The organism is Fictibacillus macauensis ZFHKF-1, assembly GCF_000269865.1.
Lineage (GTDB): Bacteria > Bacillota > Bacilli > Bacillales > Fictibacillaceae > Fictibacillus_C > Fictibacillus_C macauensis.
Genome location: NZ_AKKV01000036.1, coordinates 57,672 through 158,775, shown reverse-complemented (window position 1 = coordinate 158,775; position 101,104 = coordinate 57,672). Strand labels below are relative to the sequence as shown.

Annotated in this window: 106 protein-coding genes, 1 pseudogene and 1 other annotated feature (1 of these 108 running past the window's edge); of the genes and pseudogenes, 32 read left to right on the top strand and 75 right to left on the bottom strand. The window is 42.0% G+C overall.

Translation table 11 applies throughout. The annotated features are described in order from the left end of the window. A partial coding sequence (locus A374_RS20855) for a hypothetical protein (RefSeq protein ID WP_007203362.1) occupies positions 1-432 on the top strand: 432 nt, incomplete at its 5' end. A gap of 174 nt (positions 433-606) precedes the next feature. On the opposite strand, the gene A374_RS16415 is transcribed toward A374_RS20855, so the two are convergent. From A374_RS16415 to A374_RS16395, 6 genes are all read right to left on the bottom strand, one after another. Then, positions 607-1,347, bottom strand: a complete 741-nt coding sequence (locus tag A374_RS16415; RefSeq protein WP_007203361.1) for a hypothetical protein — start codon at positions 1,345-1,347, stop codon at positions 607-609. 184 nt (positions 1,348-1,531) lie between these two features. Further along, on the bottom strand, positions 1,532-2,053 hold the full coding sequence (locus A374_RS16410; protein WP_007203360.1) for a GNAT family N-acetyltransferase: 522 nt from the start codon (positions 2,051-2,053) through the stop codon (positions 1,532-1,534). A gap of 300 nt (positions 2,054-2,353) precedes the next feature. Then, entirely contained in the window at positions 2,354-2,485 is a 132-nt protein-coding gene (locus A374_RS21325) for a hypothetical protein (RefSeq protein WP_274517061.1), read from the bottom strand. 4 nt (positions 2,486-2,489) lie between these two features. Beyond that, complete coding sequence (locus tag A374_RS16405) at positions 2,490-3,731, bottom strand: FtsW/RodA/SpoVE family cell cycle protein (RefSeq protein WP_007203359.1); 1,242 nt, start codon at positions 3,729-3,731, stop codon at positions 2,490-2,492. Positions 3,732-3,739: 8 nt separating this feature from the next. Beyond that, the gene (locus tag A374_RS16400; RefSeq protein WP_007203358.1) at positions 3,740-4,135 is read right to left on the bottom strand and encodes a PadR family transcriptional regulator; all 396 of its coding nucleotides are present in this window, start codon (positions 4,133-4,135) and stop codon (positions 3,740-3,742) included. A gap of 3 nt (positions 4,136-4,138) precedes the next feature. Next, positions 4,139-4,666, bottom strand: coding sequence for a sigma-70 family RNA polymerase sigma factor (locus A374_RS16395; protein WP_007203357.1), 528 nt, complete (start codon positions 4,664-4,666; stop codon positions 4,139-4,141). A gap of 130 nt (positions 4,667-4,796) precedes the next feature. Here A374_RS16395 and A374_RS16390 point away from each other — a divergent pair, with 130 nt between their 5' ends. Both A374_RS16390 and A374_RS16385 read left to right on the top strand, forming a co-directional pair. Continuing rightward, positions 4,797-5,906, top strand: a complete 1,110-nt coding sequence (locus tag A374_RS16390) for a threonine aldolase family protein (protein WP_007203356.1) — start codon at positions 4,797-4,799, stop codon at positions 5,904-5,906. Then, positions 5,884-6,717, top strand: coding sequence for a DUF2785 domain-containing protein (locus A374_RS16385; RefSeq protein ID WP_007203355.1), 834 nt, complete (start codon positions 5,884-5,886; stop codon positions 6,715-6,717). The genes A374_RS16390 and A374_RS16385 overlap by 23 nt, the downstream gene beginning before the upstream one ends. Positions 6,718-6,763: 46 nt before the next feature. Here the strand turns inward: A374_RS16385 and A374_RS19655 are convergent, their stop codons facing one another. After that, entirely contained in the window at positions 6,764-7,540 is a 777-nt protein-coding gene (locus A374_RS19655) for a hypothetical protein (protein ID WP_007203354.1), read from the bottom strand. 706 nt (positions 7,541-8,246) lie between these two features. Here A374_RS19655 and A374_RS16370 point away from each other — a divergent pair. Further along, a complete protein-coding gene (locus A374_RS16370; protein WP_007203352.1) occupies positions 8,247-8,891 on the top strand; it encodes a transposase in 645 nt (214 codons plus the stop codon). 38 nt (positions 8,892-8,929) lie between these two features. Here A374_RS16370 and A374_RS16365 read toward each other — a convergent pair whose 3' ends face one another. The 3 genes from A374_RS16365 to A374_RS16355 all read right to left on the bottom strand — a co-directional run bounded on the left by A374_RS16365 (position 8,930) and on the right by A374_RS16355 (position 11,242). Next, entirely contained in the window at positions 8,930-9,196 is a 267-nt protein-coding gene (locus A374_RS16365; protein WP_007203351.1) for a hypothetical protein, read from the bottom strand. Further along, entirely contained in the window at positions 9,193-10,185 is a 993-nt protein-coding gene (locus tag A374_RS16360) for a hypothetical protein (RefSeq protein WP_238535184.1), read from the bottom strand. Before A374_RS16360 ends, A374_RS16365 begins: the two co-directional genes overlap by 4 nt. 340 nt (positions 10,186-10,525) lie before the next feature. Continuing rightward, on the bottom strand, positions 10,526-11,242 hold the full coding sequence (locus A374_RS16355; RefSeq protein WP_007203349.1) for an ATP-binding cassette domain-containing protein: 717 nt from the start codon (positions 11,240-11,242) through the stop codon (positions 10,526-10,528). Between the two features lie 778 nt (positions 11,243-12,020). On the opposite strand from A374_RS16355, the gene A374_RS16350 reads away from it, so the two are divergent. Next, positions 12,021-13,220, top strand: coding sequence for a hypothetical protein (locus A374_RS16350; protein WP_007203348.1), 1,200 nt, complete (start codon positions 12,021-12,023; stop codon positions 13,218-13,220). A gap of 64 nt (positions 13,221-13,284) precedes the next feature. Here A374_RS16350 and abc-f read toward each other — a convergent pair whose 3' ends face one another. Continuing rightward, complete coding sequence (gene abc-f, locus A374_RS16345; RefSeq protein ID WP_007203347.1) at positions 13,285-14,898, bottom strand: ribosomal protection-like ABC-F family protein; 1,614 nt, start codon at positions 14,896-14,898, stop codon at positions 13,285-13,287. A 268-nt stretch (positions 14,899-15,166) separates the two neighbouring features. Further along, complete coding sequence (locus A374_RS16340) at positions 15,167-16,084, bottom strand: carbon-nitrogen hydrolase family protein (protein WP_007203346.1); 918 nt, start codon at positions 16,082-16,084, stop codon at positions 15,167-15,169. Between the two features lie 172 nt (positions 16,085-16,256). Here A374_RS16340 and A374_RS16335 point away from each other — a divergent pair, with 172 nt between their 5' ends. From A374_RS16335 to A374_RS16320, 4 genes are read left to right on the top strand one after another with little or no spacing between them, the layout of a single operon-like run. Then, complete coding sequence (locus tag A374_RS16335) at positions 16,257-19,403, top strand: bifunctional cytochrome P450/NADPH--P450 reductase (RefSeq protein WP_007203345.1); 3,147 nt, start codon at positions 16,257-16,259, stop codon at positions 19,401-19,403. Between the two features lie 18 nt (positions 19,404-19,421). Further along, positions 19,422-19,967: a GNAT family N-acetyltransferase gene (locus A374_RS16330; RefSeq protein WP_007203344.1), complete on the top strand. Its 546-nt coding sequence runs from the start codon at positions 19,422-19,424 to the stop codon at positions 19,965-19,967. Between the two features lie 3 nt (positions 19,968-19,970). Continuing rightward, entirely contained in the window at positions 19,971-20,600 is a 630-nt protein-coding gene (locus tag A374_RS16325) for a hypothetical protein (protein WP_007203343.1), read from the top strand. Further along, positions 20,597-21,211: a hypothetical protein gene (locus tag A374_RS16320; RefSeq protein WP_007203342.1), complete on the top strand. Its 615-nt coding sequence runs from the start codon at positions 20,597-20,599 to the stop codon at positions 21,209-21,211. The genes A374_RS16325 and A374_RS16320 overlap by 4 nt, the downstream gene beginning before the upstream one ends. Positions 21,212-21,504: 293 nt before the next feature. Here the strand turns inward: A374_RS16320 and A374_RS16315 are convergent, their stop codons facing one another. Further along, on the bottom strand, positions 21,505-21,975 hold the full coding sequence (locus tag A374_RS16315; protein ID WP_007203341.1) for a hypothetical protein: 471 nt from the start codon (positions 21,973-21,975) through the stop codon (positions 21,505-21,507). A 184-nt stretch (positions 21,976-22,159) separates the two neighbouring features. Between A374_RS16315 and hutG the strand changes: the two genes are divergently transcribed. Next, positions 22,160-23,116: a formimidoylglutamase gene (gene hutG, locus A374_RS16310; protein ID WP_007203340.1), complete on the top strand. Its 957-nt coding sequence runs from the start codon at positions 22,160-22,162 to the stop codon at positions 23,114-23,116. A gap of 502 nt (positions 23,117-23,618) precedes the next feature. On the opposite strand, the gene A374_RS16300 is transcribed toward hutG, so the two are convergent. Next, complete coding sequence (locus A374_RS16300; RefSeq protein ID WP_007203338.1) at positions 23,619-23,963, bottom strand: hypothetical protein; 345 nt, start codon at positions 23,961-23,963, stop codon at positions 23,619-23,621. Positions 23,964-23,979: 16 nt separating this feature from the next. Next, positions 23,980-24,294 carry a hypothetical protein gene (locus tag A374_RS16295; protein WP_007203337.1) on the bottom strand — a complete coding sequence of 105 codons (315 nt, stop codon included), beginning with the start codon at positions 24,292-24,294 and terminating at the stop codon, positions 23,980-23,982. Positions 24,295-24,433: 139 nt separating this feature from the next. Here A374_RS16295 and A374_RS16290 point away from each other — a divergent pair, with 139 nt between their 5' ends. Next, the gene (locus A374_RS16290; RefSeq protein ID WP_007203336.1) at positions 24,434-24,676 is read left to right on the top strand and encodes a hypothetical protein; all 243 of its coding nucleotides are present in this window, start codon (positions 24,434-24,436) and stop codon (positions 24,674-24,676) included. Between the two features lie 17 nt (positions 24,677-24,693). Here the strand turns inward: A374_RS16290 and A374_RS16285 are convergent, their stop codons facing one another. Together A374_RS16285 and A374_RS16280 are read right to left on the bottom strand one after the other, a co-directional pair. Further along, on the bottom strand, positions 24,694-25,881 hold the full coding sequence (locus A374_RS16285) for an MDR family MFS transporter (RefSeq protein WP_007203335.1): 1,188 nt from the start codon (positions 25,879-25,881) through the stop codon (positions 24,694-24,696). Between the two features lie 202 nt (positions 25,882-26,083). Next, the gene (locus tag A374_RS16280; RefSeq protein ID WP_007203334.1) at positions 26,084-27,235 is read right to left on the bottom strand and encodes an MFS transporter; all 1,152 of its coding nucleotides are present in this window, start codon (positions 27,233-27,235) and stop codon (positions 26,084-26,086) included. 167 nt (positions 27,236-27,402) lie between these two features. Between A374_RS16280 and A374_RS16275 the strand changes: the two genes are divergently transcribed. Further along, positions 27,403-28,260 (top strand): LysR family transcriptional regulator, encoded by an 858-nt coding sequence (locus tag A374_RS16275; protein ID WP_007203333.1) that lies wholly within the window; start codon positions 27,403-27,405, stop codon positions 28,258-28,260. A gap of 44 nt (positions 28,261-28,304) precedes the next feature. Here the strand turns inward: A374_RS16275 and A374_RS16270 are convergent, their stop codons facing one another. Both A374_RS16270 and A374_RS16265 read right to left on the bottom strand, forming a co-directional pair. Beyond that, the gene (locus A374_RS16270) at positions 28,305-29,186 is read right to left on the bottom strand and encodes a DMT family transporter (RefSeq protein WP_007203332.1); all 882 of its coding nucleotides are present in this window, start codon (positions 29,184-29,186) and stop codon (positions 28,305-28,307) included. Positions 29,187-29,205: 19 nt separating this feature from the next. After that, positions 29,206-29,613: a hotdog fold thioesterase gene (locus A374_RS16265; protein ID WP_007203331.1), complete on the bottom strand. Its 408-nt coding sequence runs from the start codon at positions 29,611-29,613 to the stop codon at positions 29,206-29,208. Between the two features lie 93 nt (positions 29,614-29,706). On the opposite strand from A374_RS16265, the gene A374_RS16260 reads away from it, so the two are divergent. Together A374_RS16260 and A374_RS16255 are read left to right on the top strand one after the other, a co-directional pair. After that, on the top strand, positions 29,707-30,261 hold the full coding sequence (locus A374_RS16260) for a cysteine hydrolase family protein (RefSeq protein WP_202947705.1): 555 nt from the start codon (positions 29,707-29,709) through the stop codon (positions 30,259-30,261). A 451-nt stretch (positions 30,262-30,712) separates the two neighbouring features. After that, positions 30,713-31,102 carry a hypothetical protein gene (locus tag A374_RS16255; protein ID WP_007203329.1) on the top strand — a complete coding sequence of 130 codons (390 nt, stop codon included), beginning with the start codon at positions 30,713-30,715 and terminating at the stop codon, positions 31,100-31,102. Between the two features lie 196 nt (positions 31,103-31,298). On the opposite strand, the gene A374_RS16250 is transcribed toward A374_RS16255, so the two are convergent. The 11 genes from A374_RS16250 to betB all read right to left on the bottom strand — a co-directional run bounded on the left by A374_RS16250 (position 31,299) and on the right by betB (position 46,695). Next, on the bottom strand, positions 31,299-31,874 hold the full coding sequence (locus tag A374_RS16250; protein WP_007203328.1) for a suppressor of fused domain protein: 576 nt from the start codon (positions 31,872-31,874) through the stop codon (positions 31,299-31,301). A 52-nt stretch (positions 31,875-31,926) separates the two neighbouring features. Beyond that, complete coding sequence (locus A374_RS16245) at positions 31,927-33,492, bottom strand: S8 family peptidase (RefSeq protein WP_007203327.1); 1,566 nt, start codon at positions 33,490-33,492, stop codon at positions 31,927-31,929. A gap of 203 nt (positions 33,493-33,695) precedes the next feature. Further along, positions 33,696-34,628 (bottom strand): aldose 1-epimerase, encoded by a 933-nt coding sequence (locus A374_RS16240; protein WP_007203326.1) that lies wholly within the window; start codon positions 34,626-34,628, stop codon positions 33,696-33,698. Positions 34,629-34,725: 97 nt separating this feature from the next. Then, a complete protein-coding gene (gene dsdA, locus A374_RS16235; RefSeq protein ID WP_007203325.1) occupies positions 34,726-36,033 on the bottom strand; it encodes a D-serine ammonia-lyase in 1,308 nt (435 codons plus the stop codon). Positions 36,034-36,101: 68 nt separating this feature from the next. Continuing rightward, entirely contained in the window at positions 36,102-37,694 is a 1,593-nt protein-coding gene (locus A374_RS19650) for a S8 family peptidase (protein ID WP_007203324.1), read from the bottom strand. A 220-nt stretch (positions 37,695-37,914) separates the two neighbouring features. Beyond that, on the bottom strand, positions 37,915-39,639 hold the full coding sequence (gene poxB, locus A374_RS16225) for a ubiquinone-dependent pyruvate dehydrogenase (RefSeq protein WP_007203323.1): 1,725 nt from the start codon (positions 39,637-39,639) through the stop codon (positions 37,915-37,917). A 527-nt stretch (positions 39,640-40,166) separates the two neighbouring features. Beyond that, positions 40,167-41,039: a trypsin-like serine peptidase gene (locus A374_RS16220; RefSeq protein WP_007203322.1), complete on the bottom strand. Its 873-nt coding sequence runs from the start codon at positions 41,037-41,039 to the stop codon at positions 40,167-40,169. Between the two features lie 136 nt (positions 41,040-41,175). Next, the gene (locus A374_RS16215; protein WP_007203321.1) at positions 41,176-41,979 is read right to left on the bottom strand and encodes a trypsin-like serine protease; all 804 of its coding nucleotides are present in this window, start codon (positions 41,977-41,979) and stop codon (positions 41,176-41,178) included. An 84-nt stretch (positions 41,980-42,063) separates the two neighbouring features. Beyond that, positions 42,064-43,329 carry a threonine ammonia-lyase IlvA gene (ilvA, locus tag A374_RS16210; RefSeq protein WP_007203320.1) on the bottom strand — a complete coding sequence of 422 codons (1,266 nt, stop codon included), beginning with the start codon at positions 43,327-43,329 and terminating at the stop codon, positions 42,064-42,066. Positions 43,330-43,375: 46 nt separating this feature from the next. Beyond that, positions 43,376-43,602 (bottom strand) — a binding site (T-box leader). Between the two features lie 340 nt (positions 43,603-43,942). Beyond that, a complete protein-coding gene (gbsB, locus tag A374_RS16205) occupies positions 43,943-45,151 on the bottom strand; it encodes a choline dehydrogenase (protein ID WP_007203319.1) in 1,209 nt (402 codons plus the stop codon). Positions 45,152-45,228: 77 nt separating this feature from the next. After that, positions 45,229-46,695, bottom strand: coding sequence for a betaine-aldehyde dehydrogenase (gene betB, locus A374_RS16200; protein ID WP_007203318.1), 1,467 nt, complete (start codon positions 46,693-46,695; stop codon positions 45,229-45,231). Positions 46,696-46,990: 295 nt separating this feature from the next. On the opposite strand from betB, the gene cudC reads away from it, so the two are divergent. After that, positions 46,991-47,539 carry a choline uptake/conversion transcriptional regulator CudC gene (gene cudC, locus A374_RS16195; protein WP_007203317.1) on the top strand — a complete coding sequence of 183 codons (549 nt, stop codon included), beginning with the start codon at positions 46,991-46,993 and terminating at the stop codon, positions 47,537-47,539. Between the two features lie 77 nt (positions 47,540-47,616). On the opposite strand, the gene A374_RS16190 is transcribed toward cudC, so the two are convergent. The 8 genes from A374_RS16190 to A374_RS16155 form a co-directional block, all read right to left on the bottom strand. Beyond that, on the bottom strand, positions 47,617-47,817 hold the full coding sequence (locus tag A374_RS16190) for a hypothetical protein (protein ID WP_156793252.1): 201 nt from the start codon (positions 47,815-47,817) through the stop codon (positions 47,617-47,619). A gap of 47 nt (positions 47,818-47,864) precedes the next feature. After that, positions 47,865-48,836 (bottom strand): metallophosphoesterase, encoded by a 972-nt coding sequence (locus A374_RS16185; protein WP_007203315.1) that lies wholly within the window; start codon positions 48,834-48,836, stop codon positions 47,865-47,867. A 91-nt stretch (positions 48,837-48,927) separates the two neighbouring features. Beyond that, positions 48,928-49,965 (bottom strand): hypothetical protein, encoded by a 1,038-nt coding sequence (locus A374_RS16180; protein ID WP_007203314.1) that lies wholly within the window; start codon positions 49,963-49,965, stop codon positions 48,928-48,930. A 94-nt stretch (positions 49,966-50,059) separates the two neighbouring features. Continuing rightward, on the bottom strand, positions 50,060-51,091 hold the full coding sequence (locus A374_RS16175; protein WP_007203313.1) for a hypothetical protein: 1,032 nt from the start codon (positions 51,089-51,091) through the stop codon (positions 50,060-50,062). Positions 51,092-51,117: 26 nt separating this feature from the next. Beyond that, a complete protein-coding gene (locus A374_RS16170; RefSeq protein ID WP_007203312.1) occupies positions 51,118-51,843 on the bottom strand; it encodes a hypothetical protein in 726 nt (241 codons plus the stop codon). A gap of 63 nt (positions 51,844-51,906) precedes the next feature. After that, positions 51,907-52,161 carry a hypothetical protein gene (locus A374_RS16165; RefSeq protein ID WP_007203311.1) on the bottom strand — a complete coding sequence of 85 codons (255 nt, stop codon included), beginning with the start codon at positions 52,159-52,161 and terminating at the stop codon, positions 51,907-51,909. A gap of 50 nt (positions 52,162-52,211) precedes the next feature. Then, on the bottom strand, positions 52,212-52,556 hold the full coding sequence (locus tag A374_RS16160) for a hypothetical protein (protein ID WP_007203310.1): 345 nt from the start codon (positions 52,554-52,556) through the stop codon (positions 52,212-52,214). Next, complete coding sequence (locus A374_RS16155; RefSeq protein WP_007203309.1) at positions 52,553-53,413, bottom strand: MBL fold metallo-hydrolase; 861 nt, start codon at positions 53,411-53,413, stop codon at positions 52,553-52,555. Before A374_RS16155 ends, A374_RS16160 begins: the two co-directional genes overlap by 4 nt. Before the next feature lie 354 nt (positions 53,414-53,767). On the opposite strand from A374_RS16155, the gene A374_RS16150 reads away from it, so the two are divergent. Beyond that, positions 53,768-54,214: a C40 family peptidase gene (locus A374_RS16150; RefSeq protein WP_007203308.1), complete on the top strand. Its 447-nt coding sequence runs from the start codon at positions 53,768-53,770 to the stop codon at positions 54,212-54,214. A gap of 750 nt (positions 54,215-54,964) precedes the next feature. On the opposite strand, the gene A374_RS16145 is transcribed toward A374_RS16150, so the two are convergent. The 9 genes from A374_RS16145 to hpaI are packed head-to-tail and all read right to left on the bottom strand — an operon-like array spanning position 54,965 to position 63,860. Next, a complete protein-coding gene (locus A374_RS16145; protein ID WP_007203307.1) occupies positions 54,965-55,354 on the bottom strand; it encodes a 5-carboxymethyl-2-hydroxymuconate Delta-isomerase in 390 nt (129 codons plus the stop codon). 24 nt (positions 55,355-55,378) lie between these two features. Further along, a complete protein-coding gene (locus tag A374_RS16140; RefSeq protein ID WP_007203306.1) occupies positions 55,379-56,173 on the bottom strand; it encodes a fumarylacetoacetate hydrolase family protein in 795 nt (264 codons plus the stop codon). Next, a complete protein-coding gene (locus A374_RS16135) occupies positions 56,170-56,943 on the bottom strand; it encodes a fumarylacetoacetate hydrolase family protein (protein ID WP_007203305.1) in 774 nt (257 codons plus the stop codon). The genes A374_RS16140 and A374_RS16135 overlap by 4 nt, the downstream gene beginning before the upstream one ends. Positions 56,944-56,966: 23 nt before the next feature. Continuing rightward, the gene (locus tag A374_RS16130; protein ID WP_007203304.1) at positions 56,967-58,514 is read right to left on the bottom strand and encodes a solute symporter family protein; all 1,548 of its coding nucleotides are present in this window, start codon (positions 58,512-58,514) and stop codon (positions 56,967-56,969) included. Between the two features lie 2 nt (positions 58,515-58,516). Beyond that, on the bottom strand, positions 58,517-58,849 hold the full coding sequence (locus tag A374_RS16125) for a DUF485 domain-containing protein (RefSeq protein ID WP_007203303.1): 333 nt from the start codon (positions 58,847-58,849) through the stop codon (positions 58,517-58,519). A 47-nt stretch (positions 58,850-58,896) separates the two neighbouring features. Next, positions 58,897-59,880 carry a 3,4-dihydroxyphenylacetate 2,3-dioxygenase gene (gene hpaD, locus A374_RS16120; protein ID WP_007203302.1) on the bottom strand — a complete coding sequence of 328 codons (984 nt, stop codon included), beginning with the start codon at positions 59,878-59,880 and terminating at the stop codon, positions 58,897-58,899. A gap of 23 nt (positions 59,881-59,903) precedes the next feature. Beyond that, entirely contained in the window at positions 59,904-61,376 is a 1,473-nt protein-coding gene (hpaB, locus tag A374_RS16115) for a 4-hydroxyphenylacetate 3-monooxygenase, oxygenase component (protein ID WP_007203301.1), read from the bottom strand. A gap of 15 nt (positions 61,377-61,391) precedes the next feature. Further along, complete coding sequence (gene hpaE, locus A374_RS16110) at positions 61,392-62,915, bottom strand: 5-carboxymethyl-2-hydroxymuconate semialdehyde dehydrogenase (protein ID WP_007203300.1); 1,524 nt, start codon at positions 62,913-62,915, stop codon at positions 61,392-61,394. 15 nt (positions 62,916-62,930) lie between these two features. Beyond that, positions 62,931-63,860 (bottom strand): 2,4-dihydroxyhept-2-ene-1,7-dioic acid aldolase, encoded by a 930-nt coding sequence (gene hpaI, locus A374_RS16105; protein WP_007203299.1) that lies wholly within the window; start codon positions 63,858-63,860, stop codon positions 62,931-62,933. Between the two features lie 140 nt (positions 63,861-64,000). On the opposite strand from hpaI, the gene A374_RS16100 reads away from it, so the two are divergent. Next, entirely contained in the window at positions 64,001-64,876 is an 876-nt protein-coding gene (locus A374_RS16100; protein WP_040340683.1) for a LysR substrate-binding domain-containing protein, read from the top strand. 659 nt (positions 64,877-65,535) lie between these two features. Here the strand turns inward: A374_RS16100 and A374_RS21320 are convergent. Next, positions 65,536-65,661, bottom strand: a complete 126-nt coding sequence (locus tag A374_RS21320; RefSeq protein WP_274517060.1) for a hypothetical protein — start codon at positions 65,659-65,661, stop codon at positions 65,536-65,538. A 40-nt stretch (positions 65,662-65,701) separates the two neighbouring features. Further along, the gene (locus tag A374_RS16095) at positions 65,702-66,268 is read right to left on the bottom strand and encodes a GNAT family N-acetyltransferase (RefSeq protein ID WP_007203297.1); all 567 of its coding nucleotides are present in this window, start codon (positions 66,266-66,268) and stop codon (positions 65,702-65,704) included. Between the two features lie 553 nt (positions 66,269-66,821). Here A374_RS16095 and A374_RS16090 point away from each other — a divergent pair. After that, a complete protein-coding gene (locus A374_RS16090) occupies positions 66,822-67,004 on the top strand; it encodes a hypothetical protein (RefSeq protein ID WP_040340668.1) in 183 nt (60 codons plus the stop codon). Between the two features lie 336 nt (positions 67,005-67,340). On the opposite strand, the gene A374_RS16085 is transcribed toward A374_RS16090, so the two are convergent. Next, positions 67,341-68,405 carry a nitric oxide synthase oxygenase gene (locus A374_RS16085; RefSeq protein WP_007203295.1) on the bottom strand — a complete coding sequence of 355 codons (1,065 nt, stop codon included), beginning with the start codon at positions 68,403-68,405 and terminating at the stop codon, positions 67,341-67,343. A gap of 186 nt (positions 68,406-68,591) precedes the next feature. Here A374_RS16085 and A374_RS16080 point away from each other — a divergent pair, with 186 nt between their 5' ends. Then, positions 68,592-69,143, top strand: coding sequence for a hypothetical protein (locus A374_RS16080; RefSeq protein ID WP_007203294.1), 552 nt, complete (start codon positions 68,592-68,594; stop codon positions 69,141-69,143). 45 nt (positions 69,144-69,188) lie between these two features. Here A374_RS16080 and A374_RS16075 read toward each other — a convergent pair whose 3' ends face one another. Continuing rightward, positions 69,189-69,656 carry a hypothetical protein gene (locus A374_RS16075; protein ID WP_007203293.1) on the bottom strand — a complete coding sequence of 156 codons (468 nt, stop codon included), beginning with the start codon at positions 69,654-69,656 and terminating at the stop codon, positions 69,189-69,191. A gap of 134 nt (positions 69,657-69,790) precedes the next feature. Here A374_RS16075 and A374_RS19645 point away from each other — a divergent pair, with 134 nt between their 5' ends. The 5 genes from A374_RS19645 (at position 69,791) to A374_RS16050 (ending at position 74,775) form a co-directional block, all read left to right on the top strand. Further along, positions 69,791-70,669 (top strand): ABC transporter permease subunit, encoded by an 879-nt coding sequence (locus A374_RS19645; RefSeq protein ID WP_007203292.1) that lies wholly within the window; start codon positions 69,791-69,793, stop codon positions 70,667-70,669. Continuing rightward, complete coding sequence (locus tag A374_RS16065) at positions 70,662-71,567, top strand: ABC transporter permease subunit (RefSeq protein WP_007203291.1); 906 nt, start codon at positions 70,662-70,664, stop codon at positions 71,565-71,567. Before A374_RS19645 ends, A374_RS16065 begins: the two co-directional genes overlap by 8 nt. Positions 71,568-72,058: 491 nt before the next feature. After that, positions 72,059-72,940, top strand: a complete 882-nt coding sequence (locus A374_RS16060) for an ABC transporter permease subunit (RefSeq protein WP_007203290.1) — start codon at positions 72,059-72,061, stop codon at positions 72,938-72,940. A 25-nt stretch (positions 72,941-72,965) separates the two neighbouring features. Beyond that, positions 72,966-73,862: an ABC transporter permease subunit gene (locus A374_RS16055; RefSeq protein ID WP_007203289.1), complete on the top strand. Its 897-nt coding sequence runs from the start codon at positions 72,966-72,968 to the stop codon at positions 73,860-73,862. Between the two features lie 145 nt (positions 73,863-74,007). Beyond that, positions 74,008-74,775, top strand: a complete 768-nt coding sequence (locus A374_RS16050; protein ID WP_007203288.1) for a hypothetical protein — start codon at positions 74,008-74,010, stop codon at positions 74,773-74,775. 44 nt (positions 74,776-74,819) lie between these two features. On the opposite strand, the gene A374_RS16045 is transcribed toward A374_RS16050, so the two are convergent. The 4 genes from A374_RS16045 to A374_RS16030 all read right to left on the bottom strand — a co-directional run bounded on the left by A374_RS16045 (position 74,820) and on the right by A374_RS16030 (position 77,794). After that, the gene (locus A374_RS16045; protein WP_007203287.1) at positions 74,820-75,515 is read right to left on the bottom strand and encodes a hypothetical protein; all 696 of its coding nucleotides are present in this window, start codon (positions 75,513-75,515) and stop codon (positions 74,820-74,822) included. A gap of 3 nt (positions 75,516-75,518) precedes the next feature. Continuing rightward, the gene (locus A374_RS16040; RefSeq protein ID WP_007203286.1) at positions 75,519-76,394 is read right to left on the bottom strand and encodes an ABC transporter ATP-binding protein; all 876 of its coding nucleotides are present in this window, start codon (positions 76,392-76,394) and stop codon (positions 75,519-75,521) included. A gap of 1 nt (position 76,395) precedes the next feature. Further along, positions 76,396-76,761 carry a GntR family transcriptional regulator gene (locus A374_RS16035; RefSeq protein WP_007203285.1) on the bottom strand — a complete coding sequence of 122 codons (366 nt, stop codon included), beginning with the start codon at positions 76,759-76,761 and terminating at the stop codon, positions 76,396-76,398. Between the two features lie 133 nt (positions 76,762-76,894). Then, complete coding sequence (locus A374_RS16030) at positions 76,895-77,794, bottom strand: class F sortase (protein ID WP_007203284.1); 900 nt, start codon at positions 77,792-77,794, stop codon at positions 76,895-76,897. Positions 77,795-77,962: 168 nt separating this feature from the next. Between A374_RS16030 and A374_RS16025 the strand changes: the two genes are divergently transcribed. Both A374_RS16025 and A374_RS16020 read left to right on the top strand, forming a co-directional pair. After that, the gene (locus tag A374_RS16025; RefSeq protein ID WP_007203283.1) at positions 77,963-78,523 is read left to right on the top strand and encodes an RNA polymerase sigma factor; all 561 of its coding nucleotides are present in this window, start codon (positions 77,963-77,965) and stop codon (positions 78,521-78,523) included. Beyond that, on the top strand, positions 78,513-79,241 hold the full coding sequence (locus A374_RS16020; RefSeq protein ID WP_007203282.1) for an anti-sigma factor: 729 nt from the start codon (positions 78,513-78,515) through the stop codon (positions 79,239-79,241). Before A374_RS16025 ends, A374_RS16020 begins: the two co-directional genes overlap by 11 nt. 55 nt (positions 79,242-79,296) lie before the next feature. Here A374_RS16020 and A374_RS16015 read toward each other — a convergent pair whose 3' ends face one another. Both A374_RS16015 and A374_RS16010 read right to left on the bottom strand, forming a co-directional pair. Continuing rightward, the gene (locus A374_RS16015; RefSeq protein WP_007203281.1) at positions 79,297-80,187 is read right to left on the bottom strand and encodes a multicopper oxidase family protein; all 891 of its coding nucleotides are present in this window, start codon (positions 80,185-80,187) and stop codon (positions 79,297-79,299) included. Further along, positions 80,157-81,029 carry a DMT family transporter gene (locus A374_RS16010; RefSeq protein WP_007203280.1) on the bottom strand — a complete coding sequence of 291 codons (873 nt, stop codon included), beginning with the start codon at positions 81,027-81,029 and terminating at the stop codon, positions 80,157-80,159. Before A374_RS16010 ends, A374_RS16015 begins: the two co-directional genes overlap by 31 nt. Positions 81,030-81,133: 104 nt before the next feature. On the opposite strand from A374_RS16010, the gene A374_RS16005 reads away from it, so the two are divergent. Continuing rightward, the gene (locus A374_RS16005; protein ID WP_007203279.1) at positions 81,134-82,030 is read left to right on the top strand and encodes a LysR family transcriptional regulator; all 897 of its coding nucleotides are present in this window, start codon (positions 81,134-81,136) and stop codon (positions 82,028-82,030) included. An 11-nt stretch (positions 82,031-82,041) separates the two neighbouring features. Here the strand turns inward: A374_RS16005 and A374_RS21490 are convergent. From A374_RS21490 to A374_RS15960, 9 genes and pseudogenes are all read right to left on the bottom strand, one after another. Then, a pseudogene (locus A374_RS21490) lies at positions 82,042-82,131 on the bottom strand (hypothetical protein); the annotation flags it as partial. A 708-nt stretch (positions 82,132-82,839) separates the two neighbouring features. After that, complete coding sequence (locus tag A374_RS16000; RefSeq protein ID WP_162098305.1) at positions 82,840-83,493, bottom strand: C39 family peptidase; 654 nt, start codon at positions 83,491-83,493, stop codon at positions 82,840-82,842. 688 nt (positions 83,494-84,181) lie between these two features. After that, positions 84,182-86,089 carry an asparagine synthase (glutamine-hydrolyzing) gene (gene asnB / locus A374_RS15990; protein WP_007203276.1) on the bottom strand — a complete coding sequence of 636 codons (1,908 nt, stop codon included), beginning with the start codon at positions 86,087-86,089 and terminating at the stop codon, positions 84,182-84,184. A 239-nt stretch (positions 86,090-86,328) separates the two neighbouring features. Continuing rightward, positions 86,329-87,027, bottom strand: coding sequence for a response regulator transcription factor (locus tag A374_RS15985; protein WP_007203275.1), 699 nt, complete (start codon positions 87,025-87,027; stop codon positions 86,329-86,331). Continuing rightward, complete coding sequence (locus A374_RS15980) at positions 87,024-88,400, bottom strand: HAMP domain-containing sensor histidine kinase (protein ID WP_007203274.1); 1,377 nt, start codon at positions 88,398-88,400, stop codon at positions 87,024-87,026. The genes A374_RS15985 and A374_RS15980 overlap by 4 nt, the downstream gene beginning before the upstream one ends. Beyond that, positions 88,397-88,963 (bottom strand): TVP38/TMEM64 family protein, encoded by a 567-nt coding sequence (locus tag A374_RS15975; protein ID WP_007203273.1) that lies wholly within the window; start codon positions 88,961-88,963, stop codon positions 88,397-88,399. The genes A374_RS15980 and A374_RS15975 overlap by 4 nt, the downstream gene beginning before the upstream one ends. Before the next feature lie 80 nt (positions 88,964-89,043). Continuing rightward, positions 89,044-90,471 carry a multicopper oxidase family protein gene (locus tag A374_RS15970; RefSeq protein ID WP_007203272.1) on the bottom strand — a complete coding sequence of 476 codons (1,428 nt, stop codon included), beginning with the start codon at positions 90,469-90,471 and terminating at the stop codon, positions 89,044-89,046. A gap of 95 nt (positions 90,472-90,566) precedes the next feature. Continuing rightward, positions 90,567-90,896: a hypothetical protein gene (locus A374_RS15965; protein ID WP_007203271.1), complete on the bottom strand. Its 330-nt coding sequence runs from the start codon at positions 90,894-90,896 to the stop codon at positions 90,567-90,569. Further along, complete coding sequence (locus tag A374_RS15960; RefSeq protein ID WP_007203270.1) at positions 90,881-91,297, bottom strand: MarR family winged helix-turn-helix transcriptional regulator; 417 nt, start codon at positions 91,295-91,297, stop codon at positions 90,881-90,883. The genes A374_RS15965 and A374_RS15960 overlap by 16 nt, the downstream gene beginning before the upstream one ends. Positions 91,298-91,508: 211 nt before the next feature. On the opposite strand from A374_RS15960, the gene A374_RS15955 reads away from it, so the two are divergent. Next, entirely contained in the window at positions 91,509-91,781 is a 273-nt protein-coding gene (locus A374_RS15955) for an HU family DNA-binding protein (protein ID WP_007203269.1), read from the top strand. 68 nt (positions 91,782-91,849) lie between these two features. On the opposite strand, the gene A374_RS15950 is transcribed toward A374_RS15955, so the two are convergent. The 4 genes from A374_RS15950 to A374_RS15935 all read right to left on the bottom strand — a co-directional run bounded on the left by A374_RS15950 (position 91,850) and on the right by A374_RS15935 (position 93,714). Beyond that, positions 91,850-92,182 (bottom strand): hypothetical protein, encoded by a 333-nt coding sequence (locus A374_RS15950; RefSeq protein WP_007203268.1) that lies wholly within the window; start codon positions 92,180-92,182, stop codon positions 91,850-91,852. Positions 92,183-92,305: 123 nt separating this feature from the next. Beyond that, a complete protein-coding gene (locus A374_RS15945; RefSeq protein ID WP_007203267.1) occupies positions 92,306-92,668 on the bottom strand; it encodes a DUF3574 domain-containing protein in 363 nt (120 codons plus the stop codon). 131 nt (positions 92,669-92,799) lie between these two features. Next, positions 92,800-93,174 carry a DUF3574 domain-containing protein gene (locus A374_RS15940; RefSeq protein WP_007203266.1) on the bottom strand — a complete coding sequence of 125 codons (375 nt, stop codon included), beginning with the start codon at positions 93,172-93,174 and terminating at the stop codon, positions 92,800-92,802. Between the two features lie 99 nt (positions 93,175-93,273). Beyond that, the gene (locus A374_RS15935; protein WP_007203265.1) at positions 93,274-93,714 is read right to left on the bottom strand and encodes a VanZ family protein; all 441 of its coding nucleotides are present in this window, start codon (positions 93,712-93,714) and stop codon (positions 93,274-93,276) included. A 133-nt stretch (positions 93,715-93,847) separates the two neighbouring features. Here A374_RS15935 and A374_RS15930 point away from each other — a divergent pair, with 133 nt between their 5' ends. The 4 genes from A374_RS15930 to A374_RS15915 are packed head-to-tail and all read left to right on the top strand — an operon-like array spanning position 93,848 to position 98,010. After that, the gene (locus A374_RS15930; RefSeq protein ID WP_007203264.1) at positions 93,848-95,329 is read left to right on the top strand and encodes an FGGY-family carbohydrate kinase; all 1,482 of its coding nucleotides are present in this window, start codon (positions 93,848-93,850) and stop codon (positions 95,327-95,329) included. 26 nt (positions 95,330-95,355) lie between these two features. After that, positions 95,356-96,114: an SDR family NAD(P)-dependent oxidoreductase gene (locus tag A374_RS15925; protein ID WP_007203263.1), complete on the top strand. Its 759-nt coding sequence runs from the start codon at positions 95,356-95,358 to the stop codon at positions 96,112-96,114. Between the two features lie 28 nt (positions 96,115-96,142). Continuing rightward, positions 96,143-97,012 (top strand): class II fructose-bisphosphate aldolase, encoded by an 870-nt coding sequence (locus tag A374_RS15920; RefSeq protein ID WP_007203262.1) that lies wholly within the window; start codon positions 96,143-96,145, stop codon positions 97,010-97,012. Beyond that, positions 97,009-98,010, top strand: coding sequence for a 2-hydroxyacid dehydrogenase (locus tag A374_RS15915; protein WP_007203261.1), 1,002 nt, complete (start codon positions 97,009-97,011; stop codon positions 98,008-98,010). The genes A374_RS15920 and A374_RS15915 overlap by 4 nt, the downstream gene beginning before the upstream one ends. Before the next feature lie 57 nt (positions 98,011-98,067). Here the strand turns inward: A374_RS15915 and A374_RS15910 are convergent, their stop codons facing one another. The 5 genes from A374_RS15910 to A374_RS15890 all read right to left on the bottom strand — a co-directional run. Then, a complete protein-coding gene (locus A374_RS15910) occupies positions 98,068-98,451 on the bottom strand; it encodes a PH domain-containing protein (RefSeq protein ID WP_007203260.1) in 384 nt (127 codons plus the stop codon). 62 nt (positions 98,452-98,513) lie between these two features. Continuing rightward, positions 98,514-98,972: a hypothetical protein gene (locus A374_RS15905; RefSeq protein WP_007203259.1), complete on the bottom strand. Its 459-nt coding sequence runs from the start codon at positions 98,970-98,972 to the stop codon at positions 98,514-98,516. A 14-nt stretch (positions 98,973-98,986) separates the two neighbouring features. After that, the gene (locus tag A374_RS15900; protein WP_007203258.1) at positions 98,987-100,072 is read right to left on the bottom strand and encodes a HAMP domain-containing sensor histidine kinase; all 1,086 of its coding nucleotides are present in this window, start codon (positions 100,070-100,072) and stop codon (positions 98,987-98,989) included. After that, complete coding sequence (locus A374_RS15895; protein ID WP_040340676.1) at positions 100,069-100,764, bottom strand: response regulator transcription factor; 696 nt, start codon at positions 100,762-100,764, stop codon at positions 100,069-100,071. Before A374_RS15895 ends, A374_RS15900 begins: the two co-directional genes overlap by 4 nt. A 133-nt stretch (positions 100,765-100,897) precedes the next feature. After that, positions 100,898-101,104, bottom strand: partial view of a YdhK family protein gene (locus A374_RS15890; protein ID WP_007203256.1) — the 3' end only. The gene runs 387 nt beyond the window's last position; only the last 207 of its 594 coding nucleotides appear in the window; its start codon lies off the right edge, out of view — the gene reads right to left on this strand; the stop codon is at positions 100,898-100,900.

Sequence of the window (101,104 nt, the reverse complement as noted above, 5' to 3'; positions counted from 1 at the left end):
ACCTTGCTTAAAGAAATGTCAAATTCGGTAAAAAAATATAACAAAGAAATACCAGTAAATTCGTCCGATGAGGCTTCTAATGCCGGCAAACAACTCTATACTTTTATCAATCGTACGTCACACAAAAAAGAAGTGGAAATGAATGTTGATTATTTAAAAGAGGAAAAACGGCAATTACACGTCATTGAAAAGAAGTACAAAACCCTTTATCATCACTTAAACGAAAAAAAAGACTCTATGGAGTTAGTAGATCAAGTGAATGAGTACATTGAAGGAATTAAAATCGTAGAAAATTCTCTAGATGATCTGGAGAAAACAACATACAGCAGAAAAGAATTAAAGACATTATTCAATACTTATTTCACTCACTTGAATGGTCTTAGTAAAACGGCTATTCGTATTAACGAGGAAATCAATCACTTCAAAAAGTAAGTAGCACTTCAAACCTACTATTCGTATAATCTCCGAAACTAGCAAGCACAAAAAAATGTTTGCTAGTTTTTTTCATTATTAATAGGCTTTACACATCTTTCTGTATCCGGAATGTGCAAGTTCTTTGCTTTTTATCCTACTTCACTTCTCAGATGGAACAAAAAAACCGGGAAATTATCCCCGGTTAATGTCGTATGCAATGTAGCCGACTGGCTGTGCTTTTTTATCGTATAAGATGACCATTGTATGGTACGTTTTATGTCCTTTTTGCCAGCCGTCTTCTAAGTAGTTACTAGCTACTTTCTCTTTTTCAAAGTTAAGGGTGCTAGTTGCTAGTGCGCTGCCTGGTGTTAGTATATTGAAGCTTGTATGGAATGTGTAGAACGCAAAGCTCGTTTTTACTGCTTTCAAATTTAGTTCTACTGCATTCTCTTTTTTGTTGTAGGTTACGTACTTTTTGTTGGTAAGCTGTGGTAACTTTTTTGGTGCAGTTACAGCTAGTTTGTTCACGGTTACTGTTTTGTTTTGATGACCGATGATTTTGCCGCTGCTATTTACGAATAGTACCATTACGTATGCTTTTTTGCTTGTCTTTTTACCGAAGTCGTCGATGAGGCGTGTTTCTTTATCCGATGTTAAAGACGTACCACCTTCTAGATCTTCTAAATCTTCATTTGTAATCGGTTGGTCGCGAATGAGGAATTCAATGGAATCAACATCCTTACTTTTACGGTAGCCTTTTTTCATTACCATACTAATAGCATCACCATTTAAAACAACCGGCTCTGCTTTCCCGTGTGCATAAATGGTTGCCCAATCTACTTCCTTACCTGTATTTACTTTTGCTAAACTCATTGGCGCAAATAATCCAAAACAAAGCGCCAAGCCGAGTATAAAGGATACAACCTTTTTCACTCTTTACATCTCCTTTTTTCATCGTTTTCTTCATTTCATATCATTAGTCGTTCAATAGATGAAAAGAGTTACACCAAAACTAATTTTTTTTAAAAATAGCTATGTTAAAGAATATTGTTGATTTTTTAAATAAGGGAAGGGCACTCCATAGCTGTTAGAGTGCCCTTGTTCAATCGTAATTTTTTTAATTGAATAATACACCTGTCATATCGCATTCCATCAAGTTTAGTTCATTGGTAATTTCTTTAGTCTTCTTAAAACCACATTTCTTGTAGCTTTTAATTGCCCTACTATTATTTTTGTTCACCTCTAAAACAACCTTTGAGGCACCTTTACTTCTAAGATAATTTAACATCAATAGTATCATTGATGTACCGATCCCTTTGCCCCATAATTTAGTTTCTCCAATAAATTGGTCTATTCCATAGATATTTTGATTTGAAGTAAATCCGTATTTTTTCAATTCATCTTCCTGAATTTTATAATATTGTATATAGCCTAATGGTTGATTTTTATATTCTACAATACAAGGAATAACATAATGTTTCCCTTCAATCCTTGGACCGTATTTTTCCTTCACCTTATCAAAGTTTGAAGGTGGCTCCTCGTAAAATTCTAATACTCTTTGGTCATTTAGCCATTTAACCATTACATCAAAGTCATTATGGTTCATAAGTCTAATTAGCAGGTCGTCCTTCTCAATCATACTTAACTTCACCTATATTCTTTACTAATTAGGATTTAGGATTTTTCCTTTTGGAATTACTCAATGAAGTAATTTATCTCGCTTAATCATTTGGAAAATTTTGAGTTTATCATAGGTCGCATCAGTTGAGAACAGGCAACTAAACCACTTCTTAAATGGTGGCTTGTTTGCCTGCACTTGAAAAACGATACCCTTCACAAAATGGTAACCGCTGTTGTTCAAAGATCATTGTGCCATGTGTAAGAATGTCTGCACTCTGTACTTCAAGGAAAACGGTCCATAAAGGCTGATTGTGCTTTCTCACCTACTATCGGTGCAAGCCCGGCGCGCTCCCATTGAAAGTCGGTAGCGTTCCATCGTGGCAATCGTCACATCTAGTAACACTTGTTTGCGTGGCGCATTGCCACAATCAACAGCATGATGGAGAATCATGTTATCACACCTTTTCTACGAATTTTTGATGGCGATCTTTGCGTCGGTATACGCTTAACGCGATTCCGAGTAAAATGGCCGTAGTCAGCACACCATTGCCGACAAATGGCAGTTCTACGGATGCCACTGGTAGCACACCAAATGTCATGCCGAATTGTAATACAATCGGTAAGCTGTAATAGATGGCAATTCCAAGCATCAATTGCTTGCCAAAAGAATCGTGTAACACCGGTAATAAGCGCAGAAAACGGACGGCAATTGCGATGAATAAAGCGATGACAAAGAGGACACATACCCAGCCAAAATGACTGGCAATGGCCGCGAGCACAAAGTCACGATTCACAAGCTCATAGTTCTCAACCGAATCTGTTGCTTCACCGAACCACGATGTATGAGCCAGCAGTCGCTGTAATTGTAATGACTCAAAGCTCGGTGTAAACTGTACCATATCAAGTAACCGTGCTTTCAGACAGGAACTACTGATCACATAAAACATACTTCCGCCGACAATCGCACTTATGCCACTAAGGATCAGCACTTTTACCGTAGAAAACCGACTATATAACAAACTAGCAACTATCGATCCACTAAAATAGAGAAGCTCCATCACTTCATGACTTTTACCTAAAAGAAATAACGAGCCGGCAAAAAGGATCACGAGTTGCCATAATTGATAGCGTTGATCTTGAATCAAACAAACACATGCTAAAATTAAAAGCGGAACAAGCACCCTGCTATCACTTTGAAAAAATCCAAGCATAACAACAGGTTTTCCATTAACGTAATGACTTGGAAAAAAGACACTATACAGAAGCAGCGCATTCACCGCTCCATACAGTACGAGACCCCACCTTTTTAACTTTCGATAATCAAAAAGCATCATACCAACGAGAATCATTCCAGCACATGAGACAAATAGAATTTGCCGAAGGAAGGCATGACTTCCTGCTGTCATTTGCAAAAATTCATACAATACACTAAGTCCAAGCAAGGCTACAAGCAGACCCATCATGAGCCAATCGACCTTCAAGCGATGCATGCGGTTCATTTCTATTCCGAGTACTTCAGCGCTTCCCATACTTTCAACCGCTTTCGTTTCCGCTTCGGTCGCTGAATATCCTCGTTCACTCCACGCCCGTTCGCTTTGCTTTAAGTGATTCTGCAGCTCTGAGGTGACGAGCTGTTTTGCTTCTTTTGAAGTTATTTGACTTGTGACGCGTGCTATAAACGATTCTTTCGTTTTCATGTTCTTCCCTACCTTTCAATGACCACGTGAAAAATACCTTGTAACGTTGCATCATTCCGCAGCGCTTTCCGTCCTTTTTTCGCTAGCTCATAATACTTGCCGCCATCTTCTGTCCAATTCGCCACAATGCAGCCTTCGCGCTCTAGGCGGTGCAAAACAACATACAGTGCGCCTTCATTGTTTTCGTAAGTCAAAAAGCCGCGCCGGCGCATATTTTGTGCAAGTTCAAAGCCCGTTTGGCGCGTTTGCAATAGCTGCATGAGCGCTAGTAACACGTCTTCTTCACGCTCTTGCTCGTGCTTTATTTTTTCAATAATGTTTTTGCGATGTTGATTTGTAAAGGATAGCGAAGCAAACGTGGATTGATTCATTTTTTTCTGTAATTGCCGTAATCGCTCTTCCATCTGTTAACCCTCCAGTTCTGCTTTTAATAATGCTTTTGCTTTGCGAAGTCGTGTTTTGATCGTATTAATATTGTGGCCGGTGAGCGTAGAAATGTCGCGCAACGGCAAGTCTTCGTAATAATGAAGGTAGATGACCTCACGATAGCGCACATCCAGTTGCATAATCGCCGCAATAAGTTCATCATCGGTTTCATTTTTGAGCACAGCCTGTTCGACGAGCTCTTTTGCGGTACCACGCTGCTCTTCTTCAGCTGTGACCGACACATTGCGGTTGTACCAGCTTTTCAAAAAATCTTTGCAATGATTCATCGCAATTTTCCATAACCACGTTTTTAACGAAGCTGTTCCGTTATACGTTGATAACGCCTTGTAACATTTCACAAAAATATCTTGCGTTAAATCTTCCGCTATTTCTTTATTTTTCACATATGTAAACGCGAGCTGTAGCACTTGCTGACCGTATTGATTCATCAGTTCATGAATCACAACTTCTTGATCGTCTGTTGCTACGTTTTGTAGAACATTTTCCAAAGCCGTACCCTCCCTCTCTCTCTATCTATTAGACGAGCGTCAAATGCTTTTGGTTTTCACAAACCTTATTTATAAGATTTTCCCATCAAAATACTGTATCATAAAAGAAAAGAAAGAGGAGGTCATTTTTGTGTCTACTTTTAAACAAGCGTTTAAAGCTGCTCCTTATAAGGTGAATGGTCATGGTCCGCTAACCGTTGGAGCCCTTCAAACGGCGCTTGCCTCCATGGATCCCGACACACCTGCGGACCATTATGGAAGCGGTGCCATCATTGAAGAATTTCAACAACAAATGGCTGCCTTTGTTGGGAAAGAAGCTGCTGTTTTCTTTCCGAGTGGAACGATGGCACAACAAATCGTCCTGCGCATGTGGTGTGATGAGCAGCACTGTCCGACGGTTGCTTATCACCCGCTATCGCACTTAGAAATGTATGAAGAAAAAGGATTACATACGCTTCATCCTATAAACGTCCTTACGCTTGGTGATTCAGATCGCCTTTTTACATTAGAAGATGTGAAAAATTTGCATGAACGCGTAGCGTGTATCCTTGTTGAACTTCCACAGCGTGATCTTGGCGGAGAACTGCCGTCGTTAGCGGAATTACGGGCGCTATCTTCGTATTGCAAAGAACACAACATCAAGCTTCATCTTGACGGCGCTCGCTTATTTGAAGTGCTTCCGTATTATGATGTTAGCGCGCCTAAAATTTGTGAGCTGTTTGATTCGGTGTATCTTTCATTTTATAAAGGATTGGGTGGCGTTGCCGGAGCTGTGTTAGCGGGAGACGCGGAGTTTATGAAACCGGCAAAAGTATGGAAACGGCGATATGGTGGAGATTTAATTAGTTTATATCCTTACATCGTATCTGCGTCAGATTCGTTTACTCTCCGCTTGCCGCGTATGAAGCAATACTACGAACAAGCGCAACAACTCGCAAGCAATTATAATGCGTGTCCACTTCTGTCGACGCGTCCTGTCGTTCCTGTCTGCAATATGTTTCACGTACACATTGACTTGCCAAAAGAAACAGTAGAAACGATTTTAATAGCTGTTATGCAGGAAACAGGTATCGCATTAACCGGTCACGTAAATGCTGTTAGCGATACAACGAGCTTTTTTGAAGTAACGAGCGGCGACTTGTATCCTACCGTGCCACAAGACAAATTAGCACACGCTTTTGCTTCCTTAACACAACATTTACAAGGAGGTGTTTTACATGGAAACGAGTCACATCAATAGTTTAAATGAATTAGATTTAAAAGCACGGCTACAAACGATGGATTGGCAGCAGGCACCTGTCGCAGAGCTGCTTCCTTCCATGGTTGCTCATATCGGTTCACTTGATGCTGAACTGCGCGATCATTTGATTTATCAAGGCTTTGTAGAGCTTCTTGCGTATCATGACAGAATTGATCCTGATACGTGCGTCGCGTTGCTTCACCATTGCCTAGATCAATCTTTAATGCATGGCCTTGGCGATGAAAATAGCGATACCGTATTCACTCGTTCCTTTACGACACTGCTCATCGCGCTATTACTCTATCGCGACAGTCAATCAGACTATTTGAGTGACAGTCTGATTGCAAAAACAGAAAAAAAGCTTCTCTACTATTTTAATAAGGAACAAGACGTACGTGGCTATGTTGACCAAAAAGGATGGGCACATAGCATCGCCCACGGCGCAGATGCACTAGATGAACTCGTTCAAAATCCGAAATGCAATCAAGCTTCTTATAGCGCCGTGTTAAACGCCGTTTGGAACAAAGCACTCACATCCGCCACCATCTATGTTGACGATGAAGACGAACGCCTGCTCACGCCGATCTTTAGCATGCTAACAAACGGCTTACCACTACAAGAGATAAAAGACTTACTCCAAGCGACACCGCAACAGCTTCAACAACAAAAGAATAACAGTACACCGGAAGCTTATCGCAGACTCTATTGCAACAGCAAACACTTTCTCAAAAGCTTCTACGTAGCCTGCAGTAATTACCCAACTCTTAAAGTTTTGCAAAAAGACATCAAAGAGTGTTTGCAGCAATTATAGAGAAAACAAGCCGACTCCTCGTGGAATCGGCTTGTTTTCATTACGTTTAAAAGTTATGCATACCAGTTATTAAAAATCGACCATTGTATTGTAACGTAAAATCAAACTGTACATAATGCAAGTTATAATTGCCACCTTTTCTGGAAAGGAACTCATACCGAAGTACGACAAAATCTTTTCTAAACCGCGTATCTTTATGCACTTTCATTTGAGACGTTGTTACTTTTTTCAAAACACGCACTTTTTGTTTAAAGCCCTTTAAGCGATACTCACGATCTAAATTAACAGAATTTTTATAACTATATTTTGCAGTATCAGGGAAACCAACCTCATTCATATGACGATTCACATACCGATAAAATGGTTTTTTATTTCCATTAGCAAGCGCACGACCGAACATTCTCGTCAAATACGCTGCCTCTGATTGCATCTCACGAATCAACTTCTTTTTATTGAACTTTTTAGAAAAGGAGAACACACCACTTTTACGAATTACGGGTTTTGCATGCTTCTTCTTGTGGTGTTTCTTTTTGTGATGTTTCTTCTTGTGATGTTTTTTCTTGTGGTGCTTCTTAGTGTGTTGCTTCTTCTTATGATGCTTCTTTTTATGATGCTTCTTTTTATGATGTTTCTTCTTGTGATGTTTCTTCTTGTGGTGCTTCTTCTTATGATGTGCTTTTTTGTTACTTTTTGCTTTTTGCATCTGCTCGCCACTTACTTGAACGGATACGGTGTTCGGCTCTGCAGCAGTAGCGACCGATCCAAACAATAAACTACTAACAAGCATGATGACTGTAGCTATTTTTTTGTTGAAGTACTTCATTCTGTTCTTACCCCTTTTCTGTTTCTACACTACCTTAAAAATTTTACCAATGAATAAAACAAACAAAAATAGGGATCATGCCCTATTTTAACAATAAAATACCAAATTTTGTTTTTGGGAAATGATGCCAAGGGTACTTCATAATTAATTATGATAATTCTAACTGTTGTCATCCTACGATCTTTAACTCTCAGCTTTTATAAATCGTTTCATACTCAGTCAATGAGCTGTTAACAGCATTGAAAGATAAAAAGGGGTGTAAAAAATGAAAGGATCTCAAAAATTTGTAATAAGTCTTGGAACGGCTTTAGGTACTATATTTTTAGAGTTTATTTTCACGTCAATCCTTAGTTTGTTTGGAAAAATAACGATTATTGAAACGACTAGTTACACTCATACAGCCATAGAAGTATTTGTTATAACGTTCATCGTCTTATTATTTAAAAAGAATTGATTTTTTATCTGAAGGCTTTTCAAACTCAAAATCTCCACTCCAAACCATGTTAAAACACTAGAAAATCTTAAGCTTCCTAATGTTACGTTGTTTTTTACGTGTGGAACGGTTAAAGGAACCCAAGGTGTATATGGTTTCTCTAGTTCTTACCGGACGGTTTGCAACTTCATTGCGGAATGGCGGGCATCTCGTAGTGAAGAATTACCAGACAAAGGAACAGAAAGACTCTCACACCCGGAAGGAGAAGCTCAGTTGGATTTTGGGATTATGGAGGCTGTAGAAACTGGAGAGTTATGTGACATCCGATTATTAATCCTATCCTCTCCTGCCAGTAACACTGCTTTTTATGAGCCACTTCCTTCCGAAAATCAAGAGTGTCTCTTTGAGGGTATAAAAAAACCCTTTGGGAAAGCTGATGATGTGCCTCGATCCATTTGGATTGATAATATGACAACAGCCGTTAAAGCACCGAGAAGTAAAACGGAAGAAGCTACTTTGACGGATGAATTTCTTCGGTTTCAACTTCATTATGGACTCCAGACACAGGTCTGTAATGTAGCGAAGGGAAATGAAAAAGGGCATGTTGAAGGAAAAGTTAGCTATGTACGCTATAACCTGTTCAGTGTTCCCCCAGTGAGTAGCTGCCTAAAAGGCTTAACACAAACACTTGATGAATTTTCCATAGTAGACCAGGAGCGCCTGCACTATGAAAAAGAAATAGAAATTAAAACACTTTGGAAACAAGAAACTGCGACACTATTATTCCTTCCCGAAAATGAGTATATGGTGAGAAAAGAAAGGATGGTTAAACCCAATCCTTATAATGAAGTAAAAATAGACCAAGGCGAACGCCCAATGAATTGCTTCATGAATAACAACAATGCTGATAACGATTAAGACGTAATTAAAAAGAATGACAACTGTTTCAATTGTCATTAGCTTTTTTGACGCTTTTTTGAGTTAATGAGTACTGAAATTGAAACGAAAACAATCAAGAAAACGAGATACATAACCAAATCCTGCCATGTAAGTGAAAAGTTGGTGTTCAATTCCTCCTTAGTCATGACAGTTGTAATACGTAATCCTGTAAAAGTCGTGACTTCACTTGTTTCAGTGATTATAGACAGTTCATAAATGTAATCGATTAAGAACACGATTGACCAGATTACTGTTCCGATTCCGATGTACTTTGTAATTTTCATCTTGGCACCTCATATTCTTTTCTTAAGATTAAATATAGAACACATAGTAGTATAATCAGCGAAGGGTACAATGCTCCTTCAAAGCTAATGAGTGCAGATAAAATGATCATAATGACGAATGTTAAAACGGATGCGATTGTCTCATTGACGTTACTTTGCGACTTGGGAAATAGAAATCCTGCAATCGTCGCGACAAAAAAGATATTGATGCCGTACATAAAAGGGTCAAGACTTTGCTTCTCTGCGATTCCGACATATAGGGCTGGAGACATCAAAATGATGGAAACCCCAAGCAAAGAAATAAGTTCTGTCAACGGACTAATCTTGTAGATGCTGAATAACTTGCGAACGGAAATCATAGCATCTCCATAGGTAATCGCTACGATGCCAAGGATGGGTAATAAGAATAGCCACAGTTGGAGCGTACCGTCCAGTCCATTTTGAATGAATGAACCAATGGAGATGACGATTAACAATGCCCAAAAATATAGGAAATTTTTACTCCGTATAATAGCAGGCATCGTGGTGGCCAGTCCAATACTAAACGCCGGTAGCACAATTTTAAAGTAATTCAAATGTACATATATATTGTCTTTTGCGAAAAACATGGAATTTAATAGATACGCAATTGTCCCAATCATAAGACTAGCGAAGAAGACGATGCATGTCATTACAAGAATAGATTCTTTTTGCACACTGGTCCAGGCGTCTACCTTAAAGCGGGTGACTAAAAAATGAACCATAACGAGTACAACGATCAAAAAATCGAGGGCAAAAGTTAACAAAATTCTTTTCGTAAAAGTAGTATCTTTCAAGACAAGAGTATATATCAAATCAAATATAAAAAAACTAGAAATGAACAGTGTGTGAAGCGTCATGAGTACAAGACATGCAGTGAAGATGTTCATCGGTATAAGTTTAAGTGTTGGTATGACAATGATAATTAACAATTCAAAGAAGGCTAAAGCAACACTTAACTTAAAAATCATTTGGCTAACACTGACTTCCTTTTCGGAGAACGGAAGAGTTTTAGCAAAAAATAAGGAATTTTTACTCAAGCTGACGGTTGAATTAACTAATATAAACAAAAGTGCACTTAAGATTAAGATGACATTGAAATAACTACTTAGTGTCATTTTAGCTGCAAACATAAGATTCGCGCTATTTCTGCCTTGAATGATATTGCTTAAAGCGTTGAGTTCAACCATGTTCAAGTAAAAGTAACCGAGATAGAGAAGGATGAGGATTAGAATTATTCCATAGCGATTGACTTTGCTCCTAAAGAATGGTCGGTTAAACAAACCGTGGAACGTATCGTTATAAAAAAACTTAAGGATGCATAAAATGTTTTTGAATTTCAATGAGTTTGTCATGTAAGACGCTCTCCTGCTTAATAAATTTTGTTAGCTCGTCTGGAGACCCAGTAAAGGAATCCACTGTACCTTTGCGCATGAGGCGTACATCATCAGGAAAACGATCAATGGTGTTCCGTTCATGCGAAACGATGATGATTTTTTTCTTATTGCTGATCGTAGCGAAAATTTCTTGAACGAGAATCACGGTATCAAAGTCGAGTCCTCCTAAGATTTCATCTGCAATTATATAATCAGTATTTGCAGCAATCGCAACTGCAATTTGGATTTTCTTTTTCATTCCAAATGAATAGGACTCAATCGTCTTGCTTTGGCTTGGCGTCATATCTAAAATATTTAATAAATTTGGTAATTGATTATAGTTACTTGTATCATATCGACTTAAAACAAAATCGGCATATTCTTTACCAGTCATGAAACTTGGTAAATAAAAATCAGAGGGCAGATAAAAAAACTTCGATTTATATTCACGACTTCCTGGTTTTAACCCGTCCAGTAAAATCTGACCCGAATCCGGTTGAAGTAGGTTAGTAACCAAATTCAACAAAGTGGTCTTACCACTCCCGTTGATTCCGACGATGACAGTGACTCCTGTTTGAGAGAAATTTGTACTTAGATGTTCGATGATAACTTGTTTTCCATACTTTTTTGATAGGTTCTTAATTTCTAACATGCATAATCGTCTCCTAATAAAAAGGGGTTCAAGAACCGCTTCCTCTATAAGTAAAGTTAAGAGGCTTTACAGCCAATTCCCATTTTCCAAATTTTTGGCCAGTGAAGTTTAACATTAGGTTGCCTTTCACCCAATGAAAGTATGATGATCTTAGATACCTATTATTTTACGTTTTTTATTTTAAGACCCAAAATCTGTTTAACTACCAGACTAATGGTCAGAACTAATAATGAGATTTCTAAACAAATTTCTTATTCAAATCTTCACCATTTACATTAAAGAAATAAATAAGGAGCGCTATAGCCATCAATCCCATTAGAATATATACTTTATAGGCCTTAAAAAACTTGATTGTTAAACTAATTACGAGAAATACTCCTACGAATATTAATAATTGAATTCCTAATGACACCCCCCTTATCAACTAATATTAACCATTTTTCTATTTTTTCCTTCTAACAAACTTCTACCCTTTTTACGTTTTTTCTTTCAATTTCAAGAAGTTTAACATACAAAAAAATCTTATTAGTGCATTCTCCACACCAGATTGTAAGGTTAATAGATTGTTTTGTTGCGATTGCTTTTCAATAAAAAATTGTATAATATTTACATATACACATTGGAGGTGATGACCGAGGACGTCTAATTACCATTGTATGTTTAAAATTTCGTTTTACTATTTGGAATGATGTAGTGTCTATACGTACTCAAACTATACTAATCAAATCGAATAATCCAAAGCGACATCTGTATTCACTTTTAAAAAAGGAGATACACTATGGGATTAAAAACTTTGCGTCACCTGTTATGTATGACTGTTCTCTTTTTATTTGTAGTCGCTTGTTCTGATTATAATGAAGCTTCAACAATCAAAAACTCAACTGAAGGTCAATTAGACAAAAAAGCTTTAGCAGATGCAGCCTTTTTAGTTAACTATTCGAACTACGCATCTGTATATACCCCTGATAGAAGCACTAAATTTGCAGCAATCTCATCTAATGGAAAAGTATTAGATGTGACCCCTTGGTTATCTGGAAAAGGTGCGATTCGTATGGCTGAAGACCAAAATAACGGCTATATTTCCTTTAATCGTGGTACCGCTCGTTATCAAGTGAATTTAAAATCCGGAGCAATTCAAAACCTCAATCCTCCCAAATACAATCAAAGTATTTCTTTTGCAATGGACTCTTCTACCCAATCAAATTATGTCGTTTATGATTATGCTCAAAGTGAGAGCAAAAGCCAAGAAATGATTTATTTCAATAAAAAAGATCTAAAGAAAAAAGTACTTAAATTACCTAAAGGTACTGGATTCTTAAATTCTTGTTTACTAACAAGTAATCCTAAGGTAAATTATTGTGCTACTTCTCATTCAGAAATGAGAGATTATTTGCACAAAATCGATTTAAAAAATGGAAAGGTTCTTCAAACAATGAAGCTGCCTCATTTGAAACATCGATCTTTAGTTACTGGAGGCGTTGGTAACTTAAAAATTGGTGAGCTAAATGGTAAACTTTACTTCCCTTATGAACACCAATTTGATAAGCCTTATAAATCCGAACTAATTGTCGTAGATCCAAAGAAAATGAAGACAAAAAAAATAATGGAAGTACCTCAAAAGAATTTCACACCCAAATCCTTATTTACTTATAAAGGTGTTTTACATTTATGGTCTGAGTATGGTTTTTATACTGTAAACCAGGATGGTAAGTTTAATAAAATAGAAATGAAATTCTCCAAACAACATAAGAAATTCCTAAAAAAGAACGATGGTATGATTCGAGAAGTCAGATATGTAGGAGACAAAGCCTTTGTATTAATAGAATATATGGATGTATCTCATGAAACAGGAGAAATTGATGAAGTGGATTTAAAAACAGGTAAAATCATAAGAAAAACAGTTTTAGATTTTAAAGAATCTGGAGAGATGATGGGAAAACTCAGCTTCCTTATCCTCCATAAAAAAAATAAGTCTTAATCCATACAATTAACACCAAAACAAGCGCGAACAATCTTGTTTTGGTGTTTTTCATTTACAAACTTTACAACTCCCGAATCTGCTTACTTAACTCCAAAAATCGTCGATCAAGTGCCTCGTAATCTGGATGATCAGCTTGCAAAAAGCTTAATTTTCCAAGTACTTCTTGACGCTCCGTTTCGAGAACGAGACGTTTGGAAGCACGGTCCTCTTGTTGAGTAGGCTCCTTTTTTTCAAGCTGCAGCAAGCCATTATGAAGTGCAAAGTGACGATTGCTTACTTTTTCTAAAAAATAGCGATCATGTGAGACGACGAGTAAGGTGCCGGTATAATGAGCAAGCGTCTCTTCTAGCTGCTCGCGAGATGGTAAATCTAAATGATTTGTTGGCTCGTCTAGCAACAGAATTGTACGTTCTTCTAATAAATAACGAAGCAGTTTACATTTCACGCGTTCACCCATGCTTAAGTTTGCGATGGGCTCGTGCCAATGGTTAGCAGTAAAGCCAAGGGAAATCATTAACGTTTGCACACGACCACGATCCGCTTTTGTTTCTTGCGCAAAAAGGTCAGCGGGACTTTGATGCAGAGGCAAATCAAATACCTCTTGTGTTAAATAGCCGATGGTTGCTGCAGGTGACAACCATCGCTCGCCGCTTGCTTCCTCACGACCCGCTACGATATTTAAAAAGGTCGTTTTTCCGCTTCCATTGCTGCCGGTTATGGCAATTTTCTCGCCGCGCATGACGGTAAAGGACACCTCTTCAAACAACGTTTGCTTGCCAAAGGCTTTGCTTACATTGCGCCACTGAAGTAACCGCTTGCCTGTTCGTTGCTCTTTCTTTAATGAAAACTGGACGACGTGATCGGGTGTAACGTGCGTTGCTTTAGTTCGCTCTAATTCTTTTTCTAGTCGCTTTTGCTTCGATTTAACTTGAGCATCCATTTTCTTCGCTTTGACGCGAAAATATTCTTTATACCCTTCTTGCTTTGTTGATTGCGCATGGGCTTGATCTGCCCACGATTTTAAGCCTTTTATTTGTTGCTCGATGCGTTTGACCATGTGCTGTTGTTTCTCATACGCTTTTTGCTGCGCAGCCCGTCGCTCTTGGCGCACGTTCATATAATGCGTATAGTTACCACTTTGTTCGATGAGCGTGCGCTCTTCTATGCTCCAAATTTTCGTCGCCACTTCATCTAAAAAGAAGCGATCATGCGATACGAACACAATACTGCCAGGATACGCTTGAAATTGTTGGCGTAAAAAGTCAAGACTTTCTTCGTCCAAATGATTCGTTGGCTCGTCTAACAACAAAAGATCACCCTGTGCCGCAAAGCCTTTTGCAAGCCGCGCTTTGAGCTTTTCACCACCACTAAGTGACGAAAATGGCAGCGGCGGGACGTTCCATTGTTGAAGCAGCTTGCGTTCGTATGCACTCGGTTCCTGTCGTTCATACTCAGCGGCTTCTTGCTCGACCATAATCGGTGTGTGCTGTGATTCAATGACACCTGTCGTTGGTAAAAGCTTGCCGGCAAGCAACTGTAATAGCGTAGACTTGCCCGCTCCATTGCGACCAATGATGCCAATTCGCTCACCTTTTTGTACCGTTCCATTCACCTTTTCTAGTAAAATCTCTTCTTTTATTTCATACGTTAGATTGTGTAGTTGCATACGCTTCATCCTTTCTCTCATGCCGAGAGAACCAAAAAAATCCTCCCGGGTTCTAGGGGAGGATTAGCACTGCCTAATCAATAATCATAGTGAAATAAACGTAGCGTAGGCAACGTTAAGAGATGATTTTGGGCAGACTAATCCAATTTGTCACAATTTGAAATGTATTGATTTCAAATGTTAGAAATAAGATTAGTACTTCATCGGCCACCCATCATCCCTTCTGTTGTTGTTGTTTCTATAGTATACCAAAAACAATTGGCATGTTCCACCAATTTTACAGTTGTTGCCGATTGCGGCTGCGTTGATCAGTTACGAGCGTCCCGCTATAGAACATGTTTTTACCCGGCCGATCACGCCAAGCCGCCGTAGAATCATAATACGCTTGCTGAAGGTCAATCGTCGTTAGACAAAACCCTTCTTCATGCTTCGCTAACTTACCGGCAATGACACCATCCGGTTGCACGATAAAGGCTCCCCAACAGCTCGTTTTCGCTGAGCTATTGCTGCAGCTAATCCACATATAATGGTTAGCAGCATAACTTACCATCGTCGCTGGCATCGTTAGTTCGGGATACGTGCTACCTGTATTATAGGCTCGTAGGACCGGTGGCACACATTGTTCCATGTCGAATAGTCGTGCTTGTGGTATGTTGCCGGCATGATAGCTATGAAACATCACATCGACTCCTCGTTGTTTGTAGACGCGATACAGCTCTGGATAGCGATAATCATGACAAATTTGCACCCCACAAACACAGTCACCAATGGAAAACACACAAAAATAATTTCCCGATGAGTAGTGCGCTAAATCGCCGTGCGCTTCATCTTGTCCTGCACAAAACATTTTATCGTAACGATCGAGCAACGTTCCTTCATCGGTAATCACGTATACACAGTTACGGGGCTTATGCGGCGGCAAAAGTGGATGAGCCGAACCGACTAACACCCAAATGCCCAAATGACGCGCGGCGAGCATTACCTCTTCCGTACACGACTTTAACAACGCCCAATCAAGCGCTGCAAACGTTGGACAATCTACCCCCGCATAGCCTGACAGCGCCCCTTCTGGAAAATGAATTACATGTGCGCCTTGTGCTTTTGCTGCTGCCATTTGTCGCAGCACTTCCTCAGTATTGCGCAACACATCGGCTGACACCGGAAACTGACTCGTAGCAACAACGATGGATGACATGCTTCCCCTCTCCCTTCTCTTTCTTACTACGAAAAAACACGAGAAAATTCCTGCTTCCTAAAAGAATTTTCCCAACATGAAATAAATAACAATTATGCTATATTAAAGATATACCGTGCGTGTAACAGTAGATGCATGCTTGCTCTTATCTTAAAAAAAGTAGGTGATCTTGTTGGCTGAAACCATCGCTATTCCTCAACCGAAAACGTATGGACCACTTGGAAATTTACCGCTTATTGATAAAGAACATCCGACACTTTCTCTCTGGAAAATGGCTGAGGAACAGGGACCTATTTTCCGCATGAAGTCCCCCGCCTCTCAGTCGATTATCGTTTCAGGTCACGAGCTGGCGCGCGAAGTATGTGATGAAACGCGTTTTGCCAAAAGCATTGAAGGGGCGTTAGAAAAAGTGCGTGCGTTTGCAGGCGACGGCTTGTTTACGAGCTGGGGCGATGAGCCGAATTGGCAAAAAGCACATAACATTCTTATGCCCACTTTTAGTCAGCGTGCCATGAAAGGCTATCATCCCATGATGGTCGATATTGCACAGCAATTGCTGCAAAAATGGGCGCGTTTAAACCCCAATGAACACATTGACGTTCCGGAAGATATGACGCGACTGACGCTTGATACGATTGGGCTTTGCGGCTTTAATTATCGCTTTAATAGCTTTTATCGCGAACGGTCTCATCCATTCATTGAAAGCATGGGGCGCGGCTTAGATGAAGCGATGCAACAAATGCAACGCCTGCCGTTTCAAGAGCGCTTTATGTTTGCGACGCGCCGTCAATTTCAGCGTGACATCACGACGATGTTTTCTCTCGTAGACGACATTATTGCTGAACGAAAAAAACATGGAACTAGTGATGCGAAGGATTTACTTTCACTCATGTTAAATGGAAAAGATCCCGAAACGGGACAAAAGCTAGATGATGAAAACATTCGCTATCAAATCATTACGTTTTTAATCGCCGGTCATGAAACGACGAGTGGTTTGCTTGCCTTTACGCTGTACTTTTTACTACAGCATCCTGATGTCTTACAGAAAGCCCAACAAGAAGCTGATGCCATCTTAAGCGACACGCCAACATATGAAGAAGTGACACAATTAAAATACATTCGCATGATTCTTCACGAAACGTTGCGCCTATGGCCAAGTGCGCCAGCTTTTGGCTTATATGCTAAAGAAGATACAGTTGTTGGTGGTAAATACGAAATCAAAAAAGGCGAACGCGTAGTGCTTCTTTTGCCTCGCTTGCATCGTGACAAAGAGGCGTGGGGAGAAGATGCGGATCGATTTCGCCCAGAGCGATTTCTTGATTATAAAAGCATTCCCCATCACGCCTATAAGCCGTTCGGCAATGGTCAGCGCGCTTGTATTGGCATGCAATTTGCGCTTCATGAAGCAACGCTCGTCATCGGCATGCTGCTGCGCCGTTTTACGTTGGGTGATCCGACAAACTACACGCTCGATATTAAACAAACGCTAACCATCAAGCCAAATTCTTTTTTTATAACAGCAGCCCCACGTGTAGATGCACCACCATTTATGCAGCAGGAAAAGACGACTTCTTCACAAACACCACAACTCGTCGTAACTGGAAAACCAGCCTCGCTCCTTGTCCTATACGGTTCCGAAATGGGGACCGCAGAAGGGATGGCACGTGAAATAGCCGAGACTGCCAGTCAGCGTGGCATTAAAAGCACTGTCGCTCCGCTTTCAGCTGGCATCGATGCGCTGCCAACAGACGGAGCTGTATTGATTGTCACCTCTTCGTATAACGGCAAGCCGCCTAAAAACGCTGAACGCTTTCTGAACTGGCTGTCCACACTTGACGAAACGGCACTACGCGGTGTTTCTTTTAGTGTATTTGGCTGTGGTGATCACAACTGGGCAGCTACGTATCAAGCCGTGCCCCGGCAATTGGAACAGCTGTTGCTAGCGAAAGGTGCGACCGTCTTTTCCATGCGTGGTGAGGGCGATGTCGCTCATGACGTCGAACAAGCGTGGCAGCACTGGAAGCAACACATGTGGAAAGATGCGTGTGAGACGTTTGATCTAAAGGTGGAAGAAACTGACGTACCTTCTGTTGCAGCACTTGAGGTAGAATGGGTGACTCACGAGAAAACGTTACCGCTTCTTGACCATTACGGTGCTTTTAAAGCAAGTGTAATAAAAAATGATGAGCTTCAGCGCGGTCACGAACGCAGCACACGCCACCTTGAGCTTCTATTACCAGCTCACGTCTCGTATCACGCAGGCGATCATATCGGCATTTTGCCAAGCAATAGCGTAGATTTGATTCAGCGCGTTATAAAGCGCTTTGCTCTCGCGCCTTCTGCCTATGTGAAACTGCAAGCTTCTTCGTCTCTGGCCACGCATTTACCGCTCGGTGAAACCGTAGCGATTGAAGATGTATTGCGAAACTGTGTAGAGCTGCAAGACACGGCAACACCCTCACAAATCGAGCTATTGGCAGCACATACGAACTGTCCGCCACATGCGCAACAACTGCGTGCACTCGCGACAGGCGATTCGTATCAACAAGACATTGTAAAAAAACACATTTCGATGCTAGATTTACTCGACCGTTACGAGGCGTGTGAACTTCCTTTTTCACTATTTTTAGGAAGCTTAAAACCGTTGCGCCCGCGCTTTTATTCGATTTCAAGCGCACCGACTGTTTGCAAAGGACGCGTGAGTATCACGGTCGCTGTCGTTTCCGGGAAAGCTTATGGCGGTGACTACGAATACCGCGGGGTAGCAAGTAATGACTTAGCACAAAAAGCAAAAGGTGACGAAGTATATGCTTTTATGCCTTCACCGAATACCGCTTTTCACTATCCAGAGGATCCGGCCACTCCGCTCATCATGGTTGGACCTGGAACCGGCCTAGCACCTTTTCGCGGCTTTTTACAACATCGTGCCTTCCTACAGCAACAAGGCATAGCGTTAGGACCCGCGCATCTTTATTTTGGCTGTCGCAACGAAGAGGATTATTTGTATCGTGAAGAGCTCGCAGCATATAACGAACAACAGCTCGTCACCTTGCATACTGTCTTTTCACGAACCGGTAACACCGACGTAAAGTACGTCCAACATGTCATGACACAGCACGCCGAGGAATTGTTGGGCTTACTACAGCAAGGCGCAAAGCTCTGCGTATGTGGCGATGGTACCCATATGGCTCGCGACGTAGAAGCAACGCTCCTCTCACTCTATGAAACGCAGTATCAAACAAGTCATGAAGAAGCACAGCAATGGCTAACTTCACTTCAACAAGCTGAACGCTATGTAAAAGATGTATGGAGTAACTAAACGAAAGGATTTCAACCGATGCTTACGTATGAACGAAAAAATACAATCATTACAATTACCGAGGCAGTGCCAAGTAACGCACCGGCACTGTCTCACCTCCGTCATCAACTAGACGGTGAAACAGAAAACTTTGATCGCGAACAAGGCGAAGCATTTCTTGATCCTACCGCCTTTCGCGCACTCATTGAACAAGATCACCAAAGCCCACACAACCTTTGTCTCGTCGCGACGATTGATGAGCAAATCGTCGGTTACGCACGCTGCCAAGGAAGTAACCTCGCACGCTTGCAGCATCGCGTGGAATTCGGTATGGGCGTCCTAGAAGCCTATTGGGGACTCGGTATCGGCAAACAATTGCTGCTATCTTGCATTTCCTGGGCGAAGGCGCAGCGTCTTCATAAAATGACACTAACCGTCCTCGCCACCAATGAACCTGCCATCTCCCTTTATCACCATCTCGGCTTTCAACAAGAAGGCTGTCTTGTGGATGATAAATACCATCGTGACGGTCGCTACTACGATACGCTCTTGATGGGTCTATTTTTAAAAAGTGTAGGTGAATAGAGGATGAGTCGCTACCGAGCGTATGGAATGATTGGCTACTTATTTCTTTATACGAGTTTTACGTTTTATGTAGATGCTAAGAACGGGAACGGAATCAGCTCTCTCATTATGCTAGCTATAGCCGTTCTCTGCTTTTTTTTACAATATCGACTTACTGTCCCTCATCGTGCTGCACAAAACTACGCACGACAAGGAGCACTGCTGCTTCTCACCATCGTTCCGGCTCTCTGGCTTAGCGGTCATGATCCCTTTTTCGCAAAACTATTCATGGCAGTTACCACATTGACGCTCATATATTACAATAGCCAGCAAGAAGCTCTTTTCACAAAAGAAGCGATGATCCGGTCCACCGTCTGGTATGAACTGGCTCAGGCGGGTATTTTTGAAGGCACCCTTACGATTACGCCAACGTTGCTTCAAGACGCGATTGCATCCGATCCAGACTTTTTCCACTTTTGTTCAGAACAGCTAAAAGACGAACCAAACATTTCTTATGTACTAGATTCTTTTTGGTTTCATGAGCAAAAAATTCACCTGAACGTCTCCTATGATTCTATTGAGAAACAAATAATGGTCCCGCTGCTCGCCCATTTGCGGGCAATCTATGAGGAAGAGAGCAGGTATGCTTTATGAACAAACAATCCTTTATACTAATCGGTTGTAGCGGCTATCTTCTATTATTTACTGGATTGTATACGTACGTTAGTAGTCAGCAACCCTCACTACTTCTCTCTAGTAGCTATGGCGCGCTTGGCATTGCCTTGCTTGTACTTCAGCAGTACAGTTCATTTGCCGTCAAACTAACAGAGCGGTGGTTAGAACTGCTCATTCTCATAGGTGGTGTAAGTGTTGCGCTATGGTTACCGGCTACGACGTATACGATCCTGATTTTATGTACGAGTTTTGTAGGAAGCATGGTAGTAAACACTCAGCGTAAAGACCAGAAAGAGTCCGTAGAAACGACCGTTCGCGCTGCCATGTGCCAAGAACTATTTTTGCGTAACGTCAAACAAGGAAGCGTAACGATTACACCAACCCTACTAGCACAAGCAACACCTTCAGACGATGCGCTCTTCACCTACTGTGCGCAACAGCTAGCGAACGAACCTGAAATTCCCTATCTACTGAATGTTTGTTATTACGACAAGCAGTGTGTGTTTTTAGTGGCGTCCCAAGAACCGATCGAAATGCGTGTTGCACGCGCTATTGTGGCGAGCCTCCATAGGCAGATGAAGACAGAATGAAGTGGCACAAGCATGAAACTACAGGCAATCTGCCAACAGTGAGGAAAAAATAAAATAAAGTCTGTTTAGCACACAAAAGCATCCTCTCCGTGATCTTAAGCTCCTAATTATCTCTCTCGAATTTTGGGTGCATTTGATGACTGCTTCCATCTAAAATCAAATGAACGAGCAACATAAAAAAATGGCTTGATCACCGAAACGAATGATCAAGCCATTTTTTATATGCTATGGTCGTTTATATCTCAGCCTCACTTGTATTTCGGCTAACGTTCAATAAAATACTAACTAGTCAATCACGCGCTTAAATACGTTTGCAGCTGTTGTTGTAATGAGCCATTTTTCGTATTGAGCATGGCTAAATTAATGGCTAATGACCGTCCCTCTGGACGATAGATGCGAATCATATAGGTTGTCACTCGGACGAAACTATGCATATTGACCAATTGCGTTGTATACTTTTCATTTCTTGTATGTAGAACATCTTCCCACGATACAAAATGCGTCCAAAAAATAAAAGAGCGAATCGTAATGCCAGCGTCCTCCACTTTAACTATGGGACGTGGATCGACGAGCTGAATAAATAGAAGTACGCTAACTACCGTTAACATGATTAAAAGGAGATAACCAGCCGGACTCGTTTCGCCATTAATTACAAATAACTCCATACTCACGCCAAAATAAATTAATCCTAAAAGCAAGGCTAACATAATGACACACTTAACTCGGTTTGTATAATACGTACCCGTTGTTTGTATAATTTCCATCACTAACACTCCTTCCTCTTTTCACTGTAAAGTTTATCCATCAATATCATTCTCCACAATACAACGATATTACCTTTTTCCTGTTATACCCATAGGAAAAATTTCTTATTTCCGTTTGCTATTTTCCAAAAATCACCCCTCACGTTATAATTAAAGAGATTACTTCAAGAAAAGGTGAGTCTATATGTACGAACAAGGACAGCAAGATCATTGGAATGGTCGCATCGACCATCCGACGGAAAAAAGTAATTTTCGTTACCATCAAGTAGTTAAAGCCATTCACCTTGATCAGGCGGAGCCATTTCCTCACACTACGTGTGGTATTCTCGGCTTTCAATGTGAAGAAGGTGTATTTCGCAATCAGGGACGTGTCGGTGCCAAACAAGCTCCGAATGCGCTTCGCCAGCAGCTAAGCTCGTTAGCCTTTCGCCATGCCCATGCGCACCTCGTCGATGCGGGCAATGTAACGTGCGAAGGCAAGAACCTCGAACAGGCACAAGCACTTCTCGGCGAAAAAGTAACGTCACTGCTGGCAAAAAAAGCAACACCGATCATTTTAGGCGGCGGTCATGAAACACTTTACGGACATTATTTAGGAGTGCGCCAATTCATCGGCCAAGAGGCTCGCCTCGGCATCATTAATATTGATGCCCACTTCGACTTACGTTCCTACGAAGAACAGCCTTCTTCCGGAACGATGTTTAAACAAATTCTCGATTCCGACCCCAACGCTAGCTACTGCGTTCTCGGCATTCAGCGCTATGGCAATATCGAACAACTTTTTCATACAGCAGATCAATTAGGCGTCACGTATATTCACGAAGATGAAATGACAGCGCTTACGATGCCAACTATTGTCGAGCAACTGAATGACTTTGTGGCACAACACGATTTTGTCATACTTACGCTATGTATGGACGTTCTTAATGCCGCATTCGCCCCTGGCGTTAGCGCCCCATCACCATTCGGCTTACAACCTAACACCGTCCGCACCATCATTAACACCGTGCTTTCTCATCGTAACGCCCTTTCCTTTGACCTTTGCGAAGTCAATCCATCCTTAGATGGTGATCAGCGCACGCAAAAGCTCGGCGCTTATTTTATTAATGAGGCTGTGATGAGTGTGAGTAAGCGGGGGTAGTATAGCAATAAGGCTCGATTCAGTTGAAAATGAAATAAAACGTTTTATTCGTGAAGAGTATAAAATATAAACTAGACTAGTCTACACTCTCATTCAAAGAAAAAGAGGCAGTTCACATGATCACTTTACTCAAACAACATTATCGTAAAATTAGCGCATATATTTTTTTAATGGGATCGATTTTATATATTCTTCCTAAAAACACTTCTTGGCTCGGTTATCTTATAGCGAACATCGTTATTCTTCTATTAAGTTTGTTTTTATTATCTCGTCATGTAACCGAAAGTAATATTGTAAAAAGAAATTTCACTAAAATCTGTACGGTTATGATCCTCACTACATTTGTACTAAGTTTTTTTACAAAAAACACGACATGGTTTAATAATTTTTACTTTGGTTTAACTACTATACTAGCCATTTTATTTTTATTCACTCGCAATCTAACAGAGAGTGATGAATAGCTAAGCTAAACAAGAGGTGTCAGCACATACGCTGACACCTCTTACTCTACTAACTGAATATCTAATCTTTCTGTTGTTGATACGATATCAACTTTTTGCGTTCCTTTTGTATAAATCGTCGACGCACCCATGCGTTCTCCCTCGTGCCAGCCTTTCATTTTCAACACTAGCTGATAGCTCCACGGAATGCCATTTTCTTCGGATGCACTTGCCCACTCAGACTCATAACCATGAGGAAGCGTTTGGAGGACTTTAGCACTTTTCGGAATAGGAAAACTGCTTAATTGTCGCGCAGGCTCATAACGCACCAACGTTATCAGTAAAAAAAGTGCCACACCCGTTAGAAGTGTCGCTGAAAGAAGCAGTAACCGTGTTCTTTTTTTCATCAATACCTCCATGTAGTTATTGCGAGCTTTTCCCACGATCTCTAAAGCGCACATTCACATAAACAATTTGCACAATCCCAACCACAACCATTGCGCCTAACAAATAAAACACACTCGTTGTTATAAAAAAGGTTCCAAATACACAAAGCACCAAGCCAGTTAAAACAGCAAAGAAACTGTTCACATTGCCAAAAGCTTGTTTGTCCTCTTCTGCAATCGACCCTTCACTATACCCAGCGATTACATGCAGTAGTTTCTTTTTTCTTAAAAAATACGCAAAAACGAACGCACTCAACCCAAACACATTAAAGATGATCATAACAACAATCATACAGTCACCTCTCATTTTCTCATCGATTTCTATGCAACATTATTAGATGAGACTAACTACCCATTTATCCCCTTTTTATTTCCTACTATACTACGATTAACAATATATTACAATTCGTCTTTTCACAAGGTGGTGCCCTATGTTGAATCTCTTGCAAATCGCTTTTTTCGTACTCCTTCTCTTACTACTGACAGTCGCTTCACCGTACGTAAAGCGCTATAAATCCCCAGTGCTAATTAGTTTTTCTCTTCTGTTTCTCATCTTCTATTTTAACAACGTTACGTCTGAAGATTTCGGGAGTTCACAGTTTCTTCTGCAAACGTCTGCCGTATTGCTCGCTATTGGTTTATTACTTCGCCGCAACCTAAAAAAAGCAAGGTAGGGGGAACGCTGCTCTCTCTATCCTGCTTTATGATTGGGTTGTTGATCTATTTTCATTCTCTTGTCTAGCAGCTGAAAGCATAAGGCTGCTGCCACACCGATGACAAGAAAGAGAAGCCAGCTCCAGAACGTGTCGTTCACCTTATTTACCCACGCCCCTATGTAATTGCCAATCGAACCGCCAATTGCCCAGCTTGCTTGAAACAGTCCAAAAAAGAGACCAGCAGGCTTATTGTTGCTAAATTGAGCAACAGTCATTTCTGCTCCTGGCAAAGCAAGTGTTTCTCCGACCGTATAAAAAAACACGCATACTAACAACCAATAGATGGAAGGGACAAGCCCTATGAGCGCAATGGCTACGCCCATCAGTATGACGCCTGCTTTAACCATCGTTAGTGGATTCTTTGTTAAGAAAAATTTGCGTAAAAAGAACATAAGACAAAGTCCCGCGACACCATTTAACACAAAAATGGAACTAACAAGCTGCTTATTGGACGTTAAGTCGTATCCTTTGACCGGAAAAGAAATATTTAATTGCGAAAACATCATCCAAAATAACGTGAGAACCGCTAAAAATAGCAAAAAAGGCGTATTAGAAAAGGTCACTTTTAAGCTGTCGACTATTTTTCGGTCATCTTTTACAGTAGCAGGCAGTTGTTTGCTGTACAGCATGATTGCTATAGCGACGACAATCATCGTCGCCCCTGCGATCGTAAACGGATAGACTGGATCGAATGCCACGAAGACAGCACCAATCAGCGGGCCGACAATGACACCCGAATTGAGCATCTGATTAAAGTATGTAAATGTCTTTTTACGAATCGTTTCCGGTTGGGCAGAAAAAAAGGCTGACACGGATGGATCAAACAAGGCACCACCAAACCCAACGAACACCGCTGCAATCACAATGCTCCAAAATTCATGGGCGACGATCAAACCTCCAAAGCCGAGCGCTCGCACAATCACACCAGCGATCACATTAATTCTGTGACTACCACGGTCACCTAGAAAGCCAGTAAAAATCGGCACACCTCGTTGGGTAACAAGAATCGTCGTTAATACCGTTCCCACCTGCCATGACATAAAATGAAGATCGCTGCTCAAATAAATCGCCAAAAAAGGCATAATCATAAAACTCCCAGTATTCATAAACAACACCGCACCGAGCAATACCGTAATAGATTGTGGAAGTCTCTCTTTGTTCATAGTACCCTCCTAACATCGTTTGTTACCATAAAATTCCCTATTGTAGATAAGCGTAAACGAGGTAAAGGGCTTATGTACATCCATCAAATAGACGAAATGGCGTCATAGGCCTTCGCTCCTATGACGCCATGATGAAAGACTGTCCAGACACAGCCCTTTTGATATTTTTTCCCGCATTGAACACTACTCACTCTTAAGCACGTTAATATCTAGGTAGGCCTCTTACAGAAGTGTAAAATGTTACATGAACGGCTAAAGCGATAATCATTGATAGAGCCGCAAAGTAAATTAAAGGCAGTGTACCTAGCTGTAGCGAAAGTACGACTCCACCTAATGTAGCTCCAATCGAACTTCCTAAGTAATTTACCGAGCTGTTTAAAGCGACTGCAGCGCTTCCATTTTCAGGTTGATAGCGTAATAAGGCATGCTGCTGAGGTGCTATACAGGCCCATCCCATCGCTCCCCAAACAAAAAAAGGAACATATTTAAAAAACGGGAAACTCATAACGAATGGAATACACAAAATGGATATAGCGAGAAGGACTAATATGAAGGTCACCAGCTTTTTCGTATTTTTACACCGATCCACTACATGACCAATAAGCAAACTACCAATCATGCCACCAAATCCCCAAGCCCATAAAAATGTAGTAAGACTTTCTTTAGTTGAAAACTCTTTAATCAAAGGTGCAAGATACGTATATAGGCCAAGACTAGCAATACTCGCAAAAAAAGTAATCATCACCGTTATGGCTACCCGTTGATCTACCAACATTTTCAATCTCTCTTTTAAAGCAGGTGGTGGGGATGCTGGAAATTCGGGGAGCCATTTAAATATTCCTAAGGAAGCAATGACCCCGATAACAACTAATACAAACAAACAAGCTTGCCAGTTGGACACATTCGAAATATACAAACCTATAGGAACTCCGACTACAGTACCCGTACTCATTCCCCCCATAGTTAAACCTATTGCTCTACCCTTCTTGTCATTAGAAACAAGTTGTGTGGCGGCTGATACAGCTAATGGAGAAAATAATCCTGCACTGGCACCAGCAATGGCTCTGGATAGTAAGAAGGTAAAAAAAGTAGGCGAGATGATGGTCAATCCATTGGCTAATGTGAATACAACCAGCGAATATACTAAAATTTTTTTCAGTGGTTTTCCTGCAAGTAATGAAGAAAACAGTGGTGCAGATATGGCATAACACAGGGTAAATAGGCTAACTGCTAATCCTACATGAGCGACATCTGTTTGATACGTCTTACTGATAGCAGGAACTAATCCTGCTATAATGTACGCATCAAAACCTAGCGCAAACATGCTTAAAGATAATAAGAATACTTTTTTCATTCTAAATTCCCTCTCTCGTTCATCCTCATCCCTTACTGAAAATGAATAGTTAAGTAGTGGTATAATTAGGTACCCAAACTTAACGTATCAGAGTAGGCGATTTAGCGGAACATCCATTATTTTATAAGGGTTATAACGAATGATTATAAGGCATGGAGTGATACCATTTGAACTTAGATTGGATACAAAGCTTTATTCAAGTTGCGAACGCTAAAGGAATCGCTAAAGCTGCTAAAGCAACGAATATGACGCAACCAGCAGTTAGTAAACATATTAAAAATTTAGAAAACGTATTAGGTACTACGCTTCTGTACCGTAATACGAGCGGCGTTACGTTAACACCAGCAGGCGAGCATTTTTATAAGCAAATAGCGCCTATTATGGACAACTTCAGCCGTGTCTTTCAGGAGATACAGCAATTTTCCACCAAACAGCTCATCACGATTGGTAGTCTATCTAGCCTTGCTTCCTATTATTTGCCCGAGCAACTGAATGGGCTACACTTATTGAATCAGCCTTTTTCATTACATATTGAAAATACTTCTCACAATCTTTTGAAAATGTTGAAAGCAGGAAAGCTCGATGCTGTTTTTGTTGATACAACTTATAAAGGTGAGTGCTGGTCACTTGAACTCTTTCAAGAACCTTACTTTGTCGTTTTTCCACCACAGCATCGATTTCATTTAAAACGTGAAATCTCTTTACTGGATCTGCATAACGAGCCACTCATTACACATCAACCACCTTGTGATACAAGAAGTCATATCTTGAAGCAAATGAATGAAAAAAACTTAACGCCTAACATTGTAAGTGAAGTCGCCTTTAATGATTTTATTCTTGGGTGGGTTAAAGCAGGAATGGGCATTACAATCGTCCCTGAGCTCGTCGCAAAAAACATAAGCCACCACGAACTTTTCGCCTTGCCTATTGTCGACTTTGGGAGAGAACGGGTGGTTTCACTCGTTACGAAAACGACACAATTGGGTAAGCAACTGTATCCGCATTTTGCTACGACTGCTACCTAACAAAAAAAGAATCATCCACGCTCTTTGCGCAGATGATTCTTTTCTTATTCAGTCACTCTACGCGTTTGTTTGCCCCGCCACGATCCCACTGCCATGCCGCCAAATATCAACACAATGCCGACTGTTTGTAGTAGCGTTGGGATAAAGCCTGTAAAGAGCGTATCGAGTAAAATGGCAACCGCGGGATCAACGAATACGAGGATGGCGATCCACCGTGAGGATAACTGTCGTAAGCTATCAAAAAATAAATAATAGACAAAGCCTGTGTGGAGCAAGCCGGTTGCTAGCACATACAACCAATTTGTAGCTGTTAGTGGTAAAAAGGCGTGAAAATCTTGAAATGGCAACAGCAAGAAAATGCCAAGCAACGTTTGTATAAAGGTAATCGCATAGGCGCTCGTATGAACAATTCCTTTACCGAGTAACGTTGTGCCCGCATACAACAGTGCCGCACCTACGCCCCATAACATGCCTTTTGACGTGAGAGCAGCTGTAAGGTTCGTCCCTTGCAGTCCTGATACGAGAACGGTACCGACTAAGCAGGCAGCTACAGCTAATACGGCCGCCATCGTTAGGCGTTCGCGATAGAAAAAGCTGCCGAGCAGCAAAACGAGTACCGGCGCTAAATGATATACCGAAATAGCAATTGTTACGGATGTATACTGAAATGCTTTAAATAGAAACACCCAGTTAAATACGAGAAAAACACCACACGCAAGTATGCGGAGCACTTCTCGCTTCTGCCAGTGCTCGCGCTTGTATTGGCCGCTAAACAGCCAACACATACTTAAAAAAAGCGTCGCGCAAATGCAGCGTACAAATACGAGTTCAAAGGCAGGTAAGTTCGTTTGATTGGAGAAAAAGCCTACGGATCCGAAGATGGCCATTGCTAGCGCCATTTTCACCATTGCTGCAGGAGAATCCATGCGTATTTCTCCTTTCTTTTTACGGTTGTTGTTTTTTTACAATCGCCATCGTACAACGAGAAACACAAATAAGTCGGTTGTTTTCATCTGTAATTTTAATATCCCAGACCATTGACGTGCGGCCTTTATGTAGAGGAGTTGCTGTTGCGGTCACCATGCCTTCTGCTTTGCCACGCAAATGATTCGCATTGATTTCCATGCCAACAGCGTATTCTTTTTCAAGATCCAGAAAATGATACGTTCCGATGCTTGCGATACTTTCTGCTAGTGCCACTGACGCGCCGCCATGTAGCATGCCGAGGGGTTGATGTGTGGCCGCATGCACGGGCATTGTGGCGACCGCTTGCTTCTCACTCAGCTCAATAATTTCAATCCCGAGCGCACTAAGCATTGTGTTTTCCACCTTCATCATATCCTTTACATTCATCAAAAAAACCTCCCTTTCTACGATACATTCAGCATACAAGATTGTTGCAGAAAAAGGAAAGGGTTTCCTGTTATACTGTAAGAAAAAGGAGAGATGATGATGCAAGCTTCCGCCTTACTCGTTATTGATGTTCAACACGCGTTTTTAGATGCCAAATGGGGCAACCGCAATAACCCGCAAGCAGAAGAAAACATCGGCACTTTGCTTGCCCACTGGCGTCAACAGCAATGGCCCGTTGTTCACATTCAACATACGTCGGATGACGTCACGTCACTTTTTCATCCAAGCAACGACGGCTTTGCTTTTAAAGACGTTGCCACCCCTCTTGCGCATGAACCGATTTTCACGAAAAAAGTAAACAGCGCTTTTATCGGTACGAACTTAGAAGCTTATTTACGGGATCATCACCTAACGAGCGTCGTCATTTGTGGTCTTACGACGCCACATTGCGTTTCTACAACGACGCGCATGAGCGGCAATCTCGGCTTCCAGACGAAGATCGTAGCTGATGCGACAGCAGCCTTTGATTTGTTTAACCATGAAGGCAAGCTCATGACTGCAGAAGCTGTTCATCACGCAGCCTTAACCGAATTACATCATGAATTTGCGCAGATTGTAACAACAGAAGAGCTCATCAAAAAACGCTAAGCACCTAGTGTTAAGTAGTTCAGTTTTAGTGGTTAGAAGATGTAATAGAGGATAAAAACTTGGCTAAATTACAACGATTGGCTACAAAAGAAAATAGATTGTTGTTGTCCATAATCCTATTGGCGAAGAAGAATTGAATAATAGAAAGAAACAATATAAACTCCTATCGCATAACGAAGTACGCTCATTACTGACTATTTTAAGAACCTTCTATAACATTTGTGAAACCTACAAATCAGCAGATGGGAACGTTCATACTCCTGCAAAACGTTTAGGGTATTACCGACAAAGTTTTTGACCTGAAAGATATAATTTATCAAAGATAGTTTGTATATTTAAATGGTAAATTTACGTTAATATTAAAATATAGATGTTCAACCTATCAGTTTGCCAAGGACTAAAATTGGAAATTTTCATAAATGCTCGTCTAATTGCATAAAGGGGATTTACTATGAAAGCACAAAGAATGTTCTTTGTTTTAATTTCATTGGTCTTATTTATGGTTACAGGATGCTCTAATAACGGAAGTACAACCAGAGTAACAAATGATAGTATTGATGCCGAAGAAGTTTTAACATTGGACCCTGATGCTGATATTTTTCAGTTTGATGGAGTGATCTACAAGACTAATATTGATTGGGTAGAGGAACTATCTTTAACAAAAAATGTTCAAATCGGTGCTATAAAAACAAGAAATGACGCTAATACAGATTTTAATAATGAAATGTCGAACAAACTTCCTGTTGGTGCAAAGATTTTTTCAGCAAAAGAAAGAGAAGATATTTTACTTGTTGAAACAAAAGAAAAATTATCTAAATACCTTGCAATCGTTGAAGGATAACACAGTTCGTTAATAAAAATTAAACCACTATATGTTAAAAACGCTTGGAGCTATCCCAAGCGTTTTTATGTGTTGAATATATCGCTAATTATGAAACTGATTTACAATACTTTTTAAATGTGAATTCAATTGTTAATTTTTATTTTTCTCCACATTTTCCGAACTACTTACCCTAGTGTGCCTAGCGTTTTTCCTATTATACAATCGATGTTCTTCTTAAATCAGCAAGGTTTGCCCCTTTTTCTAACAGTTGCTCTAATAGCTGTTCACTGCCATGCTCTTTCGCATACGATAGTTCTGCTTCTGAAATAGGCACTGCCTGTAACCACGTAAGGCTCGTCTCTTCTAACTCAAGAGGCTGAAGCGCATCCCATTGAAATGGACTAACGACCATCACGTGATGCAACGTTCCTTCTGGGTCAATTTCAGACACTACGTCTGGAAAAACGGTGCCAGGTGCACAATGTTGATCAGACGCAGCCACGTAAAGAGCACACGTCACGATGACGTTAGCAAACCATTCAAACTCAGGCGTACACGCGCCGATTAATTCTGTGCGCAGTGGACGATCGTTTATCGTATAGCCGATGTCATGATGACATAAGCCAATGGTAGCAAAGGTTACAGCCGACATAAACGGCAAGTCTTCGATGCGAACAACATCTAATAACTTCCCTTCTTCTTCAACAAAACGAGCAATTTTCAACGCCTTTGGACTTATATCATTTAAATGATTTGCAATCATTTGCATATCATTCGAAACTTCCATCATACCGCTCCACTCCCAATCGTCTGTGTTTCTTACAGTATACCGTAAGAAAGCGTTATTTTACAGTGAGCGTATAGGATTTCGGTGACCAATGGCTGTTGCCTTCTGTGATGGTAATATAGTTCGTGCCTGCTTTTAACGATAGCCGTGCAACTTCATTGCGACCTGGACCGCGGCGATCGTAAATTTTGCCATTCACATTAATAACTGGATCCATAACAGAAGCTTGTGACACTTCAATTTTTACTTTTTGTGATGTTGGAAGTTTTAACTTATACACATCGTGATCACCCGGCAAATCATACTTGTTTCGATACGTTGTGTTCAGTTGAATTTCTTTGCTGCGTTTTTTCGAATCGCCTACGTCATTGCTTAAAGAAGCAGGCAGCTTCGCCTTGATTGCCTTTGCCACATCAATTTCTCCATAGCCGTACGTATGGGTTAAGCCGCTTTTCGTGCGATAGGCTTTCGGTATGTAGCCACCCTTTTCCATTAAATATTCCACTTCTGGTGGTGTGAGCGATGGATGTCGCGACAATAAGATTGAAGCTAATCCTGACGTTAAAGGTGCTGAGTACGATGTACCCGATGACACCGCATAACCACGATCTTTATCTGTTAAAAAGATATCTTTTCCTGGCGCCGCTAAATCAATCGCCTTGCCATGTGTTGAGCGACTCAGCTTACTACCTTTTTGCGTAGCAGCAACAGCAATGACTTCTGGATAGGCTGCTGGATATTCAACTGGACGATTTGGATGATTACCTGCTGAAGCAATTAGAATAACACCTTTGTTATACGCATAAGAGAGCGCATCTGCTTCTGTGCGGCTAAATTTCCGTTCAGCAAAGCTCATATTAATAATTTTCGCGCCGTGTTTCACAGCATAGCGGACACCGGCAGCTATCGTCGTTGATCGAAACGAGGTGGCCTGTGATGCTCGAATTGGCAGAATGCGGACGTTATTATTCATTCCGCTTAAGCCAATGCCATTATTGTACGTTGCAGCAATGACCCCGGACACGCGCGTCCCATGACCACACGTCATCTCCGTACCAATATAGTCTTTTCCTTTTAAAATCTTTCCTTTTAAATCTGGATGATTGCGAATAACGCCACAATCTAACACGGCTACTGTAATCGGCTTTGATTTCGGAACATAGCGCGATGACCAATTAATTTGCTTTAAATCATATTGGCGATAAAAGTTCGGGTCATTCACGCGTGCTGCTACGCCACCCGCTTCTTTTCGCACATAGTTAGGCTCCGCATATTCAATGGCTTTATCACGTTGCAATTCGTGCAATGTCGCTTCATAGCTTTTACTTGGAGACACTTTTACGACAGAAAGGCCAAGATCCGCTAGTTCAGGCTCCGTCTTTTTTTTCTGTACATCATACTTAGCGAGAGAAACACTGTGTTGCGCTTTCGGCTTTACGATAATTTCACGTTCATCAATTACGTTTAAATCAACGTCCTTGGATGCTTCTTCTACCATTTCATTTTTCATTGAATTGGAGTCGATTCCTTGTTTCGCATCTTCTTGTGCAAGTGAAGTCGTTGGAAGCATAACTACCGCAGATAGTGTTGTAACCATAATAGATTTTACCAATGAATTCATTTTTTACGTTCCTTTCAACTTATTAACAGATGAAAAACATTATAATATAGAAAATTTTTCTTTTGAATTTTTTTGAATCGGAGAGCCAAGAAATGAGCCGATAGAATGACGCCTTGTCCCGAGAATCTAGGCAAGGAGACGGAGAGAAGACAAGAAAAGCCGAACGACGGAATGCCTATATGGCAATCTGTGTTCGGCTTTTATTATTTAACAGTAATCTTCGTTTCATACACCTTATTGCGATGACCCGCTACTTCATCCATTCCAGTTAAAGTGGCTGGTAGCTGCGCTAAATTCGGGGCATTCGTCACCCAAGAATAGGGCTCAATGGCTAGTAATTCTTCATCACCACTCGCTGTAAAAAGCACCCATTGTGTAAAGCGTTCATTCGTACTGTACGTAATTGTCGTATCGTGTGGCGTCGTGATTACGGCTTTACGGTCTTGCGTCATGACATATACATCATCAAGTGCAACACCATCTAGCACGCGGCCTTGTTTAAATGCAGTTGCTTCTTTTACAGGCAGCAGCGTTCCTGTTGGTAAATGACGCTCATTTAATTCCCACTGCTGCTCAATATCAATTGCAAGCTTTGAACCTTTTGGAAAGTGAAAGGTCGTATGGTAACCGAGGCCACAAGGCATTGGTTCGTCGCCATGATTTTTAACAGTTAGTGTTTGAATAACATCTTGCCCTTGCAATGTAATGGTCATCTCTAATGAAAAGTCATGTGGAAATTGAGAAAGAATGGACGCATGGTCTTTTGAATGCAGCACTGTTGTTAGCGTAGTGTTCGCTGCCTGCACTTCTTGTACGTTCCATGGCAACTCTTGCACAAAGCCGTGAATATGCACATTTTCTTTCGCACGATTCATTTCTAGCGCATAGGTAACGCCTCGATATGTAAAGGTCGCATCTTCCATTCGATTGGGCGGAAACAAGACCGGTGTGCCATATACCGTTTTGCGTTGCTCGCGCTCTTCCCTTGTAGCAGGCGATCGCAGGATGTCTTGCTTCGTATAGCGATCGAAAATGCGCATAACATTACTTCCTAGGGCCGGTACAACCGTTACTTGTAGATGTTCGTTTTCAAGCACGTACGCTTGTTCTTCTAAATACGTTGTTTCTGTTATCATTTAAAAAAAACACACTCCTTCGCTTCGTTACAGTATTCCCTGCTCTGTCCAATTCATCACTATACACTACTTTTCGCTTGCAAACGTAACCAAATGATTAAAGCGCTGCGCCTCGTGCTTGGTATTGTGCCATTTCGTGCGCTGGAACCATGCTGCCCCCTGTTCCCCAGACGATGTGGGTCGCTTGCTGCATATGTGGTGATAGCTTTTGTTTCTGTACATAACGATGATCAGAGTGAAGAAGAACAGGCCCCCTCATCCCTGCTAGTGCGGACGGTTCGAGCGCGAGCTGTTCACTTTCATACAGGTGATGTAAATGTTGAAACAGTTGGTCATCACTCACGGTATAACATCCACTCAGAAGCGTCTTCATGACTCGCCCAACAAATCCAGATGGACGACCGACCGCTAAGCCATCTGCTGCGGTTAGATTATCAATGCCAAGATCTTGTACAGCAATCTCATCGTGTAATTCAGTCATCATGCCAAGTAACATGCATGGCGAATGCATGGGTTCGGCAAAAAACGGGTGAACGTGCTCTCCAAAGAGTAGCTTCAAGCCAAATGCAACACCGCCAGGACCTCCGCCAACGCCACACGGTAAATAAACGAAGAGCGGATGCTGTTCATCCACTACAATGCCTTGGGAAGTTAACTGTTGCTGCAAACGTAGGGCGGCAACAGCATAGCCTAAAAACAACGTAACGGAATTTTCATCATCTACAAAATAACAGTGGGGATCCAGCGCTGCTTGGGCGCGTCCTTGTTCCACCGCTTGACTGTAATCAGAGGGGTATTCGATGACGGTTACCCCTTTCCTGCGCAACAGCTCTTTTTTCCATGCTTTTGCCTCTTGTGACATATGAACCGTTACTCGAAAGCCAAGCTGTGCACTCATCACACCAATGCTTAAGCCGAGATTGCCCGTTGAACCTACAGCTATTTTAAACTGTGAAAAAAAGGAGCGAAAGCGCGGTTCTGCTAACTTCGCATAATTATCTTGTCGCGTTAAAAGCCCATGCGATAGGGCCAAACGCTCGGCATGCGCCAACACTTCATAAATGCCCCCGCGCGCTTTAATAGACCCTGAAATCGGCAAATGACTATCTGCTTTTAGATACAGTTCTCCAGGGATGGTCACGTTATGAAGTCGTTGGAGCGTTGCTTTCATGCGTGGAATGCGAAGAAGTGGCGATTCAATCAAGCCTTGTTGTTTTTCTGTTTCTGGAAATACAGAAGCGATGTAGGGCGCAAAACGCGCCAACCGTTCGCTTGCCTCTACCACATCAGAAAGCGTTAATGACAGCTGATCGGCTGTTAAGCCGTAATGTGGATTCAACCAGCTTGTTTCTTGTAAGGCCCTTACCTTCTCTAGCAAAGGATATTTCTCTAGTAACTCTTTCATCTTACCTCCCCCTTTTTCTAAAAAAAGCTTGTAGCGAAGACAGTGCTTCTCTACAAGCTAACTCTATGTTATGAGATTGAAAGTGTATACGGACTTTCTGACCAGTGGCTATTATTTTCATAAATCGTAATATAGTTGGTACCGCTTTTTAACGTAACGTCCACCATTTCATTGCGTCCTGGTCCACGCACATCATACTTTTTCCCATTTACTTCAATAACAGGATCGATGGCTTTTACCGCGGACACGTCGATATGCACTGCTTTCGCACCTGTCAATTGTAGTTTATACGTGTCGCGATCGGATGGCAGATCATACTTCGATGTATAAGATTGACCAACTTTTATGGCTTTCGCTTGAGCTTGTGTGTCTGACACATCATCAGCAAATGATGGTAATGTGGCACTCATCGCTGGACCGATATCAATCTCACCATAGCCGTATTCATGCGTATAATGCTCACTATTGCGATGTGCTTTCGGCGTATACGCTGACTTTTCCATTAAATACTCGACTTGTGGCGGAGTGAGCGACGGATTGCGCCCAATCAATAAAGAAGCAAGGCCAGCAATCATCGGTGACGAATAGGAGGTGCCTGAAGAGACCGCATAATCATTACCCTTGCCATGATCTGTTGTCCAAATATCAACCCCAGGGGCAGCCAGGTCGATTTCTTTTCCGCGTGTAGTAAAAGAGGCTGGCTCACTACGATTGTTTGTAGCGGATGCGGCGATGACTTCGGGATAGGCCGCCGGGTATTTCACTTCCTGTGGATATTCATTTCCTGAAGCTGCTACGACGGTTACGCCTTTACGATAGGCATACAAAATCGCATCATACTCTGTTTTTGAAACGACACGTTCTGCAAAGCTCATATTAATAATCTTCGCGCCATGATCGACCGCATAATGAATGCCAGCAGCTATCATATTGCTATCAAAGACTTCATTGTCGCCAAGGCGAACGGGCATAATGCGCACATTATCGTTGATGCCGCTAATGCCTATTTTATTATTAATCGTAGCGGCAATGACACCCGCCACGCGCGTCCCATGGACGCCGAATTTTTTTGCCTTTTTATAGTCAACTCCTTCAATGACCTTCCCTTTCATATCCGGATGATCGGCGCGCACGCCACAATCGAGAATCGCTACTGTAACAGGTGTACGTGTCGATTTCGCAAAAGATGGGGACCAATTTAATCGCTTTAGTGCATATTGTTTCGCAAATAACGCATCATTCGCGCTTGCTGTTTCTGTTTTCTTTCGTATGTAGTTCGGTTCTGCATATTGAATGGCATCATTTTTTTGCAGCGCATTCACCGTTTTTTGAAAATTCGTTTTTGCTGGTACAGAGGCAATTCGTACATTTGTCTTCGCTAATTCCTTCGGCTGACGCTTCTCCTGTAGTCCATAGGAAGAAAAGGAAAAAGAATGATGATCTTTTACACGTACAATAATCTCACGCTTTAACACTAGATTCATCGGTACCGCTTCATTCGTTTCTTTAAATACGTTCTCTGGCATAACGGCTGTATGCGAAGCGACCGCTGCTCCTCCATGATCTTTCGCATAAGCAGGACCACCTCCTGTTGCTAAGAACATCGAGGCCGCACTCGTGGTTGCCGTTAATGCCGTCACAACCTTATACAGTTTTTTCATGTCATCACTGTCCTTCCACTTTTCCAACAAAAGGCATTATAATACATTCCTACAGCTTCTTGACTATTTTACACAAAAACCCTTCCTTTGGCATAAGTTTTTGCGCAGCTCACTAGTCAAATAGTCATTCTTTTATACGGTTAGCTTTGTAAATGTTTTTTCAAAAAAAGAGAAGCACGATCCTAACAATGAAGAGTAAGAGGATCGTGCTGTATGTTTGCTATCGTAATAAGTTTGTTTTTGCTAATTTAATTAATTCATCGCCTTTTCCATTTAAGACGGATTTCATCATCCATAAACTAAAGCCATGTGCTTGGCCAAATTCAATTTTCGGAGGCATTGCTAACTCTTGACGATTAACAGCAACATCAATTAAAGCAGGGCCTTCATGGGCGAGCGCTTCTGTAAGAGTTGCTTCTAAGTCGCCAGGAGCGGTTACGGTATAGCCTTTAATCCCAATGCTTTCAGCTATGCCGGCAAAGCTCGTCTTACCAAGCTCTGTACCAGTTTCTAAAAAGCCCGCTACTTTCATTTCTAACTCAACAAAGCTTAACGCATCATTATTGTAGACTACGATTTTAACGGGCAGCTGATGTTGCTTCAGTGTTAATAAATCACCCATAAGCATCGACAGTCCGCCATCGCCCGATAAAGAAATAACTTGGCGATCGCTATGAGAAACTTGAGCGCCGATGGCCTGTGGTAGGGCACTGGCCATCGTTCCATGCGTAAAGGAACCAAGCAACCGGCGCTCTTTACTCATTTGTAAATAACGCGCCGCCCATAACGTAGGCGTCCCTACATCACATGTAAAAATTGCATCCTCACGAGCTAAGTCGCTAATCGTTTTTGTTAAATGCTGCGGATGAATGGGTCCTTTACCTTTTTTATCAACAGCTAGTTTATCAAGATCCTTGCGTACTTTTTCATAATCTTTCACATGCTTTTTGAGATGACTGCTGCTTCGCTTGGAAGACAGGAGTGGAAGCAATGCTGCAGCCGTATCCAACACCTTTCCACAAACACCAAGTGTTAGCGGAGCACGACGTCCGAGATGTTCTGGACGCACATCGATTTGCAAAATTTTCGCCTTTTCAGGGAAAAACTGTGCATAGGGAAAGTCCGTTCCTAGCATGAGTAAGACGTCACAATCCATCATCGCATGATACCCAGAAGCATAGCCGATTAATCCGGTTAAGCCAACAGAATATGGATTATCATATTCTAAGTGTTCTTTTCCACGCAGCGCAATGACCATAGGCGCTTGCAGTTCCTCGCATAGGGCCATCACTTCTGTATGCGCACCTTCGCAACCCGCTCCTGCTAAGACGGTCACTTTCTTACTATCATTTAAATACTGCGCAAGTTGTTCTAGTTCCTGCTGTGAAGGCAGAATCGCAGGTTCTGTATAATGAACGACATTTTCAGCCACTTCATGTTCTGCTTCAAGTGCGGCTACGTCACCTGGTAAAATTAAAACAGAGACGCCTTTTTTCCCGATTGCTTGCTGCATGGCCATCGTCATCATACGTGGCATTTGCTCGCTGCGCGTTACTACTTCACAATAGTGACTGCAGTCGCGAAACAACAACTCTGGACGTGTTTGTTGAAAATATTCCGCACCAATTTCATTACTTGGAATATGCGCGGCAATCGCTAAAACAGGAACACGATTGCGATGACAATCATATAAGCCATTAATTAAATGAAGATTCCCGGGACCACTACTACCTGCGCATACCGCAATACTATTCGTTAAGGCCGCTTCTGATCCTGCTGCAAAAGCAGCTACTTCTTCATGACGTACTGAAATCCACTCAATCTTTCCTGACTCACGAATGGAATCGAGCACCGCATTTAACGAGTCTCCTACAATTCCATAAATTCGTTTAATTCCTGCATTAACAAGTGCCTCTACGAGTAAATCGGCTACCGTTTTTTTCATGCTTGCCTCGTCTCCTTTTATCAATCATTCTTCCCATTATTTCTAATCCTGCGATGAGATATACCGATTGTTTGCTACCTAAAAGTTACCCGTATTAAAAGAAAGAGAAACAAAAAAAATTCGAACGCATCGTGATCTCGTTCGAATTTCTCTTTATTTCGTATTCGTAACCGCTTACACTATGAGCCCTGCTCTTCATCTAGTAGTGTACTAACTCCGCCACTGTATCATTTGCCTTTGCAATGGTTGCTGCAAAAGGACTCAAAATGAGTAAACTAGCTAAGCCAATCGCAACAACAAGAATCCACTTTTTCATCGCAATCCCCCATTTCATCCACATAAAATTTTACAAGATTAGTAAGAAAAAGACATCTTTCACATGAACTATTTTTCGATTCTTCTTTTTTAAGTGGTGGGTCATTCGTATGGCTTTTGTAGTAAGTAGTTAAGCTTCTCGTACCTCATCTAAAAAAGGCAATAAAAAAAACGATACTAACAGGCTGTTTACACCGTTAGCATCGTGCGTGTTATTTTTTCATGGCATTCTTAATGAACGAATACGCTGTCGAATTAAACTTATGAAACTTGCTATATACGTGCTTTGAATCAGTCCACGTATAGGAATCTAGAATACCAACAATGTGATTAGAGGAATCTAGCAATGAAGAGCCCGATTGACCACCCGCTACATCCATTTTGCTATAAGCAAAATAAGAGTCTTCGCCGACAATCTTTCCTTTCATGCCCCATTGTGCAATATTTTTTTTCGTTTTATCGCCTGGATAGCCGTATGTTTTTACAGTAGCGTTAACTAACTTTGTTTTTTTCTTTAGCGGTAATGTGCCGACTTTCGTACCGATATTCTTCCCTTTAAATGTACCAACTTTAATGACAGCATAATCATACTTACTGTTTTCATTTTTCTTCCATCCACTCGGTATGTAGAACGTTTTCGTTGGATACATGCCATATTTTTCAGAAATGTTATTACTATTTATTGCTGGGTATACGTAACCACCTAGGATTTTTACACCTTTTTGGCTCACGCAATGTGCAGCCGTTAATACTTTATTTTTAGCAATAACTGTCCCACTGCATAGTACATTTTTGTTTTGATTCGTTCGTAATAGTAGCATGGCAATTTGACGATGCGGAGTAGATGCGGTGCTTTTCACTTTTTTGCGATCATCTTTGCCGATAATTCCATCAATTTTCTTTGCTGCTGTAAAGTGTTTCGGAGACTGAAGCACATGCTTCATTGCTAGTTGACTTGTGGTTTGTTGATCGGCCTTTATCATTTGAATGTTGCTTTGTGCTGGTGCCTCTTTTGCATTCGCTACTGGTGACAGCATCACAATACTTGCCACACTGCAGGCGGCAACGGATAACCATTTTTTCACTTTTTTTCTCTCCTCCTCAACTATGATTCTATGATAGTATAACGACAAACGTTCTAAACAGCAAATCTTCATTGTAAAACTTTTACACTATGAAAAAACTGTTCAGTAGCTTTCTTTCTCTACTGAACAGCCCTCATTACTTTTTAATCACACTTTTAACAAAGGATTCCATTTGATCATTCACCTTAAGTCCTAAGCTCATCGTTGAATTATATGTGTAACCGACTACGATGCCATTAATTTCGTTCGAACGGTTGAGAATAGGTGAGCCAATTTGACTAAGTTCTACATCTATATTCATCATGAGCTCATCAACGGTTTCGTTTAAAATCTTTCCTTGCATTCCCCACTGACCGGGGTCTTTTTCACGTGTTGTGGAGTAGCCTGCGTTTTTTACTATAGTACCTTTCATCTTTCCAGCTTTCTTTATAGAAAGTGGCTTTACCACATCTCCAATGTTTTTCCCCTTGTACTTTTCAATTTTAAGCACGGCAAAGTTTTCAGGATAGAACGCATAACGATGCCAGTATCCAGTCACATAATATGTTTTGATGTTATAAAGTCCATAACCACCGCCATTGTTGTAACCAGGTACGACTACGCCTTTCGTAAATGTCTTTTGCGTATTGATATTTTCTAGACAGACGGCGCTCGTTAGGACTTTATCTTTTGCAATAACAGTGCCGGAACAAGCCGATGCATAATCTCCCTTGCCCTTCAGCTTACTGCCTACATATACGTAAACAATGGAGCCATACGGTTGCTTTCTGAGATCTATTTTCTGACGATCATCTTTACCGATAATGCCTCCACTTTGCGCAGCAGGAACCTTTTTGCTAACAGGCAATACAAACGATGCCTCTCCTATTGCCGAAGTCTGCAACATGGCAACTAAAACCATGAATACAATCGCACTTCCATACGTTTTCCATTTTTTCATCCTAATCCTCTTTCCCTTTTTCATTTACTGTATTAGTATAACTGGAAAACGTTAAAATGGATATATTATACAGAGAAATTTCTACTAGATTAATAGTTGAAATAGTGTGCGATCTTTATTTACTTCTTGATAGGAAAAGCCACTTGCTGATAACCGTTCCATTAAACCGCGATACTCTTCTTTTTGCTTTAATTCAATACCTACAAGCGCAGGTCCACGTTCTTTATTGTTTTTCTTCGTATATTCAAATCGATTAATATCATCATCTGGTCCAAGCACTTCTTCTAAAAACTGGCGAAGCGCTCCGGCACGCTGTGGAAAATGAACAATGAAATAATGCTGCAGTCCTTCATAAATCATCGATCGCTCTTTAATTTCTTGCATGCGACCAATATCATTATTGCCACCGCTTATCACGCAAATAACCGTGCGACCTTTCAAGTGATCTCGATACTGATCAAGGGCTGCTAATGCTAAAGCTCCCGTTGGTTCTGCGACAATTGCGTTCCGGTTATACAGAGAAAGCAACGTGGAGCAGACTTTTCCTTCAGGAATAACGGCAATTTCATCGATGACGTGTTGACAGATTTCATAGGTGAGCTTACCAACATTTTTAACGGCGGCACCATCTACAAAAGGATCAATGGTAGAAAGTGCGACGGCTTGTCCGCTTTTCCTTGATTCATGCATACCCGGAGCACCTGCTGGCTCTACACCAATCACTTTCGTTTGTGGCGACACACTTTTTACATAGGTGCCAACGCCAGCCGCTAAGCCACCTCCGCCAATCGGTAAAAATACGTAATCCACTTGTTCGTCGCAATCGTTGAGAAACTCAACAGCGGTCGTGCCTTGACCCGCAATCACGTCTAAATCGTCATATGGATGGATAAAGGTCCGCTTTTCTTCCTCACAGCATAGCATAGCCTCTGCATACGCATCATCAAAGGTATCGCCAGTTAAGACAATCTCCACCTGGTTTCCTCCGAAAAATTCAACTTGATTTACTTTTTGCTTTGGGGTTGTCGTTGGCATAAAAATCTTTCCATTCACACCTAACAATTGACAAGAGTAGGCTACCCCTTGGGCGTGATTACCTGCACTTGCACACGTAACCCCCCGCGCTAGCTTCTCTTTACTTAATTTCTTTATACAATTATAGGCACCTCGAATTTTAAACGAACGTACAATTTGTTGATCTTCACGCTTTAAATAGAGCTTGCATCCATATTGCTTTGATAATAAGGCATTGTATTGAAGAGGTGTATGCACAACAACGTCCTTAATACGTTGACCCGCGATCATAATATCCTCTACGAGTACCTTTTCTTTTAGCTGTTCCAATTTCATCCTCCTCAATCTCCTTTCACTAACAAAAAAACTCGCCCCCTATAATAGTAGGGACGAGTTAATACACGCGTTACCACCCTAGTTCCAGTAGCAAACCACTACTGACACTTGTTTAAATACAACGATAACGGATTGCCCGGCAATGCTTACATCATGCAGTTCAGCATTACGTCTCTCGAGAGGATCTTCTGTTATAGACACCCACTGGTTCTCAGCTACTCCAGCTCTCTTTAGAGTCCTCTTATAACATACTGTTCTCGTCATTGACGTTAATTTTTTTAATGATAAGAGTAACAGGTTCTATCTAAGGCGTCAACATCATTTACTTTTTATTTAGAAAATTCATTTTTTATAAGAACAGAAAAGACTTGGGACACCCTATTTCCTCTGTTTTGTGACGCATTCGCGAGTTTAGCGCTTCATTTGCTCTCTTTTGGATCTCTTGCTCTTGCTCTGAGGGAGATATGTTTTGTTTGCGCGCGAATACTTGACCGCAAAACAATCTAAAAATGAACATAACAAGCGACCAAAAAATGGCTTCAGCATCAAAAACGATGATGAAGCCATTTTTATGAATTAGGCTGTTTATGTCCTAGCCTCTCCTCATTGCCTGTTAAATCGTTGTTGGTGTTAAATTGAAGCAACGTTCATAAATCCATACATAGTTTTCTTTACGAAGGTCACGTGGATTACCGACTGTTTGCGGATCTTTCATCGCTTCATCAGATAAGCGATCAATAAGATCAGGAGAAACACCTTGCTCTTCTAGCGTAGGTACTTCCAAGTCTTCCACAAGCTCATACATCCATTGAACAGCTGCTTTAGCTGCTTCTTCTACTGTTAATGATTCTGTTGGAATACCGAAGGCCTTTGCCATTCTTGCAAATTTCTCTGGATTCCCTTTCCAGTTATATTCCATAACTGGCCCCATCATCGCCGCTACACATTGACCATGGGCAACCGGGATGATACCCCCGAGCGTCTGGCTCATTGCATGAGCAGCACCTGCAGATTCACTTCCGTAAGAGAGCCCGGCGAGCATCGCGGCTTGCGCCATTCCGTAGCGTGCTTCAAGATCATCACCGTCAGCAAAGGCACGGCGAATATACTTTGCACCATATTCCATTGCCATCAGTGCGACCGCATCTGTAATGGGTTGCGCGAATTTCATCGTATAGCACTCAATGGCATGTGCAAGCGCATCAATTCCCGTCATTGCGGTTACGTGTGGTGGCATAGATGTATGAAGTTCTGGGTCGATAATCGTTAGATGGGCTGCAATTAGCGGTCCACCTGTATTAAATTTAAACTCACGCTCTTCATCCGTAATAACTGCCCATTGTGTTACTTCAGAGCCAGTTCCAGCTGTAGTCGGAATCGTTGTTAGTGGCGGAATGCGGTTTTCGAGTGGTTTTTTTCCATCTGCTGCCTCATAATCAAGTACAGAACCTTCGTGTGTTGCTTCCACACCAATTGCTTTTGCCGTATCCATCGAGCTTCCACCACCAACAGCAACTAAGCCGTTACAGCCTTGTTCTTTATACAGCGCGGATCCTTCATTGACGAGTGAAACAGGAGGGTTCGGCACTACTTTATTAAAAAGAACGACCTCTACTCCTGCACCTTGTAGCGCTTCTTCTACTGGTGTTACAACGCCTGCTCCATAAATGCCAGGATCGGTTACGAGCAATACTTTACTGCAACCGAGATTTTTTACTTCTTCGCCTACCTTTTGGATTGAACCGATTCCGTGTTTAATCGTTGTTGGAATTTCAAAAGTATGGAAGTTGTACATGCTTTCTACCTTCATATTTAAAGCCATACGTATGTGCGAGCTATTCAGAGAATGAATAGTCGCTTCACCTCACCTTCAGAATGTAGTATTTTATGAACGAACGCTTATTTAAACCAACCGACTGGCTGTGGATTTGTATTTTGATACACATGCTTTAACTCTGTATATTCCTCTAGACCTGTTTTTCCGAGCTCCCTACCAATGCCAGATTGCTTATAACCACCCCAAGGCGCTTGTGCAAAATAAGGATGGAAATCGTTAATCCATACCGTTCCCATACGAAGTGCAGCCGCAACGCGTTCTGCTTTGACAATGTCATTACTCCAAACAGCACCAGCTAAACCATAAATGGTATTGTTCGCAAGCGTAATCACTTCTTCCTCTGTGGAAAAGCGCTCTACCGTTAAGACAGGACCAAACACTTCTTCCTGCACAATTCTCATTGAAGAATGGCAGTTTGTAAAAATGGTAGGTTCATAGAAAAAGCCATTTTGTAACGCTTCGTCTTCTGGACGTTTTCCACCAGCGCGTAACATGGCACCTTCTTTTACACCAATCGCCACATAATTTTCTACTTTTTCTCGATGTTCTGCAGAAATTAGCGGTCCTGACTCTGTCCCTTCATCAAATCCATTGCCAAGCTTAATGCGCTTCACACGTTCAACAAGCGCTTCAACGAAATCATCATGAATTGAATCTTCTACTAATAAACGTGCACCAGCTGAGCAAACTTGCCCGGCATGAAAATAGACGGCATTTAGTGCCTGATCAACAGCCGTATCAAAATCGCTGTCTGCAAATACGATATTTGGATTTTTTCCACCAAGTTCTAAGGCGATTTTCTTAAAATTTGTACTCGCCGCCTGCATGATGGATCGACCTGTTTCTAGGCCGCCTGTAAAGGAGATCAAGTCGACATCGCGGTGAATCGCCAATTCGTGGCCGACTTCAGATCCTTTACCTAATACGAGATTGACAACTCCCTTAGGTACACCGGCTTCTTCTATTAATTCTGTTACTTTAATTGTCGTTAACGGTGTAATCTCACTTGGTTTAATAACGATTGTATTTCCTGCCACTAATGCCGGCGCAAGCTTCCAAGACGCTTGTAATAATGGATAATTCCAAGGTGTAATCTGTCCACACACACCAACTGGTTCGCGTACGGCGATGCTTTTGGAATCAGGAATCGGTGATGCTAACACTTCTCCTTGATCCTTATCTGCTAACCCTGCATAGTATTGAAATACAGACGCAATATCCTCCATATCGCCTCGGCTTTCAATGATTGTTTTGCCGGTATCAAGCGACTCTAAGGTTGCTAGCTCTTCTTTATCACGTAAAATAAGCGCTGCAATTTTTGCTACGATGGCTCCACGTTCGTTAGCTGGTGTGTGACGCCACGGACCGTCGTCAAATGCTGTTCTCGCAGCCGCAATGGCCGCTCGGGCATCTTGTTCATTTCCTTCAGCGACAGTTGCCACAATTTCTTGATTAAATGGATTCATAATATCACGTGTCTTACCGCTAATGGACGCTGTCCATTCTCCATTGATGTACATCTTCGTCATAGTAAATCCTCCTGTAAGCAAGAGTGTAAAGTTTGTTAAATTTTTTCTTAACGTTTTTAACAACTTTAATCTATCATTTCTATGTATACCCTGTCAAAGAAAAACAAAACTGAATTTTTCATGTATTGTAAAAAAATGTAGCGGATTGTTCCTAACGGATGGTACGAGCGACAAGGCCTTTTCTACCCATCACAAACAAGTTCCTCTTGAACATTTGACATTGCCTTTAAATTCTGTAGTATTAAATTTATAAAATAAATATGAAACAATTTTAACAAAAAGGATGGATGACGTAGTGGATCAAGAGAAAGATCAGCGCGCGAGTGAGACTTTGGAATACGCAAAGGACGTGGTCATTCAGTCTATTGCCGAAACAATGGACTTATACGGTGTTACCCCATCAGCAGGTAAGCTTTATGGCACGATGTATTTTAGTGGTCCGCTGAATCTTGATGAGATGAAGGACGAGCTGAAAATGAGCAAACCGAGTATGAGCACGGCTGTCCGCACACTACAAGATATTTCGATGGTGCATAAAACGTGGCTAAAAGGCTCTCGCAAAGATGTGTTCGTCGCCGAAAAAAACTTCTTTAAATCATTTATCGATTTCTTCTGCAAAAAATGGGATCGAGAAGTAAAAATCAACTTAGAATCGATTGCGGTAGCTCAGCAACAATTAACGGACATCATGAACGATGAGGAGATTTTAAGTCACCTACGAGAAACCGCACAAACGTACTATACACAACTAGAAGAATCAAAAAAATACTATGATTGGTTAACCCGACTCGTTGCTAGCTTTCGCACGGGTGAGATCTTTGACTACTTACCAATCGAAGAATAAAAGCGAACTTGATGCTCTTCAAGTTCGCTTTTTTTTACATAAAAAAATTCGAATGGTCATCCCATTCGAACGGTGTGTTACGCATTTGTGTTTTTATGTGATTGCACTCTGTAGTAAGTAGCGGTGAGCAATACGAGAATACCGGTAATAATAAACCCAATACCTAGATTTGAAAACGATGCTGGAATTTTTGTTTCTGGTAAATAACAAGCAATACCTGCCAAAACAATCCACATGCCGAGAACAAGAAGAATGTTACTTGTTCGCTTCTTTTTCATTTTCGCACCTGCTTTTAGGATGATATTACCAAATCCTACAACGAATATCAATCACTCTTTTTTGAAAGTGTTAAGAGATTAATTTCCGGTGTGTTCCATAAGCGAATGTTCAAAAAGGGAAGGCTTCCACTTCCGCCAAGACCAGCACTCACGTATTGCGAGGTAGAGCTGAACGTTTGTAGCCCTTTGACATGCGATTGCACGGGAAAAGCGCCTTCTTGCAACGCTTGCACATAGGGTGCTCCATAGCCTGGTATTCGATACTGTCCACCGTGCAGATGCCCCGCCACAATGAAATCATAGGGAAGGTGATCATTGCCGCTCAAACGAGATGCTGTTTGTGGATAATGACTTAGAAGAATTTTGAGATCTGTCTTGTTTTTTAGTTGATTATACGCTTTTTTTAAATGGGTATAGTACGTATGTACCTCGTCAAACGTTTGCTCTCCCCCAAACTGTTGAATGGTCGCTGCCGTTTTCTTTGGGGTGTATAAAGAAAACGTGCCTTCTGACATTTGCGGCGTAAACCATATGGCGTCATGTCCACGTTTAATTGCAACAGGCTCTTTGAGAACCGTCACACCGCGACGTTCAAGCTCAATCCCAAAAGCTGTAAGCTTACCTGTCACAAGTCCACCAACTCGCTGCATTGCTTGTGGCTTTGTATGGCCGTCCACCCAATACATCCCACGTTTTTTCTCAATATGCTTCATGAGATCAAAAATAGCAGACGTGCCACTTTCCTTTTTCCCCATATCGCCTGTAAAAACAATCACATCATAGTCTAACGAATTAATGGCTTGCGCAAGCCTGCTTTGTTCTTTACCAAAGTACGTTCCATGCAAATCACTTACTTGTAAAATATGAAAATCTTGAAAGGAAGCAGGCAACCGAGGCAAGGTAATCCTCTCTTTCACAACAGCAACTCGGTGCTGATCATAAACCGTATAGAGTATAAAAGCAATCGCTAGCACAAAGGTGCTATATAATACGACTAAACGCCGCGTTTTCTTTTTCATGTCAGTTCTCCGTTTCTGTCTACTTTTTTTACAAGTGAAGTATGTAAAAAACTCCTCTTTGTAGTAAAGAGGAGTAACTCACTATGGTTCATTAGCGTTTGGTCATAACGGTTAAGCTACCGCTAGCTGAAGCCTTTCGATACACATACAGACGGTTATGAATTTTCAATTGTTCAGCCATTAACGGTGTTTTCTCACTAATCTGTCCACTAGCGGAAATAGCAAATGGTGTATAGAAACCATGATTTCTTTGCAAATACACTTGATTCTTAGGACCAACAACGATTGAACTAATCATATTCATTTTTTTCGGAAACTTGACGACACTTTTGCTTTGTGGATTGTACAACATGACGCGTTGCGTTTCGGTAGTATCAGACGTTGTGGTTGCTACATATAGAAGCTTTTTACCGACCATCGTTGCTTCATGCACACGCACATTGGGAAGCCTATACGTTTTAAGCTGATGATTGTTTATAGAATACACATGAATCTTACTATGATGACGCGAGATTACATTTAAAATGAGCTTACCATCTTGAACACGAAGCTGACTGCGGTAATCCTTTGAAGCCATAATGACTTTCCGTTTCTGCGAAATCAGATCTTGAAGAATGACTTCAAATTGATGGGCATGTTGATTATACGTTTGGTACGCAATATAATGACCGGACAAGACGAGGTCATGCTTATAATTCTTTCTTTGAGCTTTTGGCGTGAGCAATTTCACTTGATGCGTAGCTGTATTCATCGCATAAATAACAGACGTTTCTTCTACTTCATCCCCTGTATCAACCCACGTTACCCATTTCTCATTGGCCGATACATCTTTAATCAGGGAGTCGTCTTTTACTTTCGTTGTATAAATCGTACGCAGCTTATGCGTTTGCCGATTATACTCTAGTAGCCGATCTTTAGCGTCTTCATTGTTCGTAAAATAAACCCCTTTTTTAGTACTATCAAACTCATAAAAGGATTTTTCTTTTATATTTATTTTTTTACCATAGTCTTGATCGATCAGTTGAGAAAGGCTATGCGCTTTTCGCTTCGTTTCTTCGGCATCGACTGTTTGGCTAGTTAGTACTGTAGCGAGTGTTAGAGCTGTAGCTACCATCATTATTCGTTTCATGTCCAATCTCCTTTTTTACTGTTACTACCTCTTGTATTCTTTTATTATTTTACAACAATCCCAACATAAGGAATACATGACGATGGATAGATTTTTAATGTGGGCGTTGATTGGAAACAATTAATGGATCAGAGCCATAATAGAAATAAAGACCATTTACCGCTTTTAAATAACAGCTATCCCTTTTCCCAACCTTTTTCACTTTATTTTTCAACACTTTATAGAGCGTATCTTGCCGATCATCTTCTTTATGTAGAAAGACATTATGCTGATCTACTTCCATCCCATCAATTCCTGTCGCTTCTTTTGGAAAAGCAATGATCTGCTTCTTTTTATAATTATATAGAAAGGCGCGATTATCGAGAATGCCTTGACCTACTTTTTCTAACAAGACAATCTTATCTTTACCGAGCAGTTTCACACGCTGCATGTGTTTTTTTGGACATGGATACGTTTTCGTTTGTTCCGAAAAGAATGAATACATGTTAAAGCGCTCTTCATTCACATATAAAAGCTGATCGTTTCGAACAGATACTAATGGTGGCTCTGTTGTGGACAGTGTCGCTATTTTCTTTTGTGTTTGATTAATTAAATCGTAGACGTACAATGATTGTTCCTTACTTACTTGATTAGAGGCAATCCATGCAATGTGATTTCTTCCTAAAGCTAAGTGATGGTACGTAACATCCTTTGTGTCCGGACGGATGGGGGTAATCGTCTTTGTTTTAATGCCTTTTACATAGATTGCATTAGGCTTTTGATCTTGGCCTTCTTCCCACACAACCCACTCTTTATTAGCGCTTACATTTTGAACGTTTGCTTCTTTACGATCAGACGTATAAATACATGCGTAATTTTTTGTTTCACGGTTGTATTGAATTACTTTATTTGGTTTACTCACCTTATTTGTATCATTTGCGCTAAAAAACAAATAACGACTGTTTCCAGTATACGAATGGATGCCTCCATAGGGAAGCTTTACCTTTGTTCGCTGTTCTTGGTCAACGAGTAACGTTGTGGTTGCAGGCTCTTTTGTCCCTGCAAACCACTCCCAAGCTTTAAAGCTACCAAAGGTAATTAATATAATACCTACTAAAAGTATGCCAAGATTTTTTAGCTTCATCACAATCGAATCCCTCTTTGCCGTTTCTTCTATTTTACGTAGTCTTTTTTCGATACGATTAACTGCTGTTCTTTGAATTTCGAATCAACTTTTAATTGCAAAAATAGATTGTTTTGTTGAAGAATCTCTTCTCCATCGCTTTTCATTTTTTTATGCTGAAGCTTCATATGACTCGTAATCTTAAAGCGATGTAAAATGGGCGCGTCGTCATCTAAAATACTAACTTGATCATCACCATCAATCATTAACTCCTTGGTTGAAACCATAATCGGAAACTTTGTCTTTGCTTTTGTTGTAAGATCATACAACCATAATAGCGCCGTATTAGCCTTCGTCTCCGTCGTAAATAACACTTGATGTTCATTCAGTAAAAAGATTTCGGCTGCTTCTTTCGGTACGTTCCATCTCTTTTTCGAATGGCGTTGTGGATCATATAAAATGAGGTGATGTTTTGTTCTGTACAAAACCTTTCCATTTCGTTCAGACAAAACGTATACATCCCCTCTTGCTAACGTCTCTTTCTTTTTGCTAGGCAAATGGTAGGTATACATCACCTCTTTACTCTTCTGTTCCCCAGGATCAGTCCACACTACATAATTCTCTGCTAGTACAATACGACCTAAACCTTCAAGCGAGTGACGTGGCGGATCTACTTCGTGTGTTTCGCCTGTATGTACGTTATATGCATAAATCCCCATTGTTCCGCCTTGATCGGCGCCGTCTTGCCAAATAACCCAATCACGATTTGATTGCAAGCTGCTACCCACATATGGGGCGTCGTTTTTTGAGGTGAATAGTTCTTTTATTTTCTTCGTTTTTCAATTATATTGAACAATTTTATTAGGCAACTCGCTGTCAATCGCAGCATTGAAATAGAGGTAATCAGCAGATCCTGCATACGCAAACGTATTGCCAATTGGCAAGGTTACTTTTACCTTATAATCATGATCGATAATTTTTAATGGTCTTTCCGGTGATTCTGCCGTTGATTTCTTACCAAAATAAACAGCTGTAGCGACACTTATGATAATAATAATCAAAGCACCGAGTGCAATCGGCATGTATTTTTTCACTATCAAGATGCCCCCTTATCGGTCAACTATACCACTATTTTACTTTTATGTTATCGTTTGCTATACTCTTGACTTCCTCTAGAGGTAATCAACGTTATACCGATAAAAAACACTATAAAAATCGTACAAATAATGTACATAACCGTAAAGAAAATTGACGCGTCCTTTACAAAGAAAAGTACGGTTAAATATACATAAAACTCCATGATGAAAATCGTTTTAAGCTTATCTTTATTAACCAAGCGAAAGTATCCTAACAGCCATCCGCCTAGTACAATAACGATTTGAATGAGCGTTATATAGTCTGTAAGCTCTACTGAAAACGTAGTGAAAAATGTCATGTATATCGCTACAACAATGAGTCCTAGTCCGAATAGTTTTCCTAAGTTTTTCATGCTTGAGCGTTCCGTTTTTTATGATTACCGGCAATAAAATTCCGCATCCATTCGCGCTCATCCTCACTTGGTTCATGCCCGTACGCCTGCTCATACACCGCTTGCACATCATGAAGTGATTCCGCCTGTCCAACAAGCTCACCGATGGTTAAGATTTCTTGCACAAAAGCGGTAAAATCTTCTTTCGTTTTTGGATGCTGATGTCCGAGAACGTACCAGCGAGCTTCATAGCGTAATAGCTTGTCAACAAGCACCTGAAACGCTTGCAAATCATAGCTCCATTCCCCAGAATAGAAATCTTGATACAGACAATCTCCTACAAATACGATGTGTTCTTGTGGTACATAAACAATGGAAGAATCAGGGGCATGCACACCACCTACATGGTCAATGACAGCGGTAATGCCACCTAAATCAAGCGTCATTGTTTGAGTAAATGTAATATCCGGTACTTTAAGTATTAAATCATCTCGAACAGGCATTTCTTTCTTAATCATTTCACTACAAAAGGAAATTTCCTCTCCTGTAACAACACGTTCATCTAATGAGGCATCGTCCCAGTCTTGCGTTGTCATGATTGCAATTTTTTCCTTCGTTTCAAAATGGCTAATGCTATGGCAATTCATTGTACGAATGCCAAACACATGATCCCAGTGCCAGTGTGTAATTACCACAAATTCAATCGGTGATTGTGTAAGCGCTGTTGCTTGTTCTAAAAAAAGAGAGGCATGAGCAGGTGAATTACCAGCATCTACCGCTATACTATAATTCTCTCCAACAATGAGTCCGAGCGCAGGACGATCCGTCTCCTGTACATGTTCCATATAATACACGCGTGGTGATAATGCTTTTAACATAACAATCCTACTTTCTTTATTCGTAACTCTTTTGTAAACCATTACTATTATATTGATATTTTCAGGAAAAGAATAGTAGAAAAAAGGTGAAAAGAGACCTAGAATTTTGTCGAATTCACCTTTTCTATGAGCATGTACCCGACAAATGTAACAGCGAAATCCCTCGTAATAGCAACTAGTTTCATTATTTTTGGATTTTTATGTCATATTTGTAACATAGATGATATGTAAAGTAAGTTTCCTGTAATAACTTTTTATGCCTTTTTCTGTTAAATTATAACTAGTAGATTACAAGAAAGCAGGCACGTTGAACGAACAAAGTGTCTGACCAAAAAACGGAGGGGTTTTGAAACGATGAAAAAAGGACTAATTGCTTCAATGCTTACAATGAGTTTGGCAGTCACTGGGTTAGTAGGCGGACATTCTGTAGATGCAAAGTATACATATCGAGAAAAAGCAGCAGACATCGGGAAACGCTATATTGGCGTAAAATATAAATGGGGTGGCACATCACCAAGTGGGTTTGATTGCTCCGGATTTGTTGGCTATTCTTTCAAAAAGGCTGGAAAATGGGTACCTCGTACGACAGGAGATTTATACAATAGAGGATCAAGCGTATCAAAATCGAACTTAAAAAAGGGCGACATGGTCTTCTTCCATACATATAAGCGTGGCGCTTCACATGTTGGTATTTATCTTGGAGGTAAAAAGTTCGTTCACGCCGCATCTAACGGCGTACGCGTTGACTCGTTAACAAATAGTTATTGGGGGCCTCGTTTTCTAAAAGGAAAACGCATGTAATAACCAATACCCGCCCTGTACACATAATAAACATAAAGCAGTCGCCATTTTTTTAAAAAAATGGCGACTGCTTTTGTGGTTTGGCTATGCGCATGATTAGCTGGTACCATTACTGGGGCTTGGAGTTGCGGCCGCAACTATAAAGCTCGTTGTAGTGTATGGAGTGCTAACAGTGATGTTGAATCGTTGTTTATCGATCTCAAAAAACAGGTATAGTTCTTTGTAGCAAATGTGGAGGAGATCAAACTGGACGCATTCGTGAAAACAATTGAATCTATACTAACGGATTTACCCTTATTCTTAATACTACTGACTTTTACGGCATTCTATTTTGCAATGCTTTCAATCTATTACTTTAGAATGTATAAACATAATCGAACGGCTAAGTTAGTCACATCCATTCTTTTTTTCTCAATGCGATCTTGACGATTTTCTTTCTAATAAGGATTATTAATCGTAATTTTTATTTTTAATAGTTTCAAATCCATTCATAGGGGCTGATAAGATGAACTTATCAGCCCCTCTAGTTTCTTTTGAGAGTAATAGCGATGCCCAGATGGGTTAGAAAATCGGAATTTAACGTATACGCTAATTTCCTTAGCAAATTCAATATTGGTTTTCATGTGATCAACTCCTTGAGATAACATGAAATGTATATAGCCTAAATATCTTTTTATAGTTTTTATTTAACTGTCAATTTCCTGCCTAACGTTAAAAAAGCGATCTCGAAAAGAGAGATCGCTTTTTTCCTTACGCTTTATAACGCGCATGAAGGTTGTTATGTTTATACGTGCCGCTTTCACTAAATTCGCTTAGCTCCATAGAAAGAGCAAAGCCCCGCGTTTCGTAGAGTGGGGCAAAGTGTTCTTTCATCACCGTGAAAAGTCGTGTACAGACAGCTTGTTTGTCTTGTTCACTGCGACCAGCACCTATTTTTAAATGCGCGTGAACGAAGGCATCACGTTCATTTGTACCGTCTGCGATACAATAATGATGCAAGGGAATGGCGCGTGAGCGAATGCCGCCAACAGGGAATAAATCGTTGCGGGCGACAAGAACCGCATTAATTTTTTGAAGTAAGGCAGGAAAATTGCCTTCGTCAGCAATATTATCTGTATATTCTATAATAAAATGTGGCATTGTTCTCTTCCTTTCCCTACCTAATCATCTTTCAATAGTCGCTTTCGTGGTAGACGTCGTCTCACGCCCGTATGCCTCGTCTCCACTAACGGTGTTCTTCAAGCGTCCAATGCCTTCGATTTCTGTCACCACTTCATCACCGACAGCTGTGTCGACCGTGCCATGCGGTGTCCCTGTTAAAATAAGATCGCCTGCTTGCAGCGTTAGAAAACTACTTAAATAGGAAATAAGATCAGCAATCGTAAAAATCATGTCGCGCGTATTGCCTTCTTGTGTTTTTACGCCATTCACATACGTCGTGATGGCGAGATTCATAGGATCAGCGACATCACTAGCGTCTACAAGCCATGGGCCAAGCGGTGTACAGCCATCGCGATTTTTAACGCGTAAGTTCGGACGATAGTAGTTTTCCAAGTAATCGCGAAACGCATAATCATTAGCCACACTATAGCCGGCTACATAGTCATAAGCCTCTTCTTTCGCAATATCCTTCCCGCTTTTACCGATGACAACCGCTAATTCACATTCATAATGCATGTACGAAACATCTCCCGGCCGCCGCGTAGAGCTGTTATGACCGATTAACGTATTCGGTCCTTTTAAAAAGACAAGCGGCTCTTTCGGAGCTTGAAACGCAAGCTCAGACGCATGATCGGCATAATTTAAACCGAGCGCAAAAATCGTGCCTGGAATAACTGGTGGCAGCCACACCACCTCATCACTTGCAACATAGCGACCGTCGTCTAACTGTAGTCGGCCATCGCTTGCCTCACTTGCTTCATGAATTATGCCATCGTAAGCAACACGTGCTTTTTTCATCGAGCGTCGCCTCCTATCTTTTGCGGTACAATATGATTTTCCAACGAACCAATACCAGCAATGTCAATGCATACCGCATCGCCGACAACAGCTCGGGGCGCGTTTTCTGGAATGCCAACAAGCAACAGATCACCTGCTTCTAGCGTCATGAATTCTGTAATATCAGCAATGAGCGCTGGAATCGAGCGAACGAGCTGTGACGTGTTCGTTTCCATGCGCCGTTCGCCGTTAATACTAACAGCAATCGTTACATCCTCTACGTTCGGTAGCGCGGCTGCCTCGACCATCCACGGACCAATCGCACAAAAGCCATCACGCGCTTTTTGCGCGACTGCCGGCCGGTACACACTATCATGCGGAATGCTCACATCATTGACGATCGTATAGCCAGCCACATAGTGTAACGCCTCTTGTTGCGGGACATGGGTGGCGCGTTTGCCAATGATTACGCCAAGCGTTGCCCCCATTTCCAGTTCAGTTACCGAGGCTGGCATTTCGATGGGACAGCGATGACTATTAATTGTATTTCTCGGTTTTATATAGAGAACAGGCGCCTTTGGTGGTGCTTTATACGGTGCCTCGTGCATCGCCTCGCCTAAAGCCGCAAGCACCCCTTTATAATTTAACGCCACGCCATAAATGGTGTTTACGAGTGGCGCTTCAACCTCTAGCTCTTGAAGTGTTTTCGTTTCTCCATGAATCGTAATTCCCTCTTCATGAAGCATTCCTGACAGCATTTGTTGCTGTCCTTTTACTTTCACTTGTACCATTTCCTACACCTACCTTGTTAGTTTTAATGATGAATGCCTTTAACATCACTACCGGTCGTTGATTTCACTAGCATTTCTTCAAAATTGCCACGTTCACTGCGCTTTCTTGCTACGATTGTTCCAACATAGGCTCCTAAAAAGCCAAGCGGAATTGAAACAATTCCTGGTGAACTTAGTGGAAAGAGAGGTTGTCCGACAAACAGCGCTTTACCGACTTCTGGATTCCATACGTTCGGACTGAGTGCCACGAGAAGCATCGTTCCGACTAAGCCGACGAGCATCCCAGTAACCGCACCTGCGACGTTAAACTTTTTCCAATACACCGTCAGCAGAATGACGGGTAAATTCGAGCTTGCTGCCACCGTTAGTGCAAGGGAAGCAAGAAACGCCACATTTACTTTTTGTACGAATAACGCCAGTACGATAGAAAGCACGGTAATGCCAATGGAAGCGAGACGCGCCATTCTCATCTGTTCTTTTTCTGTCGCTTTACCACCTTTGATCATTTCATTGTAAAAATCGTGCGAAAAAGACGTAGCCCCAGTAAGGACAATGCCGGCTACGACGGCTAAAATCGTTGCAAAGGACACGGCAGAAATGACAGCAAATAGCGTATCACCGCCAAGTATTTTAGCGAGTAGAGGGGCTGCCATATTGCCAGCTGGATTGGCTTTCATAATGTTTTGGAAACCGACGAATTTTGCTGCCGCAAAGCCGAGGAAAATTACCATCACATAAAAAAGGCCAATAATCCAAATCGAATAGACAACAGATTTACGAGCAACTTTTGCATTAGGTACGGTTAAAAAGCGGCTCAAGACGTGCGGTAAGCCGGCTGTTCCGAGCACAAGTCCAAGCGTGAGCGAAAAGGCATCAAGACCGTTCGTATACTTCGCGCCAGGTTGTAAATACGCACCCTGTAGCGGTGTTGCACTCTTCATATCTGTGAAAATCTGAAACACGTTGTAATGAAATTTTCCCATAACGAGCAAAAATACAACGACCGTACCTCCAAGCAATAAAAAGGCTTTCGTAATTTGTACCCAGCTCGTTGCCGTCATGCCGCCAAATAGCACGAACGTTAACATCACAATACCAACGATTACGACCGACAGCTCGTACGGAATGCCTAACAACAATTTAAACAGCGCACCAGCGGCAACAAGCTGCGCCAGCATATAGAAAACTGAAATCGTTAACGCATTAAAGGCGGTCACACCGCGGACTTTTTTTGCCGCAAAGCGTTCGGCAATCATATCAGCTAACGTATATTTGCCAAGGTTGCGTAGCGGTTCAGCGACTAGCAACAAGACGACTAAATACGAAACGAGCGCGCCATACATTAAAAAGTAACCATCGTAACCGAACAACGCAATCGCGCCAATCAGTCCGAGAAAAGAGGAAGCCGACATAAAGTCACCCGCAATTGCAAAGCCATTTTGCCACGCATTCAAACCACCACCCGCGGTATAAAAAGCACTCGCATTGCGCGTTTTTTTCGAAGCATAGTACGTGATGAGCAACGTAAGAGCAACAATTGCTGCAAAGAGGACAACGACTTTTACATCCATACTTAGCGTCCCCTTCCTACGTCCGTTAGCACACGTTCTGCCATGTCATCAAAAAGCGCAGCCTTTTTCACATACAAGTGACATATGGTGAACGTCATGACAAATTGTGCAAATGCATATAGCCATCCCCATGTAATCGGACCAATTGCAGCGATACGTAGCCAATTCGTATAAAACGCCAGGATTGGTAAGAGCAAAGCAAAACTCATAAAAAAGAGCGTAACCGCAATGGTGAAACGTTTTTTCATGGTCACTAATTCTTGAAAACGTGCCGAAGCTACTATTTCTTGGTAAGGCAGCGTCGACGTCTGCACGTGGCTTTGTTGCATCCCCATACGAAATCCCCCTTATAAAAAAGGGAGCAAGCGCCCCCTCTCCTTTTCTACAACACGAATTCAGGTTTTATTTTTTTCAACGTTGGCTCAGCTGTTGGAATGACTTCGCCGGTTTCAATGTGTAAAAATGGCATCGTTTCATTGAACCAGCTTTCTGGTGCTTTATGGCCCCAGAACGTTTGGCGGCGTGGATCATCTAAGTCCCAACGAATCGGTTTGAAATCCGGATCGCTCGTTAAATAATCGCCGTTATAAAGCTCGATGCGATAGCCATCTGGATCGCGTAAGTATAGGAAGAACGCGTTCGATAGTCCGTGACGGCCAGGTCCGCGCTCAATGCAATCTCCGTAGCCGAGCGAGGCAAGTACATCGCAACAATGAATGATGGCGAGCGGATCGGGTAGCCAAAAGCCGATATGATGCAAATGTGGACCTTCGCCATTCATAAAGGCTTGATCGTGCACACCTTGTTTGCGGTGCAACCAAGCGGCCCAGACGCGATCATCATCGTTAGCTGTATATTCAGAGCATCGGAAACCAAGTGACTTTCGGTAAAAATCATACGCCTTTTCCACATCCGCTACCGCACAGTTCACATGGTCGATGCGTTGAATGCGGGCGCCACGGTATAAGTCGTAGCGCTGCAACATGCGCTCCACGCCTTCCATCTCAGCGAAAAACTCAAGTGGCATGCCAGACACGTCATGCACGCGTAAGGAGCGGCCGAGTGCGCGCTGTGTTCCTTGAGGCATCCATTTTGTTGGCAGTCCTTGCTGTTTAAAAAATGCCTCAAGCGCTTCTAACTGTTCATCTTTTTCTACTTTATAGCCGAGCGCATGCACCCCGAGCGTATCGGCTTTCTTTAGCACAAGGCTATGGTGCGTATGCTCTTCTAATCCGCGCAAATACAAGTGTTCGTCATCACGCTCTGTTTCAATGAAACCAAGGGCATCGACATAAAAAGCACGCGAACGCTCTAAATCTTTTACATTAATCACCGTTCGTGCAATTCGAATAATATTAAAATCCATGCTCGCCAAGCCTCCTCACGTTTTTATACGTTTTTTGCTAGCTCTTCACTGCGATCTAAAAACTCCTTCACGCGATCCACGTACACTTGTTTGTCGTAGCCGTTGTAAAGCGCTCCTGCCATGCGCACAGGATCGCCGAAGAAAAAGCGCTCATACAGCGTTTGCCGAGAACCGAAAGCACTCATGCATACATCCCAAGCAAGACGATAGAGCTTCACGCGGTTATACGCATCACCATTGGCAGCTTGTAAGTATTTATCTAAATCAGGACGCAGCGCTGAATGGAAATCAGCTTCGTTTGGAATGGCCATAAGTCCACTCGCGCCAAGCTGTTGCATAATTTCAGAGAAACGCGGATAAATTTTTGGATAATAGTTACGCGCAATATTTAGCGGCGTAAAATCTGGCGTCATAATGCCCCACTGATCAAGCTTCGCATTCGCCTCGGCAGCTGTTACAAACGATTTAACGGTTTCTAGTGCGACGATTACTTCTGACATTTTTTCTTGAACATGTTGAAATTGACCGATGTTAATCGTCTCAACCATTAATTGTAGAATGCCGAGAATGAATTCAGTCTTGGCGATATTTTTTGAAACGACTTGATGCGTCATATGAACGACCGCATTGCTTTCGTTATACGCACGATTACACACTTCAACGTCTGCTAGCGCAAACACCCGGTCCCACGGCACAACTACATCGTCAAACACGACGATCGTATCCATTTCTTCAAAACGCGAGCCGAGCGGATGATCAAACGCGGATTTGCCATAATCAAAAGACTCCCGACAAATGAACTTCAAGCCTTTTGTATTGTTCGGAATGGAGAAGGCGTAGGCATACGGATTTTCCTCATCAGATTGCTTGAGCAACGTGGATGGAAACACCATAATTTCATCTGTAATGCCGCCTTGCGTTGCCAGTAAACGGGCACCACGAATGACGACACCTTCTGACGTTTTTTCAACAATTCGAGCCGCAATATACGGATCTGGCAATTGTGCGGCATTTACGCCTCGATTTACTTGAGGTTGGATGAGCGTATGCGTAAGCGATAGATCATTTTCACGACAATACGCATAATACGCTTCCATATTTTTTCCGTAAAAAGGATCTTGCGTCGCAAACATATTCGAGGCTGCGCCATACGCCATCATGCCGGAGTTAATATAATCTGGGGAGCGCCCCATCATGCCGCCGTTATGCTTCGCCCATTCGTACATCATCAAGCGCCGCTTTTCTAAATCTTCACGACTGCGCGGCTGTAAAAAAGATGTTCCGACGCGGTCTCCACTGGTTGGGGAAACGTACGTCATTAAATCCCGTTTCTTCGGATCATGTTGCATATCATAGAGCTCGCCTTGTGTTTTCATAACCCCACTAAAGGCTGGATGCTCTGAAATGTTCCCTGTTACCGCCTCGCCATTGATCCAGACGTTTGCTTTCGCTTCATTCACACGATTTATATACTCTTGTCCTGTTTTTGCTGGCATCGGTCTCTCTCCTTGTTAGCTTTTTTTCTTACCGAATTGCGGAATATGATGTTCACCAATTGCAACGTGAATCACTTTTGCTTCTGTATAAAATTCAAAGGCATAATGACCACCCTCGCGACCGATCCCACTGTCTTTCGTGCCGCCAAATGGGATGCGTAAATCACGCACATTTTGCGCATTTACCCAGAGCATGCCTGCTTCTACCGCTTGAGCCACGCGATGACCGCGCTTCAAATCATTCGTCCACACATACCCCGCCAAGCCATAGCGCACGTCATTTGCTACAGCAATGGCTTCCTCTTCGTCTTCAAACTCAATAACCGCCATTACCGGACCGAAAATTTCTTCCTGACAAACACGCATCTCGTTGCGTGCATTTAAAAGCAGCGTCGGTGGAATGAAGTTTCCTGCCTTCATATTCTCAGGTACGGTCCCTTGAATGACCTCGCAGCCTTCTTCTTTTGCAAGCTCAATGTAGTGCTTTACTTTTTCATAGTGCGCTTGTTCAATGAGCGGACCAAGCTGCGTACTGGCGTCTAACGGATCGCCAATCGTAATGTTCATCACCCGTTCTTTCAGTGCTTCGACAAAACGGTCTTTTATGTTTTTATGCAACAAAACACGCGAGTTAGCGGTACAACGCTCACCGTTAAACGAAAAAATGCCCCAAACAGCCGCATCGAGTGCACGGTCAAAATCAGCATCATCAAACACAATGAGTGGCGATTTGCCACCAAGCTCCATTGATGTTTTTTTCAGAGAATCCGCTGCATTTTTAATAATAAGAGAGCCCGTTGTCGTTTCTCCCGTAAATGAAATCGCCTGCACCTCTTTATGCGCAACGAGCGCTGCCCCGGCACGTTCACCCATCCCATGAACGACGTTAAACACGCCATTTGGTAGCTGTGCTTTATGAATAATTTCGGCTAACTTATTCGCGGTAAGCGGTGATAATTCAGCGGGCTTTAACACGACCGTATTCCCGGTAGCGAGCGCTGGCGCCACTTTCCACGTCTCTAGCATAAAGGGAGCGTTCCACGGCGTAATTAATCCAACAACGCCAACCGGCTTATATACCGTATAGTTAATAAATTCATGGTCGACAGGATACGATTCGCCATGTAGCTTCGTTTGCACCATGCGTGCGTAAAAACGGAAGTTCTCGGCTGCACGCGCCGTCATTTTACGCGTTTGTGCAATCGGTAATCCGGTATCAAGCGCTTCTAGATAAGCGATTTCTTCAATTTCTTCGTCAATTAAATCGGCAATTTTATGAATATAGGTCATGCGCTCGTCGACTTTCATCGAGCCCCACGGTCCCTTTTTAAAAGCGGCCTTTGCACAAGCAACCGCTTTTTCAATATCCGCTTCCGTTCCTTCTGCTACTTCGCCGAGCAGTTCATTTGTATACGGACTACGATTGACGAACGTACCACCTTGTTCGGCCGCTACGAACGCACCGTCAATGTACAACAAAACATCGTCTACCTTTTGATGACTTCGCATATTCTCAACATTCGTTGATGGCATTGCCATGACGTTCACTCCTTTTTAGTTAGATGTAACACTCGTGCTTGGAAGATCAACGTACGTTTGTAATACCTCACGAATTTCCTGCTGTAAGGCTTCTGTTGGCAAGTCCATCGGCAAGCGAAGCACCGGCTTGATTTTCCCCATCATGCCAAGCGCTGCTTTTAATGGTGCAGGGTTCGTATCTTTAAATAACACGTCATTTAGTGGCATCAGTTCGTAGTGAAGCTCAAGCGCACGGTCGTGATTGCCTGCCGCATACGCATCGTATACTTCCGCGACTTTTTTCGGCTCCACGTTAGCTGTCGCTGAAATGTAGCCTGCTCCACCAATCGCAAGCATCGGATAACATAGCAATTCAATGCCTGAATAGAGTAGAAAATCTCTTCCACACTCCAACAGAACACGATTCACATGCTCAAAATCTTTATTTGATTCTTTGACACCGATAATGTTCGGACAATCGTTATGCAAACGAGCGAGCGTTTTTGGTTCCATATTCACGCCCGTGCGCCCTGGAATGTTATACACAATGATTGGAATAGAAACAGCATCCGCAACTGCTTTAAAGTGTTTATACAGCGCATGCTGCGACGGCTTATTATAGTAAGGAACGATGACCATGGCAGCATCAACGCCCATCTCTTCTGCTTTTTTCGTTAAATAAATCGTTTCATCATGATTCGTTGAGCCCGTTCCAGGTACGAACGGCACGCGACCACCTACTGCTTTCATTGCGACTTCCATCACTTGAACACGCTCTTCTACCGTCAGCGAGCTTGGTTCACCGGTTGTACCTGTTACAGAAATTCCGTGCGTACCGCTTTCGATATGCCAGTGAATGAGACGCTCTAACGTTTCAAAATCAACGGAACCGCTTTCATAAAATGGGGTAATAATCGGCGCAATCGAACCTCGTAAACGTTTTTTTATTGATGTAAAATCAGACATGATTAGCACTCCTTTTTTGAGAGTATTCAGAATTCTATCCACAAATTAACGTTATCACATGCTATACTATATGGAAAATACTTAAAACGTTGGTTCCCTATACGAAAAAGATATAACGAAAAGGGGTTTTCCTTGTGGATATGAAACAGCTTCGTTACTTTGCCGCGATCGCCGAAGAAGGTCAGATTACCCGTGCCGCAAAACGTCTCAACATGGCCCAACCACCGCTAAGTCAGCAGCTAAAGTCACTTGAACAAGAACTCGGTGTACTCCTATTAGAACGCAATGGAAAAAATATGGACTTAACGGTCCCAGGAAAAGTTCTTTATAAAAAAGCGCAAAGTATCCTACAAACAATGGAAGAAACGATTTTAGAAGTAAGAGAAGTTGGTGAAGGTTTAAAAGGAGAATTAGCGCTCGGTGTCGTCAAAACGTGCTTTTCCTACATTCCCGATCGCCTTCGTCACTTTCGTACCCAATATAAAGACGTCACCTTCCGTCTACATGAAGGCGACTCGTATCGTCTCGCGCAATTACTACAGCAACGTGAGATTGAGATGGCGTTAATTCGTCTCCCACTCGATTCCCTACAAGACTATGCATCTCATGAACTACCTCCCGATCATTTCGTCGTCGTTACGAATCATTCACCATCAACTGTGACAAGCATGCCACTTAGCGAAGTAGCGCGCATGCCTCTTATGCTACTGCACCGGATCAGCGGCGTCGGTCTCTATGAGCTCGTCTTAAATGAATGTCACAAACAAGGCTATACGCCGCACGTTGTCTGTCAATGTGCTGACGCGACGATGCTCCTTTCCCTCGTACGCGCCGGAGTCGGAGCCGCACTTCTACCTAGTTCAACACTACAAGCCTTTCCAAGCCAAGACTTAACCGTATACGAATTAGAAGATTGCCAAATTCAATCACGCGCTGCCCTCATCTGGCAGAAAGACCGCTACTTATCAAAAGCAGCGAAGAAATTTATGACGTTATTTGAGAATGTGGTGGTGTGATTAGGATGATTGAGTCGGGTGTTGAGGGTGTGTGCGATATCGGGGAGGATGCGCGTGGATTAGGAAGACTGCGCGTGAATCAGGGGACTGCGCGTGAATCAAAATTTCATGCCTAGTTAAGAGACTTTTGCGTAAAAATATAATCATTTGCTCTTATTTTGATGAAATTTATACGTAATTAGAAGATTACTTCCTTATTTAATGACTTTTGCAGGTGCGATTTCGGGGTTTGCGCGCGAATCGAGGGGCTCTGCGCGCGAATCGAGGGGCTCTGCGCGCGATTCAGTGGCTTCTGCGCGCGAATCGAAGGGCTCTGCGCGCGATTCAGTGGCTTCTGCGCGCGAATCAAAATTTTGTGCTTAGTTAGGAAACGTTTACGAAAAATTTAAAATAGTCATTTGCTCTTATTTTGATGAAATTTATACGTAATAATAAGATTGCTACCTCGATAGATGACTTTTGCATGTAATTTAGGTATTTCGGGTGCTGCAACGATTTAAGAGGAAGATCTGCACGCAAGTACTTGTTCTACACTACGCTTATCTTACTTCAACACAAAACACAATGTTACTTAACCTAGGCACTAAAAAAAGCCTTATAACAAGGCTTTTTTCGATGTTATTGGAGCTTTTTGTAATAAGCAATTTCTAGTATTCCCTTTAGCCCTTTACTTCTTTTGGAAATAAAAGTGGTCCAAAATGTTTCTTCAATTGCTCTGGTGAATAACTTCCAAGGTCAAAACTCCCCCAACAGCCATCATCAGTTAATTTATCCCACGATAGCATTTCCTCTTTTCTAAACCGAAAATCAAACGTGCGTGAACATTTACCGCCCGCTCTTCGTATGCTCTCGCTGTAACCACTCTGATTTCAGTAACCCGTACACAACAATATCTACATAATGATCATACAGCCATTCTTCTTGACGAATGGTTCCTTCTTGCACGAAGCCAAGGCGTTCGGGAACATTTCGACTTTTCTTATTTTCAACGGCCGCTCGAATTTCTACCTTATCAACATTGCCGCCTAAAAAGGCATAATTCGTTAGTGCCTGCGACGCTTTTGTAACGATGCCGTTCCCCGTAAAGGCTGGTGCAATCCAGTAGCCAATGGAGGCTGTTTGATTAAAGCTAAAAGGATAGCGTAAGGTGCATACTCCAGCCGGTTGTCCTTTAGAAAGCATTAATGTTGTTACGCTTTGTTGCTTGCTATAGCTAACGAGTGAGCTTTCAATAAATTCTTTCGTATGCTGTAGCTCTGTATTGTAATCGAGCCATGGCAGCCATTCTCTTAAATGAGCTCGTGAATCTTGTATGAGCGCAAATAACGCTTCTGCATCATGATGATCAATTAATTTTAGCGAAACATTTTCATCTACTTTCCATTCAAACACTACGTTCACTCTCCCCTTTTATAGACCCGTTACCTGGCAAGCTTGCTACTTCTTCTGGTTGACTCCAAAATACATGCATCTTCACGTCCTGACCCATGCCCGCAAAACGACCGAGACAATTTTCTGCACATCATAGCGCTCGTGAAACATTTCTTGCGATCCAACGACCATCATTTTGGTTATTTTTACTATATTAGCAGAAAATAGGGATAATGCAATATTAGTGAGTATCTTAACCCTTGGGTAATCGACTATACTTCCTCTGTTAAACACTATAGTTTCATGAAAGTAAAATATGGTTTAAATGTTATATTTTGAGGGAATATGACTCTCGTCGATAAAATACTAGCATTTGTGTGGTTAACAGAGTATTTAATAAAGCAAAAGAATCCTTATTAGCTATTTTCAAAAATTATTCCCGATCGGCTACTGAACGTGTTACTTTCATTTTTGCTTTTTCATATATGTTAGGTGATGCTAATGGTATCGCATGTGCAGCAAAATTAAGAGAATTTTTTCATTAGACAATACTATAAAAAGAGGCGTAGAGCATATGAAATTATATCAAAAAATCTTAATGAGCCTTTTAACGGGTATAGGATTTATAGTTTTAGAGCTTACTTTCCAGTCAATTACTGGCTTATTCGGAAAAACATATGTTGGCACGACTCACTATATTCGTTTTGCTATAGAACTATCTATTATGATGTTCATAGTATTACTTTTAAAAAAATAAGACTATGAACTGGAAAATAGAGTGATAAATGTATTCAAACGCTCTAAGCATTGAATCCGATCTAAACCTGCTCATGAAAATGCAGCTAGATCTTCAGCTGTAAACTCTGCTTATATTACGGCAATCGTAGTGATTAACAGGTTCAAATTGATAGGAGCTGATGAAATCATCTCACTAGCCCCTCTTTGTACGTTCATTCCAACGTTCGTTTCTACCTCTTGAAATGCTTCACTAGTTACCTGCTTCTAGTACTCTGATTGAGGCTGACAGGAAATGTGCGGTGTAATCATCAAAAAAAAAGACTACTTAAACAGTTGTTTAAATAGCCTCTTCTCCTCACTTTTGATAGTGCTCTTCTTGATAAAAAAAGTTCGGTTTCTTAACTTCATCTTTATATGATTGATGGAAAATGTGGGTGGTGGCTGGTGACATTGGTGGGATGAGCCATGGCCAGTAGCCGGTAATCTCACGCCCGTGATCTTGTTCGATTTCTTCAAATTTCTTAAACTGTTGCGCAGCGGTATGATGATCGACGATGCTGACGCCTGCTTTTTTATAGGAATAGAGCACCGCTTCATTTAGTTCTACGAGCGCACGATCACGCCATAAGGACGCTAGTTTTGTGACATCGAGACCCATTCTTTCCCCAATGACCGGTAGCATGTTGTACCGCGCTTCATCCGCAAAATTTCGTGCACCAATTTCCGTTCCCATATACCAGCCATTAAACGGAGCGGCCGGAAACTCAATACCACCAATTTCTAATTTCATACTTGAAATAATCGGCACAGCGTACCATTTTAATGCTAGATCTGTAAACCATGAAAACGTTGGATGCTCTAGATCCACTTCAACGACCAGCTCCGGCGGCACGTCAAACCACGTAGGTTCTTCACCGTCTATTTGAAAAACAATCGGCAACACGTCAAACGCACCAAAGCGCGGCTCCCAGCCAAGCTTTCGACACTCGTTCGTAAAAGCGATTGAATCTGGATCACCAATAACGCCATCCGTTGTTTCATAGCCGGCATAGCGAATAAGCTGGTGGTTCCAGATGCGTACACCTTGCTCTGGAAAAACCGAAATAACCGGACGAATGCGCCCTTCATTCGTGGCAAAAGCAATGTGCGAGAGCAACGCTTCCTTTACCTCACCTCGTGTGCGAACATGACGGTGATCAAACACGTGTAAACTTTGCCAAAACAACCGCCCAATACAGCGATTGCTATTGCGCCACGCAAGCTTTGCGCCATAGGTTAGCTCTTCTTCTGTTAATTCATACGTGCCTGTTGCTTTTATGTCAGACGCAACTTCTTCTAACCGCTGCGCCTTTTCCTCATCTGAACGATTCAATTCGTCATACATGATCGTAATAAATTGTTCTGCTTCGTGTACTAACAACCAAACGTCCCCCTGTACCTTCTACTAAAATAGAGCTTCTATTCTAGTGTATCCAATTGCTTCATTATATCACCAGGTAGGGGTACAAACGCAAAGCACAAAATTTTGAACAATGCAATGACACTATGGGTGCTGGAAATAGTGTACAATACATGAGGATGTGTTTGTTACAGCAGGAGGAATACTATGACCTATACGTATGCTATTAGCCATGTTATTTGGATTGCCCTCGCAATGTCTGGCGTTTTTTACATCATACTGCGTTATTTACAAGCCATTGAAAAACCCGATCACCCACTTGAGGGAATCGCTTATGTATTCTTAATTGGTATACCACTCATGATCATCGTTTTAGTATATGCGCTGACAATGGCGCTGCTTGCATATGGTGTCAACAAATGGCACGATGGCTTTATTCACTATCGCGACTGGAAAGAACTATACATCTTTTCACTAGGCGCCGTTATACTAGCTGGATTTTTTGAACTATGTTTGTCGTTTTTAGCTTTTCAAGTAAGACGGTTTGTAGCCCTATCTTCTACACTATTTAAAGTACTTCAATTGTGTTTAGATGCGCTCGCAGCCTATGTAGCGCTACGGATCGTTCTCAGTCAATCATTTTTAAATGTATCACTTCAAGAACATGGCGAGTTTTTATTAGCGTTCTTACTTGCCATCATCTACTTTTTATTCGAAACAGGCCCATCCATCTTTAAGAGCAAAAAGAAAAAGCAATAAAGCTACGAGCGTGCTTTATTGCTTCTTTTTATCTTCACTTCTATGCTATTTCTTGTCTCCCTTTTTTGCTTCAATCTCTCCCAATTGCAAATCATGTTGGAGAATTATTGCCACGAGCGGGTCATATTTCACATCTTTACAGCCGGTTGCACTTATAGTTGAATCATTAATTGCTATCCCCTTACAATCATACGTCTTTCCATGAATATTGTATTTACTATCATCTTTAAACTTCAGACGTTTCCCATCGAATGTAAGTGAATTGTGATAGATGGTGGCATCTGTATCTTCTATGTCAATTGTGAGCGATGCTTTTTTCTGCTGCTTTACATCGTCTCTAAATTTAAAAATCTTTTCGACATGCTTCCCTGGACTTGCATTGATATTTGTAGCATTCACTTTTACGTACACATCGCCCTTTTTTTGCGGTGATCCTGAACTCGATTCGCTTGAACACCCGACAGTCAACAGTACACAACCTACCATCATTCCTAAGCTTGCTAACCTTTTCACTAAAAAAGCCCCCTAAAAATATAAATTGACAAAAACTGTATGAAAAAATACACTTAAATGAAGGAATATTCTGTATTTTAACTATAAGAAAATTTTTCCATTACGTCAATGAAGAAAAGAGGGATTTTGTCCGTATGGCACTTCGTAAATTAATAGGCGAACTTTGTCTGACGTTTTGCATCATTGTTGTGATCAGCGCGGCACCTGGACTATTGAGTTCCGATACACTCGACTTCCACCGCTTTTATGAAATGGTCCAACGCATTCTGTATACGTTTGTTCACTGGCAAGATGCAACGTTTATTCTTAATACGAATGAATATAAGATTTTTCCAGATGTGTTTGATCACTATACATACATGTTGATTTTGCTTGGCAGTGCGCTAGCATGTTCGCTTCTTTTGGCCATGATTCTTGTTATTGTCACACTATTGCTTCCACAGTTCTTAAAAAATGCTGTGAATGCTGTCGTCTCCATGCTTAGCGCTATTCCTGATGTCTTTTTTATCTTTGCACTACAATTAATCATCATTTGGATTTACAGAAGTACGGGTATCCTTTTCATTGATCCATTAGCAACGACATTTGAACCTGTTTATTTGTTTCCGATCATTGCTCTCTGTATTTATCCTACGTTATTTCTATTTCAGTTAACGCTACAATCGTTTGAAGATGAACTTACGAAACCGTATGTTGAATTTGCGAAAGGTAAAGGCTTATCCTACTTTTCCATTTTTCTTCATCACATTTTTCGCAATACGCTGCTTTCCCTCTTTCAATCCTTTAAGCAATTATTTTGGTTTATGCTTGGTAACTTACTTTTGATTGAATATATGTTTAATATTCAAGGATTTATGTACTTTTTTCGGACCTACTACTCACCCGAGCTTTTTGCGATTTGTTTACTTTTTTTGTTTCTTACTTTTTTCTTTTTCTTTTATATCGCGGAAGGACTACTCGCTTCCTATCATAGAAAACGCGGTCTTGTGATGAAAGGAGGATTTTATGATTAGACGATTGATACGTAATCCTCGCTTTATACTAGGCTTTATTGTACTCGCCTGCTTGCTAATTAGTAGCTTCGCGCTTACAAACATGACTGTACCAAAAGCAAACGAACTTCAATATGGCAGCAATCATGAAGTAACAGCTGTTGCGCCTTTCCCGCCATCAGCACAGCATTGGTTTGGTACGAATGATCAAGGGGAGGACGAACTGTTTCTCGTCATACAAGGTGTGAAATATACAATAGGCTATGCACTTGCGGTTGCCATCTGTCGCCTGCTTATTAGTACAGCACTTGGCATTCTTTACGGATTGTATGCGAAAAAATCACGCCGACTCTTTCAAGCATTCATTCGGCCCTTTCGCTTTATACCAGCCGTTTTACTTGCACTTATTTTTCTAACATTACTTCCAGGTATTTGGCTCTCTCTTCTCGTGACCATTTTCATTGCCGTACCTGTTTTAACAGAAATAATTGGGGAAGATGTGCGCCACCAACTGCAACAAGAGCATATTATACCATCCAAGCTAATGGGCGCGAGCCGCTTCCATCTTCTACGCAAACATTTATGGCCTTTTTTAGCGCCACGTCTTACACTTCACTTTTTACAGCAAATCGCGCAAGTTTTGCTGCTCATGCTTCATCTTGGTATTTTAGAGATTACACTATTCCAGACGTATGATCTAACCTATTATATTAGTAATTTCTATACGAAACTTATGACAACAACATGGGAAATCTATACGCCAGTGCTAGTCTTCTTTCTATTGCTTTGTTCCTTTCAGCTTCTTGTAAAAGGTGTAGAGAGCGTATTGTCAGCTCCGCCACTTGAAAAGCGGCCATTAAAAGTCACTACACCTCCTGCTGCTCAACCGGTCCCACTCTCCTTTAAATTTATGAAATAAAATAAAAAAGTGTTCATCATAATCGTTTCATGATGTGACACTTTTTTACTTACTTCTTATTGCCTTTATTCGCCTCAATTTCTGCGGTAGAGAATGGCACAATGGCATCATTAATCGTAATTTCTTTACAATCATATTTTTTCTTGTTTATTCAGTTTGCTACCATCCTTGAACTTCATGCGTTTTCCATCATACTGTAATGAACTATGTAACGTAAAAAAAATTCTCAACATGCGTTCCCTTATTTCCATTATAATTTGTCGCATTCATCTTTACCTATACGTCTCCATCTTAACTGGATGGGCCTAAACTCAATGTACTTTTGCAACCGATCGTTACTAGTAAACAAGCTATCATTGTAAAAAAAGCCTCCTAAAAAATAATTTGACAAAAAATGTATGTACTTTTACACTAAGTAGAAGGAATATTCTGTATATTGACTATAAGAAAAATTTTCCATTATGTCAATTCACAAAAGGAGGCTGTTATGCATGCGAGTTATTAAACTCGTTGTCGTATTTTGTATTACTTTTTGCTTGATTGTCTTAATTAGCGCTGCACCAAGCTTATTCACTACTACAGGTGAGTTTGATTTTAATCGCTTTTTCGGCATCATTCAGCGTATACTGTATACATTTATCCACTGGCAGGATGCAACCTTTATTGTTGGTACCAATGAATTTACCATTTATCCAGATATTTTTGAGCATTATGAATACATGATGATTTTGCTTATAAGTGCTATAGCTTGTGCGCTCGCACTAGCCATGTTGCTTGTCTTTTTCGTGCTACTCATGCCTCAATTTATAAGAAAAACAATTGCTACACTCTTTTCATTACTCAACTCGATTCCTGATGTCTTTTTTATTTTTTCACTTCAATTAATCGTTATCTGGATATATAAACAAACCGGGGTTTTATTCATTGATCCGCTCGCCACTACATTTGATCCTGTTTACTTATTTCCAATACTTGCACTCACCATCTTTCCAGCCATCTTTTTATTTCAATTAACGCTACATTCCTTTTCGGAGGAACTAACAAAACCTTATGTTGAGTTTGCGCAAGGAAAAGGTCTAAGTCATTTCTACATTCTCCTACATCACGTCTTTCGCAACACGTTATTGTCTCTCTTTCAATCTTTTAAACAATTGTTTTGGTTTATGCTCGGTAACTTACTTGTTATCGAATATATATTTAACATTCAAGGCTTTATGAGCTTTTTTCAAACCTATTATTCACCTGAGCTTTTTTCGATTTGCTTATTAATGCTCTTTCTTACCTTCTTTTTCTTTTTCTATCTTATGGAGGGGCTCGTAGCTTCTTACAATAAAAAACGTGGAATCGTGACGAAAGGAGCGGACTATTATTAAAAAATTTCTACGGAACCCTTCATTTATGATTGGATTAGTGATCCTTAGTTGCTTACTAATCAGTAGTTTTGCGCTTACAAATGTTACGGCCTTTAAGTCCGATCCAACCGTCTATGGTCCCCGTAAAGCTATTCTCTATACGGCACCCTATCCGCCTTCCGCCCATCATTGGTTTGGAACCGATGATGCCGGTGAAGATATGCTCGTCAGTTCTTTACGAGGGGTGAAAGAGACGATTGGCTATGCGCTTGCGATCGCTATTTGTCGTCTGCTGATTAGTACAATCTTTGGCGTACTTTACGGTTTGTATGCGAAAAAATCGCGCTGGCTCTTTCAAGCCTTTTTTCGTCCGTTTCGCTTTATACCTGCCGTATTACTCGCCGTGATTATCTTAACACCCTTTAAATACGAATCTCCTCTACCAGAAAGTACATTATTTTGGATTCATTTCATTACGCTTGTTCTTATTGCTCTCCCCGTTTTAACAGAGGTAATTGGGGAAGAACTTCACTATCAACTTCAGCAAGAATATATCATACCAAGTAAGATGATGGGAGCGAGCCGCTTTCATTTACTACGCAAGCATTTATGGCCTTATTTCACACCACGGTTAAAGATTCATTTTATTCAACAAGTCACGCAAGCATTGATTCTTATGCTTCATCTTAGTATTTTTCTCATTGCATTACAGATAGCTGATTTAACGAGAGATATTAGCAATAATTACACGAAACTCATGACAACCACATGGGAAATCTATACGCCAGTTCTTGTGTTCTTTTTATGCTTTTACTCGTTCCATTTGCTCGTAAAGGGTGTTGAGCAAATACTAGCAGCACCATCATCTCAACAGAGCCGTAAGACTGAGATTTCTACTACAGCCTCCTCACAGCATGATTTTACACCGCTTCATTCGCAATAAATTGCAGGCACAGCTTTGTGCCTTTTTTTAGTTCTACCGTTCGCTCTCCACCCCCCTTTTATTTAACATAAAAGTATGTAACATCCAAAATCAACATGATATAGTGAAAGGGTAAACGTCTTATAAATGATTCCAGAGGTGTCTTATGAACAGAACGAAGGCCATTCTTTGCGCACTCACAGTAACAGCACTCGTCGGCTGTGCAAACGAGGAAGCATCCTCCAAAAAAAAAGATACGCATCGTCACGAAAAAACAGCAATAGTCAAAGAAAAAGAACCTGAAGTTAAGGCTAGCCTCTTAGAGGAGCCGCCCGCTACGGTAAAATCACCTGCCGAAGCAATTCTCCATCAATACAGTGTAATCTATACAAATGGTCACAAAAAAAAGGTACAGAAAAAAGATCTTATCTCTGAAGCGACTTTTGGAAATAAGGGAATTGTCACGCTTCATTCGCTAGAATTTAAAGATAGCTATAAAATTGCTTATTATGATCTAATGCAACCGAGCAAACGGTGGGCGTTACACAGCACATTTACTAATAGAATAGGACCTGAAGAATCACTTAATCCGCAAAAACATGGATTGAAACTGCCTATGACTAGAGTCAATATTTCGCATATGAAAATAAATAAAGCTATGCATATGTGGAATATTGCTGATCAACAATTCACCGTTTCCATCCTTACATTTACTAACAGCAAACAAGCATCATCTCCAGCTAAAACGGTTGTACTACCTCAGAAAAAAAGCAAAGCCTACCTTTCTATAGATGCTTTTACGCATCCTGTACTCTACTATTTTGATGGCAGCAAAACGGTATTGCTTTCTGGCAACCTCAATGAACAGCAAATTATAACAGTAGCAGACAGCTTACCTACCATAGCTACGCATACTTTCCCCTTACCTCACTAGCAATATGAAAGCGACTTCCCAACTAGAAAGGAAGTCGCTTTTTTTTACGAACGAATGATTGCTCGGCGCATGAATAGCATATAACATCCGAATAAGAGTAAGATGATGGCAGGAATTAAACTATAAAAAACAAGCAAGCCATGCTGCCCGATCCACGTCCAAAATGCCTCTTCATGATCAAATCCATTGACTGACGTATTGCTTATTACTAGAAAAAACACATAAAGAAGTACACCAAATACGAGTAACCCTCTTTTTCTAAAGCGAATGACAATACTCGATAAAAAGAAGCCAAGTAAAATTAAACATAAAAACACAAGGAGGTAGATCGCAAATTGCTCCCAGTATGCGAACGTCTGTGTAACTTTCCATGAAAAGGTGTGCCAGTCGATTCCCCACCCATTTGTCATGTTTTCAACCACAATGAGTAGCATTAATAATAAGCTAGAACCAATACTTATCAATATAGCAGCCATAACTGAACCGAGCACAAAGTGCATGCGCTTAATACTAAGCCCTGAGGCAAAAGCAAACAACTGACCATTAAAGATCCATGCAACTGTGAAAAGATAGATAAAGATTACCATATTTCCTACATCGTTCGTACTCTGCGAATCTTGATGAAAGCTACGCCATCCATAATTTATTAGAAAGACTGAACCTAGAATAAGCCACGGGATATATACCCATGAACCTACACTTCGCCAGTGCATATAAAGGACACTTCTAATACCTTTCATACATTACGCACTTCCCTTCTCTTGGTCTGTTAGATGAACCATCACTTTTTGTAAAGAAACTGCACTAAATGATAATCCTTCTGCCTCTGCCTGCAACCGTTCTTGACGGGAAATCGTACCGAAGATCATTACGTTAGTAACATTTCCTAATGTTTGTGATGAAAGAACATGCTGCTGTTGAATGAAGGCCGCAACCTTACCTTTTTCGCCCGTTACGGTCACTGCCCCAGCACGCAAAGTTTCTACATCCTCTTGCATTAAAATGCGTCCTTCCTTTACGACAATAACATGTTCCAATAGTTCACTTACCTCATCAATTAAATGCGTTGATAAAATAATTGTCCGCGGATGGTCCGCATAATCGGCTAATAGTTGGTCATAAAAGTATTGACGGGCAACAGCATCCATACCAAGATATGGCTCATCAAAAATCGTTAAAGGCGCCCGGCTCGCAAGACCGATAATGACCCCAACAACCGAACGCATACCGCGTGACAATTTACGCATGCGTAATTTTACTGGTACGTTATACCGTGCGACTAACGCTTGGCAAAAGGTCTCATCCCAAAGTGGAAATGTTGCCTTTGCAGTGAGCAGAATATCTTTTACGGTGAAGTGATCCGGATATGTTTGACTTTCTTTCACAAAGCACAGCTGTGAGAGAATGGCTTCATTCTCAAACGGGTTCTCCTCATTTACCTGTACGGTTCCTTCACTCGGAAACAGCTGTGCAGCGATTATCTTTAATAAAGTCGTTTTGCCGGCTCCATTTCGGCCCACTAAACCGTAAATCTTCTCTTTTTCTAACACCATATTTATATCATTTAAAACAACATTTTTGCCGTATGCCTTCCGCACTTTGGAAAGTTTTACATGCATGTTATTTCGCTCCTTTAGCAACCATAGTGACGAGCTGATCCAGCGTTATCCCAATTTTTTCTGCTTCTTGAATCATAGCGACTACATACCGTTCATAAAACTCGGCTTTTCGCTTCTTAAGTAATTGTTCTCGCGCTCCTGTCATGACAAACATGCCAATCCCTCGCTTTTTGTATAAAATATTTTGATCAACAAGAATATTGACACCCTTTGCTGCTGTCGCAGGATTGATGCGATAAAAGACAGCAAATTGATTCGTTGAGGGCACCTGCTCTTCTTCTTTTAAGACTTCTTCCATAATGTCATTTTCAATGCGTTCTGCAATTTGTAAAAAAAGAGGGCGTCCTTCGCCGTCCATTTGTGACATTCTTTTTTCACCACCTAATTGGTTAGTTACTGTAGTAACTAACCTCATTGTACGCTATACATTCCCAATTCACAACCATTTTTATACAAAAAAGGAGAAATAAAAAAAACAGCCCTGCTCACCTTTTTGGTGTTCAGTGCTGTTTCGATGGGCTGACCACAGATTTTGAAGGCGCTGATTCCGCACCCACTTCATTAATGGCCGTTACATAATAGGTACGGCTTTTATTGCTCTTTACACGATACGTGGGCGTTTTCGTATGAGCGACAAGATGAACGCTTTGTGCCCGTTTTTCGTAGATCGCATAGCCAACAACCTTTGAAGGCTTTGCTGCTTTCCATGAAATCACATTGTCGCTTACCTGCACATTTTTAGGCGATGATGGCTGTTGAGAAGAATCATTCTTAACTAAATCGGTATACACAACAAGCCGTTTTTCATGTGTGCGTTTTTCCGAATTAAACACACCCGTACACGTAATTAAATTTAAATGTCGCCCTTTACTTTCACCGAAAATTAAAGGGAGTGGCGCTTTGTCTGTCACATAACTTTTTACGTTGCGCACGACAAACGTTAATACCTTGCCCTTCTGATCGTTTAGCATAACGGTATCGCCTGGCGTTACCTTTTTTAGATCAAAAAAGACAGCCGGACCGTCTCGACTATCCACGTGACCATCAATGACCGCATTGCCACGTTCACCCGGCTTCACGCCATCTTTATACCAACCAACAGACTCCTCACTCGATGGAACACCAAGCTGACCATTGTCTAAAACCCCGACTTTTTCAATAGAAGCTTTCACATGAATGGCTGGAATGGAAAGCTTTGTCGGTACAATGCTTTGCTCTCGGGCTTTTACATGGAGCGCTTTTAAATGCGCCTCTGCTTTCGCTTGCGCAGACGGACTCGTTTGCGCCTTTGATAGCGTGGGGGAAGCGCTACTCTCCTTCTGTTCGGAATGCCAGTACGTATAGCCCATCAGTCCAAGACATGTTAGCACAATGAGCGCAATCGTCGACCCTTTTTTCACAGAATCACGCCTTTCGCTTGTCGTAGTACTAAGCTAACGTAACAAAAGGCCCTTTCGATCACTTTTTTTCCGAAAAAAATGATCAAAAAACAAAGAAGGATCGTTAGCTTATTAAAGAGCCTTTCTAGTATAATGAGGATACACTGTACATGACAAAGGAGAAAATGCATGGGACGAATTTCTGATGAAGAATTATACGAGCTCGTCCAGGCAGACAATAAAGAAGCCCTTGAGCAGCTGTATGATCGTTATGAAAAGCTGCTATTCTCATTTTCTTATAAAATTGTAAATACCTCTGACTTAGCAGAAGAAGCGATTCAGGATGTATTTATGAAATTATGGCGAAAGAAGGGGATTTATACGGCTGATAAGGGGAAGTTTTCCTCGTTTTTATTAACCGTTACAAGGAATACCTGCCTAGACTTGTTACGAAAACAATCAAAAAACCAAGTAGAGTTGTTAGATAAAGACTTAGAACGCGAGCAAACGGAAAGCACGGAGGAGACGGTCACATGGAACGAGGAACGCCAACGTCTGCAAGAAGCTGTCTCTACCTTAAGCTCAGAGCAACAAGAAATCGTGCAACTGTTCTATTTCAAGGGCTGTTCACAAGCAACTATTGCCGAAAAGAAAGATCTTCCGTTGGGAACGGTTAAAGGAAGAATTCGCTTAGCATTACAGCACTTACGAAAAGTGTATGAAGAAAGGGGGGACCGCATTGGAACGTAAACAGTGTGATCAACTATTGGACTATTACAACGACCAACTAACAGGCGAAGAAAAAGCAGCATTCGAAGCACACCTTCACTCCTGTTCAGATTGTCAACAAGAATGGCAAGAGTGGCAAGCATTGACTGAGCCACTTCCTTATCTTTCAGAAGATATCACACCACCCGCTAGCATGAAGAAGCGCGTACTTACCAATGTGTTCGCCGAATCACTAGATCAAAAGCAAGAGCAGCCCGAGCAAGTGACCGTGCTGAAGCCAAAGCCACGTCGATGGCTTCCAAGCCTTCTCGCAGCAGGCTTACTTCTCTCGCTTGGCGCTAACGTGTATTTATACAGCACCAAACAAACGAATGACCAGCAAGCGGCTCCGCAAGAAGTAAGTAAAACCGCGCAATCGGTAGCACTAGGTACAGTCGATCAAAAAGAAGCAGGTGGAACGGCCTCTTTTATCCAAGAAAATCAAGCAACAAACTTAGTCGTACAAATGGGAAAAATGCCGAAATTATCCGGTACACAAACGTATCAAGTATGGCTTGTGGAAGGCGATAAAAAATATCCCGCTGGTTCATTTGTGCCAAACGAAAGTGGAAACGGCTCCCTCATTTATCCGATCCACTATTCTAGCAAACACAAATGGGATGCGATTGCGATTTCTCTCGAACCAAAACCGCATAACAAACAACCAAAAGGAAAAATCTTGATGCTCTCTAAATTGTAACTACCCGTAACGATCCATCGATAAACCACCCGTCACAATCAGGCGGGTGGTTTTTTTAGTGGACATAATCAATAAAGGTGACCATGCCTCCAAGCGCGTCACTATGCGCATTCGTTGTATGATGGGGTTTATGACAGTGAAAAATCCATCGACCTGGATTGTTGGCGAAAAATTCAACGTTCCATGTTTCCCCTGGCGCTACATTCATCGTATTTTTATAAATTTGTGCACTAGCCGGGATCGGGTTTCCGTCTGCTGCTGTAACACGAAAAGAATGACCGTGTAAGTGCATCGGATGCGAGTCCATACTTAAGTTCCCTAGCCTTAGTCGCACGCAATCGCCTGCCTTTACAGCAATTGGGGTTGTATCCGGGTACGCGACCCCATTCATCGTAAAATAGTTAAACATCATCGATTGCGGTAACACTGCATAAACCGGCTGCGCGCGTCCCTGTCCTTGCACAGCCCATTCTTGCAACAAAAAAACAGCATCCACGGCAACGAGAGGCTCCTCTCGCCCTCGAACAATGAACATCCCCGCTAAGCCCATCAGTTCTTGTATCGACGTTTCAACATGGCTATGATACATATACGTCCCATGTTGATGAAGTGTAAATTGATACGTATGCGCACTTCCCGGAGAAATTAAAGTGGTTCCTTGTTCACCTGGAACGCCATCCACATCATTTGGCACATTTAAGCCATGCCAATGAACAGACGTTACTTCCGGCAACGCATTTTCCACTGTGATGGCCACGGTGTCCCCTTCATCCACAACAATAACCGGCCCTGGAACACTGCCATTATAACCATACGCCATCACCTTTACCCCTTGAACCAGTTCATGGATGACCGGCTGCGCAATCAAATGAAAATGTTTCACGCCATTGGCGAGTAACGTATAGTTCGCTATCTTCATATTTGGCGTTGTGATTCTTTGTTGCACGGTGCCTTCACCCCTTTCGTTGCAACCGATAAGCTCATCATACTTGCGATTAAGATTAACGCACCAAGCACATCAAGTACGCGCGGTTGTTCTCCCCACACCATCCATGATCCTAGCATTCCAACCATAATGGAGCTATTCATAATCATAGAGACAACAGTTGCGTGTAAATACTTTAATACATATGAAAGGAGCTGTTGTGAAAGAACTCCGAACAGGGCGACTCCTAGTAGGGGGAGCCACGGTAGGTTTTTTACATGAATGCCTGTTGCAAGCATCCAACCAAAAGAACCTAAGCTTGCTAGTAGAAAAAAATAAAAAACGATGGTATAGCTAGCTTCTGTTTTTCGTAAGGCTTGCACGGTAAGATTAGCGCACGCCGAACAGATGGCTGATAATATAGCAACGAGTGATGCTACAAGATTGTAATCCTCCATTTGTGGTCTTACGATAACAATCATGCCGATAAAACCAAGACCAATCAATAAGAATCGGTGCAGCTTAAGCGGTTCTCTGTAAAAAAAGAACAATAAAAACGGCAAAAATAGCGGATATGCTGCATTTAAACTTAAGGCGTTACTTACTGGTAAATCGCGCAATGCCCATGCGTAGCAACCAAACATAAGTACACCCAATACACTTCGAAGCATATGAATCGGCAAGACGCTTGTTTTGATCGGTGGTTTGCCACTTATACCATAGAGTAAGAGAACGATTAGAAAAGAAAAACCATACCGGACAAATGTCATAGTTGCTCCATCTGCAGATTGACTTGCTATTTTCATACAAATCGTCATCCCTGCATAACAACTAGCTGCGAGTAGTGTTACAAAATAATACATCTCATCACCTCGTACTGTAACGATAATCCATACAATAGAATGATGTAAAATATGTATTTTTTATAGTAATATAAGTGAAAGTTATGGAAAGGAGCATGATCCTTATGAATCTTGAACAAATGCACTATCTTGTTGAAATTTCGTATACACGCTCTATTTCACAAGCAGCAGTCAACTTACACGTCTCACAAGCTGCAATTAGCCAAGCTATTCTCTCACTAGAAAAAGAACTAGAACTTCCTCTGTTCAAGCGCTCACGCCTAGGAACGATCCCTACTAGTGAAGGAGAACGTATTATCGCCAAAGCGAACGTCATTCTTCAATCGATTCAGGATATTCAAGCGGAAGCAAAACAAGAACGTGTTGAAGGAACCTTGAGAATTGCCGCAATCCCTAGCCTATTCACATCTCTTTTACCATCAATTCTTCCTCATTTTAAACAACATTACCCAAACGTCGTTCTTCAGCTTCAAGAGCTTGGGAGCGATGAAATTATTAACGGCATTGAGGAGCGAACCATCGACGTCGGTTTAGCTGTTGCCATACATTCGTCAACGGTGCAACAACTCCCCCTCCATACCGGTACAATGCAAGTGATTGTTTCTGCGCAATCTCCGTTAGCAAACATGCGTGAAGTAACGGTTAAAGAGCTTGCTCATGAAACAATCGCACTGTTTCACGGTGACCGCTGGCTCTCTTACCTTACACAATGGCGACTCGACACGAATGGACCATTTACCGTGCTATGTACGACAAACCAATCTGAGACAATTAAACGCCTTGTTGCTGCGAATGTGGCAATTAGCTTCTTTACGGATGTTATGCTCGTGAATGATCCCTATCTTGCTCAAGGTTCCATTGTAGCTATTCCACTTGTTGACTATGAGCCACGTGAACTGCTCTTTGCACTATATAGTGATAAGATGCATCCGAAGCAAAATCTCATAAAAGCTTTTGAGACATTCGTTCTGCAGCATGCTCTTTCGTTATCAAAAAAATGATATTTTCTAAATCTATATTTTGGTGCGAATACGATGTGGTACTTATCATTCCATGTCGTGTGTGCTCCTTTTATGATGAGTGAAGTAGAATCCCTCGGCATAGACAGAGCTTTTAATACACCACAAAAAAAGAAAGCCCTCATCTTAAGGCTCTCTTTTTTTGTAAAACGCTATTTGTAAAATCATGAACTTGATGATTTTTTTAGAATTCACTTTTCTTAAGCAAAAATAGCGTCCATGAGTCTTTCTTTTAAATCCTCCATATTTAGGGTAAGATTAATTTGGGTCACAACCATTCCTCCATTACAGTTTTTTCTTGGTCGAAACATTGTAACATAAGGATGGTTGTGGCCTTTTTATGCTTTTACACAATGATATAGACGCTATTGTGGTTCTCGCACAGAGAGGTGTGAATTGCGCGAACCCCGTACCTCTGCGTAGGAATGCCTATTTCAGCATGAAATGAGGACTTTGCACGCTTAGAGTCTTCATTTTATACAAAAAGAGGATCTATCACAGTAAAAATGCCTGCTTTTACCCGAAAAAAAAGCATTTGCGAGTCAATTACGTGTCTCTGCGCGCGAATCGGGTGCCCTTGCGCGCGAACGACGTGCCTCTGCGCGCAAACGACGTGCCTCTGCGCGCGAACGACGTGCCTCTGCGCGCGAACGACGTGCCTCTGCGCGCGAACGACGTGCCTCTGCGCGTGAACGACGTGCCTCTGCGCGCGAAAGCCTATTTCAGAGCGAAATAAGAACTTTGCACTTAACGAATCACTGTGCGAAAGTTTTGAAGAAATTCCTTTATTATTATTTAGTATACGAAATGGCTTGACGGCCCATTTGCTCCCAGCCCCGCTTGAATTTCGCGATGCTAATTCGGCGATTTTTCATGCCAGCTAAAGGATCATTAAAATAAATGTAATGTGAATCATAGCCGGTCACTAAGACGCTATGCTCTTTTTTTGTAATACGAATTGTGCCTGTTGGTGTGTGCCATGTTTGCCAATAGCGCGACGGGACAGTGTCAAACCACGTATTGTTAATCACCCATACTGAACGTCCCTTTTTTAAATATGTATAAATATTTTTAAAGCTACCGCCTGACAAGTCCACAATTTTGCCTGGCATATAACGGCGCGCAAGTTGTGCGATAGGGCCGTGATAGACTGCAAAGCCAGGCTTATTAAACGTGTACATGCTGCCGACAAAGCCCGTATTCGGGTTTCCGAAATAAATGCGCCCATTGCGCTCACGGTACGGCGTCGGATCCTTTTTCACTTGGCTTGCTAACGTCATTTTAGAGATTTTTTTCCCTGTTGCATGTTGTAGCATCATTGCTAGTGTTGTTACTTCACAGCCGCGTGGCAGTTGTGGATTCTGCTCAATCAGCGGCGCATTCATTTTGACTTGTGCATAAGCTTTGTCTTCTTCATTACAAGCACTTAAAGTACCTATTACCACGGCACTAACCCCTAAGGTCATCAGTAGTTTCTTTCCTAACCTCATTATCATTGCTCCCCTTTCAATCACAGAATTTCATTATATCAGATTTTTACAAGTATATACTTTTTTACTATTTAACAGTTGCTATACCAAAAAACACGCTCCATGATGATTGTCTATACTACTTCTATCGGTTCACTTCTTATTCCTTTAACAACCATGCTGTAATTGTAACGCTGATTTTACTCAAAATATCGGAGATTTCACATGATTTTCGCATGATTTCTCTCATTTTATGCGTAATTCTTTCATATTTGTGTGATTTTACCCTGTTTGCGCGCGAACAAACTGCCTCTGTGCTTGAATCGGGTGCTCCTGCGAGCGAACGACCGTGCCCTGCGCGCGAACGACCTGCCTCTGCGCGCGAACGACCTGCCTTTGCGCGCGAATAAGCGTGTCCTGCGCGCGAACGACCTGCCTCTGCGCGCGAACGACCGTGCCCTGCGCGCGAACGACCGTGCCCTGCGCGCGAACGACGTGCCTCTGCGCGCGAATCGCGCGAACGACCATGCTCTGCGCGCGAACGACCTGCCTCCTCGCGCGAACGAGCTTACTCCTGCGCATGAACAAGCGTGCCTCCGCACTTCACCCGCCCTGCGCGCAAAAAAAAGACGCGAATTAGATTGCTCTAATTCGCGTCTCATCTTTACATTACAAGGCTAAGCTCTTTTTGACGCTCGGCTTCAAGATTTTCACTGAAATTGTACTTTCCCTCGATATAGATTTGGTGCCAGATCATGAAGCAAAGAACGGTCCAAAGCTTACGGCTGTTGTCTTTTTTCTCGCCTTTATGATCTTCTAACAATTGATATAAATAGTTTTTATCGAATAAGTAGTCAGTAGCGCTTTCTTTAATTAATTGCTGTGCCCAGTCATACCATTCGTTTCTTAGCCAGTGACGAATCGGCACTGGGAATCCAAGCTTTTTGCGGTGAAGAACGGAATCTGGAACAACGCCTTCCATCGCTTTACGAAGCGTATACTTCGTTGTTTGGTTACAAACGGTTACGGATGGATCAAGTTGTGACGCCACTTCAAAGACTTCTTTATCTAGGAACGGTACACGTAGCTCAAGAGAGTTAGCCATCGTCATTTTATCTGCTTTTACAAGAATATCGCCACGAAGCCATGTATGCATATCTACGTATTGCATTTTATGCACATCATGATAGAAAGCTGCCTGCTCGTAAATTGGTTTTGTAATCGTCGTATAATCCCATACAGAATGATATTTTGTTAAAAGCTGCTTCTTCTCTTCTTCTGTAAACATTTTCGCGTTACCAATGTAGCGCTGTTCTAAAGCTGTCGTACCGCGCTCTAAGAAGCTTTTACCTTTCATGGATTCCGGTAGGACAGACGCCACTTTTGCAATCGCAGATAGCAATGGATCTGGTAGGTTATTAAAGAAACGAAGCGAATGTGGCTCACGATAAATGTTATAGCCACCAAACAACTCGTCCGCACCTTCACCAGACAAGACAACCGTTACATGCTTGCGCGCTTCACGAGCAACGAAGTAAAGTGGAACGGCTGCTGGATCTGCAACAGGCTCATCCATGTGCCAAATGATTTTAGGTAGTTCTTGCAAAAATTCTTCTGGTGTCACCACATAGTGAATGTTTTCCACACCAAGTTCTTTTGCAGTATTTTTTGCAACGTCAATTTCACTGAAGCCTTCACGTTCGAATCCGACGGTGAATGTTTTTAAATTCGGGTGAAATTCTTTCGCAAGCGCTACAATACTAGAAGAATCGATTCCACCAGAAAGGAACGCGCCTACTGGTACATCACTGCGCATATGCATTTTCACCGATTCACGTAGTGTATCTTGAATGGTTTTAATTTGCTTTTCGATTGGCTCATGCTTTGGACGGAATTTAGGTTCCCAATATTTACGAATGTGCATTGGTTTACCTGGTTTCTTTTTAAAGCAATGACCTGGCTCGAGACGTTTAATTTTTTGTGATAACGTGTGTGGCTCTGGAACGAATTGATAGGTTAAATAATGTTGTAGTGCTTCTTTATTAAAAATGCCGCCATCTGCTGCTAGAAGAATGCTTTTCTTTTCACTACCTGCATAGAACATCTCGCCTTCTTCTAAATAGAAAAATGGCTTGATGCCAAAATGGTCACGTGCTCCAAAAAGTACTTCCTCTTGTTTATCCCAGATAAGAAAACCAAACATTCCACGGAGATCATTGACAGCCTTTTCACCTTTATGTGCATAAAGAGCTAGAATTACTTCTGTATCAGACTCTGTTTGGAACGTGTAGCCTTTTTTCTCAAGCTCTTCACGCAACTCAACATAGTTATATACTTCACCGTTAAATGTAATCCAATAGCGTTCATTTTCATAACTTAGTGGTTGTTTTCCGTGCTCTACATCAATAATGCTGAGACGACGAAATCCAAGACGTACGTGTTCATCGAAATAATAACCAACATCATCTGGACCTCGGTGCGTAATGATGTTCGTCATATCTTGAAATTGCTGGACCTCCGCCGCTTCACTACTGAGCGGACGTGCACTCATTAATCCGATAAAACCACACATAATACTTGTCTCCTTTTACGATTGTTTCTGTTTTTTATATAAAGACGTTTGATCGCCTTTTATGCTTAAAAATGCGATGCCTTATTTTTTATATCAAAAAAGTGTGCATATTTTGTGGAAAACAAAAAGAAAAAGGAACTATTTTATACTAAAGTTCCTTTTTTTGAATCGTCCTATACAGTTGTATTCTAATCTCTTTTTTTACGATCTCTACTTTTTCGTAAAATAGACTAATGTATTCATGTTTGTTCCCACTTATAGCCGACACCCCACACGGTTTTTAAATAGTCATCAATAGGAAAGTCCGCCTTACGAAACTTATCGCGAATGTTGCGAATATGCGAATCAATCGTTCGCCCTTCTGTTTCTGAATCCAGTCCCCAAATGGTTTGAATGAGATATTCACGATCGAAGACGCGCTTCGGTGACTTAATAAGTAGTTGCATCATTTCAAACTCTTTTGGTGTTAAAACAATTGGCGCGTCGAAGTACGTAATTTCATGGTGTTCTTGCACTAAAATGAGTCCTTCTATACCCGTATGATGATCTGTCTTAGCATCTTCTTTCCTCGATACAACGGGGGATCGACGTAAAACAGCTTCCATGCGCGCTAGCATCTCTTCTTCATCAATGGGCTTCGTTATATAATCATCGGCACCCATGTGTAAACCATGCACAATATCTTGCTTTTGACTGCGCGCTGTTAACATAATAATCGGTACATCTGACTTTTCTCGTATTTGTTGACACGTAATAAAGCCATCTTGCTCTGGCATCATCACGTCTAACAATACGAGATCGATTGCCTCTTGCTGTAACACAGCCTTTGCCTCCATTCCGTTATATGCTTTGAAAACGGTGTACGGATGTGGCGCTAAATACAGTGAAAGTAGCTCAACCATGCGATGTTCATCGTCAACAATCAATATGTTTTTCAACGTTTGATCTCCTCTCCTAAGCGAATGATAAACGTCGTCCCCTCGCCTTCTTTACTTTGTACAGAAATCTCAGCACCGTGTAGCTCCAGAATTTCCTTGGCGATTGTTAGACCAAGACCGAAGCCCACCTTATTACGGGTGCGGGATTTTTCTGCGCGATAAAGCCGTTCCCAAATGTACGGCAGCTCTTCTTCGGCAATGCCTTCGCCTTGATCGATGACGCGCAACACAACATGATTGCCTTCCGCACCGACCGTGACAATCACATGCGTTTCTTCCTTTGAATGTTTTAACGCATTATCCAGCATGATGAGCAATACTTGCGATATCCGATTTTCATCTAAGAGCATCAAATAGTCATCATCACACGTAAACACAAGATGGATGCGTTTCGCTAAGAAAGCCGGCTTTATATTTTCAATAACCTTACGAACAACATCTGTGACAATCACTTCTTTTTTTGTTATCAAAAATTTCGTTTCATTCATCGCCATAAGCTCAAATAAATCTTCAATGAGCTTTGTTAAATGATTGGCTTCATCATTAATAATGCTTAAGTATTCATTTCGCTGTTCTTCTGACAAAGTCGGGCGTTTTACAATATTCGTATAGCCTTTAATATACGTGAGTGGTGTCCGCAATTCATGAGAAATATTCGCTAAAAAGTCATTGCGCTCTCGTTGTAACTTCAACATCGCCCGAGATAGCTTCGTTATTTCTTGAGCGAGCTCCCCTAGCTCATCTTTACGATTAATATCGAGTGACACTTCATGCTGTCCGTGACTTAACATTTTCGTCGTTTTTTTCATAGAAATTAACGGCCGCGTAATCGTGCGCGTAAAAAATATAATTGCAACAATGGAAATACCTGCTGTAATAAGACTGACCTTTATAAATTCTTTCATTAAGTGGTCATTCATATCTTGAATAAAGAGGGTATCAAGAAATAAATACACAATGACGTTAGGTTCTCCTTTATATTTCCCAAAGGTGATCGACGTAATATAGCCATCTTCCTTCCAATCGCTTTCAAGTAATACCCCTTTATGATTCATTTTCACTTTTTTGTTTATAATCTTTTGCATATCAGGATCAATCTCATCACTTTTAACAATCACTTGTTTCGAAGGGCCTGTTACCACAAGCTTCGTTGGCGATCGCTCTTCTAGTGACGCCATATTTATAAACGTTTCCTTGTTTTGTTTGTTTTTCATTAAAAGTTCACTATAATTTTTGCCGCGCGCCACTAAGCGATGGGTTTCCTCATCAATTCGGCTTTTTAAGAGCGCATTATATAAAATAATGGAACCGGATAGTTGCAGCAGCAAAACAACTGCAAAAAATAAGATGCCAAGTTTCATTGCCAATTTCATACTAAACCTCTATTTTTCTTCTTTTTCAGTAGATAGTACAACATATAGACACTGATTCCCGCTAACAAAAGTTTCCCTACCCAAGAAAAGTGCAACACTTCTTGAACCGATAAAGCTTCTAGTAGCATAGCGGGTACCTTCCCAATCATCGTAGCACATAAAAAGAGCAGAGCGCTTGCTTGACTGAAGGCGGCTGCTACATTCACAACGCCTGATGGTACAAAGGGCAAGAGCCGCAAGCTTAGTAACGTCATAAAAAGTGAGGTGCCTTGCGCATGTTTCAAGCGTTGCAGCAAGCGATACTGTTGAAAGCGTGCCGGCAAAAAAGCTTGCAAGCCCTTGCGATACAGCCAAAATGAAACAAGCGCTCCGAGCGTTTCACCAACAAATGAAAGACCGGTTCCAAACCAAAAGCCAAACAGCACGAGATTCGCACCTGTTAAAAACACACTTGGAATGATGCCTAGCACAGAAATGATGATATTTACGACGATGCTCACTACAAGAGCCCACGCACCAAAATCTTTCATCAATACAAGGATACTATCTTGCCACTCGCTCATTTACTCCCCCCTCACTCTCCGTCTCTATCATACCAAAAAGCCTGCTTCTTCAAACAACCGAAGCAGACTTTCTTTTGATGTTATTCGCTACTATTTTTTACTTTGCCACTGTCTTTATAAAATGGTTGAAAATGATTATAGGTTATTTTCGTCATCATGCCCGCAGATGCATGATGTAGGTCATGACAGTGAAACATCCAATTGCCTGGATTATTCGCCGCAAAGACCACCTCGTACGTTTCGCCTGGCTGAACATTAAGTGTATCTTTCATAAGATTACCCTGAACCTTTTTCCCATTTCTCGTTAGCACTTGAAAAAAGTGACCGTGTAAATGCATCGGGTGCGTAGCGGCCATACTGCCTGTTTCATTGGAAAAGGTGACTTTCACTTTCTCACCTTTTGTAACGTTGATCGGTGGAATACTAGGCGCTGTTTTCCCATTGATTGTATACACCATTTGCTCCTTTTTCATCGCTGTTCCAAGCTTCATCGTTATGTTGCGATCATAACGTATGTTCTGTGAAGCTGTCTCGCTTGCGCTTACAGAAGACAGCGTCACATGACCCGCAGGAGCCGGGTGATTTACGCTCTTATTTTCTCCTTTAACTGCGATGTTCATCTGTTTAGCGGCTTGTGATGCATCATGGCTATCGATTGTAAATCCTTTACCCGTAAAAATAAACAAGAGATCATACCGTTCACCTGGTGCAATAGCAAAGGTTTGGTTGTAATAGGTTCGAGGATTTTTTACCGTTTGTCCATCTAGCGCCACTACTTTAAAATTCGTCGGAACATGCAGCGTATGCACCATATAGCCTGCATTAATAAAACGCATGCGTACCTCATCACCTTTTTTAAGCCTTAGTGGTGATCGAAGCTCCGCTGTCTTTCCATTCACCGTAAAAAGATTATACGATGACATATCATGCGTCATTCCACTCATAGATGTCATCGATTGCTTACCTGACTGCCACTCGTCGAGTACGTAGGTCACATCCATCTTAGGCTTTTCCTCTTTTTTAGGCGTTACAACAAACGTACCATACAATCCTTTATCGACTTGATTTACACTGTCTTGATGGCTGTGGTACCAGTACGTACCGGCATCTTTTGCAATAAATTGATACGTATACGTCTCGTTTGGCGCGACCGCATCCTGCGTCTGACCAGGGATCCCGTCTTCCGTATTTGGAAGAGGCACGCCATGCCAATGAATGGAAATCGGCTGCTTTAATTGATTTACAAGCTTAACGGAGACAACCTCGCCTTGTTTTACTGAAATCGCTGTTCCTGGAACCGTTCCCCCATATGTCCAAGCTCTTACTTGCTTGTTTTTGGATAGTTGCCACATTTTCTCTTGCGCGACGAGCGTAAAGCGATTCACCTTTAATCCTTGAAAAGACTCCTTCTTCACCTTTACAGAACGCGGTGCCTCTTTTTGAGAACAAGCGGTAATAAGCACCACCACGCCTATAAGTAGCAACAAAAAACTCCATTGTTTTTTCATATGCTGCCCCTCCTTTTCTACCATCGTACATAGCACTCATGTAGATTTAATGTAGAAGGCGACGCCACTTTATGGTAATGAGCCGTGCATACTCATCATGCAACATTAAAAAGTCGGTGCACAATAACATAGCAACTGCCACAAAGCACGCCAATGACAAGCGCCATACTAACCGAAACGTAACGAAGCGCTAACCAAATGGCGAGCAAGATTACGAAGGTAACAGGTAATCCATACATTACGTTTCGTAAAAACTCCCGCAGCCCGTTCGTTGACATTCCCTCTTTTGCTAGCCACAGCAAACTTAAGATACTAACGAGCGGTAGGGCGGCAAGCAAACCGCCAAGCGTCTGATTTTTACTAGCTAGCTCGGTCACAAAGGCAATCACGAATGCTGAAACAAGTATTTTTAGTACGATGAACATGCCTTTGCTCCTTCACTTAACCGTTTCAACGCGTGTTGAATCATCGTCCTTTCTTCTTCCGAATAGCTGTTGATCACGTGTTGCAATCGCTCTTCGTCGAGACTTGTATGACGATACAGCACATCTTCTCCAAGCGAGGTTAACTGTAAAAAGACGATGCGCTCATCACGTTCACTGCGCCGTTTCGTTATGTATGCTTTTTCTAACAAACGTTTCACATGCTCTGAGGCCGTATTATGAGAGATCGCAAGGCGTTCAGCAACAGATCGCACGCTTACCTCCGCTTCTTTTTCAATCATTTGCATAATGCGCACCATGTGATGTGTAAGCTTTTCCTTATGAGCAACGTGAAGATAGTAATAGATATCTGTCCAATAGCGATTTAATTCTTTTACATCCATACAACACCCTCCAATATCGTAACTTCCAATTGTATCGTATCATACGATATAAATGACGTCATGCATATTTTTTCGGAAAGAGGGTATAAACCGTAACGAGAACGGTTATGATGAGACCAATTAATTACGAACACACATTCGAACAGGCGTTCTTGTGTTTGTAGCGGCTTTACGTTATAATCAAATTTCAATTACCTAGGGGGAATGAACAATGAATAAAACAGATTTAATCGCAAAAGTAGCTGACGCAACAGAACTTAGCAAAAAGGACGCTTCTCAAGCTGTAGACGCTGTTATGGACAGCATTACAGATGCACTTAAAAACGGTGAGAAAGTTCAACTAATCGGCTTCGGAACATTTGAAGTTCGTGAGCGCGCTGCTCGCAAGGGTCGTAACCCACAAACTGGTGAAGAAATCGAAATCGCAGCTTCTAAAGTACCAGCATTCAAAGCAGGTAAAGAATTGAAAGAAGCAACGAAATAAGCAAGCATAAAAAAACCCGAAGTGCCCCACCAGCATGGTGATTTGCACTCTCGGGTTTTTTTTGCGTCTTACACGCGGCCTGTAAAGAACCAAAATTCCGTAGGCATTCGATCAATTAAAATACTACTCTGATTAAAACGTTTGTTTAAAATGCTCGCGACCGTTAAGACTGACTTTTCAGTGGCTTCTACTGCGTTAATATAAAAGGAATTTTCAATCGAAGGGGTCGGACTAGCATCCCCTGTTCCTGGTAAAATCGTAAAACCGTTTTTAAAGTACCGTGAGCATACCTTTTGAATAATGCTTAATGCTTCTGCATTTGAAATAATTTGTGCATTTAAATCCTTATCATTAAGTCCAACCCGTAAATTGTAAGCGACACCTCGCGTAAAGTTATCCATTTTTCCCTCCTACACATGTTTTTTTGAACTACTAAATTTTATGTAGCATTTTATAGAATATGACAAGCCTTTGTCACCAACAAAAGAACCCCCCTTGTCCACTCAGCGACAAGGGGGGTACAATTATTTATAATAGGTGTAATCCACACGCGTTCGTTCTACTAATATTCTTTGATTAAAGCGTTGGCTATACAAGCTGACACATTCTAGCACTTCCGCTTCTGTCGTATTTAATACAATAATAACGAAGGACGTCTGCACATACGGTCGTCCTGTTCGTCGATCTGTATAACCGGTTACGCTCTCAAGTACCGTGTAGCCATTTGGAAAGGTAACACTGCACACTCTTTCAATATAAGCGAGGGCTTGCGCAGTCGGTATCGGTTGACAGTTCGTATCACCATCGTTTATGCCAACGGTTATTCGATAGTTCGTTCCTGTTGTAAAATTAAAACCTTGAGTGACGCCCGTTTTAAATTGCCCCAAAATAGCAACCTCCAAAATCATTCATTTCAACGTACTGCATTATTTTATGTTTTTTACAATGAACAGCTTGTTCGTTTACCTACGTTACCAAAAAAAGCCCTCCGTCTTGTATACAGACGAAGAGCTCCCCCTTACTTATAATACGTGTATTCTACATTAAATCGCTCAACCAAAATTCGTTGATTAAACCGCTGACTATATAAACTTACACATTCTAACACTTCTGCTTCCGTCGTATTCAAGACATTAATAACAAAGGATGTTTGCACGTACGGTTTACCTGTGCGTTGATCGGTATAGCCGGTAACACTTTCTATGACCGTATACCCATTCGGAAATGTGACACTACACACTCTTTCAATATAAGCAAGCGCTTGAGCGGTAGGAATTGGCTGACAGTTCGTATCACCATCATTAATGCCTACTGTAATTAAATAGGACGTTCCTCTTGAAAAGTTAAATCCTCCGCCGCTTCCACTACCACTTCCACCTTTAAATTGTCCCATCGTTACCTCCAAAATTGTATTGATTAGAATTAGCTCTGTATCTTATGCACCACACAGAACATTGGTCTTTAATTTGGAGGTTTTTTTAGAAATGAAAGCCTATTTCTTGTTTTTTTCAACAACCTTCACGAATACATAAAGCAGTGCAATTCCCGCTGAATCAATTAAGACATCATACAAGCGCCCGTCGCGACCGAAGTACAGTTGTAGCACTTCGGTAAAAATGGCGAAACTAAGTGAAAAAAGGAGAGAGTGTTTATGCTTTTGCAGCCATAAATATAATAAAAGATCGAGCATGCCAAAACCGAAGAAATGCCCCATCTTCACAACTAATACTTGGTCATGAATGCTCATCACGTCTTTCATATGAAAAAAAGTACGATAATCCGGCGTCCAATCCCACGTAAAATCAATGGTGTGATACGCGAAAAAGGCTTCTAAATCATACATAAATGTTTGCAGACCTAAAATCATGACCCAAATCACAACGATGAGGGGCTTGCCGTATTTACGTGGTACAGTTTCTTGGTTTGTGTTCATACGCGTCATCCCCCTTTATACTAATTGACAATTCTGACTATTTTTGATTAAACTTGAGATACTGCCATTATTTTGAAGATTATGACTCCTGTCACACGTCTGACTTCCTGAATTGGAAAGGAGATTTCCCATTATGACAAAACTATTGGGAATTGACAATGGTTCTACTGTAACGAAAGCAAGTGTGTTCACGCTACAAGGAGAAGAGCTTGCGGTGGCGAGTGCACCGAGTGCTGTGCAGATGGTCCTACCCGGTCATACTGAGCGCGATATGAATGACCTTTGGCAAACGACACTCACTGTTATAAAAGAGGCGCTCACCCTTGCTAATGTAGCTCCCAAGGACATTACCGGCGTCGCTGTAACAGGGCATGGAAACGGACTTTATTTAGTCGATGCGGCTGGTCAGCCAGTTCGTCCAGCCATCCTTTCGAGTGACCATCGAGCAAAAGAACTAGTTCAAATGTGGGAGGATGGTGATACAAAAAAAGCAGTATTTCCAATGACGATGCAATCGTTGTGGGCCGGACAGCCGCCTGCTTTGCTTGCTTGGTTGCAGCAAAATGAACCAGAATCCCTACACAAAACCCGGTGGATTTTCCTATGCAAAGATTACATTCGCTTTAAGTTAACGGGGCAAGCCGCCGCTGAGCGCACTGATTTATCCGGCTCCTCCCTCTTTAATAGTCGAGACAATTGTTATGATCACACCCTTCTCTCCCATTACGGCTTACAAACACTTGTTAACAAGTTACCGCCCGTGATCTCATGTGATGAGGTTGCGGGTCACATTACAGAAGAAGTTGCACAAGTCACTGGATTACGAGCAGGAACGCCAGTGGCAGGAGGCTTATTTGATGTCAATGCGTCTGCGATTGCCTCTGGACTGACGGATGAAGAAAAGCTTTGTATCGTAGCAGGAACGTGGAGTATTAATGAATATATTACGAAAACACCAGTCATTGATCCTTCCCTTTTTATGACATCTCGCTATTGCCTACCAAACTATTGGCTAACACTTGAAGGCAGTCCCACCTCAACAAGTAATCTTGAATGGTACTTGAAAGAATACTTTCCAAACGAGCACAAAGAAACGCTCTATGCGTTGTGTAACGAGCTCGTCATGACCATTGCTCCCGAAGAGAGTGATATTCTCTTTTTTCCTTATGTATACGGCTCCAACGTTCATCCTGAAGCGAAAGGCTGTTTTTTTGGCATCAATAGCTGGCATACGAAGGCCCATATGCTCCGAGCGCTGTATGAGGGGGTCGTCTTCGGTCATAAAATTCACCTTGAAAAGCTGTTGCGTCACCGCAAGTCACCAGCGTTGATCCGCTTAGCAGGCGGTGCCGCCCGTTCTACTGTTTGGACGCAGCTCTTTGCTGACATTCTTGGCTATCCCATTCAAACAGTGGAAAGTCGAGAGCAAGGTGCGTTAGGCGCTGCGATGTGCGCAGCTGTAGCAACGAAACAATACGCGTCGCTTCACGAAGCCGCACAGCATATGGTTCATACAGGAAACGTCTATTTTCCAAATGAACAGCATCAAACGATTTATGAAGCAAAATATACTCGTTTCCACTCAGTTTTACATGCGCTTGAACATGTGTGGTAAGCAGGAGTAAAAGGAAGTGAAGCGTGATGGATTTAGCACTACAGAACAAAACAGCGATTGTGACAGGTGCTTCCCGAGGAGTAGGGCGCGCCATTGCTCTTGCTCTTGGCGCAGAGGGTGTCACCGTGATCGTTCATTATCACGTTCGTAAAGAAGCCGCGCTCGACGTCGTGCGTACCATTGTGTCCAGTGGCGGTCAAGCGCTGGCGCTAGCTTGTGATCTCGGTGATGCTACAGACTGTCAGCGCTTTATGGATGCGTGTTACGAAGCCGTCGGAAGCGTTGATATTTTAATTAACAATGCAGGCATCTGGCCACAGGGCTGGGCGAAGGATCTCTCGCTTGCTGACTGGAATGAAACGATGCAGATTAATTTAACGAGTGTTTTTTTAACGTCACAAGCATTCGTGCAACAAGCGCTTGCCCACAATCAGCCTGGCGTTATTTTAAATATGACGTCGCAAGCCGCCTTTCATGGCAGCACGACTGGCCATGCCCACTATGCGGCGAGCAAAGCAGGTGTCGTGTCTTTCACTGTTTCACTGGCACGAGAAATGGCGCCCCATGGCATTCGCGTTAATGCGCTTGCGCTTGGCATTGTGGAAACCGATATGACCGAAGCAGCGTTAAAGGAGCGGCGTGATTATTATGAAAAGCGCATTCCGCTCGGACGCGTCGCAACGCCTGAAGAGATTGCGAACATCGCTACCTTTCTCGTCTCCAACCGAGCTGGTTATATGACAGGTACAACCGTAGACGCGACGGGTGGCATGCTGATGCGCTAACACAGAATGAAAAGGAAGTGAATAGAAGATGCTTGTCACACTACGTGATGTTTTACCTCATGCACGTCAGCATCACTATGCCATCCCTGCTTTTGATGTCATTGGTGATGTGATGGTGCGCACCATTCTAGATACGGCTGAAGCGGAAGGATCGCCGGTGATCCTCATGTGTCTTGAACATAATTTACGTGAGCCAAACGGCTACGTTCATCTTGCACACTATATTCGGGAAGCAGCCAAAAGCTATTCCATCCCGGTTGTGCTTCATTTAGATCATGCACTGGACGTAACGCTCGTGGAAGAAGCACTCGCACACGGCTTTACGTCGGTCATGATCGACGGCTCTCAACTGTCTCTTCCAGAAAACATTGCGCTTACGAGTGAAGCGGTGAAACTCGCTGCTGCGTATGGTGCAAGCGTTGAAGCGGAGCTTGGTCATGTCGGCGGTCACGAGCTTGGCGGTCATTATGGCTCGCATTCACAGCTCACCGATGCCAGAAGCGTCCAAACGTTCATTGAGGCAACTGCATGTGATGCGCTTGCTGTTTCCATTGGGACCGCTCACGGTGTCTATCACAGCGAGCCGTCACTTCATATCGAGCGTCTCCAAGAAATTAATGCGGTGAGCTCAGTACCGCTCGTTTTACATGGTGGCTCCGGAACACCCGATGATCAGCTACAGCGCGCAATTCAGCATGGCATTAGCAAAGTGAACATTTATGCCGACTGTCGCATTGCGATGGCAGAAGGCTTAAAAAAAGCCGCCGCGACCCTCACACGGCAAGATCCCTTGCCAGAACAGCTCTTGCTTCCGATCCGTGAAGCGCTACAGGCAGTCGTTACGTCTAAAATCTATCAACTTCACGCGCAGCACCGCTATAAGGAGACCTCACAATGAAACTACTAGCTCTTTGTGATCGCTATATTCAGGAAGATGTAATGCTAGCAGGCCTTTCTTCGCTAACAAAAGAAGGCATCGAACTTCACGTACGCACGTGGCAACACCCGTCTCTTGAAGCCTTGCAGCATGATAATTTACGCATTGAGCAACACGGACCAGATGCAGTGACATTACCAGACGACGTATATCATGATATTGAGCAGTTTGACGTGCTCGTCGTTCACTTTGCCCCCGTTACTGCCGCTATCTTACAACGGGCACAGCGCTTAAAAATGATTGGTATTTTACGAGGCGGAATGGAAAATGTGGATCGTCAGGCTGCGCAAACGCACGGTATTACACTGCTTAATACACCAGGACGCAATGCTCAAGCCGTTGCCGAATTTACGCTCGGCTTACTTTTAACCGAAACGCGTAACATTGCGCGGGCACACGCTGCCATGAAACAAGGCACGTGGTTAAAAGACTTTCCCAATCGCAGTAGCATTCGTGAGCTTGCTGAATTAACGGTTGGCATCGCCGGCTTCGGTAACATCGGCCGGCGACTGGCTCATTATTTACAGGCAATCGGTAGTACCGTCCTCGTTTATGATGACTATACCGATGAAATTCCCGCGCCTTTTCAAGCGGTAGATCGCCACACCTTGCTCACAAAAAGCGACGTTATTACGCTTCATTTACGCTTAAGTGAACATACGCACCATTTTATCGGCGCATCTGAACTGGCGCTCATGAAACCAAGCAGCATACTGATCAACACGGCGCGCTCCGGGCTGATTGATGAAGCAGCGCTCATTCATAGTTTACAAACAAACGAGATTCAAGGAGCCGCTCTGGACGTATTTGACGCCGAGCCCTTGCCGCCACAGCATCCCTTTCTAGCGCTACCAAATGTAACGCTCACTTCGCACCTCGCTGGCAGCACGGCTGATGCCTTTATCAACAGTCCGAAGCAACTAGCTGAGATGCTTCGGTCACGATGGCAAGAATGCTAGTACGCGACACATAAAAAAAGCGAACGACGGAGACGCTCTCCATCGTTCGCTTACCTATTATTTCGTTTTACTTTCAAGCGCAGGACACGCTTTTTTCACTTCTTCAAAAAAAGCAATCAGTCGTTCATGAAGGGCTTCCTCACCTCGTGCGGTAAAGACTTCGCGATCTAGTCTCTCTTGCCAAATAACGAAGGTTCGCAACGTTTTAATTATGGCAAAAAATTCTTTATTTTCAGCAATGCGCGTAATGCCATTCAGCGGCACTTCAATCGTTAGGGGTGGCTGTTCACTTACAAACAGCAAGCGCTCATTCGTTTGTGCTAACTCCCCACGTATGTAAGGAAAATTCCCACTTAAGCCTGCTTCCATTTTGTAATATACCGTCGTTTTGCGAATGACCGTTTCGTTTGGCTTTAACTCGTCTGCTAAGCTTGCTTTCATTCTTGTTCGCCTCTTCTCTCTAGGATGCAGTTATAGGGATATTATAACATATTTTCTAAAACTTAAGAGATATTATGTAAAAGCTGGATAGCAAACGCTGTTTTTTCATGCGCTTCATACACTAGCCAGCCTGGCCATGTTAGTGAAAGAACACATGCTAGTAGCCATAGCATTCGAAAGCGACGAATGTACAAACAACCTACGAGCAAACAGGCGATCACAAAAATCAGGATTGTGAGTGCTTCCGATTCGAGTGCTGAACCTTGCTTTATGGCAGTCACCATTTTAGAAACATCACGCCGCTCTTCCTCTTTCACAGAAAGTGTTTCCCCGCTTGCCGCCACATCAATGTTTGCTGGCGCACTCGCTACGCTATACGTTTCTGTGACAATTATTGCCGGTAGTAGCGTCCGTTTTTCAAAGATTTGCGTACTATTATGAGAGTAAGCTTGCTCATGAGCAGCCAAATTTTCGCTCCAGCCATAGATCGCCGCACAAAAAATAAGCAACATTGCTACCATTCGTACTATGACGCTCACCTCTTTTCATGAAGGGGCAATGAAAGCTGCACCGTCGTTCCTTCATGCAACGTGCTTTGTACAGTGATCGTACCACCATGCGCCACCACAAGCTGTTTAGCAATGGTAAGCCCAATTCCGCTTCCACCGAATGAGCGATTTCGTGATTTTTCACTGCGATAAAATCGATCAAACACGCGGTGAACGTCTTCTTCTGTCATTCCGATTCCCGTATCACTAATCGTTACGCAGAGCATATGCTGCTCTTTTGTAACATTGATCGCTACTTGACCGCCTTCTGGTGTGTATTTTAACGCATTGCTTAACACGTTAATTAGCACTTGAATCATCCGGTTTTTATCTACATAAACGTGGAGATCACGGTCACGTTGCTCGTGAATTTCAATCTTTTTTTGGTAAAAAGCTTCCCGTAACGACGTCATGCTCTGATTAAGAATAGCACCAAAATCTTCTTCGTGCTTTTCTAGCGAAAAGGTCGGCGCCTCAAAAGCGGACAGCACTTCTAAGTCTTGAACGAGCGCAATCAAGCGATCCATTTCCTCTGAAACGGAATGCAAACGCTCAGGCGTTGGGGTGAAAATCCCATCTTCCATCGCTTCTAAATGGCTTTTAATGGTCGCAAGCGGCGTGCGTAATTCATGCGCAATGTTGCGGGTCATTTCTTTACGAATGCCTTCTTGTTTTTGCAGCTGTGATGACAGCGCATTCAGTGATTGTCCCAATTCATTTAATTCGGCATGTCCGTTGGGACTCACCTTTTCTTCCCACTTTCCTTGTGCCATTTTCTCCGCTACTTTTCGCATATTAACGAGAGGTCGTGATAATTTTTTGGCTACGAAATAACTGACAAAACAGACAAGAACGAACACACCAAGTGATGTCCATAACACCGAGCCAATGACCGCCCGTTCGAAATGATCGGCGAGATGTTTCACGTCTTCAAAATGCGGAACGTCACGCTGAAACATCGTATAATGATAAACGAACTCTAGCAGCGCAATGCTTCCTGCTATCACAAGAATAACGGTCGCAACCCCAACGAATATAAGCGTAAGGCGCGCTTGTAAGCCTTGTGTTTTCATGATGCACTTCCAATAAATTTATAACCAACGCCAAATACCGTCACAATATATCGCGGCTCTTTTGGATTATGTTCAAGCTTGTGGCGTAAATTTTTTACATGCTGATCAATCGTTCGCGCATCGCCCTCATAATCAAAGCCCCATACTTTTTCTACTAGCTCTTCACGCGTAAAGGTGCGCTTCGGATGACGAGCAAGCACGAGTAACACTTTATATTCTAGCGGTGTTAGATTAGCGACCTCTCCCGTAATATACACTTCTTTTTCCACCGCATTAATGACGAGCTCACCGTCATGAAACATCAATTCATCCGCAAGCAGTTCTGACTCACTCACTCGTCTCATAATCGTTTTCACACGCATAACTAATTCGCGAGGACTAAAAGGCTTTACCATATAATCATCCGCACCAATCGCAAGTCCCGCAATGCGCTCTTCTTCACTCACTTTGGCTGTTAACATGAGAATGGGAATGCCATGCATTTGCCGCACACGCCGGCACACCTCTTCACCCGATATGTCTGGCAGCATTAAATCTAAAATGAGAAAATCGATACTTTTTGATTGCATGATCGCTAACGCTTTTTCTCCATTCTCTGCTGTTAGCGTTTGGTAGCCCGCATTTTGTAAATAAGAGGCTACTACCTCTACAATTTTATATTCATCATCGACAATTAATACCGTTTGGCTCATCGCTTCCACTCCAATCTGCTTACTTGCATTATAATTCAAGCAATCATTCTTCTACAATGGGAGGTGCCTTGTAAGGGAAATCTAAAAAAACGAGCGAATGTGGATCATTCCGCTCGTTTTCCGTAAGGATGTATTAGCGAGCTTTAAGCTCGTCACCTGTCATCCATTTATGATTTTTTACTTCTTTGCCATCGGTTGTCGATGTGTAATCTACCACGTATACCGTTTGTTTTTTTACACTATCGACTGTAGCAACCGCACCTTTCATGCCAGCCATGTGATCAACGTTTAACGTCACTTTGCCGCCTTTTTGCACCGGCTTCGCTTTTGGTGCTTTCAG

Bases quoted from the DNA above. Each gene is read 5' to 3' on its own strand.
- A374_RS16410 (WP_007203360.1), bottom strand. From the start codon at position 2,053: ATGATTGAGAAGGACGACCTGCTAATTAGACTTATGAACCATAATGAC.
- A374_RS21325 (WP_274517061.1), bottom strand. From the start codon at position 2,485: ATGATTCTCCATCATGCTGTTGATTGTGGCAATGCGCCACGCAAACAA.
- A374_RS16405 (WP_007203359.1), bottom strand. From the start codon at position 3,731: ATGAAAACGAAAGAATCGTTTATAGCACGCGTCACAAGTCAAATAACT.
- A374_RS16400 (WP_007203358.1), bottom strand. From the start codon at position 4,135: ATGGAAGAGCGATTACGGCAATTACAGAAAAAAATGAATCAATCCACG.
- A374_RS16385 (WP_007203355.1), top strand. From the start codon at position 5,884: ATGGAAACGAGTCACATCAATAGTTTAAATGAATTAGATTTAAAAGCA.
- A374_RS19655 (WP_007203354.1), bottom strand. From the start codon at position 7,540: ATGAAGTACTTCAACAAAAAAATAGCTACAGTCATCATGCTTGTTAGT.
- A374_RS16365 (WP_007203351.1), bottom strand. From the start codon at position 9,196: ATGAAAATTACAAAGTACATCGGAATCGGAACAGTAATCTGGTCAATC.
- A374_RS16360 (WP_238535184.1), bottom strand. From the start codon at position 10,185: ATGATTTTTAAGTTAAGTGTTGCTTTAGCCTTCTTTGAATTGTTAATT.
- A374_RS16355 (WP_007203349.1), bottom strand. From the start codon at position 11,242: ATGTTAGAAATTAAGAACCTATCAAAAAAGTATGGAAAACAAGTTATC.
- A374_RS16350 (WP_007203348.1), top strand. From the start codon at position 12,021: ATGGGATTAAAAACTTTGCGTCACCTGTTATGTATGACTGTTCTCTTT.
- abc-f (WP_007203347.1), bottom strand. From the start codon at position 14,898: ATGAAGCGTATGCAACTACACAATCTAACGTATGAAATAAAAGAAGAG.
- A374_RS16340 (WP_007203346.1), bottom strand. From the start codon at position 16,084: ATGTCATCCATCGTTGTTGCTACGAGTCAGTTTCCGGTGTCAGCCGAT.
- A374_RS16330 (WP_007203344.1), top strand. From the start codon at position 19,422: ATGCTTACGTATGAACGAAAAAATACAATCATTACAATTACCGAGGCA.
- A374_RS16325 (WP_007203343.1), top strand. From the start codon at position 19,971: ATGAGTCGCTACCGAGCGTATGGAATGATTGGCTACTTATTTCTTTAT.
- A374_RS16320 (WP_007203342.1), top strand. From the start codon at position 20,597: ATGAACAAACAATCCTTTATACTAATCGGTTGTAGCGGCTATCTTCTA.
- A374_RS16315 (WP_007203341.1), bottom strand. From the start codon at position 21,975: ATGGAAATTATACAAACAACGGGTACGTATTATACAAACCGAGTTAAG.
- hutG (WP_007203340.1), top strand. From the start codon at position 22,160: ATGTACGAACAAGGACAGCAAGATCATTGGAATGGTCGCATCGACCAT.
- A374_RS16300 (WP_007203338.1), bottom strand. From the start codon at position 23,963: ATGAAAAAAAGAACACGGTTACTGCTTCTTTCAGCGACACTTCTAACG.
- A374_RS16295 (WP_007203337.1), bottom strand. From the start codon at position 24,294: ATGATTGTTGTTATGATCATCTTTAATGTGTTTGGGTTGAGTGCGTTC.
- A374_RS16290 (WP_007203336.1), top strand. From the start codon at position 24,434: ATGTTGAATCTCTTGCAAATCGCTTTTTTCGTACTCCTTCTCTTACTA.
- A374_RS16285 (WP_007203335.1), bottom strand. From the start codon at position 25,881: ATGAACAAAGAGAGACTTCCACAATCTATTACGGTATTGCTCGGTGCG.
- A374_RS16280 (WP_007203334.1), bottom strand. From the start codon at position 27,235: ATGAAAAAAGTATTCTTATTATCTTTAAGCATGTTTGCGCTAGGTTTT.
- A374_RS16270 (WP_007203332.1), bottom strand. From the start codon at position 29,186: ATGGATTCTCCTGCAGCAATGGTGAAAATGGCGCTAGCAATGGCCATC.
- A374_RS16265 (WP_007203331.1), bottom strand. From the start codon at position 29,613: ATGAATGTAAAGGATATGATGAAGGTGGAAAACACAATGCTTAGTGCG.
- A374_RS16260 (WP_202947705.1), top strand. From the start codon at position 29,707: ATGATGATGCAAGCTTCCGCCTTACTCGTTATTGATGTTCAACACGCG.
- A374_RS16255 (WP_007203329.1), top strand. From the start codon at position 30,713: ATGAAAGCACAAAGAATGTTCTTTGTTTTAATTTCATTGGTCTTATTT.
- A374_RS16250 (WP_007203328.1), bottom strand. From the start codon at position 31,874: ATGATGGAAGTTTCGAATGATATGCAAATGATTGCAAATCATTTAAAT.
- A374_RS16245 (WP_007203327.1), bottom strand. From the start codon at position 33,492: ATGAATTCATTGGTAAAATCTATTATGGTTACAACACTATCTGCGGTA.
- A374_RS16240 (WP_007203326.1), bottom strand. From the start codon at position 34,628: ATGATAACAGAAACAACGTATTTAGAAGAACAAGCGTACGTGCTTGAA.
- dsdA (WP_007203325.1), bottom strand. From the start codon at position 36,033: ATGAAAGAGTTACTAGAGAAATATCCTTTGCTAGAGAAGGTAAGGGCC.
- A374_RS19650 (WP_007203324.1), bottom strand. From the start codon at position 37,694: ATGAAAAAACTGTATAAGGTTGTGACGGCATTAACGGCAACCACGAGT.
- poxB (WP_007203323.1), bottom strand. From the start codon at position 39,639: ATGAAAAAAACGGTAGCCGATTTACTCGTAGAGGCACTTGTTAATGCA.
- A374_RS16215 (WP_007203321.1), bottom strand. From the start codon at position 41,979: ATGAAAAAATGGAAAACGTATGGAAGTGCGATTGTATTCATGGTTTTA.
- ilvA (WP_007203320.1), bottom strand. From the start codon at position 43,329: ATGAAATTGGAACAGCTAAAAGAAAAGGTACTCGTAGAGGATATTATG.
- gbsB (WP_007203319.1), bottom strand. From the start codon at position 45,151: ATGGCTTTAAATATGAAGGTAGAAAGCATGTACAACTTCCATACTTTT.
- betB (WP_007203318.1), bottom strand. From the start codon at position 46,695: ATGACGAAGATGTACATCAATGGAGAATGGACAGCGTCCATTAGCGGT.
- A374_RS16190 (WP_156793252.1), bottom strand. From the start codon at position 47,817: ATGAAAAAGAAGCGAACAAGTAACATTCTTCTTGTTCTCGGCATGTGG.
- A374_RS16185 (WP_007203315.1), bottom strand. From the start codon at position 48,836: ATGAAAAAGAAAACGCGGCGTTTAGTCGTATTATATAGCACCTTTGTG.
- A374_RS16180 (WP_007203314.1), bottom strand. From the start codon at position 49,965: ATGAAACGAATAATGATGGTAGCTACAGCTCTAACACTCGCTACAGTA.
- A374_RS16160 (WP_007203310.1), bottom strand. From the start codon at position 52,556: ATGAAAAACTTAGGAAAACTATTCGGACTAGGACTCATTGTTGTAGCG.
- A374_RS16155 (WP_007203309.1), bottom strand. From the start codon at position 53,413: ATGTTAAAAGCATTATCACCACGCGTGTATTATATGGAACATGTACAG.
- A374_RS16150 (WP_007203308.1), top strand. From the start codon at position 53,768: ATGAAAAAAGGACTAATTGCTTCAATGCTTACAATGAGTTTGGCAGTC.
- A374_RS16145 (WP_007203307.1), bottom strand. From the start codon at position 55,354: ATGCCACATTTTATTATAGAATATACAGATAATATTGCTGACGAAGGC.
- A374_RS16140 (WP_007203306.1), bottom strand. From the start codon at position 56,173: ATGAAAAAAGCACGTGTTGCTTACGATGGCATAATTCATGAAGCAAGT.
- A374_RS16135 (WP_007203305.1), bottom strand. From the start codon at position 56,943: ATGGTACAAGTGAAAGTAAAAGGACAGCAACAAATGCTGTCAGGAATG.
- A374_RS16130 (WP_007203304.1), bottom strand. From the start codon at position 58,514: ATGGATGTAAAAGTCGTTGTCCTCTTTGCAGCAATTGTTGCTCTTACG.
- A374_RS16125 (WP_007203303.1), bottom strand. From the start codon at position 58,849: ATGGGGATGCAACAAAGCCACGTGCAGACGTCGACGCTGCCTTACCAA.
- hpaD (WP_007203302.1), bottom strand. From the start codon at position 59,880: ATGGATTTTAATATTATTCGAATTGCACGAACGGTGATTAATGTAAAA.
- hpaB (WP_007203301.1), bottom strand. From the start codon at position 61,376: ATGCCAGCAAAAACAGGACAAGAGTATATAAATCGTGTGAATGAAGCG.
- hpaE (WP_007203300.1), bottom strand. From the start codon at position 62,915: ATGGCAATGCCATCAACGAATGTTGAGAATATGCGAAGTCATCAAAAG.
- hpaI (WP_007203299.1), bottom strand. From the start codon at position 63,860: ATGTCTGATTTTACATCAATAAAAAAACGTTTACGAGGTTCGATTGCG.
- A374_RS16100 (WP_040340683.1), top strand. From the start codon at position 64,001: ATGAAACAGCTTCGTTACTTTGCCGCGATCGCCGAAGAAGGTCAGATT.
- A374_RS21320 (WP_274517060.1), bottom strand. From the start codon at position 65,661: ATGCTATCGTGGGATAAATTAACTGATGATGGCTGTTGGGGGAGTTTT.
- A374_RS16090 (WP_040340668.1), top strand. From the start codon at position 66,822: ATGAAATTATATCAAAAAATCTTAATGAGCCTTTTAACGGGTATAGGA.
- A374_RS16080 (WP_007203294.1), top strand. From the start codon at position 68,592: ATGACCTATACGTATGCTATTAGCCATGTTATTTGGATTGCCCTCGCA.
- A374_RS19645 (WP_007203292.1), top strand. From the start codon at position 69,791: ATGGCACTTCGTAAATTAATAGGCGAACTTTGTCTGACGTTTTGCATC.
- A374_RS16065 (WP_007203291.1), top strand. From the start codon at position 70,662: ATGATTAGACGATTGATACGTAATCCTCGCTTTATACTAGGCTTTATT.
- A374_RS16060 (WP_007203290.1), top strand. From the start codon at position 72,059: ATGCGAGTTATTAAACTCGTTGTCGTATTTTGTATTACTTTTTGCTTG.
- A374_RS16055 (WP_007203289.1), top strand. From the start codon at position 72,966: ATGATTGGATTAGTGATCCTTAGTTGCTTACTAATCAGTAGTTTTGCG.
- A374_RS16050 (WP_007203288.1), top strand. From the start codon at position 74,008: ATGAACAGAACGAAGGCCATTCTTTGCGCACTCACAGTAACAGCACTC.
- A374_RS16045 (WP_007203287.1), bottom strand. From the start codon at position 75,515: ATGAAAGGTATTAGAAGTGTCCTTTATATGCACTGGCGAAGTGTAGGT.
- A374_RS16040 (WP_007203286.1), bottom strand. From the start codon at position 76,394: ATGCATGTAAAACTTTCCAAAGTGCGGAAGGCATACGGCAAAAATGTT.
- A374_RS16035 (WP_007203285.1), bottom strand. From the start codon at position 76,761: ATGTCACAAATGGACGGCGAAGGACGCCCTCTTTTTTTACAAATTGCA.
- A374_RS16025 (WP_007203283.1), top strand. From the start codon at position 77,963: ATGGGACGAATTTCTGATGAAGAATTATACGAGCTCGTCCAGGCAGAC.
- A374_RS16010 (WP_007203280.1), bottom strand. From the start codon at position 81,029: ATGTATTATTTTGTAACACTACTCGCAGCTAGTTGTTATGCAGGGATG.
- A374_RS16005 (WP_007203279.1), top strand. From the start codon at position 81,134: ATGAATCTTGAACAAATGCACTATCTTGTTGAAATTTCGTATACACGC.
- asnB (WP_007203276.1), bottom strand. From the start codon at position 86,089: ATGTGTGGTTTTATCGGATTAATGAGTGCACGTCCGCTCAGTAGTGAA.
- A374_RS15980 (WP_007203274.1), bottom strand. From the start codon at position 88,400: ATGAAATTGGCAATGAAACTTGGCATCTTATTTTTTGCAGTTGTTTTG.
- A374_RS15975 (WP_007203273.1), bottom strand. From the start codon at position 88,963: ATGAGCGAGTGGCAAGATAGTATCCTTGTATTGATGAAAGATTTTGGT.
- A374_RS15970 (WP_007203272.1), bottom strand. From the start codon at position 90,471: ATGAAAAAACAATGGAGTTTTTTGTTGCTACTTATAGGCGTGGTGGTG.
- A374_RS15965 (WP_007203271.1), bottom strand. From the start codon at position 90,896: ATGTTCATCGTACTAAAAATACTTGTTTCAGCATTCGTGATTGCCTTT.
- A374_RS15960 (WP_007203270.1), bottom strand. From the start codon at position 91,297: ATGGATGTAAAAGAATTAAATCGCTATTGGACAGATATCTATTACTAT.
- A374_RS15955 (WP_007203269.1), top strand. From the start codon at position 91,509: ATGAATAAAACAGATTTAATCGCAAAAGTAGCTGACGCAACAGAACTT.
- A374_RS15950 (WP_007203268.1), bottom strand. From the start codon at position 92,182: ATGGATAACTTTACGCGAGGTGTCGCTTACAATTTACGGGTTGGACTT.
- A374_RS15940 (WP_007203266.1), bottom strand. From the start codon at position 93,174: ATGGGACAATTTAAAGGTGGAAGTGGTAGTGGAAGCGGCGGAGGATTT.
- A374_RS15935 (WP_007203265.1), bottom strand. From the start codon at position 93,714: ATGAACACAAACCAAGAAACTGTACCACGTAAATACGGCAAGCCCCTC.
- A374_RS15930 (WP_007203264.1), top strand. From the start codon at position 93,848: ATGACAAAACTATTGGGAATTGACAATGGTTCTACTGTAACGAAAGCA.
- A374_RS15925 (WP_007203263.1), top strand. From the start codon at position 95,356: ATGGATTTAGCACTACAGAACAAAACAGCGATTGTGACAGGTGCTTCC.
- A374_RS15920 (WP_007203262.1), top strand. From the start codon at position 96,143: ATGCTTGTCACACTACGTGATGTTTTACCTCATGCACGTCAGCATCAC.
- A374_RS15915 (WP_007203261.1), top strand. From the start codon at position 97,009: ATGAAACTACTAGCTCTTTGTGATCGCTATATTCAGGAAGATGTAATG.
- A374_RS15910 (WP_007203260.1), bottom strand. From the start codon at position 98,451: ATGAAAGCAAGCTTAGCAGACGAGTTAAAGCCAAACGAAACGGTCATT.
- A374_RS15905 (WP_007203259.1), bottom strand. From the start codon at position 98,972: ATGGTAGCAATGTTGCTTATTTTTTGTGCGGCGATCTATGGCTGGAGC.
- A374_RS15900 (WP_007203258.1), bottom strand. From the start codon at position 100,072: ATGAAAACACAAGGCTTACAAGCGCGCCTTACGCTTATATTCGTTGGG.
- A374_RS15895 (WP_040340676.1), bottom strand. From the start codon at position 100,764: ATGAGCCAAACGGTATTAATTGTCGATGATGAATATAAAATTGTAGAG.